Genomic DNA, 112911 nt, shown 5'->3' on the forward strand with positions numbered 1-112911 from the left:
ATTTCAATCCACGCTCCCCTTGCGGGGAGCGACGTGCGACGTACTGGACATCTTGGATGAAGTAATAATTTCAATCCACGCTCCCCTTGCGGGGAGCGACCAGACCTGAACTTGATAGTACTTCCCCATATTGATTTCAATCCACGCTCCCCTTGCGGGGAGCGACGAGAGACGCACTTACACTTGGTGACATTAGTTACATTTCAATCCACGCTCCCCTTGCGGGGAGCGACGGCGGATTGCGTTGGTCTCGCGGAAGGCATAGGATTTCAATCCACGCTCCCCTTGCGGGGAGCGACCGCTACATATTGCATTGTTAAGGTGCTTGATGTCAAGATATGCCGAACTGCATCCCGTATTGGGGGCATACCAACCTCTTGAAAACGTATATCACGCCTCAAAGCGGTGCGAACCTCACGCAGTTATTCTGAACGCCCCATGTTCGCACCGTCCGCCCGATCTCGTCAGATAAGTCAGCGCCCACCAGGCCGTTACGCTCGGAACGGGTCATAACGAGAGAAAGCCCTCTGCCTCATAAGTTTCATGACTGCCGTAATGCTCGATCTTCCCAGCGTAATTGTTGCCCAAGTCATAGAAGCGCAGGCTGTCATCCTCCCCCATCATGGCAATCAGATCTGCTTTTATCTTGACCATTGTGGCAGCATCTGCCACACATTCAAACACAGAGTTCTGGACACGCTGCCCATAGTTGACGCAATGCCTGGCGACTTTCCTCAATCGCCTTCGACCCTCAGCGGTCTCTGTATTCACGTCGTAGGTAATAACCGTCAGCATTTTGATCACTTCCATAAAAAGGCCGGGTAATCGTCCAAATCTCCCCGCACATACTGCGCAAGGAGCAATGCCTGCACATGCGGAACCAGGCCCCTGTCAATCTTCTCTTTCAAGTACGGATGAGTTATTTGCTCGCGTTTCCTCTCTTGCCATGCCTCAAAAAGTCTCTTTCTGCCCGCGTCGGCAAGACGCACCTCTCCTGTTTCCAGTTCGACGAAATCCTTGCGAGAGACCACCCGGTTGTTGATAGAGGTCACCACGAACCGATCAACCAGCACGGGACGCAGCTCTTCCATGAGATCCAGCGCCAGCGACTCTCGTCCCGGGCGATCGACATGCATGATCCCACAGTACGGATCTAGGCCAACCCCCTCTAACGCAGAAGCGCAATCTGTCACAAGGACGCTATAGAAGAGCGAGAGCATAGCGTTCACCCGGTCAGTGGGCGGCCTCCGATTACGGCCGACAAACCGAAACGACTCCTTGTCACGCAGGATCATCTCATCAAATACAGAGAAATAGATCGACGCCGCATCGCCCTCAATCCCCCTGAGCGAGGCAGCATCCCCACACTCCCCTATCGCAGCAAGAGCCCTCACTAAACGCTCCGAAGCCCTGCGCACCGCATCAGCCTCGATTCTCAAACCATGGTCACGCACCACTCGCTCGAGCACCCACCGCGAGTTGTACACCTTTCCGGTCAGAAAACGCTTCGCAACACCGAGCGACCACGCCTCTTCATCGGCCAAACGATACTGCTGACGCCTCAGGTGTATGTTTCCCTGGCATTTCCCATACGATCGTGCCAGAAAACGCCCCTGCGGGCTGAAAAATGCCAATGACACCCCACGCTCGGAGCACACGCCCATAAACTGCGGGCTCGCTCCGGGATACGTGAAGCAAAAGATCGACTCAAGCGTATGGAGAGGAATCCGGCCTATCTCGTCGCCCGACACCCTCGCCACAACATTCTCTCCATCAAGTGTAAGGTAGGCATTTTCGGTAAAGATATAGAGCGTATTGCGAAGACGTCTCATAGCACTTCCCCGATTCGTCGCTGGTAGTAGCCGCTCACACTTTCCCGCTTTGCCGTAGCAGGCAGGCACACGTCCTTGATCGAGCACGATCGGCACGAGGGACGCGACCTTGCCCTGGGAATATGCTTCCGGGAGAAGAGCCGATGCATCTCTCGAGCGCATCGCCGCGTCTCCTCGCGCAACGCGCTATCGAGAATAACCCGTTCACGCGATCTCGTCTCATGGTAGTAAAGACACGCTTCACCTATCTCGCAGCACAACATTTCCTCAAGCGCCATTGCCTGCGCACACAGCTGCAACCGATCGGCATCGATCGACTTTCTGTGCCCACGCTTATACTCTATAGGGAAAACACTCCATAGCCCCTCCTCGCCGGCCAGGGTCACACCACTTTCCGTTTGAGTGAACTCGACAACGTCACATTGCCCGACAAGTCCTAGGCGGCGGGAGCAGACATTTACAGAGCGCAGCTCGATGGTATCGCCGCGCCGCTCCCGAAGGGAGGCATCGTGGGCACGCTTATGCACGATACCTCCCTGGACAGTCAGGGCATTCTCGGCCCACTCCTGAGCCACGTGAATGAGGGCCCACTGCCTCGGACAGAACGAATAGTGCTGGATGCCGGAAAGGGGCAGCAGCTCGTCATCGTCATAGGTCATGAGACTAGGGGAGCTTTTTCTCTACCGTGATGCCAGCGGGAATGGACCCCTCGTCCACCGCCGCTCGCTCATAATCGGCAAAAGAGCGTGGCGTTTCCACTCCCTCCTTCTTTTTTATGGTCACCGCATCGAAGAGCTGGTAGGAAGGCGCGTTGCCAAACTCGCTATCGTGCCGAAAGACGATCAGCTCACGCACCGCCATCTTTCCACGCGCTGCAGAGCGATCAAGGTCGAACATATTGATAATAGCCTCCCAGAGCAGCTGCAGATCCTCTTCGGAGAAGCCTGTCGTTTTCCGGGCAAGGTTGGCAGATACGAATCCCTCGCAACGGTAAAGCCCATAGGGCACGATATGCTTACGACCCATCTCGGTGTTCTTCTTCTCAGCATCGGCGTCCGTCGTAATGGCGACGCGCGTAATGGTCACCTCCTGGGGAATGATCGGCTCGACGCTGCGCGCGAATGTCAGCTGCACAGGACCGCGCACCTGGCCGCAATTGAGGTTGTCCTTGACAAAGGTGGTCATAACCGCACCGAATGTTCGAATGTCGTAGTAGTTCTCGCACATGAAATCGCGCACTTTGACATCGAGCTCGGGATCGTCCTTTCTCAGCTTCTTGATCTCCTTGCCGTCGATGCCAAGATGCTCATAGGCTTTGCGATCGCTCGCATTGAGAGGGACGCTGTCCTTGATGTAGATGTCGAATCCCGGCTCGCCTTCCTTGACAGCCTCAACGTAATTTCGGATCTTGCGCTTCAGGCAGACATCCGTCACCAGACCGTACCCCTCCTCGGGGTCGACACGCGGCATATTTCCCGCATCGGGATCTCCGTTGGGATTGCCGTTCTCTACATCGAAGTAAACGACGAAATCGTAACGGTTCTTAATGGGCTCGCTCATGCTATTCCTCCTCGCCGGAATGATTGCTCTCGTTGTTTGCCGCAAAGCCGCTCTGCCGCTGGCACCAATACCCGATAATGAAATCGCCCTGCTCCTCGATGGTCAAACGAGCGGGAAAAGAGGGTGTTTGCGCGCGTATCGCCTCCGTCAGCTCTCCGATGGTCCGGGCATGCCGTGAGCCCTTCGCCGTCCGCGACAGCTTATCGAGATGCTTCATATTCAGCTTCATAATTTCCGGGAACGCCACCGCCGGCGTTGCGCAGGCAGCGTTGAAATACCGATTGACAATGGTGGCGTTCAGTTTTCGCCTATCTAAGTATGCCGCATCGGCTTGCGTCTGCTCCAACTCACTGAACAATCTGCCTAGCAGATAGGGAACACTCGCGTTTTCCTCATTCAAATCCACCGTGAGAACCTCCTCGCTTACTCCGTAGTTCTTGATGAGAACAGCTTTCATGATTGCCGCCCGACCGTAACTGACCTTTCTTATTTTCTTCTCATCATTATCCTGGGTCGCTCGGACGCGCAGAAGAGCATTTTGATAAAGTGCCGCAGGATAAGGGGCATCTGTCAAAATGGAACGCAGCAACGCGCCCGCCAGAATACTGGCAGCATCGCCTCTCTTTGCGTTGGAGTTCTGCGTTTCCATGACCAGGCGATAGGGGGAGAGGTAATTGCTCTGCTGCGGTCCATGCGCGATAGCAAGCCGCTTGTAATGCTCGGCTATGTTCGCCATGAAGGCCCCGAGCGAGTCCTGGAGGAAAAACCTGACGGAGACTCGAGCTGCATTCGGATCAAGGCCCAAAACAAAGAACGGAACATCCAGCGATACGCCGTCGGAGGTCCTCCCCTTGGCAATCGAGGCCATAGTGGCATCGAGCGACGCATCCGCATCGCGAGCCTGCTGCTCTGGATTCTTCTTCGGGCTATCCCCCGCTCCGGGCAATCGCAGAGTGAACCCGGGGTCTATGCCCTCCCGAAATACCGACGCCGCCTCACGGTCGTTTTCGACGGACCAGAATACCACCGTCGTGTCCCCAATGCGCACACGGTGCATCGGATCAGAAAGCAAATAGTTCAGCGCCGTCGTGTAGGCAAAGGCCGCATATTCGCTCACCGGAGCATTAAACCCCTGCGCTTCCTCACACCCATACGATTCAAAGGCAGCCGCGTTGAAACTCACTAACGAGGCTCCGCTTGACTGTGCGCCCAGGACACCCTTGATCTTAGGATGGAGTCGGGCAACAGGCGCCCTTTCCCCCGTCACCAGGCAGCGCATTTCCGCCGCAGCACCCGTATTTGATCTCTGAGCAGCACGGTTTACCGCTGCGACAACTTCGTCGTCTTCCAGAACTTCCTTGCCTTTGAAGTAGAAGGCAATGTTGCGACCACTCAGCACGACCTCTTTGTTGGAAGCTATCACCGGATGATCGGGTGCCTGGGAGGGCTCCCAGCGAGAAAAGAACGCCAGAACCGCTCGCGCCGCCGGAGAGTCGACGCCCTTGAGCAGCGCGGTGTTCTTCTCCTTCGCGTCGTTGAAGCACTTCACCGCCCTATCGGGCTTGCCCTTTGCGTCCACCCCAAACAAATAGGACGAGGTATCGCAGAGAAGATTGGCCGACACGCCCGAGGAACGTTCGACGCGCTGCGGCACCTGTCGCTTCCATCCCGCCTTATCCTCAGCAGGAATAATGCCGACAAGGTTTCCCGCCCCATCTACCTCGGCGAGAGCGCCCACGGGCACCGAGGACCAACCGGGACGTGCAACTCCTTCGACCTCGTTATCGAGAAGATACTCATAATAGTCGACGAGAGACCTCAGCATCAGCGCAGCACCTCGCTCCCAGCGACATCGATGACACCATTCTCCATAATGCACCGATAGTACATGGGAGAAATGGATCCTGGATTGCTGTAATCCATGTCATAGAGGACAATGCCGAAGTCACGTCGTCCATCGTCGGAGTAGAACCCTCGCGGGGGCTCTACGGCATCCCATTCCCTAAAGTGACAGCTGCATTCGCGCGTCCCCAAATATGGTTGCGAATAACATGCCCCTTTTCTGAGCCTGCGCATGAGAATGTCCTTGAATTTACCCGGGTTGTCCCCCGGCTGCGCCTTGTCGGTCATATCGAAATGGGCCTCGATGACGTAGCGCACATCCCTCAGCATCATGGATGCCCGTTGTTGGATATCCTCGGACGTATAGATAGCGGGAAGATCGCCGCCGTTCGACATAACGGCGCGGAACGACGACGCCAGCGCCTTCGATTTCACCTCGTTGCGTCGAACATTGGTAAACCGAATCGGATTGAGCACGTGGATGCGATCGACCTGGTACTTCATACCGGGATGCCAATAGAGACTCTCCAGGATACCCCGAGCCGCCGACGGGGAAATGACATCGTAGGACACACGCTCGACCGATAGTTCGGGGCGCGTGAACAGCGCGTAGTCACCCCACACCTCAACCTTCACTCCATAGGACATACCTGCACCTCCTTTCCTCATCTCACGTAAACCCTGCAAAACTAGCGCGAAGCGGGATCCTCGCTCCGCAGGAACTTCATGGGCCGGCACGAACCAAGATGTTCCCTCTATATCTCACCACATCAGCCCCTCTCCATGGCGATCGGTCAAGTCGAGACCGCATGCCGAGGAGTACCGATCCGCGTTAACAAGCAGAAAAGCATCTTCGGCGACTTGCTCGACACTTCCGGCAAGCGATGGGAGATTCGCCCGATAAACGTTGACGGAATACTGCCGCAACCGCCTCATGGCGTTTCGGCCTGCAACCCCCTCACGCAGCAGCTCGATTTCCTCCTCGATGGCCTCACTTGGCACAATCACACTGCAATCGGCGCTCTCGATAAGCTTGAATTCTTCTGCTACGCTTTTGAAGGGGTATGACCCCCAGCCACCACGATCATTGGCCAGCTTCTTGTAGGCGCCGCCCTTGTCCATCCCATCGCGTCTGATATCATACAGACGCGCAAAGTATTCCCTCATGATTTCAGGCGATCCTAAGTCGATCTCGATGAGTCCACCGCCTCCGTCCGCATACCCAACGCTTCTCAGCACCGACCGTCCGACAGCCGCCCGTTGAGAAACCTCACGAGGCCTTCGGTACGAATCGTCAGGCTCAAATATATGCACCAGGCTCTCGGATGAAGATCGGCCGTCGTTCCTGTTGCACCTTCCTGCAGCCTGAACAATGCTGTCGAGCCCGCTCATTGCTCGATACACCACGGGAAAGTCAAGATCGACCCCCGCCTCCACCAAGCTAGTGGAAATCACCCGACAGGGCAGCCCTTCTTTAAGCCGCTGCCTAATTTCCGAAATCACGGTCCGACGATGCTCGGGGTGCATAAGGGTGCTCAGATGATAGGTACCGTCATCATCGAGCGATTCAAAGACGACTCGCGTCTGCTTACGATTATCGAGAATGCAGAGGACCTGCTTTTCGTTGCGAAGTCGCTCAGCCAATCGCGCGTCATCAAGTTCGCCTTCCAGGCAATAGGTCACGCGTCTCAGCTTCTCGAATGAATCCAGTCCCGCCTGGCTTATTTCGACTGGCCGCGGCAGATCTTCGATGATCCCATCGAGAGCCGGCTGAGTGGCCGTACAGAACACTACGGTGCACCCATAATGCGCAACCAACTCCTCGAGGGCAGCCAAACATGGTTTGAGGTATTCCACTGGCAGCATCTGCGCTTCGTCAAGCACAATGACACTCTTCGCAAGGTTATGCAGCTTCCGACACTTCGAAGTCCTGTTGGAATGAAGGGACTCGAAAAGCTGGACATTGGTAGTGACCACCACTGGAGCGTCCCAATTCTCAGCAGCAAGCCGCAGCGCATCTCCCAAACCAGTTGGTCGCTCCCTGTTATGGGCAACAACATGCTCTTGCCCTTCAGGTTTCTCATCCACAGAATCGAAGTCGAACCCCGAATGATGCTCAAGCACCTGCTCACGTCCGATCATCCCACGAATGACATCGGCATTCTGCTCAATAATGGACGTGTAGGGAACCGCGTATATCACCTTGGCCCCGAGATGGCCGCTAAGCGCAGCTTGATTCAAAGCAAAACGCAATGAGCCGAGTGTCTTGCCACCCCCGGTGGGAACAGTCAGCGCATAAAACCCCGGCTGACCAGTCGCCGCTGCTCGACAATCATCGAGAATGCGGCAGCGCAGTTCATTGAGCGGCGTACGCGGAGGGTAGAACATCGACAGCCTATCCTCCAACGTATCGCGCAACTCAGCAGCCGACGCCGAGGGAAGGCTTTTCCTTTCATGCCCTTGCATGAATTCTTCCGTTGCCAGGAAGTCGGCGTCAACCAGGCACGAGAACATCATGCGCACCCAAAAGCCTGCACCGTAGCCGCCGCTTTTCTGCGCGCCGACAAGAGGCGTGGGCGTTCCTGGGGAGCCACGCAGTCCAAGCCGCTTAAAGGACGCGCGATTGAGCCAAGTCGCGCCCGACGAGTTCTCGGCCCTGAAACGCTCGAGTCGCTTTGTCAGCGTCGAGTCCTGCGTTTCCCTCTGAATATTTTCACCCGTGGGACATCCATCGGGCAGGCCCGCATGATGCCCGGCAATCGCATAGGCTAAAAGAGCGCCAAGATCGCCACTGTCAGCCATGATGCTCGCGCCCGCCGTCGAGTGATCAACCCTCGGCCCGTTCTCTTTAATGCGACGCTGAAACGCATCAGTGTACTTACCGATGTCGTGGAGAACTCCCATGTTGTAGGCCCACCCTTCTGAGCCGAAGCGAGCGGCAAAATCGGCAGCCCGCTCCGCAACGGCACAAAGGTGATCCTCTACGGCCTCCTCCCGACCATCCTCTGCAATGTGAGCAAGAAACATCTTGGTCCTCACAATTCTCGACAACAAGATTGTCGTCATTATGGCATGAATTTCACTGCTGGATGTCCCGACTCCAGTACACAGAAGGTCATTTCCGGCATTTTATAAAAAATGTTTGCCGAAGTATGTTGAATATGATCGTGTGCCCAATGTTGGTGTAACGGTCGTTTCTCCTGATGCATGAGGAACGGCCATCGCCTAGAATCTTCAATTGACTAGATTGACGGATTCAGCAGAAAGGCGACAGCCGCATATGGACAGTTTAGAGCACGGCACGGCCGCCATGGCCGAGATTCCCAGATTCGACGACGGCATGGTCAACATCCAGGAGCTGATTCGGATAATGGCCGAGTCGCTCGTCAACGAGATCATGGACGCGCAGGCCGAGGACGCCTGCGCCGACGGCAACCAGAGAAACGGCTACCGCGAGCGCACGCTCGTCACCAGTGTGGGTGCCATAAACCTTCGCATCCCCAAGCTGCGCCGCGGCAGCTACTTCCCGGAGGACCTGCTCGTGCGCTACTCGAGGGTCGACCGGGCGGTGATCGCGGCGGTGTCCGAGATGGTGACCAACGGCGTGTCCACGAGGAAGGTGGAGCGGGTGGCCGCGTCCCTGGGGATAGACCGCATGAGCGCATCCCAGGTATCCCGCATCTGCGAGTCGCTGGACGAAATCGTGGCCGACCTGCAGGGCCGCGACCTGTCCGACGTGGCCTTTCCCTATGTTTGGGTGGACGCCACCTACGTCAAGTGCCGGGACGGCGGACATGTGTCGTCGTGCGCGCTCGTCACGGCCATCGGCGCGGGATCCGACGGCTACCGCCGGCTGCTCGGCCTCGACGCCATCGACACCGAGTCGCACGCGGGCTGGCTCGCCTTCCTGCGCTCTTTGCGCGAGCGCGGGGTCGGGGGCGTCCTCTGCGTCACGTCCGACGCCCACGAGGGCCTGCGCCGCGCCATCGAGGAGGTGTTCCCGGGAGCCGCGTGGCAGCGCTGCGTCGTGCACCTCATGCGCAACGCCGCCTCCTGCGCGCCCACGCGGCAGAAGAGGGCCGCGGTGCTGGCCATCCTGCACGCCGTCTTCGACGAGCGGGACCCGGCGCTGGTGCGCGAGCTGTACCACCTGGCCTGCGGGGAGATGGCCGGTATCTGCCCCAGGGCGGCAGATCTACTGGAGGACGCCGAGGCCGACGCCCTGGCCTACCTCGACTTCCCGTACGCCCATCATCGCAGGCTGCGCACCAACAACGTGCAGGAGCGCGCCAACCGCGAGATCAAGCGCCGCAGCCGAGTGGTGCAGGTCTTCCCGTCCAGGAGGTCGCTGATACGGATGCTGGGCGCCGTGTTCTCCGAGATGGACGAGGACTGGGCGTCCAGGAGATGGTTCACGGAGGAGTCGATAGCGCTGGCGACATCGTCATCGAATACGCCGCTGCCGGCGCCGTCCTACGACGGCACTGCCGAGGAGCACGCCAAGCGCATCATAGAAGTAGTGGTTGCCGACAACCCGATCGGAAGGAGGGCGGCATAGGCGATGGGTTAGAATAGGGGCCAGGTTCTAGGCAATTACACCAACGTTCGGCACACTACCTTGAATATCTATATCGATTCATATCTAATTCAATCAATCTCATCATAAAGCGGGAATTGCAAAGCAGCATCATTCTATTGACTTAAAAATATCAATATTTTATATTATTATCGGACAGGGGGACGGCATGCCAAAGGAGCAGGAGGTCAGAGAGGTTCTGAAGCGACTGAGGAAAGAGGGCTGGATTGAGGCAAGCGGCAAAGGCAGCCATAAGGTTTTTCGTAAAGACGGCATCATGATCGTTGTTCCCACCTCCAAAAGGGAGCTACCTCTCGGAACATACCGAAACATAGCAAAGACCGCAGGGTGGATTTAAACCCCCTCCGACAGAATCGAGCAGACATGGGCAAGTACATCTTCCAGGCCTTTCTCACCCCCGAGGACGAGGGAGGCTATTCCGTCGAGTTCCCCGATCTTCCGGGGTGCTTCTCGTGCGGCGACACATTCCACGACGCTGTGGCGATGGGCGCTGATGCCGCCAAAACCTATGTAGCATCGCTTCTCGGCCGCGGAGAAACAGTTCCCGAGCCCCAGCACCACTCGCACCCCTCCGGCACCGATAGCGTCATGGTGTTCTTCGAAGCCGATCCCACCTACATCGTGGAAGGCGCTGTGATAAGTGCCGCCGAAGCTTCACGGCGCCTCGGCGTATCGCCGGGCAGAATTACCCATATGCTCGATGCCGGCGTGCTGGACGGCTATCGCGAAGGCCGACGCACCTGGGTCAGCGTTGCGAGCATAGAGAAACGCCTATCCGAAACTCCGAAAGTCGGACGCCCGAGAAAGGCTCAGATGGCCTGACGTTCAACCTTAACCCGCCCCGAAAACCAGAGCTTCTCACGAGATTGGAAGACGCCCGCCTGAAACGTTTGTCGCTTCGGGCGGGCGTTTCGTTTGCGAAATGAAACGGGCGGAGGGCTTCAGCGCCCCCTCCCCTATCGTTCCTCAATCGGCACGTAGGGCTTGGTGCCGCGGACGGTGTTCTTGTAGGCGGGGCGGATGATGCGCTTGCCGGCGGCGATCTCCTCGAAGCGGTGGGCGGCCCAGCCGGCCATGCGGGCGCAGGCGAACAGGGGCGTGAACAGGTCCTCGGGAATGCCCATCATGGAGTAGATGAAACCGGAGTACATATCCACATTCGCGCATAGGGCCTTGCTCGATCCCTTCTCGCGGGCGAACACCTCGGGCGTGAGGCGCTCGATGGACTTCAGCAGGTTCAGCTCGGCCTCGTACTCGGTGCCGGCGGCCAGTTGCTCGGCGAAGCGCTTCCCGATAATGGCGCGCGGGTCGGAGAGCGTGTAGACCGCATGCCCCATGCCGTACACCAGACCCGTCTTGTCGTAGGCCTGCTTGTTCACGATCTTCGCCAGATAGGCGGCCACCTCGTCGTCGTCTTCCCAGTTCCTCACGTTTTCCTTGATCTCGGCCTGCATGGCGCGCACCTGGTGGTTCGCGCCGCCGTGGCGATGGCCCTTGAGCGACCCGAACGCCGCCGCGTAGGTGGAATAGGGATCGGTGTCGGATGAAGACAGCACGCGCGTGGTGAAGGTGGAGTTGTTGCCGCCGCCGTGCTCGGCGTGCAGGCTCAGCATAATGTCGAGCATGCGGGCCTCTTCCGGCGTGAAGGCGCGGTCGGGGCGCAGCATGGAGAGGATCGTCTCGGCGGTGGACTGCCCGGGCACAAAGCGGTGCATGATCATGGAGTCGTGGTGGAAGGCCGCGCGCTTGGCGTAGTAGGCGAGCACCATGATGCGCGGCAGGCGGCTGATGAGCGACAGCGCCGTATGAATCTCATGCTCCGGCGAGCGGTTCTCAGCGCACTCGTCGGCCGCGTACAGGCGCAGGATGGAGCGGGACATCATGTTCATGATGTCGGGAGAGGTGTCCACCATAAGGGTGCTGGCAGTGAAGCCGTCGGGCAGCTCGCGCTGGGAATCGATCACCTCCACGAAGCGGGTCAGACGCTCGCGGGTGGGCAGCTCGCCCATGAGCAGCAGGTAGGCCACCTCCTCGTAGGCAAAGCGGCGCTCGGGATTCAAATCGCCCAGCAAATCATAGATATCGTAGCCGCGCAGGCGCAGGCTTCCCTCGGCCGGCATCTTCTCGCCGTCGGACACCACATAACCGTGCACGTTGGACACGTTGGTCATGCCCGCCAGCACGCCGGTCCCATCGGCGTTGCGCAGACCGCGCTTCACGTCGTAGGTCTGATAATGCTCGGGGTCGATGGTGTTCACCTGGTAGAAGTTCTCGTACAGGCGCACGCGACGCGCCTCGTCCTCGCTGATCTCGATGGGCTCGGCGCCGTCGATATCGGCGCAGTTGTCCACGCGGATAACAGCTTCGTCGATTTCCATGGCCATGGGGCTCTCCTCTCCCAGCGGGGCCGGCGATGCGGCCGCAGTGTATCAGTGTATTGTACCGTGCGAGCAAGACGCGCCCGCGCCCAGCCATAACCCCCACCCCGCTCCCACGGCGAACGGTGGCCTTTCAAAAAAGTTTGAAAAAGTCGTTGACAAGCCCCGAAGGAGATGGTTAAATAGTCGTTGCTGTTTTGAAGTGCGCCGTTACCTCAGCTGGATAGAGGGACTGACTACGAATCAGTACGTCGGGGGTTCGAATCCCTCACGGCGCACCACTTTGCATCATGAGCCGCTTTCGAGCGGTTTTTTTGTAGGCCGACCAGAAAGGAACACCGTGAAGGTTCGAAAATCGAAACCTCACAGTATGTAACCTTCCGGCTCCTTCCCCGTGGCGGTAGTCGGAAGAAACGACTACTGTGCGCTGGGCCTCTGCAGCAGACAGCGCGATAAGCGCCCCGTTTGCCCATTCCTCCCAGCGTTCGCCAACGGAGGAACACCTATGCTCTATTTGTCCCAAATGATCGGGGAGCCCGTCGTCGATGCGACCGGCGAGCGCCTCGGCACCATTTCCGACCTGGCCATTTCCACGGGCGAGGTCTTCCCGCGCATCACGAGCCTGGCCTTCCAGGGCCCCGGGCGCGTGCCCTTCATGATCTCGTGGCGCAAATACGTCGACACCTTCGACGAGGACGGCATCACGCTGTCCGTGGATGCCCACGACATCCGTTTCAGCTACCTGCAGCCCGACGAGGTGCTGCTGGCCCGCGACCTGATGGACCGCCAAATCGTGGACACCCAGGGCATGAAGGTCGTGCGCGTGAACGACCTGAAGCTGTCCCAATCGGGCACCCAGCTGCGGCTGCTCGGTGCCGAGGTGGGCGTGCGCGGCATCCTGCGCGGGCTGCACCCCGTGATCGAGCGGGCCGTGGTAAACGTGGCAAAACTGTTCCATAAGAAGGTGGACGAGCAGCTCATCGCCTGGAACTACATGGATCTGCTCGACCGCGACCTGTCGGAAGTGCAGCTGTCGGTGACCCACCGCCGCTTGGACGAGCTGCACCCCGCCGACGTGGCCGACATCTTAGAGCAGCTGGACCCCCAGCAGCGCGCGAGCGTCTTCGAGCATTTGGACGACGCCCGGGCCACCGAGGCCATCTCCGAGATGGAAGACGAGTACCAGGCCGAGTTCATCGACGATTTGCCCGATGCCAAGGCCGCCGAGCTTATCGGCAACATGGACCCGGATGATGCCGCCGACATCGTGCGCGACCTTCCCTACGAGAAGGCCGAGACGCTGCTGCGCCTCATGGGCGTGGAGGACGCTGCAGAGATTCGCCGTCTGCTCGGCTACAAGGACGGCACCGCCGGCGGCATGATGACCACTCAGTTCGTGGCCGTGCCCCGCACCTATACCGTGGGCGACACCATCGAGGTGCTGCGCGCCCTGCCCGACGACCACCCCACGGTGCACTATGTGTACGTCACCGACGAGTACGGCAAGTTGCTCGGCGTGAATTCCCTGCGCACCCTCGTTCTCTTCAACGCCGACCGGCTCATGGGCGACATCATGTACGACGAGATCATCAGCTGCCTGCCCTCCGAAGAGGAGGAGGACGTGGCCGCCGACATCTTCAAGTACGACATTCCCGCCATGCCCGTGGTGGACGAGCACGGCACCCTGCTCGGCATCGTCACCACCGACGACGCCTGGGATGCCATCGAGGACGACGTGGCCAGCGACAAGACGAAGATGAGCGCCCTGTCCATCGCCGGCATTACCGTGGCGGTGCTGCTGGGGCTGTTCCTGTACTCGATCATCCTCCTGCAACTGGCCGGCTCGCTGCACATCGGCGGCCTGCACTACTAGGCAAGGGAGGCGATATCCGTGAATGCAAAGAAGCGTGAGACGACCAGCGCTGCGGCAGCCCCGTCCCTCACCGGCAGCGAGCGCGAGATGGCCCGGGCCGCCTCCGAGCTGGCCGAGACCGGCATTCCCGCCAGCGAGCAGCCGGGCGTCGGCGCCAAGCGCGCGCCCAGCCGTTTGCTGCTCATCCTGGCGGCCATGGGTCCGGGCATCATTACGGCCATGGCCGGCAACGACGCCGGCGGCATCTCCACCTACTCCACGGCCGGCGCCAACTTCGGTTTCGGCACGCTGTGGGTCATCCCCATCATGTGCGTGCTGCTCATCGTGGTGGAGACCACGGCCGGGCGCATGGGAGCGGTCACCGGCAAGGGATTCGCGGCCCTCATCCGCGAGCGCTTCGGCATCCGGCTTGCGGCCTTCGCCATGCTGGCCCTGCTCATAGGCAACGTGGCCACCACCTTCTCGGAATTCGCCGGCATCGCCAGCGGTATGGAGATGTTCGGCGTGTCGAAGTACATCTCGGTGCCCGTGGCGGCCCTGGCCGTGTGGCTGCTGGTGGTGGGCGGCTCCTACAAGCGGGTGCAGAACGTGTTTCTGGCCCTGTCGCTCGTGTTCATCACCTATATCGTAGCGGCGTTTCTGGCCCAGCCGAACTGGGCCGAGGCGGCCCACGACACCGTGGTGCCCACCGTGGTGGGCGATGTGGGATTCATCTCGCTCGTCATCGCCATGATCGGCACCACCATCGCCCCCTGGATGATGTTCTTCACCCAGAGCAATGTGGTGGAGAAAGGCCTCACGACCAAGGATCTGTTCTCCCAGCGGGTGGATGCCGTCTCGGGCACTATCGCCGCTTGCATCGTGGCCTGGTTCATCATCGTGACCACGGGCGCAGTGCTCTTCCCCGCGGGCATCTCCATCGACTCGGCCGCCGACGCCGCCGCGGCCCTGGCCCCCTTTGCCGGCCCCTACGCCGAGGCCCTGTTCGCCGTGGGCCTCATCGCCGCATCGTTTCTGGCAGCCTGCGTGCTGCCGCTGACCACGGCCTTCGTCATCTGCGAGGCCTTCGGCTGGGAAGCCGGCGTGTCGTTCAAGTGGCGCGAGGCCCCCACGTTCAAGTCCATCTTCACCTTCGTGATCGCGTTCTCGGCCATCGTGGTGCTCCTGCCCGATGTGAACCTCTTGGCCATGATGCTGACGGCCCAGTTCGTCAACGGCGTCATTTTGCCCATCCTGCTGGCGTTTATGGCCATCATCTCGGCCGACAAGCGCATCATGGGCGCGTACCGCTCACGCCGCGTGTCGAAGGTGCTGCTGTGGGCCACCGTGGGTGTGGTGGCCATCCTGACCGCGGTGCTCTTGGTCATGCAGGTGATGGGTCTGGCCTAGCGCCTGCCTGACGGAGCGCGGGCGCAGCAAAGCACCCCCTTCTTGGCGCGAACCCCGGCACGGCGCCCCTCCCGCGGCATCGTGCCGGCGCGAACTCCCTCTGCCTGCAAAATCGGCAGCGATTTCAACGTGGCGGCAACGTATGCGAATCGGTGCGCTCATCGTTTGGTACATCCCTTGTATTAGCGGGCCGCCCATCGCATACTGCAAGTGTCGGAAGGCAAAAAAGGACCGCTTTCTGGCACACCTGGGGGCCATGTGCGCCGGCGATTCGCCGAGTGCTCCCGAGCACGCAACGCACGCTGCAAGCCCCGAGGTGTCGACCCGTTAGGAGGCTGCAGTGCAACTCAAAGCATCAACCGATTATGGACTGCGTGCCGTTTTGTATCTGGCCGCGCAGGGCCAAACCTGCTCGTCGAAGGATATCGCCCAGGATATGTCCATCCCCCGCGACTATCTCATTCAGCTCGCGCAGCTGCTGCGCAACGCCGGCATCATCGAGGCGCGCCCGGGCAAGCACGGCGGCTACCGCCTGGCAAAGGAGCCCTCGAAGATCACGCTGCTGCAGGTGGTGAACGCCCTGGACGACGACGCCAAGGACACCACGCGCGCCCGCCGCAAGGATCGCGCCGGCGCTCCCATGGTCCAGGGCATCAAGCGCGCCTACGACCTGGTGCTCGACGGCTACGACGCCTACTTCGACAGCATCACCTTGGAGATGCTGCTCGACTGCTCCCGCGACGAGAAGATGGGCAAGGAATTCCTGGCCGGGCGCCTCATCGCCGAGAGTCAGCGTCTGCTCGCCGAGGCCGCTGCCGCGGCCTAGGACCGCGCCGCTTCCGTAATCACCCGCAGAAAAAGCCCCTGTTCAGGGGCTTTTTCATGATTTGAGTCAGTGTCGGGAACGCAAGCCGCCCCCCCCAGGGCCGCCAACGACCGCCGCCCCCAGCTCAGTCCGAATCACTCCACGAAAAAGGCTCCCCGCAGGGAGCCTTTTCGCGTTCGCGGAAACGGGAAAACCCGCCAGGCAGCCTACTTCTCGGCAGCAGCCCGCTTCGCCTCCATCTTGGTGAGCACGAGCACGGCCACCACGATGAGCACGAGACCCAGACCCAGGGAGATCCACGGCGTCTTGGTGATACCGGCGATGATGTAGCCCACGAAGCAGATGACCATGACCAGGGTGGCGTAGGGAATCTGCGTGGCCACGTGGCGCAGGTGGTTGCACTTGGCACCGGCCGAGGACAGGATGGTGGTATCCGAGATGGGCGAGATGTGATCGCCGTACACCGCGCCGGCCAGAGCCGAGCCCACGGCCACGAGGAACAGCGGGTCGCTTGCATCGAACACGCCGATGATGATGGGCAGGATGAGCGCGATGGTGCCCCAGCTGGTGCCCATGGCGAACCCGATGAACGCCGCCACCAGGAAGATGACCGCGGGCAGAAGATCGAGGCCCACACCCAGGCCGTTCAGGAAGCCGGACACGAACTCGCCGGTGCCCAGCAGGTAGCGGCAGCAGCCGCCGAGGGACCAGGCCAGCACGAGGATCATGATGGCGCCGATCATGGAGCGCACGCCCTCGGACATGGCCTCCACAAATCCGCCGAGGTTCATGAGCTTGCGCGGCAGGAACATGGCAGCCGCCACGCACAGGGCCACCACCGCGCCGATGCACAGGCCCATGACCGGGTTCTCGCCCACAGCCGTGGCGAAGTCGACGCCGCTGAAGAAGCCGCCCATGTACATCATGCCCAGGATGGAGAACACGATGAGCACGAGGATGGGCACGATGAGGTCCCAAATGGTGCCGCGATCGGAGATGTTGAGGCCCTTGTACTCCTCGATGGCGCCGGCGGCCGCATCGTCGATATCGCCCTCCTCGGTCACCACCGTGGGGATATTGGGAGCGCCCTCCAGATCGACCTGGGCCTTATCGGCGATGCGGGCCAGCGACACGGCCTCCAGCTTCGAGCCGGCCGCCGGAATGCGATCGTCAGCCGCGGCCTGAGCAGCCGCCATGGGGCCGAAGTCCTTCTGGATGAACAGCATGAAGAACACGAAGAAGATGGTGAGCAGCGCGTAGAAGTTGTAGGGGATGGAAGCCACGAAGGTGTTGAAGCCGTCCTCGCCCATGTAGCCGCCCACGGCCACGGCCCACGAGGACACCGGCGCGATGATGCAGACCGGGGCCGCCGTGGAGTCGATGATCCAGGCGAGCTTCTCGTGGCTGACCTTGAACTTGTCGGTCACCGGGCGCATGACGGCACCCACGGTGAGGCAGTTGAAGTAGTCGTCCACGAAGATGATGATGCCCAGAAGCGCCGTGAGGATGGAGGCAGCCCGGGCGTTCTTCACGTGGGTGGTCACCCATTCCGCGTAGGCCCGGGAACCGCCGGCCGTGGCGATGACCACGGTGAGCGCCCCCAAAAGCGCAAGGAACAGCAACAGCGCCCCGTTGCCGGCAATTTGCTCGGCCATCATCTGGGGCACCATGGTGAACGAGGCCACCAGCTGCTCGCCACCGGCGCCGTTCAGCGTGAACTGGTAGATCACCATGCCCGTAAAGACGCCCACGGTCAGCGAGGAGTACACCTCCTTGGTGATAAGAGCCAGGACCAGTGCCAGAATCGGCGGCACGATGGACCACAGCCCCGTGGCGATGAGATCGAATCCTTCCATAACTCTCCTTCCGCTGGCGCCCTTCCCCGCTTCCCCCGGACGCTCGATATGACAGATGGACATAAGTATATCCGAGTTGGTAAGGGAAAAGAGCCACGGAATGCGCAAAAAGCGCCGAGCCCGCGGGCTCGGCGCTTTCAGGGGAGAGTAAAACAGGTGTCACCACGTTCGCGGAATAGCCTCTATCTTGTTGATGCAGAGCTCGTTTCCGCTTATGAGCGTGTAGTCGCGGTCTGCCCCGCATCCGAGGCAGGTCTGCGAGAGTCGATCCTTGAAATCGAGGTGAAACTCCTCACCGCACCGATTGCAGCGCACTCGGTAGGGCACCGCGCTGATGACGACCCGCGCATTCTCAGCCACCGAGCCCCGGGCAAGGAATTGGAAGAGGCTCTCGAACAGGTCGATCACGATATCGCGGCCCTCGCCCACCTCGAGATGAACCGCCGTCACCTCAGCGGCCCCGGCGGCCTCGGCCTCCTCGATCACCACTTCCATGATGCTGCGCACCAGTGCCATCTCGTGCATAGGTCCCCTCCTGTTAAACCTTCGGATCTCCCCCCCCCCAAATAAGACACGATAACTGCATTCTACGCACCGAGAATATCAAGCGTAAATAGACGGATTAGGCCAGATTGTCTATCGGCAATATGCCGCATTTTTCCAATACAGCGGTAGATTATTCTATACTTTATTCAGGGGACAGGAAGCTTCGGGGGTGGGAGCTGCCATGGCAGAACACGAGAATATATCTGTTAAGACGCGCTACATGGAGGCTCTCTTTAAGCTGTGCGAACTGAAACCCCTGAACAAGGTTACCGTGAGTGACATCCTGCGAGAGACGGGCACAGCGCGGCAGACGTTCTACAACAACTTCCGCGACATCAACGACTTGATATCCTACGTCTTCATCTACCATTTCGAAAAGAACCTCGATGTCTTTAACACTCGGGAGGGGTCGCTTAAGTCACTCGAATTCGCCCGCGAGCACAGAGCGCTCTTCAGCCAGCTGCCACATCACACTGGGCAGAACTGCTACCGCGATACGCATATGCGAACTTTGAAGCGAGGGTACTACAAGCTTGTCTTCCAAACCGAAGAGCCGCCCGAGGACGATCCACGCAAAGCATTTATCGACGCCTACGTATACGGCTGCACCGACATCTTTCTCGAGTGGTGCGCTAGCAACATGACCTCTCCACCCGACGAGGTTGTCGTTGACGTGTATTACGGAACCAGACCCGACTTTTTACCGCCCTACGTTCCACTCTGCACTATGACGAATGAAATATAGGGCAAACCGGTGAATCTCAACTTTTCGGCGCTCAATTAACCCCGAAGATCCGTGGACGTTGCCTAGACACATATGTGCGCATTGTCTGTTGTACCGAGGATTTTCGGTTGATACTCTAGGCTCGTCAGGCCCCCTACGGGCAGACAGCTCCGAGGGGACAATTGGAGCAGGAGGAGATTTTTATGACCGATCAGAGGGAAACTATGGAGGAAATGGTGACAGCGGGTGGATTTAGCCGTCGCGATTTCCTGAAGGGCGCAACGATGAGCACTCTGGGCGTTCCAGTCGCGCTCATGCTCGCCAGCTGCGCCGAACAAGCGAAGCCCGAAGAGAACCTGGCAAGCTCTGGAGAAGAGACACCTGCCGCTCCCGAGCCAATCGCCCAGGCCACACCTGCGGGAGACCTGGCCGACGCAAACAAGTCCGATCCGTGGTTGCAGAAGCTTCTCGACGAGCCCCAGGACGTAGGCGACGCCATCCTGCCCGATGGCACCGTGGTGCCCGCGGTGTACGTGAAGCTGCGCAACCGAATCAATCGCATGGGCAAGGGCCTCGGCGGCGAGGTGGGCTCCACGTCCTACGAGATGATCATGTTCGCCTGGAGCGAGGAAGACGCCCAGCATGAGATTGAGATGCCGATGCTCGAGACCTTCACGGCTTACGACTACTCGAACGTGTCGGGCCGTTCTGAGGAAGAGTGCGCCGAAATTCTCAAAGACATGGCCAGCCGCTGCCTCATCTACCATATGAACCGCGCTGGATGCGACTATTACCAGCTGCTTCCCCACGTGAATGGCTGGTGGGAGTTCGTGGAACTGCGCGAGTTCTTCGCCCACGGCGGTGCTGAGGGCGGCGGTTATGAGGCCGTCGCCGAGTTCAACGCGAAGGGCGTCAACGGCATTGACGGCATGGCGCAAGAGTTCGACAACACGTTCCCGCTCTTCCGCACCTACCCCATCGGCGAGGACGTTGTCGCCGAGGATAAGCTTGCACCGTACAACGATTGGCGTGCCATCATCCGCCGTCATAAGACCATCACCGTTTCGCCGTGCCAGTGCCGCATTATGTGGCAAGGCCTGGGCGTTCCCTATCCCGAAGAGCATCCGCAGCGCACGTGCCTGTCGCTGGGCGAGATGGCTGAGTACTTTATCGAAAACGGCATTGGGGAGCAGATTACCCAGGAAGAGGCCATCGAGATTTACGAGGACATCATCGATCGCGGTATGGTTGTTGAGTCCATCTGCACGAAGGACGTTGACATCATGTGCAGCTGCCACGGCTCTAGCTGCGGCAATCTGATGGGCTTCAAGGACACTGTGGGCCAGAACAAGCCCGCCGGCAAGAACTTCAACGCCTACAACCTCGACTACGACCCCGACAAGTGCATCGCCTGCGGCTCCTGCGTGACTCGCTGTCCCATGGAGGCCATCACCTTGGAAGACGGCGTATGCAACCACAACGACGTATGCGTCCGTTGCGGCCAGTGCATCCGCGTGTGTCCTGCCGACGCCCGTATCCTGCGCGTGCGCGACGATTGGCCGGAGCTGCCCAACGATTACCTCGAGTGCCACCGCTACCTTGCCAAAGAGCGAATGGCCCGTGGCGCTATCGTCGACTTCACCGGCGGCGAAGTGCAGGACACAGCAGGCGGAGCAGCACACTAAATCCTTTAGGCTCGCTTCTTTTAACAACCGCCCTCCTATAGGGAAGGCCCCACAAGCTGCGGGACCTTCCCTATTCTGCACAGAAATCAACAACTTTCGTAATTCGAAGCACCCCTCGCGTCGTTACAGAAAACTTCGACCTGGGAAAACTCTTACGCACGGTGTCTGTGAGCCGCGGGCAATTACGAAAGCCGTCGAAATCTGCGCAATCCGCGGCTCAAGAGTGAGAAAGGGGGCACCGAACCCGAAGATTCGGCGCCCTTGACGTTCCAACGCTTAGGCAAGCGCGCGGATTGCACGCCGCTTTTACACGTCGGCGGCGGCTCCGGCGTTGGCGCTGGCGAGCTCCTCCTGCGCGAGCTCGCGGTCGTACTCGCGGTCGATGGCGCCATCCGGCGTGGGCGGCTTTATCTGGAAGGGCACCGCCGGGGTGACAAGGCTCACCAGTGGCACGATGGCCAGGGAGATGAGCATGCACAGGGCGCCGCAGTTGATGGGGCTCGCGATGAGCGGCACGCCGCCCGACAGCGCCAGGCCCATGTTCACGGCCGTCAGGCCCACACCCACGACAAACGAGCACCACACGCTCGCCTTGGAGATGCGGCCCGAGTACAGGCCCCACAGGAAAGGACCGAGGAACGACCCGGCCAGAGCGCCCCAGGAGTAGCCCATGAGCTGAGCGATGAACACCACGCTGGAATGGTACTGGAACAGGGCGATGACCGCCGAGATGGCGATGAACACCACGAGCAGCCCGCGCATCCAGGTCAGCTGCCGCTTCTCGGACATGTCCTTGATGAGGTTGCCCTTGATGAAGTCGATGGTCAGGGTGGACGACGACGTAAGCACAAGCGACGACAGCGTGGACATGGACGCCGACAGCACGAGCACGATCACCAGGCCGATGAGCACGTCGGGCAAGGTGGACAGCATGGTGGGAATGATGGAGTCGTACACCGGCGTGCCGTTGGCCGCGTACTCGATCTGGCCCTCGTAGAGGCGCCCGAAGCCGCCGAGGAAGTAGGAGCCGCCGGCCACCACGAAGGCGAACAGGGTGGAGATGATGGCGCCCTGCTTGATGGCGGGACCGGTCTTGATGGCGTAGAACTTCTGTACCATCTGGGGCAGGCCCCAGGTACCGAGCGACGTGAGGATGACCACGCCGAGCAAGTTGAACAGGTCGGGTCCGAAGAAGCTGACGAAGGGCCCCTGCATGGCGCTTCCCTCGGCGGGAATCTGGGAGAGGGACACGATGGCCTCGGAGAAGCCGCCGTTGTTCAGGATGACCGCCACGATGACAGCGATGATGCCGAGTAGCATGACGATGCCCTGGATGAAGTCGTTCATGACCGTGGCCATGTAGCCGCCGAGCACCACGTAGATGCAGGTGACCACCGCCATGCCGATGACGCAGGCGTCGTAGGGCAGCGCGAAGGCCATGCCGAACAGGCGCGATAGGCCGTTGTAGACGCTCGCGGTATAGGGAATGAGGAACACGAAGATGATGGCCGCCGCCGCAATGCGCAGGGCCCGGGAATCGTAGCGCTTCCCGAAGAACTCGGGCATGGTGGACGCGCCCAGCCGGTGCGTGATCTCGCGGGTGCGCGGGCCTAAGACCCACCAGGCGAGCAGCGATCCCAGAATGGCGTTGCCGATGCCGGCCCAGGTGGCCGAGATGCCGTACTTGAAGCCGAACTGGCCCGCGTAGCCCACGAACACCACAGCCGAGAAGTAGCTGGTACCGTAGGCGAAGGCGCTCATCCACGGGCCCACGTTGCGGCCGCCCAGAATGAATCCGTCCACTGTACCGGTGTGCCTGCGACAGTAGATGCCCACCGCCACGGCCACGGCCACGAAGGCCACGACCAAAAGGATTTTCGCGATCATGTCTCTCCTCTTTCTCAAACGCGCGAATATTGCCGGTCGCCCGCCTGTCCCCGCAGGTACGCGACCCGATGCGGCGACCGAGTGCCCCGGCCGCCCGCGACCCCTCTATGCGAGGCCGACACGCAAGGCGCACACGACTTTTCGCCCCCGGCTACAAAAAAATAGCCACGGGCGAAAACCCGTGTGCTATTGGTATCGGAACTCAAATTGTGGGGAGACCTCGCGCGGGGACTGCTGGGCCAAGTGCTGGCTGGCCACAGCGCGGGCAGCCTCGGCGATGCACTGGGCGGCCTTGTGCGCGCTGGCCAGCGCACGCTCGGCAGCGGCGGTGCAACACTGGGCGGCCTTGTGCGCGCTCATGAGAGCGCAGGCCACCACGCCGCACGACTGCTGGGCAATATGCTGGCTGGCCACGGCCAACGCCGCGTCGTCCATGCCTCCTTTATGTCCCTGCACGAAATTCATGGCCGCTACTTTAGCACAATAAAGAAGGTTCGGGGGTCATTATTTCAGCGAAGGGCTCCCCCTGCGCTTTCTGGCTTGGAATTGACGACCTTGGTCCCTTCGGCAGCAGAAAAACAGCCGAAAGCAGCCCTACTGTATTACAGCAGCGGCATTTTCCCTGTACGTGTCTTACAATGTGCGTCCTTTTGCTCCGTTTTGGGACCAAGGTCGTGAATTCCAAGCCAGAAAACAGCTCCAGTCCCGCCAGCGTCGCGCACTACGAGGGCGAAGGACCCGAAGGGGGTGCCCCTGCAAGCTGCGCAACGGCCCTTGAGAATACCTCGGGCTTTTCCAAGTGAACGTTATGACCAGCACCTTCCACGAGCATGGCAGGAAGACCGGCAGCGCGAACGCGGGCGGCAAGGGCAGCGTATTTCTCGTCGCGAGACCCCGCCAAATAGAGAACTGGACGATCGGCCACGCGCATTTGGGCGAGAGCAGCCACAGTCTCGCTTTCCGCCGCCTGATGGTGCGCACCCCAAGCCTCCAGGGAACGAGCGAGAGTCTCGGCACCATGGGCCTCGCGACCGATGCGGATGGCAGCGCGGGTGGCCGGGGGCAACTCCCGCTGAGAGGCGAACAAGGGCAGCGTCTCCCACCAGTCCATGAAGGCCGCCACGCCTCCCTCGCGCAGCCGTGCGGCCCATTCACCGTTGCGCCGTGCCAGCGCCGCGCGGGCCGCATCGTCGGCCGGACCGAGCCCGGCGCTTTCCAGCACGAGCCCTGCCAGGGGAAGGCCGGGGTGGCGCACCATCGTCTCGGCGGCGATGCGGCCGCCCATGGAGTAGCCGACGAGCACCGGGGCGCCCTCAGCCGCGGCCACCAGGCGCACAATAGCAGCCACACGGTCGCACACCGCCCCCATAGAAGCGAGGGGGTCGGCGACCGAATGGCTAGTCGGGTGGCTAGCCGGATCGCTGGTCGGCTTGTCTGCGATCGGATGGTTGATCGGATCGCTGGTCGGACTGTCGGCGACGTCACGAGCCGGGTCGGCGGCCAGATCGCCCGTTGGGCCGCCGGCTCGGTCGTAAGCCGCATCACCAGGCGCCGTCAACGCTTCCCCGCAGTCGCATGCACGAAGGGCAAGGCCGCTCTCCGGCTCAAACAGGTTCGGGGCATAGGTGCGCCGACCCTGCCCTTGCAAAATCCGGGCCACCCCATCCCACGATGCGGGGGTTTGGGCGAATCCGTGCAGCAGGATGACCGGGGCCTTCTCCGGCCGCCCCGCGACCGACTCCTTCCGCCAGCCCAGTCCAGCTGCCGGAGCCTTCCGCTGCCCTTCCGGCACAGCGTTCTCCTCCTCCCGCATTGCGGCCGCCTAGGCCTGGTAGGGAGCGTAGCGATCCTTCACGCCGCGCAGGGGCAGCTGCACCTCGATGAGGCTGATGCCCGGGTGTCCCAGAAAGCCGGCGTAGGCCTCGCGGAAATCCTCCACGGAGCCCACGCGGGCCGAGGGCACCATGAAGGCATCGGCCGCGGCCTGGAAGTCCACATCCTGGGGCGCCAGAAACAGGCGCTCGAAGTAGGGGTCGTCGGAGGCCTGGGGCAGCATATCGAAGATGGCCCCGCCGTTGTTGTTCAGCAGCACGATCACGATGGAGGGCGCCGCTCCCTCGGCTCCCGCCTCCTCTTCCAGGAGGTCGTCGGCGCTCAGGGGCGCCTCTTCGTCGCCAGCTTCCGTCGCAAGGCAGTCCCCGCCGTAGGTTCCCAACGCAGCCGAACCATGCTCGATCAGTATCTCGCGCTGCAGGGCAAGGGCGTTCAGGTCGTGCAGCAGGGTGAAGTCGCCCGTAAGGAAGGTGGTCTGCCCGAAGTGCTGGGCGGCGCCGATGGCTGTGGAGGTCACCCCGTCGATGCCGTTCTGGCCCCGGTTCGCCATGACGGCGATGGGCTTGCCGTCTTTCAAGTAGAACGTATCCAGCGCGCGCACCGCCATGGAGTTGGCCGAGAACAGGCACGACCCCTCGGGAATAAGCTCCAGAAGGGCGCGCACATAGGCGCCTTCCACCGGCTCGGGCGCTGCCGGCGCTGGGGTGGCGGGGCTCACCGGGGTGCCACCGGGCAACGGCATGGCCACCGTATCCCCCGGCAGCGGCAGCGACTCATCTGCGGCCAGAGCGCTCGCCACCGACGACTCCACAGCCAGGATGCGCAGGCGCGCCTCATCGTTGGCGCGGACCCACTCCGCCGCGAAGGCGCGCTGCACTTTGCGGCCCTCGCCGTGCCACACGCTGCGCACGAAACCGAGCGGCGTCGTGCCCACGAACACGTCGGTGGACACGTTGAAGTCGCGCGTCTCGGCCACATCCACCACGATGGACAGCGGCCTCACCCGCTCGAGGAAGGCCGCCGTGGCCTTGGAAACGGGATAGCGCCCGAAGCGGATGACCACCTCGGGTCGCGGGCAGCTGCCATGACGGCAGAGGTTGTCGTAGTTGTCGATGACAAGCGGGTCGTCCAGCGAGCGCAACCCCGAAAGCGGGTCGGCTAGAAGCGGGAACGACCAGCGCCGCGCCCAAGCGGCAATTTCCTCCGCCTCGGCCAGCGTCTCGCAGGCCCCCTCGCCGACGAGCACCAAGGTCGGTCGCTTGCGCAGCGCCTCCTCAATGACGGCCACATGCGCGCTCGAAAGCTGCCCGGTCGATCCCAGCAAGGGGCCCAGCACCGGGCGTCCGTCCGCCTCCTCGGCATCGTCCTTGCGCCGGGCCACCGGCACCGAGCGCGCGCCCACGGCAAAGCAATCGCGCGCGCCATGGAACGCCGCCTGGATGTCGGCGTTGCCGAAATCGGGCTTCAAGGGGGCCTCCAACGGGAAGTTCAGATGCACGGGGCCGGCGAAATGCGCTGACGCCCGCGAGGCCACCTGCACGCTCGCGTCGTAGTTGGCCAGAGCCGCGAAATCGTCCAAACCGGAACGCAGGGCCGAGGCCGCCGAGGGACCCGATCCCATGGTGGCCGAGGGGCCGAGGGCCGAAAGCACCGCCTCGCGGGCCGCCTGGCGCGCGAAGGCGATGTCACGGTCGCGTCCGCCGGGCAGCGGCATGGCGCGGAAGGAGCGCACATGGTCGCCGTAGGCTTTCAGCTGGTCGGTAGTCTGCGGGGCGCCGAGGCCCTGAAGCTGCGGCGGCCGATCAGCCGACAGCACGATAAGCGGCACCCGCGACGTTTCCGCCTCGATGACTGCCGGGTAGTAGTTGGCCAGCGCCGTGCCTGACGTGCACACGAGCACCGTCGGGCGCCCGCTCGCCTTCGCCATACCCAAGGCGAGGAAGGCCGCCCCGCGCTCGTCGATGTCCACGAACACCCGCAAATCGTCGGGACGGCGGCGCGACAGCTCGTAGGCCGCCATAGCCAGGGCCGTCGAGCGCGAACCGGGGCTGATGACGGCGTCGCGCACACCCCAGCGGCACAGCTCGTCGAAAAAAGCCGCCACAAAGAGGGCCGTGTCGGTCTGATGGGTACTCGTCGTCATAGTGCGTCCTTCCGCCTGTCGTTGCGCATTATGATAGCGCTCCGCGCCGTCATCGGGACAAGCATGCACCCAAACGCCACGGGCGAAAGGCGACAGGAAGGCGCAGTGCGCCGAAGGAGCGAACGGTCGCGGAGCATCATCCCCAAGGACGGCCCGGCGGCAACCAATCAAGGGGGGCGCTGCGAACCTAGGCCCCGAAAGCCGACAGGATGGTGCGCAGCTTCAGGCCGATCTCGTCGTACTCGGCCGCCGCATCGCTGCCCTCCACGATGCCGCAGCCGCCGTAGACCCAGCCCATTTCCCCGTCGAAGACGCCCGTGCGCAGGGCCACGGAGAACTCGCCATCGCCGGCGCCGTCCACGAAGCCGCAGGCTCCGGCGAAAAAGCCGCGGTTGTAGGGCTCGATGGACCGCAGGAGCATCTTCGCCTCGCCCACCGGCGTGCCGGCCACGGCCGGGGTGGGGTGCAGGTCTTCCATAAGATCGGCCAGCGTGACGCCCGCGAGCACCCGAGCAGCCGCCGGCGTGAACAGGTGCTGCACGTGGGCCAGGCGCATGATCTGGGGCGTAGCGGGTACGTCCACGTCGTAGCACACCCGCTCGAGCACGCTGCGGATGAGCCGCACCACGTAATCGTGCTCGGCGCGGTTCTTCCCGTCGGCCATGAGGGCCGCCGCCAGCGCTTCCGATTCCGCATCCGTCGCGCCTGCGGGGCACGTGCCGGCCAAGCACATGGATTCCACCCGGTCGCCCTGCTTGCGCACGAGCAGCTCCGGGGTGCAGCCGCAGAAGAACACATCGGCATAGCGGTACAAAAGCACCGTGCCGCGGGCGTCGCCGTCGATGAGATTCACGAGCAGGTCCTTCGACGAGAAGGGCCGCGCGGCCACCAGGCGCTGGCGGCGCGAGAGCACCACCTTCGACACGCGGCCTGCGGCGATGGCGGCCAGGGCCTCCTCCATCTCGGCATCCCACACGGCGCGGGAGTCGGGCTCCACTGTAAAGGGGATCGCCTCGGCCCGGCGGCGCGGCGCGGCGGCCACCATGCGCTGGAAGCGGGCGACGCGCCCCGGGTACACGGGCCCCAGCGAGTTCACCTGCAGAAAGCGCCCGCGCTCGTTCTCGATGAGCACGATTTCCGGCAACATGAAGCGCAGCCGGGGAAACGATGCCATCAGCTCGTCAGCCGGGGCGGGGTTGGTGGCGTCGAAGCGGTTGAACGAGAAGAACACCGGCGGCTGGGCTGCGCCTTCCAGGGCCGCGCCATCGGGAGCCGCGCCGGAACCCGCGCCGAAGCCGTCCCCGACCCCCCGAGGCGCACGCGCCTCCGCTCCTTCGCCGCTCTCGTATTCCACCTCGCGCAAACTCGGCAGCGCGATGCAGCGGCCCAGCCCCATGTAGCGGCAGGCGCGGGCCTTGTCGTAGTACACGAACTGGTCGGTAAAGCCCTTCTGCAGCGCGCAGAACGCATCCACCACATCGGCCTCAATGGGAATGTTGCACGTATAGATTCGTGTCATAGGTATATCTCGCTTGCCGTATCTCGCCTCTTGAAATCGCGGTTAGACGCAGGGCAGCGCAATCGCCGCCTGCGCATCGCGAGATTCTATCACGCCATTACCTGGAAGTTATGAACGGCCGGGATGGGGCTTGCCTTGCCGTCTTCGTTGACTGAGCGCACCTTCATGGCGAACATGCCCTCCTCCTGCGGCGTCCACTCGAAGGTCCACCATACCCAGCGCACCGCATCGGCGCCCGTCGTCTCGTGGCGCGTCCAGCTTATGCCGTCGTCGAGCGAGAATTCCACGGCCACGATGCGCTTGTCAAAGTCGTCGGCCCAGCCCTCGAACACCATCGGCTCGCCCACGCGGCCCACGTACTCCGCCTTGCAGGAAACGTTGGGGCGGTTGGTGTAGTCGTGCCCGTCATCGGTGAAGTCGGGCAGCGGGGGCACCTCGTCCTCGCGCGTGAAATCGATCTTCGCGATGTCGCGAATGAAGTACTTAGCCGGGAAACCGGGAATCCACAGCTGGTTGGAGCACCCCATCACATCGGCGATGCTCTCGCCGTTGATCTTGTCGGCAATGATAGCGCCCCGCTCGATGAGGAAATCGAGCGGGAAGGAGACGACCGTGCCATCCGTTGCCGTAAACGTCACGGTATTGCAGCCTTCAGCCGCATTCTGGGCGATGTTCTGCTTCTCGGTCGGCTGCGCCATGTTTTCCCGCCTTGCGCTCGTGCTGTTCGGTGCCCCCATTGTACACGAGCGCGGCCCCGCCGGGAGGGCGCTGCAATGCCACCGCCCCCCCCATCCGGACATCTCATAGGCCACGCTTGGAAATTGTGAAATAATGGGCAGAATTGAGCTCTTCAGAAATCTGGGCGTACAAAAAATCACATTTTCCAGAAAATGGCGCCCAAAAAAGCATGTTTTCCATTTCAGTCAGCGAAGAGCGATCGGGAAGGATCGTTGCATCCCTTACTGAACTGGCATTTCTTTAGAGGCAGGCTACCAACCAAGCAGCGAGCGCACAAAATAGCTTGGAAAATGTGATTTTTTGGTCGCACCTACCCAAAGCGAGAGCGCCCGTCGCGGAAACAGGCGCCCTCGCGAGGCAACAACACAGCGTGCCGCTGCGTCGACTACATCAGCGCGCGGCCGGCATCCCAGGCGCCGCCCACTTCCTCGCCAACGACACGGTAGATGCGGCGCGTGGAGTCGTACACAATGGGACGCATGCGGTCGAAGTCCACTCGGCCCTCCTCGTCGAGGATCGCCTCGTCAACTCGTGTGTTCACCACTTCCCCGATGAAACGCTTCTCGCCACCCCAGTCCTGCACGTCGCGCACGATGCATTCCATGGTAAGAGGAAACTCCTCGATAACGGGCGCATCCACATGCGCCGACCGCACGAAGGTCAGCCCCGACTTCTCGGCTTTGTTCACCGTGCGCCCGGTGGCCATGCCGAAGTAGTCGGCTTCCACCACGTGGGCCGCATCGGCCGGCGCCACGGTGAAGGCGCCCTTGGCCAGGATGTTCTCGGTGGTCTTGTGGTTGCCGATGTTGATAGCGATCTCGTTGCGCGTGTATGCGCCGCTACCTGGGGCGCATTTCGGACAAGACGCTGTCGGTGAACCTGAAGGAGTTGGAGCGCGACGGCCTTATCGCGCGCGCCGAGTACCCCCAGATTCCCCCGAAGGTGGAGTACTCTCTCACCGAGCTGGGCGCCTCGCTCATGGAAGTGCTCGACCAAATGTGCACCTGGGGCGAAGTCCACCGCCCCCGCTAGCGCACCGTCAGCAGCGAGCCCTCGCGACCTGGTGCAGAGATCGCGACCCGGCGCGCTGCGTGGTTCGTCGGCGCTAGATTTGGTACATGGCTTGGAAGACGTCCTCGCGCTGGATGAGGACTTGCATGCCGAGGCTCTCGCCGGTGGCGGTGAGGCGCTCCTGCACGGTATTGAAGTCGGCGGTGGCCACATCCAGCGACACCATCATGGTCATGGAGAACATGCGGCCCTCGCCGAGGATGGTTTGGGAGATGTCGTCGATGTTGGCGCCGCAGTCAGCCAGCACGGTGGCGATGGCGGCAACGACGCCGGAGCGGTCCTTGCCCAGAACGGAGATGACGCACTTCATAATGGTTCCTCTCTTTCAGGCGGCCCGAGGGCCGCGCGATTACCTTCGTGGGCGGCAAGGGCCCGGCCCTTGCCCTGCGGGGCATCCGAAACGCCCGCAAGATCACCTCGGGGACAGAGGCGACAAGCACTCCCTTGAGGCTCTCCGCGCCCTGCAGCCCGCGCCCTTCGCCCCTAGCGGAAGATGAGCGCCAGGGCCTCGGAACGAGCGTCGGCGTCGGTCGTAAAGCAGCCACGCACGGCCCGGGTCGTCGTCTTCGCGCCTGGCTTCTTCACGCCGCGCATGGACATGCACAAATGCTCCGCCTCGATGACCACAATGACGCCGGCGGGGTTGAGCGCCTCCACCAGGGTGTCGGCGATCTGGCCGGTCAGGCGCTCCTGCACCTGGGGGCGCTTGGCGAAGCCGTCCACGAGCCGGGCCAGCTTCGAGATGCCGCAGATGCGGCCGTCCTCCCCGGGAATGTAAGCCACGTGCGCCCGCCCGAAGAACGGCGCCAAGTGGTGCTCGCACATGCTGTAGAAGGGGATGTCGCCCACCAGCACGATCTCGCTGTGGCCCTCGTCGAAGGTCACGTCGAAATGGCGCGACGGGTCTTCTTCCAGGCCCCCGAGCACTTCCTCGTACATACGGGCCACGCGCGCGGGCGTTTCCAGCAGGCCCTCGCGGTTGGGGTCTTCCCCGATACCTTCCAAAATCAGGCGCACGCCTGCTTCAATCTTCGCTGTATCCACGGTTGTCGTAACTCCTTGTAAACGGTTGGGGCCATGTTATCACGACGTTATAGACGCGCGGCGAAAGAGCGGGATAATACCAAGACGGAAGGCATCACACGAGAAGGGACTGCCCATGAAAGGCCTCCTCGCCGAGTTCAAGGAATTCATCAACCGCGGCAATGTGATCGACATGGCCGTCGGCATCATCATCGGCGCGGCGTTCACCGCTATCGTCACGTCGCTGACCGAGGACATCATCAACCCGCTCATCAAGCTCATCACCGGGGGCAATGGCACCGACGTGGCCGGCCTCACCATCCCCGTGGCAGGTACCGCCAACGGCATCGACTTCGGGGCCTTCATCAGCGCCATCATCAACTTCCTCATTGTGGCCTGGGTGGTGTTCATGATCGTGAAGGCCTTCAACAAGATGAAGGACGGCACGGCGAAGCTGCCCTTCCTCAGGAACGCCAAGGGCGAGGAGGTCATCGAGCACGCTCCCACCTGCCCCTTCTGCCTGGAGGAGATCAACGTGGGCGCCACCCGCTGCCCCCACTGCACCGCCGAGCTGTCCGCCCCGGCCGCGGTGACCGTGGAAGTGGTGGAGAAGTAGGGCTGCAAAACGGTGATGCCATGGGCGAGGAGGGCTTCCTGGCAGAACCGCGGCCATCTCCTATGGACAAAAAACGACGGTTCTCGTAGTCTGGCAAAGTACCCCGCGAGCGTTTTCCCTGGTCCCGCTCGACGATGGCGCCCCATCATGCCTTCTAAACTACGAGAACCGTCGCTTTTTGTCCAAACAAGCCTCCCCTACTTGTGGTAGGGCTCGCCGCGGGAGATTTTGAAGGCGCGGTAGATTTGCTCGAGCAGCACTACTCGGGCCAGGTTGTGGGGCAGCGTGACGGGACCGAAGGAGAAGGTCTCGTCAGCCCGGGCGCGCACGGCATCGCTCACGCCGTCGGACCCGCCGATAACAAAGGCCAAATCGCTCTCGCCGCGCAGGGCTAGCTCGTCCAGGTGCTGGGAGAAGCCCTCGCTTGAGCGCTGCTCCCCCTCGATGGCCATGAGAATGACCCGCGCCCCTTCCGGCACCGCTGCCAGAATGCCCTCGCCCTCGCGAACACGCGCCGCATCCACCCCGCCCGCGCGGGCCGGATCCACATCCGCGATCTCGACCACGGCCGTCTTGGCGTAGGGTCGCAGCCGCTTCAGGTACTCGTCGCAGGCCGCCGTCCAGAACTTCTCCTTCAGCTTGCCCACGGCAATAACGGTAATGCGCAGCATGACGGTCCTTTCAAACGAGGTTCCACGCGGCCGGGACAGGGCGCGGTGGAGGGGGGCGCAGCGGGTGCCCCGGCGCCGTCCATCAGCAGCCGCGAGAGACGCAGACGGCCTTACGCAAGATCCAGATCGAGGCCCACGGGGCAGTGATCCGACCCCTCTACGTCGTCGTAGATGCTCGCGGCTACGACCGCCTCGCGCAGCGCATCGCTCACGAGGAAGTAGTCGATGCGCCATCCCGCGTTCGTGGACCGCGCGCGGAACCGATAGCTCCACCAGCTGTAGCGCCCCGTCTCATCGGGATGCAGCAGGCGGAACGTGTCAGTGAAGCCCGCATCCAAAAGCTCGGTGAACTTCCCGCGCTCCTCGTCGGAAAAACCCGAGGCGCCGCGGTTGGGGCCCGGGTTCTTCAGGTCGATCTCCTGGTGCGCCACGTTGAAGTCACCGCACATCACCACGGGCTTGGGCTCGCTCGCCTCGCCGCTTGGCAGCATGCCGGCCTCGAGCCCCTTGCAGAAGTCGCGGAAGGCGTCGTCCCACTCCATGCGGTGGTCGATGCGCGCCAGTTCGTTCTGAGAGTTCGGCGTGTACACGTTCACGAACCAGAACTGGGGGAACTCGCAGGCCACGATGCGCCCCTCGGTATCTAGGTAGTCGTTGCCCAGGCCGTGCAGTACGCGCAGCGGCTCCTCGCGGGTGAACACCGCCGTGCCCGAGTAGCCCTTCTTCTCGGCGGCGCTCCAATACTGGTGGTAGCCGGGCAGGTCCAGCTCCACCTGGCCCACCTGGCACTTGGTTTCCTGCAGGGCGAAGATGTCGGCATCGAAGGCATCGAACACTTCCAGGAAGTTCTTCTTCAGCACGGCGCGGATGCCGTTCACGTTCCACGAAACGAATCGCATGGGTCTCCTTTACCGACAAGAGGGTCCCGGGATTCCCGGGACCCTCTCTTGCTTGCTCGCGAGGCTCCTATTTCCAGTCGGAGCCGATGAGGATGAGGAAATCGCCCTCGTAGACATACTCGCCGTTCTTGTTCTGCACGGCGCGTCCGCAACCGAGCGCGTCGATGAGCTCCTCGGCATAGGCACGCTGGTCGGTGGTATCGAACACGACGACCGTCTCATCGTAGCTGAAGGAGTTGGCGTTGCTGGCATCGGCCGTATAGCCCAACGGCTTGATGCGCTCCAAGGCCTCGGCGCCCACGCCGTTCACTCCGTTGCCGTTCTTAATGGTCACAATGCCCGTGCGCGTCTCGCCGAAGGTCTTGCCCGTCGTGGAGGTGCCGTCGGCCGCCTGCACACCCGTTTCCTGGTCGCTCGTGCCGCCGGAGCCATCGCCCGCGCTCGCGAGCACCGTGCCGTTCAGCTCGTCCACCTGATCGGTCTCGGTCGGGGGCAGGCCCTGCTTCACGCGGTTCATCATGGTGTTCCATGCCTCGACGTCCAGCTGCTCGTACCAGGTCTCGTTGCGGTACTCGCTGATCGTCGGCTCCATGGCCGAGTAAATGTCCTTCGAGGGGTCGAGCCCTTGCAGGGAGTTCGCCAACGCCAAAATATCGGCGATCTTGAAGTCGGTCGTCACATATTGGGACAGCGCCTCGATGGTGCTCGCCATGGTGGCCACGTCCGACGAGAGGATCTTCTTCGCGATGGCACCGAGCACCAGGCGCTGGTTCGCCGCGCGGTAGCGGTCGCCGTCGCCGTACTCGTCGTAGGCGTGGCGTGCGCGACACAGGATAAGCGCCTGGTCGCCGTTGAGCGTCTGCTTGCCCGCGTCCACGTGACCGCCGGCGCGCTTGTCGTCGATCTCCATGGGCACGTCCACCTCGATGCCGCCGAGCGCGTCCACCACGTCCTTGAAGCCGTCGAAGTTGATCTCGGCGTAATGGGAGATGGGCACGCCGGCCATCTGAGAGACGGCCTTAATAGCGCCGGCCGGACCACCGAAGGCGTAGGACGCATTCAGCTTCTGCATGCCGTAACCCTCAATTTCCGTCTCCGTATCGCGGTGGAGCGACACCATGGTGACCTTCTTGTTCTCCGGGTCAACGCGGGTGAGGATCATCGAGTCGGAGCGGAACGTATCGCCAGCATATTCGCCTTTCTCGCGCTCCTTCGACTTATCGGTGCCCATAAGCAGCATGTAGAACGTGCCTCCGTCGTAGTCAGCCGGCTTCTCGAGAGCCTCCTGAACCTCCGGAGTAATATCCTCGCTGAAGTTGGACTCGATCTGGTTGATGTAGGCAAAGGCCATACCAACGCCGCCCAAAGCCAGCATGAGCACGGCGGCCAGCGCGCCGAGCGCGATGCGCTTGCGCTTCTTGCGGCGACGATCCTGGGCGTAATCGCCGCCCGCCGCCGCGCGAGAATAGGGATTGCCCTCCGGAAGCACGGGCACGACATTCGCAGGGACGTTCACGCTGTTGAGGGGCTGCGAAGATTGCGGCCCCACCGGCTGCGAGCGGCTCGCGCCCACCGGCTGGGAATGGCGGGGGTTGTTGGACGCGCCCACCGGCTGGGAAAGCCGCGGATTGTTCGTCTTGCCGACAGGCTGGGAGGCATGGCTGCCGCGCTGGGCGCGGGGGTTGTTGCTTCCTGACGTTTCGGTCATCTGTGGCGGTCTCGCTTTCCTGTTTCATGTGCTATGGCGCACGGCCATAGACCTCGTCGTCGCGGTTAGCGTAAATCAAGGTTACATTTTGGTATAAAAGAAATACACGACGCAAGAAAATCGCCCTTTTTACCAGTGAAAAGCCATAGGACGCGGCTATTTTACCCACAATTCCCCCTTCGGCAAACACCGAGGGAAGCGGGCGAGACCTGTGACCGAGCAAAAGCGCCGCTACTTTGCGAGGCGCCTCACCATGACCTCGTTGGCCGCAAGCTCCACCGCATCGTCCAGCGGGACGAGCTTCGGAGCCGCCTGTCCCGTGCGCCTGGCGCGACGATCCAAAGCGCGGGCAAGCATCCAGTCGGCCACCTCGGGGTTCTTGGAAAGCGCTGGGCCGTGGGAATAGGTGCCCACCACGTTCTTGTAGCGTGCCCCCTCGACCCGGTCGTCGTCGTTGTTGCCGCGGCCGCACGACGACACAACCCGGCCGAAGCCTTCCACGCCCGGGCCCAAGTAGGTGCGGCCGGCGTGGTTCTCGTAGCCCACCACCGGGTGCGTGGCCAGCGGCGATTCGAGCACCATGTTGTCGATGAGCCGGTCGGCCGAGGTTCCGGGGCGGCGCGTTTCCATGTCGATGATGCCGAGGCCGGGCACGAGCTCGTCGCCCCACAGCCACTGGCGGCCGAGAATTTGGTAGCCGCCGCAGATGGCGAGCAGGGGGCCGTCGGCTTCCACGTAGGCGGCCAGGTCGTCGCGCATGGCCAGCAGCTGCTCGCTCGCCAGCTTCTGCTCGCGGTCGGGGCCACCTCCCATGAAGACGAGGTCCACCTCGGAAAGCTCCACCGTTTCGCCATGGCCCACACGGCGCACTTCCACGGGAATGCCGCGCCAGCGCAGGCGCTGCTCCAAGATGCGCACGTTGCCGCCGTCGCCGTAGAGGTTCAGCAGGTCGGGCAGCATGTGAGCGATGACCACGGGGGGCTCGGCGGAGGACGAGTCGCCATCGCCAACGGAGGGAGCGGGACCCGCGGGGTCTGCGGGAGCCGCGGGAACTGTGGCCGTTGCGCCTGCGGGAGCCTCGGCGCTTGCGGCGGGGCGCAGAGCCTCGGCAGCTTCCATGGCGTTCAGGGCATCATGCACAGGGGGCAGCGCCGTGTAGTTCGCGATGGCGTACACGGCGGCATCGGCCGGCATAACGTCTGCGGCTGTGAGCGCCCCGAGGCGCACGAAGGCGTCATCGATGGAATCGACGACAGGGGCTTCGATACCAGCGTACTTCAAGCGCACGGCCAAATCGTGGGCGCGCGAACCGCCGGCGAACACCACGGTATCGGGCCGGTCGGCCAGCTCCTCGAAGTCGATATCCCAAATCCACGAGATATCGCGGCCGTCGGCCACCTGGTCGTTGATGAAGAACGCCACCATCTTGGGGCCGCGGTCGGCCTCCACGATCTTCAGGTTCTGATTGAAGCCCGTCGGGTTCTTCGCCAGGTTCAGCAGCACGTCTCGGCCGCCGAGGCGGTAGCGCTGCAAGCGTCCGTTGCGCGGATCGAAAGCCTCGACCGCCCGCTGGAACGCAGCGGTGGGGATGCCCGTCTCGCGGCAGAGCGCGTAGGCGGCCACCAGGTTGTAGGCCGCATAGGGCGTCGGTTGCGGCGTGCGCACCCGCTCGCAGGCCGCAGGCCCGCAGACCTCCATGGTCACGCCGCCCGCGCCGAGGGAGATATCGCGGCCGGCATAGGCAAGCTCGGGTCGGGCGAAGTCGCAGCGCTCGCAGAAATAATCACCGAGCTGGCCGTATTGGCGGTAGCGGTACTGGATCATGCCATCGCACTTCTGGCACATCTGCGCGTCGGCCACGGTATTCTGGGCCAGGTCCATGGATTCGGCCAGCCCAAAGGGAATAGAGAGGTTGTCCACCGTATCGGCAATGCGGGCACACAGCGGGTCGTCGGCGTTGTAGATGAGCACCGTGTCGGGCGAGGCGGCGAGCGCGCCGGCAATGGAGGTTTGGATGCGGTCGATCTCGCCACAGCGATCCAGCTGGTCGCGGAACAGATTCAGCAGCAGCACATAATTCGAGCGCAGGCGCGGCAGCACGTGAGCAAGCCACAGCTCATCGCATTCGAACACACCCCACTGAGCCGCCGGCTGCTGGAGCAGCGCCGAGGCAATGCCCGCGGCCAGGTTTGCCCCGGTGCGGTTGCAGATGATGGTGCGACCAGCCGCTTCGAAGGCATCGGCCAACAGATTGTTCGTGGAAGTCTTCCCGTTGGTGCCCACGGTGACGACCGAGCCCTCGGCGCATTTGCCGCGCAACTCGTCCAGCAGCACCGGGTCCACCTTAAGCGCGATCTTCCCCGGCAAATTTGCCGCCGGACGGTGGGCCACATGACGCAGCCCCCAGGTGGAAACGGCCCCAGCCGCCTTCGCGAGCGTAAACCTCAAGCCCATGATGCGCACCTCAACGTTTATCTGGAGGGTAACAATTTCCCCTCTGCGGTTTTTCTCATGACGCCCAGTATACCGTGGGGTGCGCGCGCCGCCCTATAATCCTTCCCAGATTCAAATGATGCCGGCGGCCGACCGCGCATGATGCCGTTCGCGGCCATCGCCGCGCTCTACCTCATGATTCGCTTCCCAGCCCAGGAGATGGGGCGGCGAGAAGGCAGCAGTCGCCCGCGGCCCGCTCGCCGCCCTGCGAAGACCTCGCGTTTTCTCCTTGCGAAACCCGTTCGCTTTCGCTATACTTTGCAGTCGCTTCTGAAAGAAGCGCGTATGCCAACGTGGCTCAGCTGGTAGAGCAACGCACTCGTAATGCGTAGGTCAGCGGTTCGAATCCGCTCGTTGGCTCCAGAATTTGTGCAGGTCAGCAGGCGAAAATCTTGCTGGCCTGTTCTTTTTTCAACGTTCAAAAACTTGCCGCGTGTGCCAATCGTGTGCCAATGGGCTAGATTAGGCGCTCTTAAGCTCCACGATGCGGCACGGCTTCGGTTCCTCGCGGAACAGCTCGCCCAGCCTGTCGGCGGCGGCGCGGTCGTTCTCCGGCACCGCATGGGCGTACCAGTTCAGCGTCAGCGAAGCGTCGGAGTGGCCGAGCCTCGCCTGAACCGTCTTCACGTCCACGCCCTGGGCGAGAAGCTGGGTCGCCTGGGTGTGCCTCAGCTCGTGGTAGCGGAGATCGGGGAAGCCCGCCTCGGCGCGGAACGACCTCCACCACCGCTCGAAGTTCGCGATGCCGAGGAAGCCGCCCGTGGCCGAGCACAGCACCGGGGAAGCCTCCCCCACGTCTACGCACAGCGTGTCCAGCGTCTCGGCCTGGAGGGCCTTCCACGCCTTGAGGTGCGCCATGGTGACCGCATCGACGGCCACGACGCGCTTCCCGGCCTCGGTCTTCGGCTCCTTCAAGGTGCCGTCGGCCTTGAGCGTCCGCGCCACCGACACCAGGCCGCGCCCGAAATCGACCGCGCCCCACGTGAGCCCCAGCACCTCGCCGAGCCTCATACCCGTCGCGATGCCCAGGCGCACGGCCAGCACGTGGCACACCTCGCGCATTCCCAGCAGGTAGCCGCGATCCTCCGCGACGCCCCACTCGGCCTGGCGCCGCTCCTTGGCCGCCAGCGCCTCAAGGGCGCTCCTCTCCTCGGCATCGACCGCCGCCAGCAGCCGCCGCACCTCATCGATGGACAGCGCCCGCCGCTGCGGCTTGTCGGCCTTCGGGGCCTCCACCCGGTTGCACGGGTTGCGGCCTATGAGGTCGTAGTCAACGGCCTTCTGGAAGAACGACTTCAAAAGCACGTGGTAGCCGTGAAGGGTGGTGTTCCCGCACCGGAACCCCTGGGCCTCGCGCCGCTCGCGTATGGCGGGGTAAAGGGCCTCTATTGCCCTCGCGTCCACCTTGCACAGCGGCGGGTCGCCCAGAAGCTCGCCGCACAGCTTCAGGCTCTTCTCGTCCTTCGCTATGCGGTCTTCCGATGCCTTCCCGGCGGTGCGCCGCGCCTGGCTGAACGTGGTCACAAACTCCAGGAAGCGCACTTTCCCGCCGTCCGGCCTCAGGCCGTTGTCGAGTCCCCGGCGTATATCGTCGCGAACCTTGCGGGCCTCTGCCTTCGTGCCGTGCACTACGCGCGTCACGCGCTGGCGCTTGCCCGTCGCGGGATTGTTGCCAGCCGACACCGACACGCGCCAAACGCCGCGCCGGAGTTCCTGGATGCCGCCATCGCCTTTCGCCATATCAATTCACCTCCTTTGTCTGCTCTGCGCTCGCATCTATTCCAAACGCCCTAGCGGGCGGGTTTGGCCTCTTCGTATTCGTCGCTTTCAAGAATGCGGCCCACAAAAAGCCCGTCATCAGCGCAGCCGTACAGCTCGCAGGTATAAGCTCCGAACTCATTGGAAGCCCTCACGATCTCCGGACGTTCCAGCGGGACGAATCGGTCAAGGTCGTAAATCAAGGGGAAAACTCGGTTATCTATATCAATAACGAATTTTCTTCCATCGTCGGATACTCTTTCGGGGGAGCCGCGCCACCAGGAAGACCGAGAGGGGTCAAGCAGCACCTTTCGCTTTTCCTCGTTATAGAATCGCCAGGAAGAGCCAACGCAAGCGGAAAATTCCGGATAATCATCCGCCCAGATTTTCCCGAAAAGAAATAGGTTTATTGCCATGAACTGCGTTGCTGTTGGAACTTGGCGCCCCTGCTCAATGCGCGCGAGAACATCCTTGTTGACCTCGCAATGAGTAAAGCGGTAAATCGTCCGAGAAAAATCCGCGATGTTTTTAATGCCCTTGCGCTTGCGCAAGTGGTGAACCATTGCCCCGTACAAAGACCAGTTAAACAGGGTGGAACTCATCCTAGCACTCCTTTCAAGTAAATTTTACTTATTTAGGTTGATTTTGAGTGTACACGTACATTACCATTATCAATCATATGAGGTCAACCCCTAATGATTGGAGGAAGCAAAATGCAACGATTGACCATGCTACGAAAGGAAAAGGGGCTTTCCCAGCGGGCGCTCAGCCGAGAAAGCGGCGTTGACGCCAGCACGATATCGCGTGCAGAAAAGCAGGCGCTTATGTACCGCTCCCAGGCCCAGAACATCGCCGACGCCCTGGGCTGGGAAGGCGACCCTATGGAGCTGTTCGAAGAGGTGGAAGCCGCATGAGCGCCCCGGTAGTGCAGCTGCCGCCGGGCTGCAAGATCGTGGAGGCGCCCAGCGCCCCGCAAACGGCGGCGATGTTCGAGGGCTACCCCGACCTTCTGACGCCTGACGATATGGCCGAGATCATCCGCCAGAGCGCGAAGACGGTGCGCAAGCTGATGAGGTCGGGCGAGATTCCCAACGCCTTCAAGATCGGGGCGTTCTGGTACGTGGCGAAGGCCGACTTCGCCGAGTTCGTGGAGAGGGGCAAGCGTGAAAGGTAGAGAAGGGGCCGACCGCGACACTTTGGCGAGCACAGCGGCCAGCCCCGCCCAGATCGGGCATTGCCATAGTAGCACAGCCGGAGGCCAGCCGAACGCCAACCGAAGCGCAACCGAAGCCCAACCAGGGACACCGACAGCATTTGCAGCAGCATATGCGCCAGCAGATGCACGGGCACATGCACGGCGCACCCGCGCCGAGATCGAGCGCGACTTGGCCATGGCAACGGCGATGCAGGGCGAGTACCGCGCGGCACGCGGGGCCGAGCTTGCGGCCAAGTGCGCCGACTGGATGGACGCCAACCCCGACGCCCTATGCTACATCGAGCGCCGCGCCCTTGAGGAGGCGGGGGCCGAGCGCCGCTTCTCGGTGCGCCTCCTTCTGGAGGAGGCCCGGAGCAAGGACTTCACCGACCGCCGGGGGCGGGGCACCCGAATCAACAACGTGATAGCCCCGGCGCTCGCCCGCCGCATCGCTGACGACCACCCCGAGGTGCGCCCATACATGAGGCTGCGCCGCTCGATGGTGGACGAGATCGAGGGCTAGTCGTGCTTCGAACCGATGAGCCATTCGGACTGGTGAGGGCGTCAACCGAGCGAATAGCGATGGAGGCCGCCATGGCCGGGAGGAAGAACGCGACCTGGCCCCAGCTGTGGCCGGAAGTCGTGGGCAAGATCAAGGACGGCGACTCCCTGCGGGGAACTGAGACTCGATGGCTGCACGACTACCTAGTGGCGAAGGGCCGCTTCGATCTGATAGACGATGACGAGCAGACTGTGCAGACGGTGCAGCTTCCGAGGGACTGGGCGGCATCAGTGCTCGCCGCCGGAGACCGGGGGGCCGAGAGGGCCATTCGCGGGCTCCAGGAAGTCGGCCTAATCGAGAAGGTGCACGACGGAATCAAGGGCCACGCCGCGCTCTTCGCCGTGATGCCGCTACCGCCCGAGAGGCCCGACGAACCGCCCTAGCGAAATTGTCATCCCCCGCGCTTCGTATGGGAAACGCGGGGGCAAATACCCCCGCACTTTTGGCAAATACCCCCGCACTTTGCCCGAAATGCCCCCGCACTTTTTCCAATTTCCCTGGGGTTTCTGTCCGAAACCAGAATAAACCAGAGGCAGGAACCAGAAGGGGCCGCAGTGAAGGGGGAGGTGTTGGAGGACACTGAAGAGTCAACCTTGCTAGTGAGTAGGCGGCGAGGAAGCCGCCACGAGAGAAAGGAGCCCGAATGGGCACTTACCAGAACAGCCTGGAAGCCGTCGAGAACGAGATGAAGGGCACTGTCGATGCCCTCTACAGCGCGTACCTGGGGAAGCTGGAGGACAACCGCCAGTTCCTCCCCGACCTCAAGGCAAAGCGCGACCACGAGGCCACATCTGAGTACATCGCCGCATCGACGGCGGCGAAGGAGCGGTGCCTGGCGAAGGAGGCGCCGCTGTTCGCCGACCTCCGGCGCGACGTGGAGAAGGCGCTGGCAGCCGCCCCCTCCCAGGGCCAGCTCGCCTACCTCCAGACGCTCTCCCTGCGCTCGACCCTCACCGAGTCGGACATAGTGACCGCCGCCGTCGCCGTCGCCGGGAACGCGGCAGCGGAGGCGAACGTGGCGGAGCTGGCCAAGCGCGAGGGCATCATCTCCGCGAAGGTCACGGCTCCCCCGGCCCTCCCCGACCTGCTGGCCAGCATCGACAAGTGGGAGGAGACGCGCCAGCAGCGCGTCATAAACTACCGCACCGTTCAGCAGGACGGCCAAGTGAGCGGCGAACCCGAGTTCGGCTTCATCCCCGGCGGCGGCTGGTCTAAGACCATGGAGGAGGCCGAGGGCGCCATAGAGCGGTACGGCGCAAAGTAAGCCGAGGGAACCACCCAAGGTTTGCCCAAGGCTCGCCCTCTTTGCCTTGCCCAGGTTTTGCCCAGGCCCGCCCCTCCGGGCAGACAAGGTTTTGGCAAGGTTCGCCCCCGCACTTCGCTAAGGTTTCGCCAAGGTGGCCCCTCCCCGGACACCAAAGGAGCCGCCCCCTTCGGGCGGCTCCCGCTGCGCAGCCGGAATGCTATCACAGATGGAGGTACGCGCCATGTTCAGAGATTGGACGCTCGATGAAACGCTGTTCGTGAGGGACTACGCCGGGACGGTGCCGCTCTCCGACCTCGCCCGCCACCTTCGCCGCGACGCGCGGGACGTGGCCGGGGAGTGCGCCCGCCTGGGGGTGCCGTTCGTGTACGTGGGGACGCCGCTCTTCTGGTGCGACGAGTGCGCGAGCTGGGCGCGGAGGGTGGACAAGTCGGGCCGCTGCGACAAGTGCCGCTCGCGCCACTACCTCCAGCGCATCGAGGCGAAGACCGCCGCGCTCATGGAGCGCCTTCCCCTGGAGCAGCGCGAGACTTACGCGAGGTTCGAGTCCAAGCGGGGCGGCAGGGTGCGGGACGCCCCGCCGCTCGCCCCGGACACGTCGGGAATGCCCCCGAGGGAGGCCGTCGCAGCCGCTACGGCCTATTTGGCCGACCTGAGCGACTGGGAGGCGGGAAAGGAATACCGGGCCCGCAAATCGGCCCAGAAGCGCAAGGAGCGCGCGGCACGCAAGGTGCGGGAGATGGAGCAACTATGTCAAGCCAATAAAAAAGGCGTCGCGTGACGTAGGAAGGCCCGCCAGATCGGCGGGCCTTCGCTATGGGGAGGTTTTGGGGAGGCGGCGCCCTACAGTTCGGCCAGGAGATCGTCCGCCACCCGGATGGCCTTCCGGGCCTCTACCAGAAGCCGCGAGCACATCCGCGTCACCTCGCCGAGCACTTCCCCGTCATCGTCCGGGCCGTCGTATGCCGCGCTGTCCAGCGCCAGGGCGCACACGAGGGCGAGCCCGTCGGCCTGGTCCAGCATGGAGGCTGCGGAGAGTGCCCCCCCCCGTGCTCCAGTTCGTCGGTGAAATCCTCGCGGGTGTAGAGCCCCTCCTTAGTCGCCAGCATGGCTATTCGCCCCCTTCTCAAACTCTGCCTGGAGCCTCGCATTCAGCCCCCTAAGGTTCTCGATGCAGCCCCACAGCACCTCATCGGCCATCATGCCGCTAACGTGGCTCTGCACGTCCTGGAGCGCCCGAACCTCCGCGAGGTCGGCCAGCGCCACGACGGTTGAGGCCACGACGCACCGGGCGGCAATGGCCATGTTCTCCAAATCGTTCTCGCGCATCGTCGCCATGGCTACTCTCCTTTCCCGAGCATCGCGGCCCGCAGGTTGTCCCGTACTCCTTCGAGCACATACGCGCACCCGAACAGCTCATCACTAGTACCCCTGCCGCCCTGGGCGCCATTGCCGGAAGTTTCGCAGCAGTCGGCAATACCCCTGAGCACTGCCTCCACCACAGCCATAGAGCTTGCGGCCTTTTCCATCTGGAAAGTAAGCTCGTCTTCCCTGTCCATCATCTGGTATCATCCCTTCAGCTTTCAAGTTCTGGAGCCTCCGGGCGTGTGCCAATCGTGTGCCAACGCGCGCGAACACGAAAGAACGCGAATGACCCTAAACGACCACGATAGGGCGCTGTGCGAGCGCAGATGGATACGAGAAACCCTATCTGATCTGGTCTTTTGCCTCTCGTAATGCGTAGGTCAGCGGTTCGAATCCGCTCGTTGGCTCCAGAAACAACAGCGCCCCGCCTCGGTGGGGCGCTTTGCATATCTCGCTAGAGAATCGAGCCCCCATGACCTCCTTCGCCAATGCCCCCGCCACCTTCACCGAGCCCGACTGCATCGAGATACGCGGGGCGCGGGTGCACAACTTGCGGAACCTCACGCTGGCCGTGCCGCTGCGCCAACTGGTGGGCATCGCCGGGGTGTCGGGCTCGGGGAAAAGCTCACTCGCGCTGGGCGTGCTGTACGCCGAGGGCAGCCGCCGCTACTTGGAGGCCCTTTCCACCTACACCCGCCGGCGCATCTCGCAGACCGGCCGCGCCGCCGTGGACGAGGTGCTGCACGTGCCCGCCGCCCTCGCCCTGCGCCAGCGCCCGGGCGTGCCGGGCGTGCACTCCACCTTCGGCACCTCCACCGAGCTGTTGAACTACCTGCGCCTCATGTTCTCGCGCCTGGGCAGCCACCGCTGCCCCAACGGGCATGCGAACGCGCCCTCGCTGGCCGTGGCCGCCGAGCAGCCCATCACCTGCTCCACCTGTGGCGTGAAGTTCTACGGGCCCGGCGCCGAGGATCTGGCCTTCAACTCCGGCGGCGCGTGCCCCGAATGCGGCGGCACAGGCGTGGTGCGCGATATCGATGAGAGCACCCTGGTGCCCGACCCCACCCTTTCCCTGGACGAGGGCGCAGTGGCCCCATGGCGCCAGCTCATGTGGTCGCTCATGAGCCAGGTGGCCGGCGAGATGGGCGTGCGCACCGACGTGCCCTTCCAAGACCTCACCCCCGCCGAGCAGGACATCGTTCTGCACGGCCCCATGGAGAAGAGGCACATCCTGTACGTGCCCAAGGGCAAGGACCACGCCACCGAACTCGATTTCACCTACTACAGCGCCGTGAACACTGTGAAGAACGCCCTGGCGAAAGTGAAGGACGAGAAGGGCATGGCCCGCGTGGCGAAGTTCCTCTGCGAGTCGGTCTGCCCCGCCTGCCACGGCACGCGTCTGTCGGAGAAGGCCCGCAGCAGCGAGATCGACGGACTGAACCTGGCCCAGGTGACGGCATTCACCCTGGATGATCTGCGCGACTGGCTGCCCACGGTGGCGCCCTGGCTGCCAGCTGACATGCGCCCCATGGCCGATGCCATCATCGGCGAGATGCGCGAGCCCATCGAGCGCCTGGGGCAGCTGGGTTTGGGGTATCTCACCCTCGACCGCGCCAGCGAGACCCTTTCCAACGGCGAGCGCCAGCGCGTGGCCCTAACCCGTGCCGTGCGCAGCCGCACCACTGGCGTGCTCTACGTGCTGGACGAGCCCTCCATCGGGCTGCATCCGGCCAACGTGGAGGGGCTGCTCGGCGTGATGGACGACCTTTTGTCCGACGGAAACTCGGTGGTGATGGTGGACCACGACGTGGCCGTGCTGCGCCACGCGAATCACCTCATCGAGATCGGACCCGGCTCGGGCGCCGAGGGCGGCCACGTAATCGCCCAGGGCTCGGTGGCGGCCGTGGAGGCGAACCCGGAAAGCCGCATCGGGCCGTTTCTGGCCGGCACGGCGAAGGTGCGCGTGCGCACGCCCGTCGCACCTGAGCACCTCTTCGCCGAGGGCGCGATCCGCCTGCAGACGGGGGCCATCCACACAGTGCAGCCGCTTGAAGCGCGCATTCCCCAGGGGCGTCTCACCTGTATCACCGGCGTATCCGGCTCGGGCAAGACCACCCTCGTGCTGGAAAGCCTCGTGGACGGCCTGAAGGCGCAGCTGGCGGGGCGGGCGCTACCCGGACACGTGGTGGAGGTCGATGCGCTGGGCATCGCGCGCGTCGATCTGGTGGACGCCACGCCTATCGGCGTGAACGTGCGCTCCACCGTGGCCACCTACTCCGGCGTGCTGGACGAGCTGCGCCGCGCCTTCGCGAAGCTACCCGAGGCGAAGGCGGCGGGGCTTAAGGCCGGCGATTTCTCCTACAACACCGGGTCGCTGCGCTGCCCCACCTGCGATGGCACCGGCCAGGTGTCGCTTGACGTGCAGTTCCTGCCCGATGTAGACATCCCCTGCCCCGATTGCCGCGGAAGCCGCTACGGGCACGAGGCCGAGGCCATTCAGATGGAAGTGGACGACTACCCCGGAGCGCCCAACCCGGCAGAAGGCGCGGAAGCCGCAGCAGCCGCGCTCCACGAAGGCGATCATGCCGCCGACTTCCACGGCGTGCGCACCCTCTCGCTGCCGGAAATGCTCTCGCTTACGGTGGACCAGGCGCTTGCGGCCCTCGCACCCCTGAAGAAGGTGCACGGTAAGCTGGAGATCCTGCACAACCTGGGGCTCGGCTACCTCACCTTGGGCGAGGCCACCCCGGCCCTTTCCGGCGGCGAGGCCCAGCGCCTGAAGCTCGCCAGCGAGATGCGCCGCAACCAGGACGACACCCTCTTCGTCTTCGACGAGCCCACCATCGGGCTGCATCCGCTCGATGTGGAGACCCTCATCGGCGTGCTGCAGAACCTCATCGAGCACGGCGCCACCGTGGTGGTCATCGAGCACGACCTGGATATGATCGCCAACGCCGACTACCTCATCGACATGGGCCCGGGCGGCGGCGAGCAGGGCGGCCGCATCGTCGCGGAGGGCACGCCCGCCCAGGTGGCTGCCAACTCCGACAGTCTCACCGGCCGCTACCTGGCAAGGGAGTTGGAATAATAGAATGCCGGCTAAACACCACTGGCACCTTCCAAACTATCGCACAAGGACATTCGGCGCACGGCCTTCATAGGCTTTTGTGCAGGATTTTGCGATTGGCAGCATCCCATGGCTCTAATTTGTGCAGGATTTTGCGATTGGAAGACTCATTCGAGTCCGATTTGGCTTCAGGAGGTCTACCAATCGCAAAATTCTGCACACAAACTCAAGCTCCGCGCACATTCAACCACTAACCCTTTTTTCCACCTGCGCTTCCCGATGACGAAACACCGCCAGAGCCCCTGGTGCGCGCAGAACAACATGCACGAGCAGGGCGGCCAACAGCACCTTGGCGGATAAGGCATGCAATGGGCCCCAGAAATAGTAGCCCGTCGCATAGAAGCCCAAAGAAGGCAGCAGCGTCCCCGACACCATAGCTCCCGATACGACGCAGAACGCGAGCGCGACCAGCAACGCCCCGTTGAGCACGCGCTGCGCCCAACGACCGCGGCCGCCCAGGCCTTCACCGCTCGCCACAGCATGGGCAACCATGAGCACGAAGATGCCCGCCCCAAGATATTCGTGAAAGGGCACTCCCGTCAACGCCGGGTTCGCCGCCACCAAATAGAGAGCCAGCAACACAATATCGAAAATGACCCTAGGCGCCCGCATGCCGCTCCCCTTTCGACAAACGACGCGATACCACCCAAAGGCCCAGCACCAGCACTACGGGCATGAGTATCCACAGATTCAAAGACATGTCGGAGGCCTGGTGGTAGCGCCCCGCGAGCGTCTCCCACCCATGACACTCAACCGATGTGCAGCCAGCCTCGGGGCAGCGCATCTCGCTGCGCCCGTCGGGCTCGGGAACGGCGTCGTATCCGTGGCATGCGCCGTTCGTGCAACCCGCTACCGGACAAGCAGCGTCAGCCGTCAGGGGATGCAGCCCCGAATCCGGCGCAAGCGCAAACCCCACCCCCAGCGCACCGACCAGAACGGCACCTACGACCGCAGCGGCCAGCAGCCTCTTTCTCGCCGACCTTTGCCCCCGCGACCGCTTAGCTTCTTTCGAACTCAAATTCACCGCGTACCCTTTCCTCTTCTTTTCCTTCCCAACAAAAGAGCCGCAAGCTGCGGGGCCTGCGGCTCTTCGAAGAGAGAGCTATCTTGTACCGGAGCAGCCGATTAGGCGACCTTCTCCTTAAGGTGCAGGGGGAGGTACTTCAGACCCAGTAGCAGCAGGAAGCCGCCGAGGGCCACGACACCGGCCGCCACGCCGAACTCCAGGGGCGTCGGCCAGTACACGAGGCCCTGGTAGCCGAGAAGCGACATGCCGGAGTCCCAGTTCGTGATAGTCATCTGGTTGGCCACGTCGGCGAACTCGATGTTGGGAATCTGGAAGCCACCCACCAGAATCTCGCAGCGCTTGCAGAACACGCCGGCGATCACGAGCGCCGAGGCTACAACCACGCCGCCCTTGGTACGCAGACGAGGCACGAACAGGATGACGCAGGCCAGCACCATGCAGGCGATCTGCGTCCAGAAGAACGGCGCCAGAGGCTCGGTCACGAGCATGGCCACCACATCGGCGCCCTCACCGCCGGGAAAGCCGCTCGTCAGCAGATCGCAGGCGAAGAAGTACAGATCAACGCAAGTGAACACCGCGAGCATCTTCGCAAGGTTCACCATGGAGGAGCGCTCGATGGAAAGCCGCCCGGCCTTCTGCAGGGCGATGACGACGACGAGCACGAGCGCCGTACCGCAATCCAGCGCAGAGGCCACGAACCACGGGCCCATAAGGGCGGTGTGCCAGAACTCGTGGGCCGCCGACAGCGAGAAAATCCAAGCCGTCACTGTGTGCACGCCCACCGCCACCACCAGAGCAATGATGGAGATGACGCGGATGGCGGTGTGCGACATCTTCCCCTCATCCTCGCGCCGGTAGGCCCACAGGTACACGATGGAGAGAATGAGGTAGGTGGAAAGCACGATGATATCCCACATGAGCGGCGATGAAAGGTTGGAATAAACGAACAGCTCCCACAGGCGCAAGGGACCGCCCAAGTCAACCACCACAAAGCCGATGGCCACGCAGGTGCAGCAGATGCTCGTCCAAATGGCCACCCGCGAGATGTCCCCGAAGCCCTTCATGCCGAAGGCGTTGGGGATGGAGCTGATGATAAGGCCGCCAGCGGACAAGCCCACGAAGAACATGAACAGGGTGATGTAAAAGCCCCAGGAATCAAGGTTGCGCATGCCGGTCTGAATCATGCCGCCGGAAAGCTGCACCATCCACAGGGCAACGCCGATAACCGCCACGACCGCGCAAGCGATGATCCCCACGGTCAGTCCGCGATGGGACGCGGCGCTTCCTTTCGCATCGTTCATAGCGTACTCCCTTCCTAGACGAGATAGTAGACAGAGGGCTTGGTGCCGAACTCGGTGTGCAGCTGCGTGTACTCGCGGCTGGCCAGAAGCCTGGACACCTCGGAGTTCGGATCGTCCAGGTCGCCGAAGTGGCGGGCACGACCGATGCAGTCGGCCACACAAGCCGGCTGCTCGCCGCGAGCCACGCGCTGGGTGCAGAAGATGCACTTCTCCACGGTGTGCTTCTCGTGTTTGGCGGCATCGGCGTCGCCCAGGGCGAAGTCGGCGTAGTAGGCCGGTTCCTCCCAGTTGAACGAGCGGACGCCGGTGTAGGGGCAGGCGGCCACGCACATGCGGCAGCCGATGCACTTGTCGTAATCCTGGCGCACAATGCCCGTCTGCTCGTCCTTCCAGGTGGCGCCCACCGGGCACACCTTGGTGCAGGCCGGATTCTCGCAGTGCTGGCAGGCCACGGGCCAATGCTGCATCTCGGGGTTGTCCCAGGTGCCCCCGGCCGTATCCGGGGCATTGCCGCCCTCGGTGAGAACGCGATTCCAGATAATGTTGTTGGGAATGTTGTTGGCCACTTTGCACACGACCGAGCAGGTCTTGCAGCCAGAGCAACGCTTTAGGTCGATGACCATTCCGTATCTCATGGGGTTCCTCCTCCTCTTATTCCTGAGACTCCGCCACCACGCCGTCCCACGGCTCAATTTCCACGAGGCAATCGTGGTAGGAGTAGGTGGGGCAGGTCCAGTCCACAATCTGCTTGCTCGTCAGGTCGTTATTGCAGCCGCTTATGTACTGGGAGCGCTGCCAGCCGCGGTCGATATCCAGACAGCCCGGGCGAATACCGGCGCTGAAGGTGGCCTTGGCCACCGCATGGCCACGGTCGTTGAACAGGCGCACGTAGCTGCCGTCCTCGATGCCGCGCGCCTCGGCATCGACGGAATTGATGCGCACGCAGGGCTCGTTGATCTCCATCTCGCGCAGCAACGGGTTCTGACCGTAGTAAGAATGCACGCGGAAGCGGCGGGTGCCGGCGGTCACGATGAGCGGATACTTCTCCGCCAGAGGATTGGTGTCGAAGCCGCCGGCCGTGACGGGCCACGCCTCCATGGGCGGTTCCCAATGGGGCAGCGCGATGCTCGCGGGATCCATGGGCTGGCCATAGTTCTCGATGGGGCCCGGGTTCTCCTGATAGAACTGCAGCTTGCCCGTCATAGTCATGTAGGCCGGCATAGGAACGGCGCCCACGTACATCACGCCGGCTTCCTTCAGCTTGTCGGCATCGATGCCCATAGCAGCTCCCATGGCCGTGTTCACCACGTGCTTCATGCCCTCGTCGAACTCTTCCTGGAACCACTCGTCCAAGCCGAGCCCGCGCCCGATGAGGTTCGCCATGTCGTAGTCGGACTTGGCCTCGAACTTCGGCTCGATGGCCTTATCGGCCCACACGAGACAACCATTCATGCCGATGGGACCGCCTACCTCTTGAATGGTGGCCGCGGGCAGCACGATGTCGGAAATGTCGGCCGTATCACACCACTCGATGTTGGCAGTCACAAGGAAATCGAACTTCTTGTACGCCTCGATGGTCCTGTTACGGTCGGGAGCTGAGTTCACGATGTTCGCACCGAAAGAGATGAGCATCTTGAGCGGTTGTTCTACCGTGACATCGGGAAGCTCCATCACTTGCTCGCCCATGTGCGCGGTCACGCCCGGAAATGTGTATTCTCCCGTGTCGAGCAGGTCGTTGAACATAAAGGTACCCAGCGACTGGACGATGGCGGGATGCTCGGTTTCCGTCTCATCGAAGCCGCTGGAATTAAGCGGGTAACTCATACGGGGCTCAGGCACCATACCGCGCATAATACGCAAAACGCTCACTGCCGCAATGGTATTGAAACCGTGCCCGTAATGGTCGATGCCATAGCCTTGGAAGATGTCGGCCATGCCAGGACGGCAAAGTAGGTCGGCGAAGGTGCGAATGGTTTCCTCGGGAACGGTGGTCACCTCGGACACCATCTCGATGGGATACTCGCTGATGCGGTCGATGAGCAGACTGTAGGCCGTATTGCAGCGCTGGCCGGCGACCTCGATGCCCTTCTTGCGCAGCACGGGGTTCTGCGCCGTGGAGGCGTAGCCCATGGCATTCGTGGCCTCGTCCCACACGGCAAAGTCGTCGGCATCGGCCGCCACGCCCTCTTCCAAGTCGCTCTTGCGCAGGAAGCGGCCGTCGGACTCCTTCACGAGGAACGGGGCGCAGGACTTCTGCTGCATGAAGGCATCATCCGTCTTGCCCTCTTCCTCGATGATCTTCGCCAAACCGAGAGCGAGCGCGGCATCGGTGCCGGGCTGCAGCGACACGAACAAGTCGGCCTTCTGTCCGATGGTGTTCTTGTTGGGGTCGACGACGATGAGCTTGCAATCGTTATTCTCAATCGCGTCGGCGATGTAGTGCCAGGCGTTAGGCCAGGACACGATGGGGTTATGGCCCCACACGACAAAGGTGCTCATTTGGGAGACGAGATCCATGTCGGCGCCGCCCTGATAGTAGAAGCCGCCCGCCGTGTACATGGTACCCTGCGTGAGCGCGAAGTCGGTGGTGCGGTTCTGGTGCGAGAACTGGGCCACGTTCTCCAAACGGTTGAGATTGTACATGTTGCGAGGCTCGGTAGTGCCGTAGGTGAAGGAGCACACGCTGCCCGAGCCGAATTCTGCCTGGTACTCCTTGATCTTCGTACAGATGGTGTCGATGGCCTCGTCCCAGCTGATGCGCTCCCACTGACCGGCGCCACGCTCGGTGCCCTCGGCGCGCTTCATGGGGTACTGGATGCGCTTCTCCTGCACGATGAGCGTGGGGATGGAGGCGCCGCGGGCGCACATGCGCTTCTGGTCGATGGGCGCGCCCTCGATCTCCTTGGCGCGCGTGAGCACCACGTTGCCGTCGCGCACCACGGCCTCCAGCGGACAACCCATGCAGGCGTTGCAGTAGGTCGTGCAGATCTTCTCGTCGCTTTGGGCCGAAGCCGTCTTGGGCGTAAGGGCCGCGAACCCCGCAGCCGAAACGCCGCCCGCAACGAGCGCGGCCGCGGCCGTGGTCTTGAGGAACCCTCTTCGCGTTAGAGCTCCCGTCGTGTTCTGAACAGGCTCCAAGATATCCCCTTTCCTCGTCTCGTGTACCCGTCGCGTTATTGACGGGCATCTTCTGGCCTCATTCTGAAATCGCGCGAGGCTTGAGGGGAGAATCTTTAAGTTGTTCGCCGGGAGCTTTTGGTTTACGAAGGAGCTCGCTTAGATATGGAGACGAACCGCCGTCAGTCCTTCCAGAGGACGAAATCTTCTTTGCCGCTGAAAAACCGCAGCAGATAGGGGTCGCCGAGCCCCTTCTTCGCAATGGTGCAGTAGAACCATTTCATGGGAGCCTCTTCAAGAGGAATGCACACCACGTCCGGAGCAACACGGGGAAACTTCAGATCGCGGTAGGCGTAGGTGAGCGTCACCCCGGTTTGCACCATTTCGAGCCGATTGTGCAAACCCGAACGCGTGCACACAATGTTAAGCTTGACACCGCGCTCTTCGGTCGCCTCCACCAGGCGATCATGCACATCGAATCCAGCTCCTTGAGAGGTGAAGGGGCGTCCTTCCAAATCCTCGAGACGTATGAAGCTTTTCTCAGCAAGGGGATCATCAGTACGGACGGCGATGTGGATGCGTCCCCCAATGGCCGTGTCGTAATCAAAGAGGGACTCGTTCACCACTGTGGCGATAAGACTCGCATAATCAAGATCGCCCTCAAGGATTTGTTGGCGCAGCTCCACGCAGTTTGCTTCGGTGAAGCGCATTCCCTTGGTCACGAGCTCGCTTGTCGAGGAAAAGTCGATGACCTGTCTCATCTCGCCCGAGGTCATAACGTCGCTTGCCTCCACCGATTGACCGAAACGCACGATCCCTTGGCTCTTTAGCTTGCCGAGGTTCAGCTCGACCTCCATTTGTGCGAACGCACTCAACACCGGACGCGAGGCGCTGAACAGAAGGTCGGCCGCGGCCGTGGGAAAAAGCACGTTGCCCCGATTCTCGAACAGCGGCTCCCCCATTTCCTGAGCCAGCCGCGCCACCGACTTGCGCAACGCTTGCCGTGAAATGAACAGAGAATCGGCCGCCTGCGTGAAGCTGCGCATCTCATAGACCCGAGAAAAGTACTTGATCTGCTGAATATCCATAGCCCCTCCTCGTGCCGTGCGGCTCCGATCGGCCATCGCAGCCCGACGAGCCTTCCTCCGCAGCAATCCAATACGATGGAAGGCCCGCATGAGGACGGGCCTTCCATCGATGCCAGCTCGCTAAAGCTTAACATCCCAAACAGTATGCGCGCTACGACTTTTTAAGCACCGTAGGCGAGAGCGCCGTAGGACGGATCGGTCTCGTCGAAGGCGCAGCCGTAGGGAATTTGCAGCTTCTCCGACGTCAGGTGCCAACCGAAATCGTTAGTGACGATACGCTCGACGATGACCCATTCCCCATCGCGATACTCCCATTTGTCGCAGTAGCGGGCCACCGTCTGGAGCACGTGCCAAGTGCCGTCCTCGTTGGGACTCATCACCGGTGCGTTCGCGTAGGTCTCGGAACCGGCCTTCGTGCCATTCACGGTAATAGCGATGTTGTACATCTGGTGCGCGTAGTAACCGCCATTAGCCGTAATGCCCTTATCGATCGTGTTCGCGCAATATTCGGCCCACTCCTGGCCCGAGCCCTTGAACACTTCGCCGAATTCCGGGCTCGTGCCGAAATCAACGTAGCTGTCCTCGGCATAGACAGGCTTGCCGATGGCGGCATCCTGCCGATCGTCGCCACGAGCGTACATGCACAACTTGTAGCGAATCTCTTCCTTGGCCTCGGCAACCCAGAGCCGATCCTCGAGCTCCTGCATCTTTTTCATCAGTTCATCCATGGAAGTTTGCTCCCCCGTATCGGCCATTGGCGTCGAACAGCCCGCAAGGCCCAAGGCGCTCGCGCCGCACAAAGCACCAGCGGCAACTGCGGCTCCCTTCAGCACCACGGTGCGTCGATCCATTTCGCGGTTATCCTGCCGTTCATTCGTCGAATTCTCCATCATGACACTCCCCTGTCTTTCGCTTGCGTTCCGACAATCCGCCCACTCCTGCCTTAGCCATACCGGCGAGGGCGCCCGACAGCCGGGCCGCCCTCGCCTCATTGGGTCGCGCCGCCGAGCGGGAGGGGAGGACTCGGCAGGCGACATCGAAATAGTTACGCAAGTGGCTCCAGCGTCACCACGTGCTGACCGGCGATGCGTCCCGAGGTGTAGGTCCAGCCGAGCGCCTGGCCGCAGCCGGCGTTCACCTTGCCCTTGAAGCCGCCAACCATGTTGCCCACCGCGTACAAGCGCGGGATAACCTCACCGAACACGTTGAGCACCTGGGTGTTGGTGTTCACGTCAACGCCACCGGCCGTATCGGGCGAGACGGCGATAACGCGACCAGCGAAGAACGGGGGCTGCGTCAGGGGCATTGCGTTCTGGCGACCCAGGGCATCGGCTCCGGAGGCCGCACCCTCGTTGAAGTCGTCAATAGTCTTCTTAAGAGCGTCCGTGTCCAAATCAAGGGCTGCCGCCAACTCTTCCACGGTGTCGGCCTTGACGACATAGCCGCCGGAAAGCTCTTCCTCGAACCCGTCACTACAGTACATGATCGGCCCTCCGAAATCAGCGGTCGCATCCGCGAGACCCTGATCCCAGATGTTCCACACATAACCGTTCGGCTGCTTCCAAACATCGCCCACCACGTTCTCGGTGGGACGACCGCTCTCCAGAACGTGGCGCTGGCCGTCAGTAGAAACAAATATACCCGGCATGGAAATGTAGCCTGCGGAATTATCCTCAACCTTGCGCTCCAGACCAGGGGCCACATTGTAGGCGCACCAAGGATTCACCAGCTTGGCACCGAGCGCACAGGCCATCATAATGCCGTCGCCCTGCTGCCACGGCGAGCCATAGGAGCCCATGACGGGGCGGTCGTTAAACATGCCCGGCATGGCCGGCGACATGAAGCTACGCACCATGTCGGCGTTGCGGGAGAAACCGCCCGTGTTCAGGATGACGCCCAGACGCGCCTTGATGCGCTGCTCCTTGCCGCCATCTGCGACGATAACGCCCTCCACCTCGCCGTCAGCGTTGGTCAGCAAACGCGTGACCTGGGTATCGAACATGAATTCCGCACCTTGCTCCTCAGCCTTTTTGCGCAGCGGCTCGGTGAAACCAGCGCCGCTGCCATCGGCGTTCTGGTGCATGCGGGCCACGGCGGGCGTCACATCGGTGTAGTAGTCCACCATGGTACCCTGGGTCGACAGGCGCTCAGTGGAAAGAGCCGCGCCCTGCTCGGCTAGCCAATCGATGGTCTCGCCGGACTTCTCGGCGTACAGACGGCGCAGCTCGGGATTCTCGAAGCCCTCGGCCACAGCCGTCAGGTACTTGTCGAACTCCTCGACCGAATCATCGATGCCGGCCTCTTTCTGCAGCTTCGTGCAAGCACCCTGAATCATACCGGCGCACAGGGCTGAATTGGACATGGTGGCGCTGCTCATCACTTCGCACACGACAACTTCCTTGCCCGCCGCAGAGACCTCAACAGCCGCAGCCAGGCCACCGCCGCCGGCGCCGGCGATCACAACGTCCACTTCTTTGTCCCACGCCGAATCGCTCGTGGAGCTCAGTTCCTGAGAAGCGGACGTTTGGGGCGCGCAACCAACCATGCCGGCAAAAGCGGCGGCTCCACCCATGAGAGCCGCGCCCTTCAAAAAGCTGCGACGATTGAGCCCTTCGTTCAGATTCATGATTGTCCCCTTTCCTTACATTAGTTGCCCTTCGGCACGACTCCATAGTGCGCTGGCGCCAGGCCGATAGCTAAATGCAAATGCGCGATCCGCTATCACGTTTCATGATGGCTTTTCGTGAAATCCGATATCGCCGTCTCGGACGTCGTGCTCTTGCTTTGCGCAACATGCGATAATGCAAAAAAGCAAGGGAGGAGGTTCGCTATGAGAACCGAGTACTTGCGAGAGTTCGTCGTTTTCTCTCGCTACTTAAGCTTCACCGATGCCGCCAAAGAGCTGTTCATCGCCCAATCAACGCTAAGCACCCATATTGCTGCGCTCGAGAGCGACGTGGGCTTTTCGCTCATCGACCGGAAAGCGGGCAACCGACTCACCGATAAAGGGGCCGTTTTTCTCGACGGAGCCCGAACACTGCTGGATGAACTCGACGAGACACTGGCACGGTGCCGAGAGATGGGCGATCCTGACGCCACTCTTCGCATCGCTGTTCAATATCCAACTCCTCTTTTTGCGACCAAACTTAAAGAGCGGCTGCCCATGCCCTTTGCTTTCGTCGATCACGATTACCGAGATCCCATCTTCCAGCCCATCGCCAATGGCGCGGCCGACATCGTGCTCGATTACGACTACACGCCTTTTGCCTCACTCGTAAAGGAGGCGAGCGCTCTCGATCTGGTAACAAAAACGTGTTTGGCCTTCCGCATGAGTATCAGCATGATGGCGTCGAATCCCCTGGCAAGCAAGTCCGCGCTTTCGCGCAATGACCTTCGCGGCGCATCCATCATCATCAACGATGCCCACAATTACGACCGCATCCGCTATCTTTACGAGCGCATGTTAGGCGACAATCTGAATCTGCGCTTCAGCCTTCAGCCCATCAACGGCATGAGCGGCCTGGCCTTCGCCACCTACGGCGATAGCCTCCACATCTGCGGGCTATCGGAAAATCGCCACTGGTTCGCCGACCGCGCCGACGTGGCGCTCTTCGAAGAACTGGACGGAAAGCCTTTCGGCATGCCCACCTCGCTCACGTATTCAGCTGACGCCAGCGATTGGGTGCGTGAAGGTGCAGCCATCATTCTCGAGTGCATGGAGGCTTGCAGAAAGGAAAACGGACTCGCAGCTACAGGAATCGCTTAGACGATGCGCCATCGTTTTCTGAAAATGTCGTAATAAACTCCCCATTTATTACGACATTTCACTCCTCAAAAGGGCATTACCATCATTTCATTGCGACATCGCAAAGCTGCTCGTGCGCATCGTTTTGCTCCCCAATGATGCGTATTGTCGTAGTCACGCTGATCGCTCGCTGACAGCCTCAGCTCCCTTGAGGTATTCCATTTCCGACTACCGGGTTGCAGCATTTGAATTTTTAGTATTCTCGGCCAACTTCCTAAACTGCTCGCCACGGCAAAAGCCGCAGTTCTACGTTTAGGAGGAGGACCAATGGAACAGAATTCTCTGCAGCAGGTTTCGCGCAGGAACTTCATGAAGGGCGCCCTGGTCGCCGGTGCGGCCACGGCCGCCATGGGGCTGGCCGCCTGCAGCCCCAGCAGCCCTAGCGACGCCGGCAACCTGGCAGACACAGGCTCTGCCTCGTCGGTCGATTGGGATCAGGAAGCCGACATCGTCATCGTAGGCGGCGGCACCGGCGGCTCGTGCGCAGCCCTGGCCGCTGCGGAAGCCGGCGCCTCGGTTATCGTCATTGAAGCCAACAATTCCATCGGCGGCAGCGGCGCGCTCTGCGGTGGCGCCATCGTAGGCGCCGGCACAAAGATGCAGGCCGAAGCTGGCATCGAGGGCGACAACGGCGACGCGCTTCTCCGCGACACCCAAGCTTCCCTGGAGGCTATGTTCGGCCCCGACCACGTAGAGCATGTCGGCGATGACTGGTGCATCACCGAGCTTCATTGCGCCGAGGCGGGTAATACGGTCGACTGGCTGGTGGAGCACGGCGTAGACATCGTCGGCCCCTCCCAGCAGCCGGGTCAGCCTGTCGCTCGACTGCACATGCTTTACCCCGATGCATCGGCATGGCCCTCCGTAATTCAACCTCAGCTGGAAGAGGCCGGAGTCGATCTCAAGTTCAACACGAAGGGCGCCGAGCTTATTGTCGAAAGCGGCCGTGTCGTTGACGTGAAAACCGAAGGTGCCAGTGGATCATACTACAAGGCCAATAAGGGCGTCGTCATGGCGACAGGATCCATCGAGGCCTCGAAAGAGTGGCGCAAAAAGATCTACACCCTCGCCCAGTCCAATGTCGAAGCCTCCAATAAGCTCAACGACGGCACCGGTATCCGCATGATGTGCAAAGTGGGCGCCGACACCACTGAGTATACGGCCATGGCAGCCGCGCCGGCTCTGTTCTGCACGGCCGGCAACGCTTCGCATTGGTACGAGCTGCTCATGAACCAGATGGGTGCCATTCTCGTCGATTCTCAGGGCAAGCGCTTTGCCAGTGAGAACACGCCCTCCGGCGAGATGCTTCTTACCGTTGACGCGCTGACCGACCGCCAGGCTTTCCTCGTGTACGACGCGGCCATCGCCGAGACTCCTGAAATGAGCACGCAGCCGATGCTCACCATCCGCGGCTCCGGCTATGGCCCGTTCTCCGAGCTTGAAGGTCAGGAGGGCAAGGTCTTCTTCGGCGACACCATCGAAGAGGTGGCCGAAGCCGCCGGCGTGGATCCAGCGGGCCTCGCGGCGGAAATCGAGAAGTACAACGCGAATGCCGCCGCAGGAAGCGATCCAGACTTCGGGCGCACCAACTTTGGCATCGCAACGGCCGGCCTCACCAAGCCTCCCTACCGCATTATCGGCCCGGTATACGCAACGGTCATGTCGGGCGCCTTCGGTGTGGGCGTCACCGACAAGCTTGAGGTGCTGGACACCCTGGGCGAGGTCATTCCCGGCCTCTATGCCACGGGCGAAGGCGCTCATGGCCTTGCGAAGGACTTCCTCACGGGGGCAGGCGGCAAGTTCTCTTGGGCGCTGACCTCCGGTCGCCTCGTGGGGAGCTACCTCGCTTCGCTCTAAATCCCTAGCTTTCCCTCCCCTTCGAAAGAGCATCGCAGCGATCGCTTGCGATGCTCTTTCGCTCTAGGACGCCAGAGAGAAAAACTGACGAGCGCACGCAATGAGCCGCAAGGTATCGGGGTCCGACTCATCCTTGCGGTAGTACAGCGCCATAGGCGCTTCAAGCGGCACGCCATCCAAAGACGAATACCTAGCTAAATCATCCCTATGCTCACAAAGAGCTTCTAAGATTTCTCGACTGTAGAGAAGTAGCTTATCCCCCAGGTCCAGATAATCGATGTTTGCCAAACTCCCCGAGATCGGTACGATAGAGAATCGCAAACCAAGATCCTGACCAAAGAAAGTACTGGCAAACGCGCTAGTCTCATCGAAAAAGGCCCCGTCGAGTACGACAAAAGTTCGATCCTGCAAATCCTCGCGCGATAGCGCTTTGCGTCGCGCAAGCTCGTGATTGCGCGACATGAGAATGCCCATGGGAATCGAGGCAAGGTGCATCGTCTCGATTCCTTTCCCAGCAGCGCTCGCCTTCATATGAGGGCTAATTGAGAAATCGAGACCGCATCCAATATCCATCCGCCCTTTCTCCATACCCCCAATGACCGACTCGCCCGCCCGCATCTCAACAAACGTGATTGGAATATCACTGACCGAATCGAGGAATTTCGTCCAGCGAGCCATCCCTTCGTAAAGCCGCACGGGTCCTTTATTTGACGCAAAACTCTCCTTCAGGGAGGAGAGCTCGGCGTCGTAGAGGTGCACGACTTTCTGGGCGCTTTCGAGGAAGGCTTTTCCCTGGGCGGTAAATTACAGCTCGCGACCGCGGGTCACCACGGGAAAGCCCAACTCCTTTTCGAGTGCGGCAATGTGCTTGCTTAGGGTCGATTGCGTCAGGTTAAGTTCCAGTGCCGCATGGCTGAAATTCAAGTGCTTCGCAAAGACGATGTATTCTCGCATTAGATCCAGAGTCATCGGGACATCCTCGCATAGGGCAACATAGGTCAGGACGCACACAGTGTACCACCAGAAGACCGCTGACCGTACGACCTTGCATTTGCAACGATACGTATGATTTCGCTTTTTCGTCACAGGTGCTTGGAGCGCAAATAGTTTGCGTTCCACAATGCTTGCAACGATGCAACGAAAAGGTGGACGCCGATAGATAGATCTACAATGAGTTCCGGGGGCGATAGCGAGGGATGCATTATGCCATCTCGAGGGTATCGCGCACCGATGGCGTAATCGTCGGGCGCGACCGAGGTGGCCGCGTTATGATTCGCTCGTTATGGGATTTTCGCAGCGAGACATATCGAACGAGAAGGGTGCGCGCCGCCCCAAACGCGATAGCGGTATCGACATGCTCAACGGCCCCTTGCCGGGCAAGATTCTGCGGTTCGCCATTCCCCTGGCGCTGAGCAGCATCCTCCAGCAGTTGCTGAACTCGGCGGATGCCTCCATTGCCGGACAGTTCGTCAGCAGCTTCTCGCTCGCGGGCATCGGCGGCGTGAACCCGGTGACGGCTATGTTCGTGAACCTGTTTGTGGGACTTTCCATCGGCGCCAACGTGGTCGTGGCCATGCATGTGGGTGCCGGCGAGTTCCACAGCATCAAGAAGAGCGTCCACACGGCCATGGCGCTCTCCCTCATCGCCGGGGTGGCGCTGGGAGCGGCGGGGCTCGCCTTGGCCCCCTGGGTGCTGGACGCCATTGGCATGCCCGAAGACTCCCTCGCCGACGCGCTCACCTACGTGCGGCTTTACTTCTGCGCCATTCCATTTCTCACCATCTACAACTTCGGTTCGGCACTTCTGCGAGCCCACGGCGATGCGAAACGACCGCTGTACGCCCTCGCTGCCGCCGTTGTGGTGAACTTCGTGCTCGACCTCGCCTTCGTGCGCCTGTTCGGTTGGGGCACAGCGGGCATCGGCATCGCCACCGTCATCGCCGCCGCCCTGAGCGCCGTCATCGTGGTGGCGTTCCTTATGCGCGAGGAAGGCCCCTTCCGCCTGCACCTACGCGAGCTGCGCATCTCCGGCCCCGAGCTGGCCGGCATTCTGCGCATCGGCGTTCCCGCCGGCATCCAGGGTGCCGTGTTCTCGCTTTCCAACACCGTTGTGCAGGCGACTATCAACGGCTTCGGCTCGGCGGCCATCGCGGGGTCGGCGGCCACGCTGAACTTCGAGTACTACACCTACTTCTTTGTGAACGCCTTCGGCCAGACCGCCGTCACCTTTACCGGCCAGAACTTCGCCGCGAAGAACGCCGACCGCTGCCGGGCCATCTTCCGCTGGTGTGTGCTGTTCGGGTTCGCCTCGTCGCTCATTTTGGGCGTGACGTTCACGGCGTTGGGCACCCGGGCGCTAGGGCTGTTCACCACAGACGCGGCCGCCCTCGGCTTCGGTCTCGTGCGACTGTGGTTCGTGGAGCTGCCTGACTGCCTGACCACCTTCTACGAAGTGCCCGCCGGCGCCATGCGGGGCATGGGCTGGTCCACCCTGCCGGCGGTCATCACCATCCTCGGTTCCTGCGTGCTGCGCGTGGCGCTCGTGACCTGGGTGTTCCCGCTTTCGGGCACCTGGGACACCCTTATGGTGATTTATCCGGTCACCTGGTCGTTCATGATCGTGGCCATGCTCGTCTCCTATTTCATCGTGCGCCGCCGCTGCTACCGGTCTATTGAGCCTGCGGCTGCGTAGGACGGCGTGCCCCATCGAACCCGCAGCGGCGTAGGTCGGCATAGGTCGACGGTTTCCCGTATAATGGGCTCAACGCCGAACCCTCAGTCCCGACGTCCCGCGTCCCAAGTCGCGGCGCCCCATGCTCCGAAAGGCGGTGAACCTCGTGACCCTTGCCCATTACGTGCTCATGAACAAAAACACGCCCGTGCTGTCGTTCGACTACGACCTGGGTGACCACAAGGCCGTGCGCATCCGCGAGGTGTTCGCCCCCGAAGCGGCGCCATTCGGACTCGTCGACCGCCGAGGCGACCTCTCCGAAGCCGAGCTGAATTACTGGTGGCGCCACCGCGCCATTCCCTCCTCGCGCGCGCAGATCAAGCGCCTTCTGGAGAACCTGCAGCTGGAAAGCACGCTGGTGCTCGCCGAGAAGAGCTTCGGGCTGTCGCTTTCCGACCGCTACTGGCTGAACGACGAGGACGATCCCGCCTCGTGGGACGCCGTCGACTTCTTCGACAACGACTTCTCTGATGACCTGGGATTTCTCACCTTGGGCCAGGACTTAGCGGGGTCTTCCCCCGATGCGCCGGACTACCGCACGGTAAACCTGTCCTCCCCCAACAGCACCTTGGGAGGCGACCTTCTGAAGAAGTGGAAGATCGTAAACGGCGAGCGCGTGCTGCTGAAGTCAGGAGTGGGCTTCGTGAATCAGGAGCCCTACAACGAGGTGGCCGCTACGGCGTTGCACCGTCGGTTGATGGAGCCCGGCGAGTTCACTCCCTATACGCTGTTCGAGGACGGACGCCGGGTGTACTCTGCCTGCCCGAACCTGCTGGGGCCCGACGAGGAACTGGTGGCCGCCTGGGACGCCATCCGCAACGTGAAGCAGCCGAACAACTTGTCCGATCTGCGCTTCTACGTGAAGCGCCTGGAGGATCTGGGGCTTGACGCCGACGCCACCATGACCTCGCTGGCCAAGATGTTCGCCGGCGACTTCGTGCTGGCCAACCGCGACCGTCACTACCGCAACTTCGGCATCATCCGCAACGTGGAGACACTTGAGGTGACGGGCATCGCGCCAGTGTTCGATTCCGGCTCGTGCTTGTGGTCCGACACGGAATTCCTGGAAGTGCCCGGCGATTTCCTGTATATGGCCAAGCCCTTCAAAATGAACGGCATGAAGCCGGTCGACCAGCTGCGCCTGTTCGACGGCTATTTCGACTGGTTCGACCCGGTCATGCTGGACGGCTACCCCGAGGAAGTGGGCGCGATCCTCTCCCAGAATCCCAATATTCCCGAGCGACGCGTGGCCACTATCGTCGACGCCGTGCGTGAGAAGGTGGAACTACTCACCCGCATCGCGCGATAGCGCCTCTTCCCTACCGCGTCGCCTTCAGACGGCTGAGCACCTTGCGAGCCTCATTCAGGTTCGCCTCGATGTCGGCGCCTACCACGTCCAGGTTCTCGGCGGCTGCGAAGCGGGTCTCGGGGATGCCGAACATGCCGGCGATGCCGCAGAGATACTCGTAACCGTAGTTCATGGCGCTCACCTCGCCGCCGCCCGTGGTGATGTAGGTGAGGTGCTTCGCGCGGCACAGCCCCTCGCAGCGGCCCTCTTCGGTGTAGTGGAAGGTCATGCCCATAACGGCCACGTGCTCGATGTAGATCTTCAGCGCCGCGGGAAACGACAAGTCCCAATACGGCGCGCCAATGACGATCTCATCGGCCTCGGCGAACTGCCGACCCAAATCGAACATCGGGTCATCGAACTGGCCGTCCTTCTCCAACTGGGCGCGGTAGGCCGCCGACGGACCGTAGTAGGGCTCAAGCTTCAGCTCGGCGAGATTCACCTCCTCCACGTCGTCGACGCCCTCCAGGTACTCGCGGCACAACGTGAGCGTGCGCGACTGCTCGCCGCGCAGACAGGCATTCACAAACAAAACGGTCATGAGCGTCTCCTTTTCCATGGACGATTATCTTTCCCTACCAGTATACTGGGCCCTAGGCGTCTCGCGCGTGGGGCTGCACCCTAGCGGCCGGTGCGGGCGCTCTCTGATGGAAAGGATCCTCATGGAGAACTTCGAATTCGTTTCCCCCACTCATTTCGTGTTCGGCCGCGGCGCCGAGGAGCAGGTCGGTGCCAAGCTGGCCGAAGCCGGCGCCCGCCGCGTGCTCGTGCATTTCGGCGGCGAGAGCGCCCGGCGCTCGGGACTCATCGATCGCGTAGGCGCCTCGCTCGATGCCGCCGGTATCGAGCATATCGAGCTGGGCGGCGTGCGCCCGAACCCCGAGATCACGCTGGTGCGCGAGGGCGTGCGGCTGTGCAAGGAAGGCAACGTCGACTGGATTCTGGCCGTGGGCGGCGGCTCGGTCATCGACTCGGCCAAGGCCATCGCCAACGGCGCCTGCGTCGACTGCGACGTATGGGAGCTCTTCGAGACGAAGGCACTCGATCACGACGTGCTGCCCATCGCTGTGGTGCTCACCATTCCAGCTGCCGGTTCCGAGGCCTCGAAGAACACCGTGGTCTCCAACGACGAGCTGGGGCGCAAGACCGGCTACGCCAACAACGCTCAGCGCCCGAAGTTCGCCTTCATGAACCCGGAGCTCACCTTCACCCTGCCGCCCTTCCAGACGGCCGCGGGGCTGACCGACATGTACTGCCACCTGCTGGAGCGCTTCTTCGACGACGTGGGCGCAGTGCCCGTGACCGACAACCTGAACCTGTCGCTCATGAACACCATCCGCGCCGAGGCGCCGCGGGTGCTGGCCGATCCGGAGAACTACGACGCCCGCGCGAACATCATGTGGACGGGCATGCTCTGCCACCAGGGACTCGCCGGCGTGGGGCGTCACGAGGACTGGGCCACTCACGGACTTGAACACGAGCTGTCGGCGCTCGACCCCGCTATCACCCACGGCGCGGGCCTGGCCGTCATGTTCCCCGCGTGGATGGAATACGTGCACAGCGAGAACCCGGCCCGCTTCGCCTTCTACGGCCAGGCAGTGTTCGGGCTTGTGCCCACTGGCGACGTGAACGCCGACGCGCTCTCCGCCATCGACGAGACCCGCAGCTTCTTCGCGAGCCTGGGAATGCCCACCACCCTGGCCGAGCTGGGCGTGGAAGAAGCCGATATCGAGAAGATGCTGCCCACCCTGGCCCAGAACAAGGGCGTGCCCTTCGGCAGCTTCAAGAAGCTGGCCTTGGAAGACGCCGCGGAAATCTACAAACTGGCACTGTAGGAGGCGCCGCCGCAGAAAGCGCGAACAGGAGCGTGGATCACAGCCCACAGCTTGCGGCTCACAGCTCCCAGCTCGCGGCTCGCGGCCCATAGCTCTCGGCTCGCGCCCCTTTGGCCCCGAATCGGCGGTCGTGTCGTCACGACTCGCGATTCGGGGCCAAGTTTACGCTGCCAAGCCCCGCCCCGGCCCCGAATCACGAGTTGCGGCGCCACAAGTTCGCATCTGCGGACAGAGCAAGCTATCGGCGCGAAAGCCAAAGCGTTGTCGAACCTCAACTGAAGCTGAACCCGCCCCTGTTCCGTAACAGAGCAGGGGCGGTTTGCTTACGGAGCACGCCAGGCGAACGGCGGTCGCACACGGAGCGAGATAATGGCGGCAACCGTTAGGAGGTCCACTCATGGAAATCGTCATCAAGCGCGTATACGAGCCCTACGAGGAAAGCGACGGCTACCGGGTGCTCGTCGACCGGCTCTGGCCCCGCGGCCTGACCCGGGCCCGTGTACACTACAACGAGTGGGCGAAGTGTCTGGCCCCTTCCACCGAGCTGCGGAAGGCCTTCGGCCACGACCCGGCGAAGTGGGACATGTTCCAGGCAAAGTACGTGGAAGAGCTGGATGCCAACCCCGAGGCGCTCGCCTTCGCAAAGAAGCTTGCCGGCCCCGAGGTGGCGGCGTATCCGCGCGTCACCCTGCTGTACGCCGCCCGCAACGAACAGGAGAACGAGGCCGTCGTCCTGGCCCAGTGGCTTCCCAAGCACGCCTAGGGGCACCCCACAGCGACTAACGCAGCGCGTGCGAGAACGACCCGCACGCGCTCAGTCGATTGGAATTCGCCGCGTTAGTCCGCAATAGGCAGGTTCGTGACCTCGGCCTCCAGGGGCAAGGGCACATCGTCGGCCTCGGCCTCGGCGGCCAGACCGCCGTCCCAACCCTCTTCCTTCCCCGGCAGGATGATGTTCAGCAGAATGCCCACCACGGAGCCCACGGCCAGGCCCGACAGGGCCACGGTCACGCCGCCCACCTCGAAAACGATGGCCCCGGCGGCACTGGAGGCAATGCCGAGGGACAGCACTAAAATGAGCGCCGTGATAAGCACGTTGCGGCTCATCATGAAATCCACGTGATTCTCCACCAGGTTGCGGATGCCCACTGCTGAGATCATGCCGTAGAGCACGAGGGACACGCCGCCGATCACGCAGGCCGGCATGCAGGAGATGACCGCCGCGAACTTCGGGCAGAACGAGAACAGGATGGCGAAACAGGCGGCGATGCGCACCACCCGCGGGTCGAACACGCGGGTCAGGGCCAGCACGCCGGTGTTCTCGCCGTAGGTGGTATTGGCCGGAGCGCCGAACAGCGACGCCACAATAGTAGCCAGGCCGTCGCCGAGCAGCGTGCGGTGCAGGCCCGGCTCGGCGATGAAGTTGCGGTTGCAGGTGGAGCTGATGGCCGACATGTCGCCGATATGCTCGATGATGGTGGCGAAGGCCAAGGGCATGATGGTGATGATGGCGGTAATGGCCAGGCCCGCATCGAAATTGGGGCCGAACAGGGCGAACACCGTGTTGTCCCACAGCACAGGCAGGCCGATCCAGGCGGCATCGGCCACGGGCGCAAAGTCCACGACGCCGGCGAAAGCGGCTGCCACGTAGGAGCCGATCACACCGAGCAGGATGGGGATGATGCGGATCATGCCGCGGCCCCAGATGTTGCTGATGACGATGATGGCAATGGCCACGAGGGCCACGGGCCAGTTCGTTTCGCAGTTCGCGATGGCCGAGGGGGCCAGAATAAGCCCGATGCAGATGACGATAGGACCGGTGACCACGGGCGGGAAGAACCGCATGATGCGCTGGGGCCCGAACACCTTAAACAGCGCCGAGACGATGAGGTACAGAAGGCCCGCGCACGCCACGCCCAGGCACGCATAGGGCAGAAGGTGCGCCTCGCCGTTGGGAGCGATGGCCGCGTATCCGGCAATGAACGCGAAGGACGAGCCCAAGAAGGCCGGCACCTTCCCCTTCGAGAGGAAGTGGAACAGCAGCGTACCCAAACCGGCGAACAGAAGCGTCGCCGAAACCGACAACCCCGTGAGCGTAGGTACGAGAATAGTGGCGCCGAACATGGCGAACATGTGCTGGATGCCGAAGATGGTCATCTTCGGCGCACCCAAGGTGCGGGCATCGTAGACGGCGTCGGGGGCATCGTCGGCGCCCATGGTGGGCACGGTCTTGGTATCGCTCATTGGCAAACCTCGCATCATCGCGGCGAACAGGCAGGTCCGCCCGCCCCGTGCGCCGCGCGCCCCGCCACGCGCGCTGCGTGGCTGCCGGCGCGGCCGCTCCGCGAGCCGACCTCGCCTATTATGGCACGGCTTCCGTTACCGCCCCGTTTCGCCTCCGCGAGGGGCCAAAACACCCCGCAAGCTGCTGAGCGACTGCACAAAACAGCCTCCCTCGCGAGAATTGGCCAAAAACAACCGCTTCTCGTAGATTGTCCGAAGCTTGCCCGACTCCAGCGCGCTCTATTCCCAGGTGCGCCCTTCGCAATCTCCCTTGTCGCATCTCCAACACTACGAGAAATGGCCGTTTTTGGCCAGGCGGCCGCCTCAGGGGATGAGGTCGTAGGGCATCTCTCGCTTCACCAGGTAGAACAGAAGCAGCGGGAGCACGAGCCACGGCCACACGAAAAGAGTTGCGACTAGGGTGGCCGTGCGCACGAGATAGAACAGCGCACGGTAGCCCGTAGTGCGCGGGTGCGTCTCGAAGGTCATGCGCACGAAGGCGCCGCCCGGGGTGGAGCCGTCGTGGGTCCAGGGGATGATGAGCTCTACGAGCACGAAGGCCACCACAGCGCAGGCACCCATGACCGCGTCTACCGTTTGAGCCGCTGTGAGCCCGGGCAGCTGCAGGGCCGATGCGCCAACCGCCTCCAGCCCCAGCGCCACCACGCCGTAAGGCACCACGGCCGCGAGCCACACGATAACCAGATCGAGCCAGAGCGCCACACAGCGGCGCACAAACCCCGGCCGATCGGTCGGTTCGGCCTCGGCGAGCTTGCCCGGCGGCACCACCCGCCCCAAAAGCCAAGAGCATAGCCATCCGAGCGCTGCGCCGAGCGTATTGGCGGCAATATCGTCCACATCGCAGCACCGATAAGCGTAGGGATAAACACCGAATAAGCCAGTGAGCTGGGCCGTCTCAATGAATGCGGAGACGGCAAGTCCGATCAGCACCGACGACGCGAAGCGCAGGCGCAAAAGGCGTCCGGCGATGAAGCCGAGCGGCACGAAGAACACCACGTTGAAGGCGAGCTGGAACACCGCCCGCAGGCCGTCCTTCGCAATGTCGTTCACAAAGTTCAGCGGCGCCCACTGCGGAGGAATACCGTAGGTGATCCCCGGCCCCGCATCGCCAGAGGGCAGCGGGTACAGCGTGAAGCATCCGAGGCCCAGCACGTAGAGCACCGTAAGGTAGGTGCCAGCGAACGAGCCGAAGCGCAGACGTCCATCGCGGTGGTAGAGATAGGCCAGAATGGGCAGCGTCAGAACAAAAGACGCCATCGGCCACAGAATGAGCGCCGCGGCGAAATTCTCGCTGTAGTTTCCCAGGAAATGCTTGATGGCGCCCACCGGTCCGCTCCTTCTCTCTCGTATCGGACAAGAGCCAGCATAGCGCGATCGCGCTGGCCACGCAGCAAAGGTGACAGCAAAGTAAGGGAAGTGATTGGGGGCCGTAAGGCACCGCGGCGGCGAGGCCGAAGCCCTCACTGCACGCCGGCACGCCACGCCACTTGCACTGGCCCGAGGGTCGCTTGGCCGCCTCCCTCGCTCCGTTTGCCGCTGCGAAAATGTCGTGCTATGCTTCTAGATTCTCCGATCAGCCGAAACCCACTACCGAGGAGAGCGTCATGAACATCACCGTGTACTGCGGGTCTAACCCCGGCGACAACCCGCGCTTCACCGAGGCCGCCCACGCGCTGGGCACCTGGATCGCCCAGAATGGGCACACGCTCGTCTACGGCGGCAGCTCCGTGGGGCTCATGGGCGCCGTATCTCGCGCTGCGCTCGAAGGCGGTGCACCCGTTATCGGCGTGGAGCCAGCATTCTTCATCGAGGCCGGCGTGGCCCAGCACGACCTGACCGAGCTTATCGTGTGCGACACCATGGGCGAGCGCAAAGCGAAGATGATCGAGCTGGGCGACGCATTCGTGGCGCTACCCGGCGGCGTGGGCACCTTGGAAGAAATCACGGAGATCTTCACCCGCGTGCGCCTGGATATGGGGCCCCATGAGTGCTTCCTGCTGAACATCGACGGGTTCTACGACCCCCTGGCCGCCTTCCTGGCATCCATGGTCGATCACCGCTTCTTCGATCAGTGCGACCTCGATCGCTGTCATTTCCCGCGCTCCGTCGACGAACTGGCCCACCTGGTGGCAACCGCGGATACACGTCCGCGCACCCGCTGCGAGGGGCCGCTTCTGCAGAAGGGCTAGCCGATACCTAGCCGATGACCGTCAGGCAGTACTGGGCCTTGCCGGCCTCTTTCGCCTGGTAAAGCGTGCTGTCGGCCACGGCGTACAGCTCCTCGAAGGGCATCGGGGGCGTAAGACAGCAGGCGGCGCCGATGCTGATGGTGGGCGTCGCGTGGGCCGCCATGGATCCTGCGGCTTTGGCGGCCTCGTCGGTGGCACGCTGGGTGGCAAACGGGCCACGAGCCAAATGCTCGAGCACGCGGTCGGTGGCGGGGCCAGCAGCCAAGCCAGGCGCGAAGATAAGGAACTCATCGCCGCCCATACGGGCCACGACATCCTCCTTGCGCATCACCTGCGAGAGAAACGCGGCCAGCTCCTTCAGCACCGCATCGCCCGCCAAGTGCCCGTAGGTGTCGTTCACGCCCTTGAAATCGTCCACATCCACGGCGATGAGCGTACACGGGCGGTCTTCGCTTGCGAGCAGCGTCTCAATGCGGTCGAGGGCGGCGGCGCGGTTGTAAAGCCCCGTGAGGCCGTCGCGCTCGGCTTTGCGGCGAAACTGGCTCTCGCGCTGGGCAGCCTCGCTCGTGTCCAGCAAACGGCCCACATGACGCACCGGGCCGCCCTCCTCGTCGTAGAGCACCACCGACTGGTAGCGATACCACACCGGTTCTCCATCGGAACCCGGTGTGGAGGTCTCGAAGTCGACCAGGGAGTTCTCGCCGATCTGCTCCATGAGCGGCGAGAGGTCGTAGGAAGTGATGTCCAAGTTGCAGGGCTTCTGGCAACGGCGGTGCACCACGAAGTCGGACTGCTCCGGCGCGCGGCCGAAACGCCCCTCGAAGTCGCCGTACACATGAGCCGCACCCGTGGCGCATTCAATATCGAAGAGCACATCGTTGGAAAGCGCTGTGAGAATTTCCAGGCGCTCGTTGGCACGACGCAGGTCGCCCTCGTCGCGCACCTGATCGGTGATGTCCATGAGAGTGACGTAGAACCAGCGCCTGCCCTCGGCATCGGCGGCCAGATGCCCCCAGTCCTCTACCCAGCGCACCTCGCCGTCGGCGCGCAGGATGCGATAGCGCACATGGTCGTCGTTGCGCTCGGCTACCTGCTCCCGAATCTCGCGCAACACCCGCTCCCGGTCGTCGGGGTGCACCAACCCCGTGAAGGTGTCTCCAGTGAGCTCGCTGAACGCGGCGGCGTCGGCGCATCCGAACAGAGAGAGCATTCCTGCGCTCACGCAATCAAGGGTGTCTGGCCCCTCCGCAAGATAGCGAAACATACCGCCGGGGAAATTGCCGAGGAACTCCCGAGCGAGCATGAGCACATCGGACGCTTCCGCGGGGCCTGCGGCCGACGCCGATACCGCACCTGAAGAGGCATCTGCGGCGGCATCGGAGACGTTCGCAGGAGCGGCTGCGTTCGTCGGAACGCTGTCGGCTTCGGTTCCGGACGCTTCGCCCCGACGAAAGATACGGCTCAAGGACACCATGCGAGTTCCCTCTTCCTCAACTGATCGTGGATGATCGCTCCCTGCGGAGGCATTCCAACATGTTAATCCATGTATGATAGCACGTCAGCAGCGGATTATTCGCTCAAAAACGAACCTACGCGGCAGCCAAGAGCTTCTCTACTCGTGAGGCGGGAACGGCGCCCACGATTTCCCCTACAGGCACGCCGTCCCGAAACAGCAGCAGCGTCGGGACGCTTACAATGCGGAATGCCCACGCGATATCGGGGTGCTCCGCCACGTCTAGTTGAGCCACCTTCACCTCGGGATGACGGGCAGCCACCGCCTCGAGCACCGACTCCATAACGCGGCAGGGCCCGCACCCCGGGCCCCAGAAGTCCACGAGCACACGCCCCACAGCCTCCGTAACCTCCTCATCGAAATTTTCCCGCGTAAGCTGAACCATACTCATGCCCCCTTCGTCACTGCCACACCAGTATAGCGATTGTCGTCCTCGTCATCAGTGCTTTCCCAAGCGCATGCTTGACAGCATCCGACCCGTTTCCTACACTGGGCGAACTTGGAATCGACCGAGGTAAGGTGTTTTGATGGCCGGGATGCTTCTGCTCTAACATAGGCGCTTTGCTGTCGGCCGGGCACGCCCCGGGCCGAAAGCGCTCGTTGCCGTCAGGGCAACTTTTCGTTGCGCGCGCATATGCAACCTGGATGCGATAGCGCAACCGCATCCGCAACCTCACACTGGGCAGCACTCGTCGCGATGCTCCGCGCGAGCAGTCGCCCCAGCTATACCTCGAAGGAGATTCCCCATGGCCGAGAACCCCCGCACCGTCCCCCAGCCCCCTTCTGCCTCCGACGCGCCCTTAAGCGCGGCCGGCCTCCCCTTGGCTAAGAACTGGCTGGCCATTATCGCATTTATCTGGGCCGGGCAGGCCGCCTCCATGATCACCAGCTTCGCCGCCGGCTACGCGGTGGTGTGGTACGTGACCGAATCCACCGGCAGCGCGCTCGTGCTGGCCTTCATGAACATCGCTGCCATGCTGCCCATCGGCCTGCTCTCGCCCTTCGGCGGCATCGTAGCCGACAAGCACAACCGCAAGCTCATCATGATCGCCGCCGACGGGGCCGTGGGCGTAATCTCGCTCACAGCGGGTCTGCTCATCCTGGCCGGAGACGTGTCTATCCCGCTGCTTCTGGCCGTGTGCGTGGCCCGCGCGGTAGGCCAGGCCTTCCACACGCCGGCCATGATGGCTGCCATGCCCATGCTCGTGCCCGACAAGCACCTGCTGCGCATCAACACCTTGGATCAGCTACTGGCCGCCGTCGCCTCCATCGGGGCGCCGGCCTTCGGCATCTTCCTGTACACCACCCTCGGCTTCTCATCGGTGATGTTCCTCGATTTCGCCGGCGCCTGCATCGCCGTGGCGGGGCTTCTGCTGGCGAAGGTGCCCACCGTCATAGACCCGTCGGCCGAGCGTCAGCACGTGCTGGCGAACCTGCGCGAGGGCTGGCGCGCCGTTGCGAAGACCCGCGGGCTTCTGCTGCTCATCGGCGGCGTGACTGTGGGCATGATGATCTTCGGCCCGCTGTCGGCCATGTGTCCCTTGATGACCTACAACCACTTCGGCGGCAACGGCTACGACGCCTCCATCGGTGAAGCCGCCTTCGGCGTGGGTATGCTCGTAGGATCAGGGATCCTCATGGCCTGGGGCGGCGGCCGGCGCCTGGCAGGGCTCATCGCTGTGGCCGCAGTCATCGTGGGTGCGTGCACCGCGGTCTGCGGGCTTTTGCCGCCCGACGGCTTCCCCGTGTTCGTGCTGATGATGGGCACCATGGCCGTGGCTTGCGCCTGGTTCAACGGGCCGCTGCTCACGCTCACTCAGCGCCACGTGCCCGACGAGAAGATGGGCCGCGCCATGGGCCTGCTCACGGCCGCCATGGGCCTGGCCACTCCCATCGGCGTGGCCATCGGCGGCGTGCTGGCCGAGCAGATCGGCATTGCGCCGTTCTTCCTCGTCGACGGCCTGGCGTGCCTGGCGCTGGGCCTCGTGCTGTACCTGCCGCGCTCGGTGCGTGCCCTCGACGAGGCTTAGGCCCCCAGGCTCATCTGGAGCACGTAGACGCGCTGGCGCAGCTCGTTGGCAACGGGCAGTGCTATCTCGCCGTGCTCCAGCAGATGGCGAATCTGGTCGAGCTCGATGGTGAGCGCGTCGGCGTCCACCTCGTCGGCGTAGCGCGCGGCCTCGGCGAACTGCTTCCCGAAGAGGGGTTCCATGCCCTCGGGCAGCGCCGCGTGGGGGCCCATCGTCAGGTCGGACCGGTCGGCCTGCTTCACGCCCTGGCCGTAGTTGATGCGGTTCCACAGCGAGTTGAGGGCCATGCGATGCTCCCCGAGCAGCACGGCGGCCGACTTCCTGCGGTCCTCGTCCTGGGCGATGACGTCTTGCAGGTAGTCGATGGCCGCGTGCTCCAGCTGAATGGCGAACAGGCAGCTGTCGTAGTAGACGCGCTCGTCCTGATCGGTTTCCACGCCGTCGGGCTTCGTGCGCTGCCACAGCAGGGCCGCCCGTCCGCGCAGGTTCCTGAAGCGCGAGCCCACGTTCACGTCGGTGCCGTCGTAGCCGATGGAGCGGCGGATGCGGCGCAGGGCAGCGTAGTAGGGCGTGCTGACGTTCACGCTGAGGCCGGCGGCATCCTGCAGCTCGTCGGCCCTCTTCTGCTGCACCTCGCGCACGGTCTGGGAAAGCTCGTCGAGCTTGCGGCCGCAGCCGTCGCTTGAGGCCTCGCGCTCGTGGATGAGCCGGATGCGGTACTGGGCGATGGTCAGGCGCAGGGCCGGGTCGTAGCGGGAGTCGGCCTCATCGTCCAGCATGGCCTGCAGCTCGCGCAGGGTGCCCTCGAGCACCCGCATGGTGGCCCGGCGCAGCTCCTCGTCACTTGTGCTGTCGGCGGCGCGCGGGGCCAGCCGCGGCAGCAGCCCGTCGGCCAGAAGCAGGGTGCACAGGATGACGCTCGCCGTGAGGAACACGATGAGGTCGCGTTCGGGGAAGGGCGTCGTGCCGTCGTTCATGGCAAGGGGCAGCGTGAAGATGATCGAGAGCGTGACCGCGCCCTTGGGACCGCCCACCGTGAGCACGAGGGCATTGCGCATCAGACTGCCCACCCGCTCGCGCCAGTGGGGTCGCCGCTGCCGCAGGTGCGGCGTGGGCGAGGGCTGGTTGGTCTCCACCGTTTCCAGCTTCGAGGCGCGCCGGGCCCGCTTGCCGCCCTTGCGGCCGCGCCGGCGGCGCAGGGCCAGGCGGTGGACGGCCTCCATCGCCAGCACCCAGATAAAGCGACACCCCATGATGAGCACCGTGACCAGGGCGACCACCCCGAGCAAAAACAGCGGCGAGAAGCGGTCGGCGATGGCCGGCGTGAAAGCCTGGGGCAGCTCCATGCCGAGCAGCGTGAACACGACGGAGTTGATGAGGAACACGATGATGTGCCAGAACCCGTTGGAGACGATCTGGCGCTGGGCGGCGGCCGAGGAGGTGAGCCGCGGCTGGCGCTCGGCCATCACGAGGCCGGCGGCCACCACAGCCAGGATGCCGCTCGTGGAGGCCCACTCGGCGAAGAGGAACACGAAGAAGGGCGAGAACACCTCGTAGAGCACATTGGTGGTGGTGCTCTCGTAGCCGCCCCGGCGCAGCAGCCGCGCCGCGGTGCGGCCGGCAAAGCCCAAGGCTGCTCCCACCGCGATGCCGCCGAAGAACAGTCGCGCGAACTCCGCCCCGGCGTCGATCGCCGAGAATGCACCCGTGAGCGCCGCCGCGCTGGCGAACTGGAAGGCCACCACACCCGAGGCGTCGTTGATGAGCGATTCGCCGGACAGCAACGTCGACTGGCGCTTCTTCAGGCTGACCGACGAGGCGAGGGCGCCCACGGCCGCCGCGTCGGTGGGAGCGAGGGCCGCGGCGCACGCGAAGGCGGCAGCAAGCGGAATGGAGGGCACGAACCAGTTCAGCGCGAAGCCCACCGCGAGAACGGTAAGCAGCACGAGCCCCACGGCCAGCGACAGAATGGCGCCCTTGTTCTCCCACAGCTCCCGGGGCTCGGTGTTGCGCGCCTCGTTGAACAGAAGCGGCGCGATGAACAGCACGAGGAACAGCTCGGAGGAGACGTGCACGTCGTGGATGGCCGGCACGAGAAGCGCCACCGCGCAGCCCACGGCAATCTGCACGAGCGGAAGCGAGAGGCGGGGCACCACCTGGCACAGAACCGCCGACCCGATAACGCAGGCCAGCACGACGAGAGCCAGCTCGAGTATTTCCACCATGCCTCCTTTCGCCTTGGGACGTAGGCGCAGCCCGCCACCGGCCGCAGTCGCCTTCCGTTCGCGGCCGTGCGGGATATCTGCGGCAGCCTGGGCGCAGCCCCGTCCGCTACCGACTGCGGCTGCTTTCCGCTCACTGCCGCAGGGGGCGCCATGCGCGACCTTCCCGCTCACCATTATGGAAGGCCCCCGCGGCGCACGCCGATCACTTCCCCGCCCTGTAAACCCCTTGTTGCGGCCCTGCTATAATTCCCCCAACGGAAAAGCCGACGCAGACCCCCGAGGAGGTCCCCATGGATGAGAACGTTCGCCCCGACGACATGGAGCGCATCACCACGCCCGAGCTGGCCCAAGCCTTTATCGACGAGCAGGTGGCCGCCATTCGAGAGCAGGTCGGCGACAAGAAGGTGCTGCTGGCCCTGTCCGGCGGCGTGGACTCCAGCGTGGTGGCGGCGCTGCTGATCAAGGCCATCGGGAAGAACCTCGTGTGCGTGCACGTGAACCACGGCCTTATGCGCAAGGGCGAGTCGGAGCAGGTCATCGACGTGTTCCAGAACCAGATGGACGCGAATCTGGTGTACGTGGACGCCACCGACCGCTTCCTGGATTTGCTGGCCGACGTGGACGAGCCGGAGACCAAGCGCAAGATCATCGGCGGCGAGTTCATCCGCGTGTTCGAGGAAGAGGCCCGCAAGGTGGGCGACGAGGTTGATTTCCTCGCCCAGGGCACCATCTGGCCCGACATTCTGGAATCCCAGGACGGCGTGAAGGCCCACCACAACGTGGGCGGCCTGCCGGACGATCTGCAGTTCGAGCTGGTGGAGCCCGTGAAGCTGCTGTTCAAGGACGAGGTGCGCGTGGTCGGCCGAGAGCTGGGCCTGCCCGAGTCCATGGTGGAGCGCCAGCCCTTCCCCGGCCCGGGCCTGGGGGTGCGCTGCCTGGGCGCCATCACCCGCGACCGCCTGGAGGCCCTGCGCGAGGCCGACGCCATCGTGCGCGAGGAGATGGAGGCGGCGAACGTGGGCGCTTGGCAGTACTTCGCCGTGGTACCCGACGTGCGCGCCACCGGCGTGCGCGACGGCGTGCGCGCCTACGAGTGGCCGGCCATCATCCGCGCCATCAACACCGTGGACGTGATGACCGCCGAGGTGCCGGAGCTGGACTGGGCGCTGCTGAAGCGCATGACCGACCGCATCACCCACGAGGTCCCCGGCATCTGCCGCGTGGCCTACGACCTCACCCCCAAACCTGTCGGCACGGTGGAGTGGGAGTAAAACGCCAGTTCAGAAGCGTGCTTTTCTAACGCGTTTTATCGGGGTTGACTCATTTTGAATCGAGACAAAGCAATGGCTTGACGTTGCTCCACCAAGCCATTGCTTGCATGCTGGAGATGCAATATGTCACGTCTTGCTGCTTCAATTGTTCGCCATTGTGGATAGTTGCACAAATCCGCCCAAAGGAACCTACTGGAATACTGGATAGCAGAAAGGGCGATTCATCAACAGCAAATAGCCATTGCTATCGCTAGCGAGCGGTCGCGTGTGGCTTGCTCGTGATGATGTTCTGATTGGGCCCCGAGCCCTTGAGCCATGTATGCATTCGTTCGCAGACCTACGAGTTATTCGGAGAAGTACTTCACGATTGCTGAAGTCGCCTTCCCTGGCGAGACTTCAAGCCAGTCGTTCTTGGCTCTTGAGAGTTGACTTGCGAACCTTCGATTAGAGAACACACTTCGAAGCCTGCTTGCGATGTCGCTATAGCTTCGCTCGCGCATGGAAGCGTCGTTGAGCACGAGGGCGTCTAGGGCATCGCCAAGCTTTTCTGGGTCTACGCCCTTGACGGCGAGCAGGTAGTAGATATCTTTCGATGGAGTTGCCCAGGTCGTCCGATATGATCACGTGAATACGCTTCCCGCTGTAGTCTTGGTGCTTGAGCTCCTCGATGCTCCCAGTGAGCTTGACGGAGAAGGCAGAGCCCCCTGTGTCGAGGGTTTTGATGAACTTCTTAATTGAGGTATCTGCTATCGGATAGCGTACGAAGTCGAGATCGAAGTCCGTCGTGGCGCGGCGCGCGTCCTTGGAGACGTGCTGCATGAGCACGCCGCCCTTGATGGTGATGTTGTCGACGAGCGTCGACTTGGTGATAAGGTCAAGCATCGCATCTTGAGCGCATCTGGCCTCCGCCTGCGCGTAGCTCAGGCCGTCGTTTATGTAGGAGTCCCTGATCCTTGCGAGGTCTTCCACCTAGAGCACCTCCCTTTGCAGTATGCCGAACATCGCGTCCTGCCTCTTGAACAGTGCCATGTAGTCCTCCACGAGCCTGATATCCAAGTCTTCGGATATGCGCCTGTAAGAGGCTATGATCTCTCTGTAGTAGTCGAGTGGAAGCGTCGCTTGGCGGCGCATCACCTCAACGAGCAGGCGCTCCCGATCGTATATGCGGATGATGCCGTGCCCGATGTCCCTCTCGACCGCCCCTGGATCGAGGAGCTCTCGCTCCATGAAGTACTGGCGATAGCCCGGGCGAGAAATCCTCGTTGCGTCACGAGCGGTTGCAAGGTGCACCTTGTCGGGAGGGACATCAGTCAGTCCGTACGATGCAAGCGCGCTGTCCATCGTGATGACTGCGTCCGGATAGAGAACATGGGCAACGACAAGAGGATCGGGGTGCTCGCTTGAGGAGTAGATTCCACGGCCGATCTTGAAGAGCCCTCCGCTTCTGACTTTGGTCTCGAGCGCGCCCCTCGACCCGGCTTTCTCCAGGGCGCTTTCGTATGTGAGCACTACGTCTTTCATAGTGCAGATGATAGCACAAACATACACACTAACTCGGTTCATGTGTATGTTTGTGCTAATTCCGCCGGTTGAAGCAGCCAACCGATTCGTCACCTTTCGCAGAAATCCATCACCGCACTTTCCCACTCATCAAACAGCGGCACAACCTCCGTCTCTCCATGCCCCACCACCAACGCCGTCGCATCACCGATAGGCCGACCGCTGCGATACAGGCTCATGGTATCGAGGAACCAGAAACTCTCGCCTGATTCAGCCTCGTAGCTCGATGCTGTCTCGATTGGCGTATGCCCTACAATCTGAGATAGGCCAGGGAACGGATCGCACAGCAACTCGCGTCGATCAGCCCACAACGGCCCCGGCAAGCCCCAACCGTGGCGTGCCGGGCCGCAGGAAATAAGCGATCGCCACTGCGCCCGATCGACATACATGTCGTTCAAGTGCGCGGCAACGTCCCCCGCCTCTGTGCCTTCCTCAATGCCGGCGCGGTGCGCCCACGCACCTGTAAGACCCGCATGGGTTACCAAACGGCCACCTACGACTGCGGCCACCCTTACACCCAGCCCATCGGAAAGCAGCGCTGCAACTTCTTCGCGCACGTCTTCGTTGGTGAAACCATAGCTCGCAAGCCCCAGATAGGCCGCATCATGGTTCCCCATGAGCACGGTCACCCGTAACTTCAAGGCCTCTGCCTTCGCCTTCCATTCCGCTGCATATTCCAGCTGCCGCACCATGGCTCGGCCGTCCACGCCCCAGTCGTCGCACAGGTCGCCTGACAGCACAATGGAGTCGCAGCAATGGCTCAGTGCCGTATCTGTCACCCGCGGCAGCACCAACGACATCTTGCAGTGCAGGTCACCTACCACCAACGTTTTTCCCATAGTCACCCCTATTTCTCTCGCAATAAGTAGTCGTTGCTAATGACCTTCATGGAAAGCGGGCCTTGAGCGATCTGGCTGTAAACGGGCGCCGCGATGTCATACTGCGATCGGCTCCCTCAATCGGCGCGACATCGTGGACGTATTGAACCGAAGCCAGCTTTCTTTCAGCCATGCCTTCTCCTTCATATGCGATTGTCCCTAGATGTTTCGCGCAAAACGTGCTTCGAGGTTACCGCGTATTACAGACCAGAACAATAGTCGCATTAGTCCGATTTTTAGGAGAATTGAAAACGCTTAAATAGCAAGGCCTGCCGACTCGCTCATGGCAGGCCTTCGCTTCTAGCTAGATATGCGGCTTACGGCACGCTTGCCCTAGGCGGGCCTCACGGGAATGCGGAGAACCGTTTTCAGGCGCTCGGGGACAACCCGTCGCGGATCCGAGAGGTAGATCTCGTGGTGGAGGCGCTTCTCACTTTGGTCGAACCGCAGGCCCTCCGACTCGGCATAGCTTTTCAGCGCGTCGATCGTCGCAGGCTCGTCGTCGTAGGACCCAATGTGCATGCACTGTACGCAGAGCCCCTCGCCCACCGTGATCATTTCCACCTTCGAGAAGTCAGTTTTTTTCTTGCGCGTGGCCTCCTGCACTGCCCAGTCGAACACGGCGGGCGTTACGAACTCGGGCAGCCGGATGCAGCTTATCCACTCAAGTTCGGCTTTGCGCTTCGGGTCCAGCTGCTCGATGGGCTCCGGAAAAGTCCAGAAGCCTTCCAGCGGCGGAACGACGTAGGGCGCATACCCCTCGATGTCGTAACCCGACTTGGGTGACATCTTGATGGTGAAGGAGATGCCGTAGAGCATCTGGAGGGCACGCTGGTATTCGCCGTCTTCTTCGTTCGGATCCCCTTTACCGCGCACCGCCACATAGTTGATCGGCGGCATCTCTATGAGAGCCGGCTTCTTCGACGGCTGATAGATGTCCTTGTACTCTTTCTTGTAGTCGAACGGCATGGGACTCCTCGCTCCTTACGTGATGGTTGCTGCTGACTATCAGCTCGCCGTCGGCGAACGCGGCCAGGGGCCTTAGGCCTTGACCACGGGAAGCCAGACCTCGCTTTTGCTGTCCGGTGCGGTCATGGCCGGCGTGAAGTACCTCTCGACGTCGGTGCCCGAGGCCCACTGGTACCCAGAGGCCGGCAGCCACTCGGCGAGGATGCGATGCCACAGCTCGTTCATGGCATCGGGCATCGGCCCGACGCACTCGAAGACCGCGTAGGTGGCCGCCTCGACGACGCGCTCCCCCATGCCCTCGGGGCACGGTTGGCCTGTGGCCACGCAGGCCATGTAGCAGTCGAACTCGCCGTCGTCGCAGAACTGGACGCCCAACAGGCCCGCAGGCTCGCTGCCGTCCATCAGGCTCAGCACCTTGTGGACGTCCGCCCCGATCTTAGCCCAGTACTCGGTGGCCTTCGCCCCGGCGCTCTCGACGTCCCATGTCCCGTTATCGGACGGTATCCCGACCACGCGGAAAGACGGCTGCTCGATGATCTTGTAGTCCATTGCCTCTTCTCCCTTCACGGATAGCGTGAACGCGAGGCGTGGGTGGAGCTTGAGCGTAGTGCCGGGCAGGCGCGCCTCACTCGGCGACGCGCCGTGCACGCTTCGAAACGCCCTGCTGAACGACGTCGGAGAGTCGTACCCGTACCTCAGGGCCACGTCTATCACCTTCGCATCGGTTGACGCAAGGTCGTATGCGGCGCTCGTCATCGCCCGGCGCCTGACGTACTCCGAAAGCGTCACGCCCGCCAGGTAGGGGAACATCCGCTGGAGCTGGTACTGGGAGCATCCGGCGATGCGGGAGAGCTCCTTCAGGTCGAGCGTCCCGTCCAGGTGCTCCTCAACGTAGCCCATGGCTCGGTTCAAGTTCTCAAGCTGGCTCATCCACGCCTCCTTTCGCATCCAGGTTACCGGGCAGGAGAAGGCGCGTCCTCTCATATCCCGTGCGAGTATTGGCTGGGCGCGACCACGCATCACGCCCGAACCGGCAGCATAGCTTAACATTGCAAAGCATGCAGAAGAAACCCTAGGCATCGCGCCCCAAAGGGCATATCCTTGCGCGATGGTTATACTTGAAGGAGTCTAATCTGTTCGGAAGGGGAGGAAGATGGGCGTAGCCAGAAGCCGACGAGTAAGCTTGATCGCCTTCTGCGCGCTGTGTGTGGCCCTCTACGCTTATGGTGTCGCCTCCGCTCCATGCATACCGAGCCACATCGAGGGCATCGCCCTGCCACTTGATTTCATGGTGGGGATACCACTTGGCTTCTATCTTCTTGTGGTTAGGCCGAGAAGGCTCACGCTGCTCTCGGTCGTTCCCGTTATTTGGATCGGCTATGCGCTGAGCGTGCTCGCACTCGGATCGCCAAACGCAGGCATCCTACCGGCCCTGCTCTCCGCGCTGATTCCCGTGGAGCTCGCCGTCGCCGTGAGGGAATGCCTGAAAATCACTCGCACCTTCAAGGCTGCCAAAACGGAGAGCTCCGATCCCATGGTCTGGTTCAGGGAGACCATGCTCTACCTCGTCCGCAAAGACGTCGCCGCTAACATGACGGCGGCCGAGCTGGGCGTTTGGTACTACGCGCTGCTTTCGTGGCGAAAGAAGCCCTACGTGCTGCCAGGCGAGCGGGCGTTCAGCTACCATAACGCCGGCGGCTACATGAACATGATGCTCGGACTCGCGCTCGCGTTCCCCGTGGAGATCGTCGCGGTACACCTCCTGGTGTCACAGTGGAGCGTTCCAGCCGCTATCGTCGTTACGGCGCTTTCCGTCTATGCGGCTATTTGGCTCGTGGGCGACGCGCGCGCTCGCATACTGCGCCCTATTGCGGTTGGGGAAGGCTCGGCGCGTCTGGAATGCGGCATTCAGATGGAGACCGTCATCCCCGTCTCTCATATCGAGATGGTCGCGCTTTCGGATAACGAAATCGGGCATGTTGAGGAATCGGACAGGCTCAACTACGGCGCGTTCTATCGTCCGAATGTGTGGTTGGCGATGCGGAGCCCCGTTGAAGTTCGGACACTTCTGGGCACGAAGCACGTGCGCGCCGTCGGTGTGAGCGTTGACGACCCAAAGGCATTTGCCGCCGCGATTAAAGAGGCCGCGAAATGAGACGTCATAACTTGATACAAACCAATCGTTGAGGGGTCGAAGCGAATGCCCAGCGACTTGAACAGCTGCTCCTCTGCGGTTGGCGCAAGCTCGAAGGCGTCGACCAGGGGCCAGGGCGACTGGAAGGTGTGCACCCAGGCGCAAGCGAGCTGGAAGGCGACCGAGATGATCGCGTATCTCAAGACCAAATCGATGGCGCTCATACGGAGACCTCCTCTTCCCCCAGACGGCGCATGACCGCATCAAACCTTGGGTTGCCACGAAGCGTGCCCCAGCTCTCGTTCGATGTGATGCTGCTCACGAAGGACGAGCGTAGCGATGCCGCAGCCTCCCCTCGCGCCTCGTCCGCCTTCTCGTCTCCGTTCCGCCACAAGAACTCGTCGACAGGCTTGAAGAAAGGCGGGTTCTGCGGGTTCTCAAACGTCTCGCAGCAGCGCTCCAGGTCTTCGACGAACCGTTCCAGCTCGGCCAGCGCGCGGTCGCTATCCCCCGATTCCACGAGCTGCGTCGCCAACGCGATCCGAATGATTGGGACAAGCGTTGGGAAGAGCGCCGCAAACCCATCCGGCGCTTGAATGGCCGCCGCGAGAACAAGGATATCTTCGAGTTCCTCGGCGCTTACACCCTCGACCCCGGCCAAAGCCTGCGCGCAGCTGGCAACTTCGAGGAGCGAGAAGAGGAGCTGGCGCTTGAGCGCGATCTCGGCCCTCTTCGAGTTCCCTGCTCTTATGGCAATGCCTGCGAGAATGATTGCGGCCATGTTCGGCTTGGCGGGAACCATCTTTTCGATGAGTTCGTCTGCCTGGCCCTCCCTCCCCTCGGACGCGAGCAATATGCAGAGCGCTTGCAAGACGAAGTCTGTGGAGGGGCCGTCTGGATCGAGCTGCAGCACGCGGCGCAAGATCCTCTCAGCGAGATCGGCCACGCGCGATGTGGGTTCGGGGCAATTCGCCTCGTCTGAGATGCTCGGCTCTATCGCTTTCACATAGAGCGCGAGGCCGACAGCCTTGAGGAGCTCAGGATCGGACCAGTATCGGGCAGACTGTCGCTCGGCATACGTGGCAGCCTGGGCAGGATCCTCCGCAAGCAGCGCTTGCAGCCACTCCGTGACCTCTTCCCGCTTTTCCTCGCTTGCCAGGGGTTCGTACCCGAACAAGTCGTCCAAGGTTACAGAGAATAGGGAGGCTATCTGGGGCACAAGGGCGATGTCGGGCAAGCTCTGGCCGCATTCCCATTTCGATACGGCCGCTTTCGACACGCCGAGTCGGCAGGCAAGTTCCTCCTGCGTAAGATGGTTGCGGATGCGCTCTTCTAGGATGCGCTCGGATAAAAGGGAACGGTTCATCGGTTGTCCTTTCGACACCTTCAATTATCTCCGCACTAAGAAATCGCAGCAAGCGAGAGCCGATTGACTTTGCCCGCCGTTAAATCAACCGACGGTTGACTGCCGCTCTTGTAACGCGATTTTGCGACGGCCGGGCCGAAAGCATCAGCGCAGTAAGATCTTCTGGACGAAAAAGAACCGGGCTTGCCTACCAGTTTGCCACTAGGCTATAGTTTACAATCATGCTGAATATGTATTAGAATATCAGCGTGATTGTAAAATGATTACCAAATACGACAAGACACTGAATTCTATCCTCGAAGCCAACGCGGGGATCATAACCTCTGCCGAGGCGCAAGAGGCAGGGGCTACGCGCCCGGCCTTCTCCGACTACGTCCGCAGACACGGCCTTGAGCGAACATCGCGTGGGGTCTACATTGATCCTGATGTATTCCCAGACGAAATGGCGCTCCTCCAGAAGCGCTTCCCTAAAGCCGCGTTCTCCCATGAATCGGCGCTCTACCTGCATGACCTGACCGACCGCGAGCCGATTCCAGTCTCGGTCACGGTTGACTCGGGCTACAACGCCGGCCCCCTGAAGGCCCAAGGCGTGCGCATCTACTACACGAAGCCGGAGTGGTACGAGATGGGGCTCGCGGAGGTCGAAACGCCGAGCGGTGCCAAAGTGATGGCCTACGACAAGGAGCGCACTATCTGCGACCTCATCCGCAAGCGTACCGCTTTCGATCCGGCAGTGTTCCGACAGGCTATTCGCGATTATGTGCGGTCAAGGGACAAGAACCTCGCACGCCTGTCTGACTACGCGCGCGCGATGAACATAGAATCCCGCGTTTACGAGGTAATGGAGGTGGCACTGTGATCACGGGAGCCCGGAGAATCAAAGACCTCATCAGGAACCGCGCCAAAGGAGATGGCGCCACGGCACAGATGCTCCTTCGTCACTACGCCATGGAGCGCCTGCTTGAGAGACTGTCCGTGTCCGATTATCGCGATGACTTCGTCATCAAGGGAGGCATGCTCGTGGCCGCTCGACCGGAGCGACGAGATGATAGACCTGCTTGCGCAAAGCGAGATGATGGAGGGGCACTGGAGCCGATATCAGGCGGCAAACGCCTTCGCTGAGTCAGTCAGTTGGCAAGACGCGCTCGCGTCTCTTCGCGCGTTGGCCAACGCGGTCAAGGACGCCAAAACTGCCGACTAGCCGTTTTCACGAAGAAATACCAGTTCAGAGCTAATGGGACAATTTGTCTCAGTGGAAAGAGGAAAGACCAGAATGTCTATCAACGAGTACATCGCCAAGCAGTTCGCCAACCCCCGTGGTATAGGCGGGCGCATCGTTATGGCCGTCATGAACCGTCAGAACGCGCAGATGTACGAAGCGACAGAGAGGCTCCTTCGTCCTCGAAACGACGACATCATACTTGACATAGGCTGCGGCAACGGGATCATGTTGGAGCGGATCGCCCATGCGTGTGATTGCCATTTGATAGGAACCGACATCTCGGAAGATGCGCTTGAGATCGCGAAACGTCGGCTTGCCGGAACGAACGTGGAGCTCCTTCGCTGTCCGGTTGACGATACGCCACTCGAAGACGCAACAGTCGACAAGGCTCTAACAATCAACACGATTTACTTCTGGGAGGATCTGGCGTCGGGCTTCGAGGAGATTGCTCGCGTGCTCAAACCCGAGGGCATCTTCATCAGCACTCATTACACGAACCGAGCCCTCGAATCCTACTCTCACACTCAGTTCGGCTATAGGATGCGTACGGAACAAGAGGTTGTTTCGGCTGCGGAGATTGCGGGCTTTACCGTTCAAATCAAGTCCATCATGGACGGAAGGGCGTATTGTGTTGTAGGCAGGAGGCAAGCGTGAGCGAGGATTTGCGATTCGCCGACAGGGGCGAGTTCAGAAAATGGCTGCAAGGCAATGCATCTTCCGACGATGGTGTCTGGCTCATCTTCGGCAAGGCAGGAGGCCCTAAGACGCTCAAGGCATCGGAAGCCCTGGAAGAAGCGCTCTGCTTTGGCTGGATCGACGGGCAGATGCAGAAGATCGACGACGTCTCTTATCGCAAGTACTTCTCTCAACGTAGGCTCAACAGCAAGTGGTCTGAGAAGAACAAGAAGCTCGTAGCCGAGCTTGAGAAGCGCGGACTCATGACTGAGCATGGGCGCTCGAAGATCGAGGAAGCGAAGGCCAACGGACAGTGGGATGCTCCGAAGGCTCCTGGCATCACCGACGAGGACATCGAGCGTATCGCGCAGATTCTTGAGCCCTATGAGAAGGCGCACGCGAACTTCCTCGGTATGTCGCCTTCGGTGAGGAAGACCTACACGAGGGCCTACCTTGATGCAAAGACCGACGCTGGTCGCGAGAAGCGTCTCGCTTGGATGGTTGACAGGCTCAATCGAAACCTGAAGCCGATGTAATCGGCAAAGAAATGCACCCAGGGAAGTAAACGGGGCCCCTAGAGCAAGCCGGATCCGCTTCGGCTGCGCAAGGGGCTCGGCCATCGCAGGGCGGCGTCGGGCATGGTATAGTTTTGCCTTAGTTTGCGACGATCAGGCGAGGGGATATGCATGCGTAGGCAGCGCTACTCGACATCTATGGGCGACATCGTGTACTGGGTTTCGCGCTCCGAAGAGAGCGAGAGGCCCTGGCTCGTATTCTTGCCGGAGCTCACCGCTGATCATCGGCTGTTCGAGAAGCAGACCGACTACTTCGCCGGCAAGGCGAACCTGCTCGTATGGGACGCCCCCTCCCATGGAGAGTCGCGACCCTTCGCCCTCGACTGGAGCCTGGACGACTTGGCCCGCTGGCTGCACGACATCTTGGAGCAGGAGGGCATCGTGCGGCCCATTTTGATCGGCCAGTCCATGGGCGGCTACCTCGCCCAGGCGTACCTGGATCTCTTTCCCGGAGAGGTGGCCGGATTCGTCTCGATTGACTCGTGCCCCCTGCAGCGCAGCTACTACAGCGGGTGGGAGCTCGCGGCACTTCGTCACACCAAACTCATGTATCTCTCCATCCCCTGGAAGGCACTGGTGGCGCTGGGCTCGAGCGGCACCGCTGCATCCGAGTACGGGCGCGCTGTCATGCGCGAGATGATGCTCGACTACGAGAAGCGAGAATACTGCGAGCTGGCCGCTCACGGGTACCGCGTGCTGGCCGATGCCGTTGATGCAAATCGGCCCTACCGCATCGATTGCCCGCTTTTGATCTTATGCGGCGAGAAGGACGGCGCGGGCTCGGCTAAGCGCTACAACCGCGCATGGGAGAAGCGCGTCGGCAGTCCCGTCCACTGGATCGAGGGAGCCGGCCACAACTCGAATTGCGACAAGCCCGATGCCGTGAACGCGCTGATCGAGCACTACGTCCTCGCTCGCTACGACGGCGATTAAGCGAAGGGAGAAATCATGTCGCTGGAGAAGGCGCAAGAGCATCTTGCGAAGTTCGGCAAGGCCGATGCGGTGATGGAATTCGACACATCGAGCGCCACGGTGGAGCTGGCGGCTGCAGCCGTGGGGTGCGAGCCCGCGCGGATTGCGAAGACCCTCTCCTTCGCCGTCGGCGACCGCGTTGCCCTGGTGGTGTGCGCGGGAGATGCCCGCATCGCCAACCCGAAGTTCAAGGCGCAGTTCGCCACGAAGCCGAAGATGCTGAGCCCCGATGAAGCCGAGGCGCGCATCGGACACGCAGTGGGAGGCGTGTGTCCCTTCGGCGTGAACGAGGAGTGCGACATCTACCTGGACGAATCCCTCAGGCGCTTCAGCACCGTGTTCCCCGCCTGCGGAAGCTCGAACAGCGCCATCGAGCTTTCCCCCGGCGAGCTGGAGGAGATCACCGACGGCACCTGGGTAGACGTCTGCAAGCTTCCCGAGTGACGGAGCCGTTTGCGGCAGAGGGCCCGGCTGTTCTTGCTGGAGGTTTGCGAAAACAAGAAAAGTTGCTGCGCGCAAGCCTCGACTGCCACAAGGTGCCCGCATAAACCTGGCCCGCCCTCGTCGCGGAATGCTATAATCGTGGCACCTTGTCATTCAGCGGAGCCTTTGGCAAGTTCCGCTTCGAGTTAGGTTAGGTTTGATGAAGAACTAGCGATGCCCATTCGGGCGCCCCTTCGACCATTTCCGCATTCCCGGTCGCGCTTTCAGGGTGCCGCATCGCCTTTGCTTCTTCTTCCCAGAACCGACATACCGCGAGCCTCACCTCGGCGCGACCTCCTTCCCAAGGAGCTCGCCATGCAACTGAATCTCACCTCCATCAGCTACACCTATCCCGGCGGTACTGCGCCCGCGCTTACCGATGTGAGCGCCACTTTTCCCGTTGGCTGGACGGGCATCATCGGCGACAACGGGTGCGGCAAGAGCACCCTCGCCCGCATCGCCGCGCGCCTTCTTCAACCCGATGCCGGTTCGGTGAGCCCGCAGCTGTTCTCCGCCTACTGCCAGCAGGACTCCACCCAAGCGCCGCCCAACCTGGCCGACCTCGCGTCGGATTGGGGTCAGGACGGCCAACGTATCCGGCGGCTTTTGCACTTGGAAGACGAGTGGTTCTGGCGCTACGAGACGCTCTCGGGCGGCCAGCGGAAGCGACTCCAAATCGCCTGCGCTCTCTTTACGAGCCCCGACGTGCTGGTCATGGACGAGCCGACCAACGACTTAGATGCCGTGACGCGCGACGTTGTGAAGGGAGCGCTTTCTAATTTTGGCGGCATCGGCATCCTCATATCCCACGACCGCGATCTGCTGGACAGCCTCGTCGGCCAGAGCCTGGTGTGCGAGAATCGCCGCTGGGTGATGCGCCCGGGCGGCTACTCGAAGGCCAGTTGCCAAGCGGAAAGCGAGAGGGCCTCCGCCCTTCGCCAGCGCGAAAAGGCCGCACATGAGGCAAAGCGCCTGAAAGCAGAGGCGCAACGTCGAAGTGAGGAGGCTGCCCGGCAACGGGGCAGGCGGAGCAAGCGCAACCTGGCCAAGGGCGACAGCGACGGCCGCGAGAAAATCGGGCGGGCCATCGTCTCCGGAAAAGACGGCGTTGCGGGAAGGCTCTCGGCAACCATGGACCGGCGGCTCGCCCAAGCCGAGGGGGCTCTTGCGGGGCAGTTCGTCGCAAAGCGCTATGAGCACCGCATCAGCGTATTCGGCGAGGCAACGCGAGCGCCGTTCGTGGCCCACTTGGAAGCGAAGGCCCTGCGCGCGGGCGAGTTCGCCATCGAGGTGCCGGAGCTTTGGATTGGACCGACCGAGCACGTGGTGCTGACAGGCGAGAATGGCACGGGCAAGAGCCTGGTCGTGCGCGCGGCGCTTGCATCGGCTCCCGAAAGCGTCCGCATGGCCTTCGTGCCCCAGGACGTCGGAGTTGGCGAGCGCGAGCGCGCGCTGGGCCAACTCCGCGAGCAATCCCCGGAGCGGCGCGGTCGCATCCTTTCCATTGTGGCTCAGCTGAACTCAGACCCCGACAGGCTGCTCGATGGCGACGATATGAGCCCCGGCGAACTGCGCAAGCTCCTGCTCGCCGAGCAGCTGGTGCAAGAGCCGAACTTCCTCGTGCTGGACGAGCCCACCAACCACCTGGACGTGGGCTCCATCGAAGCGCTCCAACGGATGCTCGCGGATTTCCCCGGTGCGGTTCTCCTCGTCACCCACGACCGGCAGCTGGCCGACGCAGTCACGCAAACTGCCTGGCACACGGAGCGATGCGACGGCATTGCCAAACTGTGCGTTCGCTGAGCACGCCCCATCGTCCAGAGCGAGCGAAGTGTGATTTCATTTGCAGCATCCTTGCGGGGCGTTGCGCCGGACCGTTAGGCTATCATCTTTGAGCGAGCCAATGAGAAGAGAGAAGCCATGGGCCGCAGCCACCTGTACCTGGTTACCGACCTGGTAGGGTTCTACGAGAAATGCGGCTGGGAGTACGTGGGCGAGGTGAACGAGCTCGACGGCGGCCCAATCCGCCTCTACGGCACCAGCGCGCTTCCGCATCGCGAACAGGGGAAGTAAGCGCCCCTCGGGCACGGAGCAGTCGAAGTTTTACTGTCGTTTGCTGTTTTGTCAAGGGAGCAGCAGCATAGGAGGACGGCACTTCACACCAAGCTCGGACTCTCGGAAAGCCCTCGCGTCTGAAACACCTACAAGTGCCGAAGGCTGGTGCGGTAGCTCCGCAGGCGTTCCTCGCCGATGTCGGTGATAATGGCGTCGAGAGCCGTGAGGATCTGCTCCCGCTGCTCGGGCAAGCGGCCCTGCAGCATCACCGGGTTGGAAGCGCCCAGCATGGCAAACTCAGCCGGCGCGGCAAGGGCGCCCACCAGCTCCTTTACCTCCTCGTACTTCTCCACCTCGGCCGCTTCTTGCCAGTTGCCGGCGACGATTTCCCGGTGCAGCTCGGAGTTCTCGTATACCGTGAGCATGTTGGCACCGATAAGCCACGGATGCGTGCGGTTCACCACGGCGGCCGTACGCCGGGCGCTCTCAAGCCCGCGCCCCTTCCCCGCAATGCCCACCAGGTAGAAAAAGGCGTAGGAGATGCCCGCCGCATCGAGCCGGGCGCATTGCTCGACGATGTCGCGGGCCCCATAGCCCTTGTTCATGAACGCGAGCGCGTCATCGTCCCCCGTCTCGATCCCCAAAGTGAGGCCGTCGTAGCCGGCCGCCGCCAGCTCGGTCAGCTCCGCATCGGTCTTTCGCGCCACATCGGTTATGCGCGAGAAGCATCCGATGCTTCGGCACTCCGGAAAGTACTCGTGCACCAGACCGGCTATCTCAAGCAGCCCCTTCGCCTTGAGTCCGAAGGGATTAGCGCCCGCCAGGAAGATGCGCTCGCAGCTCGCCCGCCGCGTTTCGAAGAGCCGCTCCTCGGCCTTGCGCAGCGGGTCGTGGTACCAAGTCTGCGCTTCCAACAGATCGGCCTCGATATGCTCGATTGGGGATGGCCTGAACTTGAACGGCAAATCGGCGTAAAGCGTGCAGAACTTGCAGGCATGGTGGGTGCACCCCGCCGTGGCCTCGATGATGAGCGAATCCGCCTCGTAGGGCGGCCGCCAGATAGTTCCCGTGTAGTGCATAGCTCGCTTCCTTTCCCTTAACTGCCCGCCGGCAGTCCCGCTGTATGCTGCTATCATGGGAGAAGAGCTACGAACCGTGAAGTACTGTCTTTTTCTGTAGTGCATAAAGGAGGAGCCCATGGCGCAAAGGCGCGGCGAGGAGATCGAGCGCTGCCGATCGGTCTCGACCATCCAGCGCATGATCGGCGGGAAATGGAAGATAGAGATCCTCTTCTACATCGCCTTGAAAGACGTGCGCCACTTCGGCCAGCTGCGCCGCTGCATCGGCAATATCTCCGAATCCACGCTCTCCAAGCAGCTCAAAGAGCTGGTCGAAGACGGCTTCCTCGCCCGCACGGACTTCGGCGAGGTGCCCCCGCGCGTCGAGTACGCCCTCACGCCCCGAGGCGAGAGCTTCGTTCCCATTCTTCTGGCCATGAAGCAGTGGGGAGAGGCCGAGCTGGGGCTGTAGATGAGGTGCCGGGCTTAGGGGGCAGCCGGGCTGCATCGAATGGGCGGCGGGAACCCGACGATGACGACGTTGCGCCGAGAGAAGGTTTCAGCGCAACAAAACGTTGCTTGAATGAGGATGTCCGCCCAGCCAGAATGAAGTCAGTTCCGAAACTGAGAGAAAAGAGGCACTCATGCCGTTCAAGGAAACGCTCGTCGAGGCGCGCGAGCAGCGCGGAATGACCCAGCAGGAACTCGCCAGCAAGCTCTACGTCACGCGGCAGGCGGTATCGCGCTGGGAGAACGGCGAGACCGAGCCGTCGGTGGATATGCGCAAGCTGATCGCGACGGTGCTCGACATCCCCGCGATCCGGCTCTTCGACATCGACACGACACAGCTGTGCCAATGCTGCGGGACCCCCTTCACGGTGCCCAACATGCCCCGCGGCACCGAAGCCGACGGTGCAGAGAACCCGGATTACTGCCAGTGGTGCTACGATAGCGGCCAATTCGTGTACCAAAGCGAAGACGAGCTGATCGAGAAAACGACCCCCTTCCTCATGGAGGCGACTGGCATGTCGCAGGACGAGGCCGTCTCGTTCATGGGCGTTATCGTCCCCCACTTGAAGCACTGGCAGCGATAGGGCGTCCTCAAAGCGACAGGCGCTCCACCATCGCGCTCAGCGATGCGCACATTATCGTGGGATTCTCGGCGGCAAGAGCTTCCGCGGGGAACATGCCCCAGAGGGCGGCCACCGTGGCGCAGCCAGCAGCGTTGCCGGCCTGGATGTCGAAAGGGCTGTCGCCCACATAGAGGCAGCGGGTCACGTCGAGCCCCATGAGCTCGCAGGCACGCAGCAGCGGCCCGGGCGCCGGCTTGTGCTCGGGCCAATCGTCGGGGCCGATGAGCACGGGGAAGAACTCGGCGATGCCGCTCATGGCCAGCCCTCGCTCGGCCAGGGCGTGGCGCTTCGACGTGACCACCGCCATCGGAATGCCCGCGGCCCGCATGCGCTCAAGGGCCACGCGCGTGTCGGGAAAGGCCCGCACCTGCGCATCGTGCACGGCCACGTTGTGCTCGCGGTAGGTCGTCAGCAAATGCTCGGCCAAGGTCTCGTCGCCTTCCGCAAAGCCGACCATCTGATCGCGCAGGGGCGTACCGACGCCGGCCATGAGCGCATCGTCGGGCAGGTCGCGCCCCAGCACGTCGTTGATGGTGTAGCGCATGGAGGTGAGAATAATATCGTAGGTGTCGATCAGCGTGCCGTCGGCATCGAACAAAATGCCCTGGATATCGTTCATGGAAGCCTTTCCGCGGTGAGGCCGATGGGATTAGTAGCCATTGTAGAGCAGTTGGCATGCAGGTCTCGGTGGAAGTGCGCTGTTTGGTAGACTCTAAGCAATTGACATCAGTCATCAGACAAGCAACGCACCACGCAGCACCGACCAATGACTGCATACGAAAGGGCGACCAGCATGCAGCAAACGAAGAAACGGAAGAGATCGACCGAAACGAGGCTGGGAAACCAGGTGCGACACCACCGAGGAATACCTTGCCGCTGCCAACGCCGTTATTGCCAATCCGGCCTCACTTCACAAGCTGCAAGCCGAGGACGGCGACGACCTCTACTTCCTGGAAAGCACCGGCGAGTTCGTCGTGGTCTCCCCCGCCGGCTACATCCGCACCTACTGCCTCACCGACCGCGACTACTTTGACCGGCAGTGAGATGCACCGGGCCTCTCCCACTGAATTATTTTGCTTGTAAGGACAAAGTTTATTGCCCTAGCTGTACAGTGCGTCGCGTAGCAGGGCGAACAATGTCTCGTCGAGGGGTTTTTTGCGGCGCGCAGCATCCAGCATGGTCTCCCACACGAGATCGCACACGCGATCGGGGGCAAGCGCGCCCACGAGCTTCTTCCGACAGATGGCAGGATCACGCTCGAGAGCCATTTGCAGCCCCTGGCGCACATGGGCGAAACTCGCCGCCTCACGACGGCGTGCCCCGGCCAAATCATAAGACCCGAGCGCAGCAAGCCCCTCAAGAAAATCGGACCGGAACTCCTCCAAAGCCCGACCTACCTCACCGGACAGTTGACGGCAAAACGCCACGAAGTCGTCGTGCTCGAACTCTGCCGAACTACATGGACTGGAGCTATTAGCACTTTCCGCCTCCTCGCCCCCATTGGCCATGGCCATGCAGCCGGAAAGAGCCCGTTGCCAGAACCGGCCCACTACATCGTTGACCAAATCGGACTTTGTGGGGTACGAATTGTACACTGTACCCACCGCCACCCCACACGCCGTCGCAACAGCCCGAATGCTCAGCGCACCCAAACCCTGCGTGGTGGCAATCTCGTAGGCTGCACCCAAAATCTGATCTTTGCTGATAACAGGGCGATTCCCCATGACCTGTCCTTTCCAGCATACCAACATGAACAGTGCTCATTATGAATGTCCGCGGCGTAACAAGTCCGTGAAAACCTTGCGAATCCGCACAATCGCCCTTGCCCTCGCTGTCCGCTGCTCCTATCATGAACATTGTTCATTAATGAACATCGTTCATGATAGGAGCTTGGCGCTCTTATGCCTTATCTGAGAAAGGAGATTCATGTCCCCCGAGCTTATTGTTTCCACCGTGGCTATTTCGCTGGCACTCCTCTTCTATACGTGGGGCGTTTTCGGTGAACGCCGTCACGGTTCGCTTAACTTGAAGTACGTCCTGCTATTCTGGGCAGGCCTTGCCTGCGATACCACCGGCACCCTCATCATGAGCAACATCGCCAGTCAATCGAACGCCACCGGCTTTGGTATCCACGGCCTCACCGGTGCGCTGGCCATCGTGCTCATGATCGTGCACGCGCTGTGGGCCACTTTCACCTATCTGCGCGGCAGCCAGCAGGCGCGCCGTCGCTTCCATACCTTCAGCACCGTCGTGTGGCTGCTGTGGCTCGTGCCCTACATCATCGGTATGCTCGTGGGTATTCCGGCCATTCATCTGAAAGCCGTCTGCGCCATCGGCACGGCCATCGTGGTGGTGGGGCTTCTGGCCGTCTACCTGTTCGCCCGCGATCGCAACGACGACAGGCCGCGCCCGCGGGGCCATGGTCACGGCCCCGCGGCATCCCGCTAGCCGACAACAGGGCCGTACGCTTCATTGCGCAAGGCCACGGCAGCGCAGGCAAGCACTGCCGTTCAGCAGCCTGCGAACAGTGTCGCAGAACGGACATCGCCTTCGCCCTCGCCATCTGCGCTATCACCTTCAGGATGTCGGGACGTCTATCTGCCGCCACCTGAGGGGGGGCGAAAGCGTACCTATCCTCCGCCATCGGCCGCAGCTGTTCCTTCAAGGAGGCAGACGCCGTAGAGAAAACGGGGGAGCTCGCAGGGGAGATAGCGCGAGACCGTCAAGGGACTCTCTGCGAAGCTGCCGCCTTCCTTCTCCCAGCGGCTGCTCGCCTCCCCCAAGCGACCGGCCGCCTCGGTTCGGGCATGTTCCACCAGCTCCCGAAGAGCAGGATTGCGGTACAGGGTGCTACGAGATACCCCTGCCCGCTGTGCCACCTGGTAGAACGAGGGCCTCCTCCCCTCCTCCGCCAGGGAGGCCACCGCATCCCGCACGCGCTGCTGCACCTCCCAGCTGCGCGCCTGCCGCGATACCGAAAGCACTTGGGGACAACATTCCGGCGTTCCCATGATCCCCTCCTTTGAACACAAACATTTGTTCTTTTCAGGAAGGTAGTCTAGCTGAAAAAATATTTCTCCCTGACCCCATCGCGGGACACAGAGACGCTTTGCTGATTGTAGAAGACCCACAGAACCATCGCCCCAGGTGAGACGCTATTCCCCACCAGACCGTTGCCAGCCTGTCGCCCGAGCTACTTCACCGTGATCTTGCACTTATAGGTCTTGCCGCCCACCTTTGCGGAGATTTTGGCCGTGCCCTTCTTCTTGGCCGTCACCTTGCCCTTGCTGTTCACCTTAGCCACTTTTTTGTTAGACGACGACCACTTCACCTTCCCCTTCGCCCACTGCATCTTCAGCTGGATGGTGTGGTTGGCGCCTTTCTTCTTCGTGAGCGTGGCCTTCGTCATGTTCAGCGCCGGCTCCGCGCAGGGGCGGCCGATGAACTTCACATAGGTGCCTGTAGGATCTTCCGGGTAATTCCGCAGGTAGATGTCGTGCTTCTTGCCGCCGCCGGTTGAGAGCACCATGCCCGCGCCCACATACAAGGTGGCATGATCGATATTGCGGTAGCGCTTGTTCACCCCTGCGTAGTTTGTCTGCGTGTACACCGTGTCGCCGGCCAGCAGCCGCGATGCCGGAACGCCCTTCTTCGCCACGCACTTTTTCTGTCCGTTCAGCCACTTTGCCTGATCAGCCGCCGGAAGCGCCCAGCTTTTCGCCGAAGTGCCTCCCAGCGCAAAAATCTTGCGCTTCAGAGACGTGTCCCAAAAGCAGCGAGACACAAACGAGCTGCAGTCACGATAGTTCTTGGCCATACGCTTGGCCTGGCTGTACGTTATTTTCGCATTCGCATCGGCAAAGCCGTTCTTCACCGCCTTGTAGGCCTTCTTGTACGTGCAGTCCACGGGAATGACCACGTCAACAGGGCCGAATGTGCCGCGCACCTCGCAGGCGCCCAAGCCCTTGTAGCTTATCTTTCCCCGCGCGCTTACCTTCGCCACCGCCGTATTCGAGCTCTTCCACGTACCCTTCGGCAGACCGCTCACCTTGGGGGTGGCGGTAAGACCCGGGTACAAGACGTAATTGAAACCGGTGAAGGAGCGTTTTCCCAGATCAATATCGAATACGCGCACGTTCAACGTGCCGGATACCACCGTGCCGTCGTCGCACGGCGCCTGATAGCTGATCGTGGTGGTTCCCACCGCGCAGGCCGTGATCACGAGGGAGGCGCTCGTGGAATACCACCACGGGCTCCGTACGGCGACCGTGGCCACAGCGGGATTGCTGGATACGGCCGTTACGTCGCCATCGACCTGTCGATCCCCGACATCCAGGGAAACCTCGTAGAGCCCCGAATCGCCGCGAATCACATACACCGTACCCGAAGCAGCGTCTTGCGTGTAGTAGGACTCGCCCAGAAGCTGCATGGCCGCATCATCCGCAACGGCATAGGCTTGCTGGGCGAAAGCGCCCATGGCCGCCACAATGGCGAGCATGATGCCGGCAAGGGCAAACGCGACGGCACAGGTATTCCCGAAAGGCAGACGAGTTCGAATAGGCTGCATGTCTTCCCCCTTCTCATTGGTTGACATGCATTCTACCTGACCGGAAGCGACTCATCCAGAACTGAACGAGCCAGCGGCGCCTCCCTGCCCCAATACCGTGAGGGCGGCCCCTTCCCGAAGCCGCCCCCACTCTCAGATGACGTTTCCCTCGCCCTTCAGGGCGCCTCCCTCTCTGGCGCGACGCGCTACTTCCCCAGCAGTTTCTGGCAGAGCACTGCAAACGCGCACACGCCCAGGGCGAAGATGCCCACGGTCAGCACGACCTCCGGCACCGTGGGGGCATACACGCCCATGATCGCCCACATATCGGCAGCACCCCCGGTCTGGGCCGCCGCGCTGCCAAGGGTGATGCCCGGGCCGCCGACGATGTTGGGCGTGGCGAACCCGGTGAACATGAGCCAGCAGCGCTTGCAGAACACGCCGGCCACCACGAGCACAGCCGCCACGCCCACGATCTTCATGTTGCGGCGGTTCTTCGCGAACACCAAGAGGCAGAAGGGAATCACCAGGCCGCACACCACTTCGAACCAGAAGAAGGGAGCCGTGCCGCCGAACAGCAGCGTGTTCACCACGGCCAGGCCGCCCTCGGTGCCGTTGTAAGCCGTTGTGAGTATCTCGCAGCCGATGAAGTAGGCGTCCACGGCGATGCAGGTGCACAAAAGCCCCGCCAGACTCGTGATCAGCTCGTTGGGCGTCTGGAACACGCCGCGCGCCCGGAGGCCGAACAGGGCAAGCACCAGCAGAGCCAGGCCAGAGTCCAAAGCCGAGGCCACGAAGATGGGCGCCAAAATGGCAGTGTGCCAGGCCTCGCGGGCAATTTCCAAGCCGAAGATCCACGCGGTCACGGAGTGCACGAGGATGGCCACCGGCAGCGCGAAGCGCGACACCACCGCCACCTTCGCCGGATCGGCCTTCGCCGAGCACATAAAGTACAGGTACACCAGATTAATGACCAGGTACAGCGTGATAACGATCATGTCCCAGGCCAGAGGCGACATGAAGTTCAGCCCCGTCACCATGCGCCAGATGCGCTGGATACCGCCGAGGTCCACGAGCACGCAGACTCCCGCACAGCAGATGCACACGAGCGACAGGATGACAGCCGGCAGCGCCACGGCCTTGTACTTCTTAATGCCGAAGATGGAGGCCGACGAGGCCACAATGAGGCCGCCGGCGGACAAGCCGACGAAGAACATGAAGCAGGTGAGGTAGAGCCCCCAGCTCGTGGAGTTGTTCATGCCGGTTATGCCGAGCCCGAACATCAGCTGGTAGACGTACACGCCGGCGCCCACGAGGGCCAGCACGCCCGACCCGACGACAAGCGGGTTTTTCATCAACGAAGTCATAGCGCAATCCCCCTAGCGAACGTAGAAAACCTGCGGGCGCGTGCCCTTATCTTCCAGCAGAACCTCGGCGCTGCCCTCGCGGCGCAGGCGCGACACGGCGGAATCTGGATCGTCCAGATCGCCGAAGATGCGCGCATCGCCGGGGCAGCAGTGCACGCACATGGGCACCTCGCCCTCGTCGGTGCGCTCCTTGCACAGGGTGCACTTCTCCATCACGCCGCGGCTGCGCTCGGGCACCCGCGCATCCCCATAGGCAGCCCCCGTGGCACGCACGGGCTCGTTCCAGTTGAACGTGCGGGCGTTGTAGGGGCAGGCGGCCATGCACATACGGCAGCCGATGCACTTGTCGTAGTCGATCTCCACGCGGCCCATATCATCCTTGTAGGTGGCGCCGGTGGGGCACACCCGCTCGCAAGCCGGGTTCTCGCAATGCTGGCACGCCAGGGGCAGGTAGGTGCGCGTGAGGTGCGGGTAGACGCCCTCGGCGCCGTCGAACTGCTCGCAGCCCTCGGTCAGCACCCGGTTCCACAGCATTCCGTCGGGCACGTTGTTCTGCATCTTGCAGGCCACCGCACAGGTGTTGCAACCAATGCAGCGGCGCAGGTTGATGCCGATGGCAAGCTTCGTCATGGCTACTCACCAGCTTTCTTGATCTCGATGAGCGTATCGTTGTAGGGAATCATGGGGCCGAAGGGCAGCGCGTAACCGCGCTCGTTCAGCGTATCGTTGGACACCGCCTGCATAATGGTGCCGTCCAGGTACTGGCGGTAGGTGCTCTCCACCATGAAGGCGCTTTCGGGGCGCACCGACTCGTTCAGTCGCAGCACGGTGCGGAAGGAACCGCGGTCGTTGAACACCTCCACCGCATCGCCGTCCTCCAGACCGCGGGCGGCGGCATCCACCGGGTTCAGCTCGATATGGGGCTCGCTCACCTCCTGAATCCACTTCGCACCCGAGTAGGCCGAGTGCACGCGGAAACGGGAGCGGGCCTGGTTGAACTGCAGCGGGTACTTCTCACGCAGCGGGTTTTCCGGATAGGCCTCGCACGGCTGCTCCCAAGCGGGGAACGCCTGGCCGAATTGCAGCAGCGCCTCGTAGTAGGGCTCCTGCTTGCCCGATGCCGTTCCGTAGGTGAAGCCCACCTCGGGCGCAATGAGGTCCTCCGACCCGATGAGGCGCAAAGCGCCCCCGGCTTCCTGGAGCTTCTCCAAGGTGAAGCCGGCCACCTGCGGGTCGTCGGTAGTCAAAAGCGCCCGCGCGTACTCCTCGCCGTCGGCCGGGAACACGTCTCCCAGTCCCATGGCCTCGGCGATGCCCTTCTCGATGTAGAAGTCCGACTTGCTCTCGAACAGCGGATCGAGCACCTTCAGGTTGGCCAGAATATGGGCGTTGGCGCACTTGATGCCGCCCACGGCGTCGGCGCACTCGAACTTGCTGCACGAGGGCAGCACCAGATCGACGAAGTCGGTCACCGAGCTGTGGTAGATGTCGGCCAGGCACACGAAGTCGAGCGAGTCGATCCACTCCAGGGTCTTGTTCCAGTTCGCGGCCTTCTGGGTGGGAATGTCGCCGAAGAACATCGCGCCGTGGATGGTATCGCCCTTGACCACATCGTAGAAGCCCTGGGGGCTGGGCGCCGGCGCCATGCCCTCGGGAAGCGGCCAGGCACCCAGGTGCGCCTCGTAGGGCGTCACGTGGTAGCCGTAGATGCCGCAGCCGGTGCCGCGCTTGCCGTAGTTGCCCGTGAGCGAGGCGATGAGCGCGTAGCAATGGCCGGCGACGTCGTTGTTGCCGAACTTGTCGATGCCACCCACGCCGTTATCGATGATGGAGGGACCGGCCGCGTACTGGGTGGCCACGTCGGCCACGAGATCGGCGGGAATGTCGCAGGTGGCGGCGGTCCATTCCAAGGTGTAGGGCTCCATGTCCTTCCGCAGGCGCGTGAACTGGGTGAGGTAGCGCGTGCCGTTAACGGTGAACTCGCCTTCCAGGGCGGCAGCGACGCCCGCGGTCTCCTGGGGCACCGCCGCGTTCGCGTTCTTGTCCCACACGTAGAAGGTCTTCAACTCCACCGGCTCGCCGGTCTCGGGATCGGTGCCCGGCGTCACGTCCACCAGGCACGCGCCCGTTTCCGCATCGATGAGGAACGGCAGCGACGTGTGGGCGAGCACGTGCTCGCGATCGAACAGGTCCTCGTCCAGGATGTACTTCGTCATGCCAAGGAAGAACGCCGGGTCGGTGCCGGCCCGCAGGTTCACCCACTGGTCGGCCTTGCCCGCCGTGGGGCTGAAGCGCGGGTCCAGGCAGATGAACTTCGTGCCCGCCTCCTGCGCGTCCAGCATACCGCGCGACCAGGTGAGGCTCGTCTCCACCAGGTTCGTGTTGGCCAGAATGACCACGGCGGCCTCCGGCCACTCCCAGATGGTGTTCTGCGCGAACATGCCGATCCAGGGCGAGAAGGCCATGATCTGCCCGTTGCCCTGGCCCATGTCGTAGCCGTTCATGCCGCCGGCCTGGGCCCCCAGCACGCTGGCCAGAAGCGGTGGGAAGCGCTGCGAGGCCTCGGTGGAGAACTGGATCCACAGGGCATCCTTGCCGTATTTGTCCTGGATGGCCTTGAAGTTCTCGGCGATCATCTGGAAGGCCTCCTCCCAGCTGATGGCCTCGAACTCGCCGCTGCCCCGCTCGCCCACGCGCTTCATGGGGCGCTGGATGCGCGCCTCGCCGTAGATGTTCTGCACCTCGGAAAGGCCCTTCAGGCACACGTTCTGGAAACGATGGTCCTCGTTGGGCCGCGGCTGGATCATCGCGAGCCGCCCGTCGCGCACGGTGCACTGCAGCATGCAATTGCACAGGCAGTGCTCGTTGTGGTAGGTGAAGGCCTGCGTCTCGCCCGCCGATCCCGCGGCCGGCGAGCCAGCTGCCTCGGCGATGCCCGCCAAACTCGCGCCCGTGAAGCCGACCGCACCGACGGCAGCGGCGGTTTTCAGGAAACTGCGGCGGCTGAGCACGCCGCTCCTCGGTTTCTGCTCCATGGTATCCTCCTGCTCTTCTCGTACCCGTCTTTAGCCGCTCGCGCCTTCCCCAAGGCCAGCGGCGATTCCTGGGTGCAGTCTACGAAGCGTCAACAGGGAAATCACTGCCCATTTGAGAGAGAGCGGGGCTTATACCCCATTTTTGGAAATGTGGGCATTAACGAGATCGCCGAAACGGCGTTATACCCGCTAAGATACGAACAACGAGAAGAAGCAGGGCCGCGAGGAGGGGACGATGGTCGATAGGAAAAGCGATCTGCGCGTCGTGCGCACGCGCAACGCCCTGCGCGGGGCCTTCGAGGAGCTGATCGCCGAAACGACCCTCGACAAGATCACCGTGAAGGCCCTCACTGACCGCGCCGGCATCAACCGCAAGACCTTCTACCTGCACTACGAGACCATCGAGGCCTTCTACGACGAGATCATGAACGGCATCATGGACGAATTCTTCGCCTACTACGAGAAGACCCCCGACGATCCGTGGGATATGGACGGCCACGCCCGGCGGTTCTTCCGCTACCTGGCCGCCCAGCCGCCCATGATCGAGCGGCTCGTCTGCTCGCCGAGCTTCTACGACTTCGGCGAGCGCATCTACGCCACCCAGATGAACCGCTACCGCGCTTTCGCCGACGAGCTGTTCTGGCGCGAGGGCATCACGCCCGACCAGGAGGAGCTGGTCTGCGCCCTCATCCGCAACATGGCCCTGGAGTGCTATCGCGAATGGGTGCGCGCGGGGAAGGTGGTGCCCGTGGAAGATGCCGCCCAGCTGCTGGGGTCCATGACGCTCCACAGCGTGGAGCACTTGATGAGCCCGCGGCCCGAGGCATCCTAGAACAGCGACAGCTGGTCGGGGTCGGCGGAACGCTTCGGGCGCTGTGCGGGCACGGGCTCCTCCGCGGATACAAGGGGAACGGGCGCGTGGCGGCCAAGCAGGGCGCGGGCATCAGCGGCGCCGTTCAGCCACACGAGTGCCTCCGGGGCCGTGAGCGACAGCGGCATGCGCGTGTGCACGGCGCCCACCACGGCATCGGGCTCGCAGGTCACCAGCACGAAGCGGTCGCCCAGGCGCAGGCCGGCTAGCAGCAGCGCCTCGCTTCCGCGGGCGGAAAACCGGTACTGGGGGCGCCGACCCGAGGGCGCGTCCACGTTCCGCGTCTCATAGAAGGCGTGCACCGGCACGATGCAGCGGGCCTGCTCCATGGCCTTATGCCACAGGCCCGAACCGCCCAGGGCCGACTCGATGCGCGCGTTGAATACGAGCCCTCGCTTCCAGGGTACTTCCACACCCCAGGCCAGATCGGCGCGCGCAAGTTCGTCGCCCTCCGCGATGATGACCGGGCTTTCCGCGCCCGGATAGCAGTCGATAGCCTCAAGCGGAATGTCGGCGGGGCGCCCGAACGACAGCGGAGGCACCGACGCCACGCCCGCCCCAAGCGCCGCCGCGCGGCGCACCGCGTACAGCCAATCCACCACCGCATCGGCCTCTTCCCCGCTCACCATCTCAAACCGGTGGCACACAAGCCCCCCCCCTCAGAACGCCGAACGACCTAGATGCCCCAGGCCTCCAATTGCGCAAGATTCGCCTCCTCTTCGCTCGGCTTCGCCATGTAGGCGCGCAGATACGGAACGCCGAATCGCACGAGGCCATAGCCTGCCGACACGATAATCCCCTTGTCGATCAGCGACTGCCGTGCAGGGGCGACCTGCTGGGCCGTCTTCCCCATATGCTCTGCCACCGAACCTGTCGAAGACAAAAGGGAATTGTCTGCCACCTGGGCCATGGCCCTCAGATACGCGCGTTCTCTTTCACTCAGCTCGCCAAGAAGGGGCCGCAGGGCTCGACGCTCGTAGGAATCGAGAGCCGCAGGCGCCACCGCCTCTACGACCGCTTTGTCAACGACGATCTCCCTCGAATCCCGCCGCGCCACCTGCTCGATCAGCTGGTAGCCGAGTAATTGCATCATGTACGGATGGCCGCTGCTCAAATGCACGAGTCGCCCGAAGGCATCCTGGCGTACCTCCAGCCGCTCTATCTTGTCAAAGGAGGCACGGTACGCTTCCTGCACCTCTTCCACATCCAAAAGCCCCAGCGGTTCATGCACCGACTGTCGCATGAACGTGCAGCCATCTTGGTGAATGATCGCCTCGTAGGAGAAGGGAAGGCCTGCTACCGTGAGGATGACATCAAGGCCCTTGCGAGATGCCATTTGAAACGCCTCGCACAGACTCGCAACCTCTTCGCGAGGCACTTTTTGAATTTCATCAACGGAGACGAAGAGGCCCTTTTTCTCCTTCTCGGCCGCCTTCCGAAGCAGCGATGCGAGATCTGCCATCTCATAGCGCGTTGTGCGAGCAGTGCTCTTCCCCGAAACGCTGCCGCCCGATCCGAGCACCTTGACCTCCAGAGAGGGGGAAACGGTCTCGGTTACCTCATCATAGCCCGCAAGCTCACGATGGAGCGCCTGGAGAGCCTGTTCAGCCCCGATGTCAATCGCCCTCCACCCGGAAGCAACAGCACGCATGGATAGCTGTTCCAGAAGAGCCGTCTTGCCACTGCCGCGCGTGCCGGTGAGGAACAGGGAACGATCGTCGCTGCCGCGCACCTCGAGCGCTCGATCGAAACGAGCCAGTAGCTCCTTGCGGCCGAAAAACGAATCGGGCTTGCCCCCGAATACCGGCGTGAATGGATTGTCGATCATCGAGTACCTCGCTTCGACCTCGCAGGATGGCCGTCGAGCGCTGGCCGTCCCTCTGAGAGCCATTCCAATTTTGTTCAGAGTATATCAGATATAGAATCTGGTCAAACTATACTAAATATAGTAAGTATAATTGTAATCCAGAATATATCGACTCCGTCTCCCATGGCGCACAAGAAAGCGAGGTCTCCCCATGGCCGATACCGTTCTGTTCCTGGAATATCCCAAGTGCTCTACCTGCCAGAAGGCGAAGAAGTGGCTCGATGCGCAGGGCGTGACTTACACCGACCGCGACATCGTGACCGATAGCCCCACCGCCGACGAGCTGCGGCAATGGCACGAGCGCAGCGGGCTGCCGCTGAAGCGCTTCTTCAACACGAGCGGCATGCTCTACCGCGAGATGGAGCTGTCGAAGAAGCTGCCCGACCTGTCCGAGAAGGAACAATACGCCCTGCTCGCCACCAACGGCATGCTCGTGAAGCGCCCGCTGCTGGTAACCGCCGCCACCGCCATCCCCGGCTTCAAGGAAGCCGCCTGGGAGGAGGCGCTGGGACAGTAGAATCGTGCGAGGGGCGCCCCTCAGGCGGCGCGCCCCTCGCGAGCTCCCATCCGGTTCGGGCACAGCATCCGCTAGAGCAGCGTCTACCAGCGGCTGTGGCTAGGAAATCACCGGCGGCTCGGGAATGCCGCAGGTGTCGCTGGGCATCCCGGGGAAACTCAGCAGGTCCACCACGGCCTGCCAGCTGGGATTCTCGAGGCCGGCCACGATGGAGCCGATGATCGCCATGCCCACCGCGAGGATGATGAACCCCACGGCGATGCAGGCCACCGCCACCAGGTGGACGTTCTTCCAGGTGAGCCAAGGGAGCTTCTCGCTAAGATTCATGGACGGTCTCCTTTCCGACGAAGGCGGCCGCGCCCTCTTCTTTCACCTTCACAAAGGGCGCCTTGGCCTTCGCGATCCACTGGCGCGACACTTGCATGAGCGTCTTGCTGGCGGCCACGGCCCCGTGCAAGCAAAACAGCCCCAGACCGAAGCAGAGAAGGCCCGATCCCAGCTCGAACACACCATAGGCTGGCTGACCCACAGCCAGCGCCCATAGGCACACGCCGATGCCGAGCGGGCCGCCCGCCAGCAATCCCGCTGCCAACAGCCACAGCCCCAGGATGAGGCACCAAATGGTCAGCAGGCCCGCCAGCACCAGCATACCGGCGGCGAGCAGCAGCGTGAGCCACAGCGGAGATCCCAAAATGACGAGCGTCCAGTACAGCGCACGGTTCCTCTGCTTAGTGCGCACCACGGTCCGCGGCACCACGGGCAGATCGGCGATGGTGGCCCGTGCGGCGGCCTTCGGATCGTCCAGCTGGGCCGTGGCCTCTTCCTCGGTGAGGCCGTCGGCGACGCGATCGTCGATCATCTCGGTGTAGAAGGCCACCGACTCCTCGATTTCACCCTCGGGCAGGCAGGCGAGGGCCGCCCGCAACTGGGCAAGGTATTCCTGCTTGTTCATGATGCAGCTCCTTCAGTTCGGAGGTCTTTCGTCGGCGATGGGGCAGACGGGGCAGCTGGGACGGTCGCCGCGGCAGTAGTCATGGCGGTCTCGGTGATCCCAGTGGACGCAGACGGCGCAGATGCGGCAGCCAGAGCGGGCGCAGCAGGCACAGCGGCAGCTGCGGGCACGACCGTCACAGGTGCACCGCCGACCGCGGCCTCGCGCACGAAGCGGTAGATGGCCTCCACCTCGTTCCATTCCTCGATGAAAGCCTCCACGCGAGCGCGGCCCTCGGTTGTGATGCGATAGTACTTGCGCAGCCGCCCATTGTGCTCGGCGGAGCGCACGGCAATGCAGCTCGCGCCTTCCAGCCGCTTGAGCAGCGGATACAGCGTCGATTCCGTGAGACCCAGCGACGGCGGCACGTCTTTGATGATCTGGTAACCGTAGGATTCCCCGCGGCTCAGCACCGCGAGCACGCAGGCCTCCAGAAACCCACGCTTCATTTGAGCGTCCATCACGCCTCCTCTCTCATTCGCGGCAAATACCCTTTGTTGCATGATACTATGTGTTGCATAGTATATTCGGGAGCGTCGTCTGTCAAGGGAGGATTTCCTTAAGATTCGCTGAAGAAGACGGAGCGGCAACCAAAGCGCATCGCGAATGCGGAGCGTGCGGGGCCGAGCGGAGCCGCCGAAAGGGAACGGCCGCTGGACCCAGAGAGGTCGCCGGCAAGCGGATGCGGAACCTTCAAGCGAGAAAACCGACTGCCTCGATGAATGCTATCATGGGCTGCAACACATACCGCGCCCCGTCCCTTTCCCGCCATCCCGAGGAGCCCCATGATTTCCTTCGAGAACGACTATTCCACCGGCGCGCATCCGCGCGTCCTTGAAGCCTTGGCCGCCACCAACCTGGAGCCTGCTCCGGGCTACGGCACCGACCGGTTCTGCGCGAGCGCTGCAGAGCGCATCCGCGCTGCCTGCGCCGACGGCACCGCCGACGTGTTCTTCCTCGTGGGCGGCACGCAGACCAACGCCGTGGTCATCTCGTCGTTGCTCGCCGGCTACGAAGGCGTGATCGCAGCCGACACCGGGCACATCGCGGTGCACGAGGCGGGCGCCATCGAGGCCACGGGCCACAAGGCGATCGCCCTGCCCGAGCACGATGGCAAGCTGCGGGCCGCCGAGGTGGAAGCCTACCTCGAGGGCTTCTACGCCGACGCCAACTACGAGCACATGGTGTTCCCCGGCATGGTGTTCATCGCGCACCCCTCCGAGCTGGGCACCCTGTACTCGCTGGCCGAATTGGAAGAGCTCTCGGCCGTCTGTCGCCGCTTCCACATTCCCCTCTACCTAGACGGCGCGCGCCTCTCCTACGGCCTGGCCGCCCCTGAAAGCGACGTCACGCTGCCCGACATCGCGCGCCTTACCGACGCCTTCTACATCGGCGGCACCAAGTGCGGCGCCCTCTGCGGCGAGGCGGTGGTGTTTCCCCGCGGTGGTATGCCGCGTCACTTCCTCACCCACGTGAAGCAGCATGGGGCACTGTTGGCGAAGGGGCGCCTGCTCGGCGTGCAGTTCGACACGCTCTTCACCAACGGCCTCTACGGCGAGGTAGGACGCACCGCCATCGATGCGGCCGCCGAGCTACGCCGCATCCTGAGCGAGGCCGGCTGCACTTTCTTCCGCGAGTCCCCTACCAACCAGCAATTCGTCATTTTGGAGAACTCCCAGATGGAGGCCTTGGCCGAGCGCATCCGTTTCAGCTTCTGGGAGCGGGTCGACGACACCCACGCCGCCATCCGCTTCGTCACCAGCTGGTCCACCACCGCCGAAGACCTCGCCTTCCTGGAAACCGCCCTCGCCGCCACTCTCTAGGTGGAGCGCGACAGCCTACAACACCCCACCGCGCCGAAGCGCTGCCGTCAAAAGCCCCGGCGCAACAACGCAGAACGGCCCAACATCTCCCGAAGGCAGCTCGACCCCTCCTTCAGTGGCGCATTATTGCGTTTCTGGCGCATACGCTCCATCTGGAGAGCATTCCAGCGCCTCTTCCGCTGCCGAATTTGCACCAGAATCGAACTTTCGCACCAGATTTCGCCCCCTCGCCCTCCCGAACCAAAATTCGTTGCACCAAAAACGCCATTTTGCTCCACCAAACAGGGTCGCAGCCGTGGTTGTCCTCACGCCCTCTCCCACCGAAAGCAGCCCCGTGCCGACAAACGAGCCCTCGCTTCGATGGAAGGCCACGGCATCGGTACGGTGGTTGTGGGACGTTGAGGCGCTCGTCACATGCAAGGGCGTCGACAGGGAGAGCCCCGGAATGCATTCCAAAACACGGTCGCGCGCTTGGCACACTTCCGACAGCGATGGCGCCTGGGCAGGATACGATCGGCTTCGCACAGGATGCTGCCTTTGGGTGGACGGCATAGCTAGGAGTATTTCCAAAGCCGTTGCGTGGCTGAAGCAAACAATTTGAGCGGAACGAGCGGAAGACGGGCGAACCATGGCGCACTCCTCTCAGGTCCGTGGTGAGAGGATCTTGCGAATCTGGAATGCGAAGGCCCGGACACAGCCTCCGAGCGTGGACTGACGAAAGCAGGATTCGCACTGGCTCGTGGGCATCGCAGTGTACCACGAGCCCGCGTAGCCGTCACGAGGTTTTTCCACGATCCCCTCGCCATTTGCCCATGCGCTGCTTCCACACCCCAAATCTGGCGCATTTTTTCGAAATTGGTGCATAGGGCGTCTCCGAAAGTCAATCCCAACGTCGTGGCGGCGTTTCAATTGCACCAAAAACGAAAGCTTGCGCCATTTCCTCCAAGGAACGACGCTTTGTGCGTCTAGAGATGCACCGAAAGCGCCAAAACGCGCCACACGCGCGCCATTTCGCAGTGCGCGGACCACCGCGAGACGCATCACCTCGCAGGATGCACAAGGCAGCCGCCCGGATCGCGACGCTGGCGGCCCAAGACGCACAAGGCAGCCGCTCGGAGCGCGACGCCGGCGGCCCAAGGCTCGCATCCTACCCGAGGTTGATCTCGCGATGGAGCACTTTCGTCAGCACCAGATAGTAGATGATGCCAATGACAATAAACGCCACGCCCGCCGTGAGAACCACCTCACCGACCGAGAGCATGATAACGAAGCACACAAGCGCGCCCAATGCCGGAAAGATCAAGTGCATGAACAGGGCCTTCACACCCTTGCGCTGCTTCAGCTGGAACCAGCAGAACGCGATAACGCTCACATCCAGCATGGTGTAGGTGAAAAGGGCGCCGAAGCTCGGAATCTTCGCCACCGTGTTCATGTTGATACCGCTGAAATGGAAGATCAGCGTCAGCACCACAGATAGGGCGATAATGAATAACACGGCGTTGAGCGGGGAATTCGTCCGCTTGTCCATCTTCGCCATGAACTTCGGCAGACAGCCGCCCTTGGCCATGGTGAACATAACGAAGGCGATGGAGTTCTGCTGGGCAATGGCAGTGAACACACCTTGGGCCACTGCCACGCCCACGGCGCACAGGATCATGAGCCACGGGCCGGCGGCCATCTTAGCCACTGCGTAGAAGGCATTGTCGGTGTCGCCGGCAAAGCCCGCCCCGGTCGGATCGACGCAGGTGGCGATAAAGCACTGGGCCACATACAGCACGCACAGTATGATCGCCATCACCATCATGGCCCGCGACGGACCGTGCTGGGGGTCCTTGGCCTCCTGAGTCAGCGTGGCGATGGCGCCGAAGCCCACGTAGGACATCACGGCCAAAGACACGGCCGACATGGTGCCGCTCAGCTCGAACTTGTCGGGATTGAACACGTTGGTCGGCGAGAAGCTGGCCGTCTCGGGATGCTGCGCCACGAATGCGATGCCGAAGCCCACGAACAGGGCCAGAATGACCAGCTGGGCCGCAAGTGCCACCTTGTTCACCACCAGGGCTGTCTTCATGCCGATAACCGACACCGCGCCCGCGACTACGAGGAAGGCGAAACACAAGGCCAAGATGGGGATACTCGGCACCATGGAATGAATGGCGATGGCCGCAATGAGGTACACCAGTGCCGGGCTGACCAGGTACTGCAGCAGCATAAGCCATCCGGCGATGAAACCCATAGCCCTGCCGAACACGTGGCTCACGTAGGTGTAGATGGAGCCCGACGAAGGGAAGTGCCTGATCATGATGCCGAAGGAGAACACCGAGAACAGCACGGCCACAAAGCCAATGAGGAAGGCCAAGGTGGGCATGCCGCCGGAATCGGCGAATACGCCGCCGTAGATAGCCATGGGGGAAATGGGCACCATACAGATAAGGCCCCAGACCACCATGTCCTTCACCGTGAGGGTCTGCTCGAAGGGGCCGCCGCTCTTCTGCTTCGTGGCCACAGCCGACTCCGTCGCCTTCTCGCCACTGCTCTCACGCATCGACAAGCGGGCGGCCTTTCCCGGATCTACCATCGTCGCCGACGGCATGCCGCCTGTCACGGCCGCGACTGCCGCAGGGGCCTTTGCCGGGACGCCCGCGGTCGTCTTTACGTTGCTGCCCATGAAGAACACCTCTATCCTGACCGGCCGCTCCCCGCGCCCGAGGCGCGGCCCGCTTCGCTACTAGCTACGTACCGTCGGCCGCCTTCGCGCCGCGCCCACAGCGTCAGCACCCTCGGCATCCGCCGCAGGCACACTTGCTTTTTCGGATCCTCGGACGCATGGGTTCCATGAATTCATTCCATATCCTGCGCTCTTCCTGGGCATTTAGGTGACTCCCACGGTTTTCGTTGCCCCGCCGTCATCGATTAGTTATCCGCTGCTTTTCTTGTCTCCATCTGGGCATCTTCGCAAAAAAATGACTGCAGAGGACACCCTTTGGCACCTTCCGATTCACCATCTGGTTTCAAACGGGAAAGATGATGAGATGCCGTTGAAATCCGTGTCATGATGAGTCCGTGACGCCGGCCACGTGATGCGCGGGGGCCTCGGGACCCAAAAGCCTTCGAGACGGCCCGGGCTGGACGGCGGCAGGTAAGACGGATTCAAGCGAGCAAGGAGGCTCCCATGGACAAGTACATCTGCGATGTGTGCGGCTACATCTACGACCCGGCGGTGGGCGACCCCGACGGCGGCATCGAGCCCGGCACGGCTTTCGAGGACATTCCCGAGGATTGGGTCTGCCCCGTCTGCGGCGTCGGCAAGGACGACTTCTCCCTGTACGAGGAGTAAGCACCCGCCGCTCGCGGATTCGCGGGCGCACGGCGCGAGAAGTGGCGCACGTCCGACGCAGTGTTCTCCAAGGCCGTTCGACGCCGATGACTACTGCAATGCAGCCGACAACGACGCGGGCGCCCCTTTCTCGGAGCGCCCGCGTTTCGTTTCAGCAATGGGAAGACCGAGCACCCTGCGAAAGGCTACCGGTCCTTGTTGGAGCACAGAAGCAGGATGCCGGCCACCAGCGAGCAGAAGATCAGCGTGCACACCCCGAAGGCCACGGTGTTGGCCTTGGTGCCCTTGTAAATGCCCCAGCTGATAACGGCCATGGGAATCATCCACGCCAGCGGGATGATGAGCCAGCACGAGCCCACGAGCGACAGGATAACGAAAATGAACGCCACGAGGCGCAGCGTGCGATCGGTGTCGGTCATGGGATACAGAGCCGCGGGCGCCGCCGGAGCCACGGGCTGGGCGTACACCTGCTGATAGGCCACCTGCGGCTGCTCGTAGCTGGCCTGGTAGGGCTGCTGGGCCTGATAGGACTGCTGGGGCGCGGCCTGATAGGACTGCTGACCCTGGTAGGGATCGTAGCTTTCACCCTGCGGCGCATTTTGCGATTCGGTCATAGCAGATACCTCCTGTATCGAAATGGTCTACCGCCAGTATAGCCGCTTTCCCTCCTTCCGTCCTTACACGACGGCTTTCAATGTCGTAAGAAAGCGAAGGCCCGCCGGAAGCGGGCCTTCGCCAAGGGGAGGGCGAGAACATGTGGGTGCAGGCGGCGCACCCCGCGAGGGCGGCGACGGGGGACGCGTCCCTTGGAAGCGGTGCGAAACCGCACGGCCGCCCCGATGCCGACTAGAGCGCGGCCACGTGCTTGCCGGCGAGGTAGCCGCCGGTGATGGCGCGGCCGATGGAAAGGCCGAGCACGTCCATGGGGTAGTCCACGCCGCCGTAGAAGCAGCCGGACACGTTGCCCACGGCGAACAGGCCGTCGATAGGGGTGTGCTCGCGTCGCTGCTGCGACGAGCATTACCCGTCACAGGGCGCCGTCACGTCGCTTGCCAAGCCTATCGTTGGAGGCTCGGTGGACACGAGCCTCATCCCGCGACGCCCGCTCGGCCCTCCTCGAGCAGAAGCATAAGCCGCTGGAACTACCCTACGGCCAAGCGGACGGAGCCTGCAGGAAACGCCACAGCCTCCTTCTTCCGAGGCGTGATGCGAATCTCTACGTCACACCCGAGGGCATCGGCATAACGCGATAGCGTGCCGATGCGCAGCGAAGACGTCCTGCCGTTCTCGATATCGGATACGCGATTCTGCGAGATACCCGCCGCAGAAGCGAGAGCCGTCTGAGTCATGCCCAGCGTCTTGCGAATCTCCTTCAGCTTGTATTCCTCCACCGCCTCGATCATCTCCGCTTTAAGCCGATCGACATTTTGCCGGTCAGCACCAAGCGTTTCCATGTATTCGCTGAAGCCCATCTCAGCCATCTTTCTTGCCTTTCTCGCTCAACCACCTCAAATGCTCGTCATACCTTTCGTCGGCAATGGGAATGGCCTTTTTGTACCATTCGCCCCATTTATCGCGCCTTGACTTCTTCCTTTCCACCATCCCGCTCTTATCTCCGCCCAGAAGAAGGATGGCTTTTCTCCGAGGATCAAAGGCGAAAAGGATGCGGAACTCCGACATACCCGGCGACGGCGGCCGCAGCTCCTTCATGTTCTTGTGCCGAGACGCCGTCACGGTATCCACAAGCGGACGTCCCAGCGCAGGGCCGAATTCCATAAGCACCTCAACAGCAGCCGTCACGCAGTCCCTCGTCTCAGGGTCAAGAGAGGCCAGCCATTCGGTTACATATGTATAATCCACGGTCCACATAGGCAAAATATAACATATTTACGATACTATTTCCAGGAAAGTGAGGTCCACGCTTTGAAAGCGGAAGCCTGCATCCGCAAGTTCTTACGAGACCCAACCGAGATGCACGCACCGCAAAAGCGATTAGCGCTCATCTCCGTACGTGCTCTTACATCTGGCAAACACGGCCGACAGGACGGCTACTTGGCCCTCCTTGTCGGGAGCGATGCGCATGCGATCGGGCCACGCTTCGGCGAGCAGGGCCTCGGCGTCGTCAGCCAGGTAGTCGCGCACCACGACGAGCGCATGGGGAAACACCGCAGAGGGGCCCTCGGCGAGCAGGGCCACGGCCTCGGTCAGGCCGCCGCCGCGCCAGATTTCCAGACGGCCCAGCTCGTCCACGACGAGCAGGCCAGGGCACCGAAGGCGGGGCGACCCTTCCGATTCGGGGGCAGATTCTGCGCAGGCCAGAGAGCGCAGCTTCTCGAAGTGGGCGTTCACGTGCTCGATGGCCGCGTCGGATATATGCCAGGCCAGTTCCGCCCGGGCGGCCTGGGAGTCCTTATCGAAGGTGCCGTCGGCGCGGGCCAAATCACCCCGGCGCGCGAAGGGAACACGCTCGCCGACGGGCAAGAGCACGTTGTCGATGCCGAGCTTCTCGTAGCCGTTTCCGTCGGCGCGCTCCCCCGCCGAGGCCACCCACTGCCCCGGCGCGAGCGCCCCAGCGCACGGCACGCCGCGCTCGGCCAGATCGGCAACGAGCCCCTCCAGCCAACGCGTCTTCCCTATCTGAACCTCGCCTGTTAAAAGAAACAGCATCCGAAAACCTCTCGCATTCGCCTCCCCATCGCGCCCCCGCCTCGTCCTACGTTTCGGCAGCAGAACCCACGCGGGGAAAGCCCCTAGACTTCAGGGTTGCGCAGAGCGGCCATAGTCAGCGCCTCGCCGAAGAACTGGCCCGCGCCGTTCTTCACCGCGAACGCCGCCTTCTCGGGATCGGCCACCACA

At 62.5% G+C, this 112911-nt stretch carries 112 protein-coding genes, 2 tRNA genes and 1 CRISPR repeat array (1 of these 115 cut by a window edge); of the genes, 44 read left to right on the top strand and 70 right to left on the bottom strand.

Annotation, left to right across the window (positions count from 1 at the left end; all coding sequences use genetic code 11):
- Nucleotides 1-299: a CRISPR direct-repeat array (repeat unit 33 nt; unit sequence ATTTCAATCCACGCTCCCCTTGCGGGGAGCGAC).
- Nucleotides 300-507: 208 nt separating this feature from the next.
- The 7 genes from cas2 to C811_RS11790 form a co-directional block, all read right to left on the bottom strand.
- Nucleotides 508-795, bottom strand: a complete 288-nt coding sequence (gene cas2 / locus C811_RS11760) for a CRISPR-associated endonuclease Cas2 (protein ID WP_016309853.1) — start codon at nt 793-795, stop codon at nt 508-510.
- Nucleotides 796-800: 5 nt separating this feature from the next.
- A complete protein-coding gene (cas1c, locus tag C811_RS11765; RefSeq protein WP_016309854.1) occupies nt 801-1832 on the bottom strand; it encodes a type I-C CRISPR-associated endonuclease Cas1c in 1032 nt (343 codons plus the stop codon).
- Nucleotides 1829-2491 carry a CRISPR-associated protein Cas4 gene (gene cas4 / locus C811_RS17285; RefSeq protein ID WP_016309855.1) on the bottom strand — a complete coding sequence of 221 codons (663 nt, stop codon included), beginning with the start codon at nt 2489-2491 and terminating at the stop codon, nt 1829-1831. Before cas4 ends, cas1c begins: the two co-directional genes overlap by 4 nt.
- Nucleotides 2492-2495: 4 nt before the next feature.
- Nucleotides 2496-3392, bottom strand: coding sequence for a type I-C CRISPR-associated protein Cas7/Csd2 (gene cas7c, locus C811_RS11775; protein ID WP_016309856.1), 897 nt, complete (start codon nt 3390-3392; stop codon nt 2496-2498).
- A gap of 1 nt (nt 3393) precedes the next feature.
- Nucleotides 3394-5217 carry a type I-C CRISPR-associated protein Cas8c/Csd1 gene (gene cas8c / locus C811_RS11780; protein WP_016309857.1) on the bottom strand — a complete coding sequence of 608 codons (1824 nt, stop codon included), beginning with the start codon at nt 5215-5217 and terminating at the stop codon, nt 3394-3396.
- Nucleotides 5217-5882: a type I-C CRISPR-associated protein Cas5c gene (cas5c, locus tag C811_RS11785; protein ID WP_016309858.1), complete on the bottom strand. Its 666-nt coding sequence runs from the start codon at nt 5880-5882 to the stop codon at nt 5217-5219. Before cas5c ends, cas8c begins: the two co-directional genes overlap by 1 nt.
- Nucleotides 5883-5996: 114 nt before the next feature.
- Nucleotides 5997-8261, bottom strand: coding sequence for a CRISPR-associated endonuclease Cas3'' (locus C811_RS11790; protein WP_016309859.1), 2265 nt, complete (start codon nt 8259-8261; stop codon nt 5997-5999).
- A gap of 253 nt (nt 8262-8514) precedes the next feature.
- Here C811_RS11790 and C811_RS11795 point away from each other — a divergent pair, with 253 nt between their 5' ends.
- From C811_RS11795 to C811_RS11805, 3 genes are all read left to right on the top strand, one after another.
- The gene (locus C811_RS11795) at nt 8515-9792 is read left to right on the top strand and encodes an IS256 family transposase (protein WP_016308427.1); all 1278 of its coding nucleotides are present in this window, start codon (nt 8515-8517) and stop codon (nt 9790-9792) included.
- 187 nt (nt 9793-9979) lie between these two features.
- Nucleotides 9980-10168, top strand: a complete 189-nt coding sequence (locus C811_RS11800; RefSeq protein WP_016309860.1) for a type II toxin-antitoxin system HicA family toxin — start codon at nt 9980-9982, stop codon at nt 10166-10168.
- 26 nt (nt 10169-10194) lie between these two features.
- Entirely contained in the window at nt 10195-10653 is a 459-nt protein-coding gene (locus C811_RS11805; RefSeq protein ID WP_016309861.1) for a type II toxin-antitoxin system HicB family antitoxin, read from the top strand.
- Nucleotides 10654-10787: 134 nt separating this feature from the next.
- On the opposite strand, the gene C811_RS11810 is transcribed toward C811_RS11805, so the two are convergent.
- Nucleotides 10788-12215, bottom strand: coding sequence for a citrate/2-methylcitrate synthase (locus C811_RS11810; RefSeq protein ID WP_016309862.1), 1428 nt, complete (start codon nt 12213-12215; stop codon nt 10788-10790).
- A gap of 198 nt (nt 12216-12413) precedes the next feature.
- Between C811_RS11810 and C811_RS11815 the strand changes: the two genes are divergently transcribed.
- The 4 genes from C811_RS11815 (at nt 12414) to C811_RS11830 (ending at nt 16297) form a co-directional block, all read left to right on the top strand.
- Nucleotides 12414-12490, top strand: a tRNA-Arg gene (locus tag C811_RS11815).
- A 224-nt stretch (nt 12491-12714) separates the two neighbouring features.
- Nucleotides 12715-14082, top strand: a complete 1368-nt coding sequence (locus C811_RS11820; protein ID WP_016309863.1) for a magnesium transporter — start codon at nt 12715-12717, stop codon at nt 14080-14082.
- A gap of 87 nt (nt 14083-14169) precedes the next feature.
- Nucleotides 14170-15471 carry an NRAMP family divalent metal transporter gene (locus C811_RS11825; RefSeq protein ID WP_031325275.1) on the top strand — a complete coding sequence of 434 codons (1302 nt, stop codon included), beginning with the start codon at nt 14170-14172 and terminating at the stop codon, nt 15469-15471.
- Between the two features lie 340 nt (nt 15472-15811).
- Nucleotides 15812-16297 (top strand): Rrf2 family transcriptional regulator, encoded by a 486-nt coding sequence (locus tag C811_RS11830; RefSeq protein ID WP_016309865.1) that lies wholly within the window; start codon nt 15812-15814, stop codon nt 16295-16297.
- Nucleotides 16298-16503: 206 nt separating this feature from the next.
- Here the strand turns inward: C811_RS11830 and C811_RS11835 are convergent, their stop codons facing one another.
- Together C811_RS11835 and C811_RS11840 are read right to left on the bottom strand one after the other, a co-directional pair.
- Nucleotides 16504-18153, bottom strand: coding sequence for a Na+/H+ antiporter NhaC family protein (locus C811_RS11835; protein WP_016309866.1), 1650 nt, complete (start codon nt 18151-18153; stop codon nt 16504-16506).
- A 159-nt stretch (nt 18154-18312) separates the two neighbouring features.
- Nucleotides 18313-18678 (bottom strand): hydrogenase maturation nickel metallochaperone HypA/HybF, encoded by a 366-nt coding sequence (locus C811_RS11840; protein ID WP_016309867.1) that lies wholly within the window; start codon nt 18676-18678, stop codon nt 18313-18315.
- Between the two features lie 202 nt (nt 18679-18880).
- On the opposite strand from C811_RS11840, the gene C811_RS15925 reads away from it, so the two are divergent.
- The gene (locus C811_RS15925) at nt 18881-19444 is read left to right on the top strand and encodes a TetR/AcrR family transcriptional regulator (RefSeq protein ID WP_016309868.1); all 564 of its coding nucleotides are present in this window, start codon (nt 18881-18883) and stop codon (nt 19442-19444) included.
- Between the two features lie 182 nt (nt 19445-19626).
- Entirely contained in the window at nt 19627-21108 is a 1482-nt protein-coding gene (locus C811_RS11850) for a 4Fe-4S binding protein (RefSeq protein ID WP_016309869.1), read from the top strand.
- 306 nt (nt 21109-21414) lie between these two features.
- Here the strand turns inward: C811_RS11850 and C811_RS11855 are convergent, their stop codons facing one another.
- The 7 genes from C811_RS11855 to C811_RS11880 all read right to left on the bottom strand — a co-directional run bounded on the left by C811_RS11855 (nt 21415) and on the right by C811_RS11880 (nt 30045).
- Nucleotides 21415-22995, bottom strand: a complete 1581-nt coding sequence (locus C811_RS11855; protein WP_016309870.1) for a sodium:solute symporter family protein — start codon at nt 22993-22995, stop codon at nt 21415-21417.
- Nucleotides 22996-23181: 186 nt separating this feature from the next.
- Entirely contained in the window at nt 23182-23460 is a 279-nt protein-coding gene (locus C811_RS11860) for a hypothetical protein (protein ID WP_016309871.1), read from the bottom strand.
- Between the two features lie 256 nt (nt 23461-23716).
- On the bottom strand, nt 23717-24787 hold the full coding sequence (locus C811_RS15930; RefSeq protein ID WP_198010030.1) for an alpha/beta fold hydrolase: 1071 nt from the start codon (nt 24785-24787) through the stop codon (nt 23717-23719).
- A gap of 30 nt (nt 24788-24817) precedes the next feature.
- A complete protein-coding gene (gene menD / locus C811_RS15935) occupies nt 24818-26971 on the bottom strand; it encodes a 2-succinyl-5-enolpyruvyl-6-hydroxy-3-cyclohexene-1-carboxylate synthase (RefSeq protein WP_016309873.1) in 2154 nt (717 codons plus the stop codon).
- Between the two features lie 187 nt (nt 26972-27158).
- Nucleotides 27159-28490: an isochorismate synthase gene (locus C811_RS11870; RefSeq protein ID WP_016309874.1), complete on the bottom strand. Its 1332-nt coding sequence runs from the start codon at nt 28488-28490 to the stop codon at nt 27159-27161.
- A gap of 89 nt (nt 28491-28579) precedes the next feature.
- Complete coding sequence (locus C811_RS11875) at nt 28580-29188, bottom strand: molybdopterin-binding protein (RefSeq protein WP_016309875.1); 609 nt, start codon at nt 29186-29188, stop codon at nt 28580-28582.
- 425 nt (nt 29189-29613) lie between these two features.
- Nucleotides 29614-30045, bottom strand: coding sequence for a flavin reductase (locus tag C811_RS11880; protein WP_084811497.1), 432 nt, complete (start codon nt 30043-30045; stop codon nt 29614-29616).
- 14 nt (nt 30046-30059) lie between these two features.
- Between C811_RS11880 and C811_RS11885 the strand changes: the two genes are divergently transcribed.
- Nucleotides 30060-30260: a winged helix-turn-helix transcriptional regulator gene (locus C811_RS11885; protein ID WP_016309877.1), complete on the top strand. Its 201-nt coding sequence runs from the start codon at nt 30060-30062 to the stop codon at nt 30258-30260.
- A gap of 73 nt (nt 30261-30333) precedes the next feature.
- Here C811_RS11885 and C811_RS11890 read toward each other — a convergent pair whose 3' ends face one another.
- Together C811_RS11890 and folE are read right to left on the bottom strand one after the other, a co-directional pair.
- Nucleotides 30334-30609, bottom strand: coding sequence for an ACT domain-containing protein (locus tag C811_RS11890; RefSeq protein WP_016309878.1), 276 nt, complete (start codon nt 30607-30609; stop codon nt 30334-30336).
- 173 nt (nt 30610-30782) lie between these two features.
- Complete coding sequence (gene folE, locus C811_RS11895) at nt 30783-31343, bottom strand: GTP cyclohydrolase I FolE (RefSeq protein WP_016309879.1); 561 nt, start codon at nt 31341-31343, stop codon at nt 30783-30785.
- Between the two features lie 115 nt (nt 31344-31458).
- Between folE and mscL the strand changes: the two genes are divergently transcribed.
- Nucleotides 31459-31938 carry a large conductance mechanosensitive channel protein MscL gene (gene mscL, locus C811_RS11900; RefSeq protein WP_016309880.1) on the top strand — a complete coding sequence of 160 codons (480 nt, stop codon included), beginning with the start codon at nt 31459-31461 and terminating at the stop codon, nt 31936-31938.
- Between the two features lie 197 nt (nt 31939-32135).
- On the opposite strand, the gene rlmH is transcribed toward mscL, so the two are convergent.
- The 4 genes from rlmH to C811_RS11920 all read right to left on the bottom strand — a co-directional run bounded on the left by rlmH (nt 32136) and on the right by C811_RS11920 (nt 37670).
- Nucleotides 32136-32609 carry a 23S rRNA (pseudouridine(1915)-N(3))-methyltransferase RlmH gene (gene rlmH, locus C811_RS11905; RefSeq protein ID WP_016309881.1) on the bottom strand — a complete coding sequence of 158 codons (474 nt, stop codon included), beginning with the start codon at nt 32607-32609 and terminating at the stop codon, nt 32136-32138.
- A 110-nt stretch (nt 32610-32719) separates the two neighbouring features.
- Nucleotides 32720-33508, bottom strand: coding sequence for an exodeoxyribonuclease III (locus C811_RS11910; protein WP_016309882.1), 789 nt, complete (start codon nt 33506-33508; stop codon nt 32720-32722).
- 67 nt (nt 33509-33575) lie between these two features.
- Nucleotides 33576-35216 (bottom strand): LCP family protein, encoded by a 1641-nt coding sequence (locus C811_RS11915; RefSeq protein WP_016309883.1) that lies wholly within the window; start codon nt 35214-35216, stop codon nt 33576-33578.
- A 231-nt stretch (nt 35217-35447) separates the two neighbouring features.
- Nucleotides 35448-37670, bottom strand: a complete 2223-nt coding sequence (locus C811_RS11920; RefSeq protein ID WP_016309884.1) for a MurT ligase domain-containing protein — start codon at nt 37668-37670, stop codon at nt 35448-35450.
- 326 nt (nt 37671-37996) lie between these two features.
- On the opposite strand from C811_RS11920, the gene C811_RS11925 reads away from it, so the two are divergent.
- Nucleotides 37997-38072 (top strand) — tRNA-Thr (locus C811_RS11925).
- A 99-nt stretch (nt 38073-38171) separates the two neighbouring features.
- Here the strand turns inward: C811_RS11925 and C811_RS11930 are convergent.
- Together C811_RS11930 and C811_RS11935 are read right to left on the bottom strand one after the other, a co-directional pair.
- The gene (locus tag C811_RS11930) at nt 38172-39449 is read right to left on the bottom strand and encodes a tyrosine-type recombinase/integrase (protein ID WP_016309885.1); all 1278 of its coding nucleotides are present in this window, start codon (nt 39447-39449) and stop codon (nt 38172-38174) included.
- Between the two features lie 50 nt (nt 39450-39499).
- Entirely contained in the window at nt 39500-40069 is a 570-nt protein-coding gene (locus C811_RS11935) for a hypothetical protein (RefSeq protein WP_016309886.1), read from the bottom strand.
- Between the two features lie 111 nt (nt 40070-40180).
- On the opposite strand from C811_RS11935, the gene C811_RS11940 reads away from it, so the two are divergent.
- The 6 genes from C811_RS11940 to C811_RS11960 all read left to right on the top strand — a co-directional run bounded on the left by C811_RS11940 (nt 40181) and on the right by C811_RS11960 (nt 43269).
- Entirely contained in the window at nt 40181-40381 is a 201-nt protein-coding gene (locus C811_RS11940) for a helix-turn-helix domain-containing protein (RefSeq protein ID WP_016309887.1), read from the top strand.
- On the top strand, nt 40378-40641 hold the full coding sequence (locus C811_RS0103740; RefSeq protein WP_016309888.1) for a helix-turn-helix domain-containing protein: 264 nt from the start codon (nt 40378-40380) through the stop codon (nt 40639-40641). Before C811_RS11940 ends, C811_RS0103740 begins: the two co-directional genes overlap by 4 nt.
- A gap of 217 nt (nt 40642-40858) precedes the next feature.
- Nucleotides 40859-41185 carry a hypothetical protein gene (locus C811_RS11945; RefSeq protein ID WP_016309889.1) on the top strand — a complete coding sequence of 109 codons (327 nt, stop codon included), beginning with the start codon at nt 40859-40861 and terminating at the stop codon, nt 41183-41185.
- Between the two features lie 71 nt (nt 41186-41256).
- Complete coding sequence (locus C811_RS11950) at nt 41257-41607, top strand: hypothetical protein (protein WP_016309890.1); 351 nt, start codon at nt 41257-41259, stop codon at nt 41605-41607.
- 260 nt (nt 41608-41867) lie between these two features.
- Nucleotides 41868-42488, top strand: a complete 621-nt coding sequence (locus C811_RS11955) for a hypothetical protein (protein ID WP_016309891.1) — start codon at nt 41868-41870, stop codon at nt 42486-42488.
- 223 nt (nt 42489-42711) lie between these two features.
- On the top strand, nt 42712-43269 hold the full coding sequence (locus C811_RS11960; RefSeq protein WP_016309892.1) for a hypothetical protein: 558 nt from the start codon (nt 42712-42714) through the stop codon (nt 43267-43269).
- A gap of 62 nt (nt 43270-43331) precedes the next feature.
- Here C811_RS11960 and C811_RS11965 read toward each other — a convergent pair whose 3' ends face one another.
- From C811_RS11965 to C811_RS11975, 3 genes are all read right to left on the bottom strand, one after another.
- A complete protein-coding gene (locus tag C811_RS11965) occupies nt 43332-43511 on the bottom strand; it encodes a hypothetical protein (RefSeq protein WP_016309893.1) in 180 nt (59 codons plus the stop codon).
- Nucleotides 43512-43583: 72 nt separating this feature from the next.
- Complete coding sequence (locus tag C811_RS11970) at nt 43584-43826, bottom strand: hypothetical protein (protein ID WP_016309894.1); 243 nt, start codon at nt 43824-43826, stop codon at nt 43584-43586.
- A gap of 2 nt (nt 43827-43828) precedes the next feature.
- Nucleotides 43829-44050: a hypothetical protein gene (locus C811_RS11975; RefSeq protein WP_016309895.1), complete on the bottom strand. Its 222-nt coding sequence runs from the start codon at nt 44048-44050 to the stop codon at nt 43829-43831.
- A gap of 275 nt (nt 44051-44325) precedes the next feature.
- Between C811_RS11975 and C811_RS11980 the strand changes: the two genes are divergently transcribed.
- Entirely contained in the window at nt 44326-46941 is a 2616-nt protein-coding gene (locus tag C811_RS11980) for an excinuclease ABC subunit UvrA (protein ID WP_016309896.1), read from the top strand.
- 222 nt (nt 46942-47163) lie between these two features.
- On the opposite strand, the gene C811_RS0103745 is transcribed toward C811_RS11980, so the two are convergent.
- The 8 genes from C811_RS0103745 to C811_RS12015 form a co-directional block, all read right to left on the bottom strand.
- Nucleotides 47164-47592 carry a DUF4405 domain-containing protein gene (locus C811_RS0103745; protein WP_016309897.1) on the bottom strand — a complete coding sequence of 143 codons (429 nt, stop codon included), beginning with the start codon at nt 47590-47592 and terminating at the stop codon, nt 47164-47166.
- Complete coding sequence (locus tag C811_RS11985) at nt 47579-47998, bottom strand: hypothetical protein (protein ID WP_156997096.1); 420 nt, start codon at nt 47996-47998, stop codon at nt 47579-47581. The genes C811_RS0103745 and C811_RS11985 overlap by 14 nt, the downstream gene beginning before the upstream one ends.
- Nucleotides 47999-48105: 107 nt before the next feature.
- The gene (nrfD, locus tag C811_RS11990; RefSeq protein ID WP_016309899.1) at nt 48106-49308 is read right to left on the bottom strand and encodes an NrfD/PsrC family molybdoenzyme membrane anchor subunit; all 1203 of its coding nucleotides are present in this window, start codon (nt 49306-49308) and stop codon (nt 48106-48108) included.
- 14 nt (nt 49309-49322) lie between these two features.
- A complete protein-coding gene (locus C811_RS11995) occupies nt 49323-49943 on the bottom strand; it encodes a 4Fe-4S dicluster domain-containing protein (RefSeq protein WP_016309900.1) in 621 nt (206 codons plus the stop codon).
- A 16-nt stretch (nt 49944-49959) separates the two neighbouring features.
- On the bottom strand, nt 49960-52446 hold the full coding sequence (locus C811_RS12000; protein ID WP_016309901.1) for a molybdopterin-containing oxidoreductase family protein: 2487 nt from the start codon (nt 52444-52446) through the stop codon (nt 49960-49962).
- A gap of 161 nt (nt 52447-52607) precedes the next feature.
- Nucleotides 52608-53513, bottom strand: a complete 906-nt coding sequence (locus C811_RS12005) for a LysR family transcriptional regulator (RefSeq protein ID WP_016309902.1) — start codon at nt 53511-53513, stop codon at nt 52608-52610.
- A gap of 161 nt (nt 53514-53674) precedes the next feature.
- The gene (locus C811_RS12010) at nt 53675-54229 is read right to left on the bottom strand and encodes a nuclear transport factor 2 family protein (RefSeq protein WP_198010031.1); all 555 of its coding nucleotides are present in this window, start codon (nt 54227-54229) and stop codon (nt 53675-53677) included.
- 329 nt (nt 54230-54558) lie between these two features.
- Nucleotides 54559-56139: an FAD-dependent oxidoreductase gene (locus C811_RS12015; RefSeq protein ID WP_016309904.1), complete on the bottom strand. Its 1581-nt coding sequence runs from the start codon at nt 56137-56139 to the stop codon at nt 54559-54561.
- Nucleotides 56140-56343: 204 nt separating this feature from the next.
- Between C811_RS12015 and C811_RS12020 the strand changes: the two genes are divergently transcribed.
- Nucleotides 56344-57279 carry a LysR family transcriptional regulator gene (locus tag C811_RS12020; protein ID WP_016309905.1) on the top strand — a complete coding sequence of 312 codons (936 nt, stop codon included), beginning with the start codon at nt 56344-56346 and terminating at the stop codon, nt 57277-57279.
- Nucleotides 57280-57585: 306 nt separating this feature from the next.
- A complete protein-coding gene (locus tag C811_RS12025; protein WP_016309906.1) occupies nt 57586-59175 on the top strand; it encodes an FAD-binding protein in 1590 nt (529 codons plus the stop codon).
- Nucleotides 59176-59238: 63 nt separating this feature from the next.
- On the opposite strand, the gene C811_RS0103750 is transcribed toward C811_RS12025, so the two are convergent.
- Together C811_RS0103750 and C811_RS16290 are read right to left on the bottom strand one after the other, a co-directional pair.
- A complete protein-coding gene (locus tag C811_RS0103750) occupies nt 59239-59934 on the bottom strand; it encodes a LysR substrate-binding domain-containing protein (RefSeq protein ID WP_156997097.1) in 696 nt (231 codons plus the stop codon).
- 45 nt (nt 59935-59979) lie between these two features.
- Nucleotides 59980-60144, bottom strand: a complete 165-nt coding sequence (locus tag C811_RS16290; RefSeq protein WP_016309908.1) for a helix-turn-helix domain-containing protein — start codon at nt 60142-60144, stop codon at nt 59980-59982.
- 313 nt (nt 60145-60457) lie between these two features.
- Between C811_RS16290 and C811_RS0103755 the strand changes: the two genes are divergently transcribed.
- A complete protein-coding gene (locus C811_RS0103755) occupies nt 60458-61867 on the top strand; it encodes an MATE family efflux transporter (protein WP_016309909.1) in 1410 nt (469 codons plus the stop codon).
- Nucleotides 61868-62012: 145 nt separating this feature from the next.
- The gene (locus C811_RS12030) at nt 62013-63215 is read left to right on the top strand and encodes a hypothetical protein (RefSeq protein ID WP_016309910.1); all 1203 of its coding nucleotides are present in this window, start codon (nt 62013-62015) and stop codon (nt 63213-63215) included.
- Between the two features lie 10 nt (nt 63216-63225).
- Here C811_RS12030 and C811_RS12035 read toward each other — a convergent pair whose 3' ends face one another.
- Nucleotides 63226-63795, bottom strand: coding sequence for an NAD(P)H-dependent oxidoreductase (locus tag C811_RS12035; RefSeq protein WP_016309911.1), 570 nt, complete (start codon nt 63793-63795; stop codon nt 63226-63228).
- 121 nt (nt 63796-63916) lie between these two features.
- On the opposite strand from C811_RS12035, the gene C811_RS12040 reads away from it, so the two are divergent.
- Both C811_RS12040 and C811_RS12045 read left to right on the top strand, forming a co-directional pair.
- Nucleotides 63917-65089 carry an iron-containing alcohol dehydrogenase gene (locus tag C811_RS12040; RefSeq protein WP_016309912.1) on the top strand — a complete coding sequence of 391 codons (1173 nt, stop codon included), beginning with the start codon at nt 63917-63919 and terminating at the stop codon, nt 65087-65089.
- A 397-nt stretch (nt 65090-65486) separates the two neighbouring features.
- Nucleotides 65487-65852: a DUF488 domain-containing protein gene (locus C811_RS12045; RefSeq protein ID WP_016309913.1), complete on the top strand. Its 366-nt coding sequence runs from the start codon at nt 65487-65489 to the stop codon at nt 65850-65852.
- A gap of 74 nt (nt 65853-65926) precedes the next feature.
- Here the strand turns inward: C811_RS12045 and C811_RS12050 are convergent, their stop codons facing one another.
- Complete coding sequence (locus tag C811_RS12050) at nt 65927-67333, bottom strand: uracil-xanthine permease family protein (RefSeq protein WP_016309914.1); 1407 nt, start codon at nt 67331-67333, stop codon at nt 65927-65929.
- A gap of 363 nt (nt 67334-67696) precedes the next feature.
- Complete coding sequence (locus C811_RS12055) at nt 67697-68719, bottom strand: VanZ family protein (RefSeq protein WP_016309915.1); 1023 nt, start codon at nt 68717-68719, stop codon at nt 67697-67699.
- Between the two features lie 278 nt (nt 68720-68997).
- On the opposite strand from C811_RS12055, the gene C811_RS12060 reads away from it, so the two are divergent.
- Nucleotides 68998-69582 carry an LOG family protein gene (locus tag C811_RS12060; RefSeq protein ID WP_016309916.1) on the top strand — a complete coding sequence of 195 codons (585 nt, stop codon included), beginning with the start codon at nt 68998-69000 and terminating at the stop codon, nt 69580-69582.
- Nucleotides 69583-69589: 7 nt separating this feature from the next.
- On the opposite strand, the gene C811_RS12065 is transcribed toward C811_RS12060, so the two are convergent.
- Nucleotides 69590-71056 carry a sensor domain-containing diguanylate cyclase gene (locus C811_RS12065; protein ID WP_016309917.1) on the bottom strand — a complete coding sequence of 489 codons (1467 nt, stop codon included), beginning with the start codon at nt 71054-71056 and terminating at the stop codon, nt 69590-69592.
- Between the two features lie 115 nt (nt 71057-71171).
- The gene (locus C811_RS12070) at nt 71172-71480 is read right to left on the bottom strand and encodes a thioredoxin family protein (protein ID WP_016309918.1); all 309 of its coding nucleotides are present in this window, start codon (nt 71478-71480) and stop codon (nt 71172-71174) included.
- Nucleotides 71481-71841: 361 nt separating this feature from the next.
- Between C811_RS12070 and C811_RS12075 the strand changes: the two genes are divergently transcribed.
- Nucleotides 71842-73125, top strand: a complete 1284-nt coding sequence (locus C811_RS12075; protein WP_016309919.1) for an MFS transporter — start codon at nt 71842-71844, stop codon at nt 73123-73125.
- Here the strand turns inward: C811_RS12075 and C811_RS12080 are convergent.
- Nucleotides 73122-75350, bottom strand: coding sequence for a cation:proton antiporter (locus tag C811_RS12080; RefSeq protein ID WP_022926583.1), 2229 nt, complete (start codon nt 75348-75350; stop codon nt 73122-73124). The genes C811_RS12075 and C811_RS12080 overlap by 4 nt on opposite strands.
- Nucleotides 75351-75640: 290 nt before the next feature.
- On the opposite strand from C811_RS12080, the gene guaA reads away from it, so the two are divergent.
- Complete coding sequence (guaA, locus tag C811_RS12085) at nt 75641-76621, top strand: glutamine-hydrolyzing GMP synthase (RefSeq protein ID WP_016309921.1); 981 nt, start codon at nt 75641-75643, stop codon at nt 76619-76621.
- Nucleotides 76622-77101: 480 nt separating this feature from the next.
- Here guaA and C811_RS0103760 read toward each other — a convergent pair whose 3' ends face one another.
- The 5 genes from C811_RS0103760 to C811_RS12105 all read right to left on the bottom strand — a co-directional run bounded on the left by C811_RS0103760 (nt 77102) and on the right by C811_RS12105 (nt 80958).
- Nucleotides 77102-77590 (bottom strand): hypothetical protein, encoded by a 489-nt coding sequence (locus tag C811_RS0103760; RefSeq protein WP_016309922.1) that lies wholly within the window; start codon nt 77588-77590, stop codon nt 77102-77104.
- The gene (locus tag C811_RS15940; RefSeq protein WP_198010032.1) at nt 77591-78142 is read right to left on the bottom strand and encodes a type IV toxin-antitoxin system AbiEi family antitoxin domain-containing protein; all 552 of its coding nucleotides are present in this window, start codon (nt 78140-78142) and stop codon (nt 77591-77593) included.
- Nucleotides 78143-78231: 89 nt separating this feature from the next.
- Nucleotides 78232-79020 carry a metallophosphoesterase gene (locus tag C811_RS12095; protein WP_016309924.1) on the bottom strand — a complete coding sequence of 263 codons (789 nt, stop codon included), beginning with the start codon at nt 79018-79020 and terminating at the stop codon, nt 78232-78234.
- A gap of 372 nt (nt 79021-79392) precedes the next feature.
- A complete protein-coding gene (locus C811_RS12100; RefSeq protein ID WP_016309925.1) occupies nt 79393-80028 on the bottom strand; it encodes a GyrI-like domain-containing protein in 636 nt (211 codons plus the stop codon).
- Nucleotides 80029-80100: 72 nt separating this feature from the next.
- Nucleotides 80101-80958, bottom strand: coding sequence for an AraC family transcriptional regulator (locus tag C811_RS12105; protein ID WP_016309926.1), 858 nt, complete (start codon nt 80956-80958; stop codon nt 80101-80103).
- A 223-nt stretch (nt 80959-81181) separates the two neighbouring features.
- On the opposite strand from C811_RS12105, the gene C811_RS12110 reads away from it, so the two are divergent.
- Nucleotides 81182-82183, top strand: coding sequence for a hypothetical protein (locus C811_RS12110; RefSeq protein WP_016309927.1), 1002 nt, complete (start codon nt 81182-81184; stop codon nt 82181-82183).
- Between the two features lie 199 nt (nt 82184-82382).
- Here C811_RS12110 and C811_RS15945 read toward each other — a convergent pair whose 3' ends face one another.
- Nucleotides 82383-83528 (bottom strand): helix-turn-helix transcriptional regulator, encoded by a 1146-nt coding sequence (locus C811_RS15945; protein WP_016309929.1) that lies wholly within the window; start codon nt 83526-83528, stop codon nt 82383-82385.
- 259 nt (nt 83529-83787) lie between these two features.
- On the opposite strand from C811_RS15945, the gene C811_RS12120 reads away from it, so the two are divergent.
- The 8 genes from C811_RS12120 to C811_RS16695 all read left to right on the top strand — a co-directional run bounded on the left by C811_RS12120 (nt 83788) and on the right by C811_RS16695 (nt 89528).
- Nucleotides 83788-84387, top strand: coding sequence for a type IV toxin-antitoxin system AbiEi family antitoxin domain-containing protein (locus C811_RS12120; RefSeq protein WP_016309930.1), 600 nt, complete (start codon nt 83788-83790; stop codon nt 84385-84387).
- Nucleotides 84388-84573: 186 nt separating this feature from the next.
- Nucleotides 84574-84729: a hypothetical protein gene (locus C811_RS16690; protein WP_022926585.1), complete on the top strand. Its 156-nt coding sequence runs from the start codon at nt 84574-84576 to the stop codon at nt 84727-84729.
- Between the two features lie 72 nt (nt 84730-84801).
- Nucleotides 84802-85404 carry a class I SAM-dependent methyltransferase gene (locus C811_RS15950; RefSeq protein ID WP_016309932.1) on the top strand — a complete coding sequence of 201 codons (603 nt, stop codon included), beginning with the start codon at nt 84802-84804 and terminating at the stop codon, nt 85402-85404.
- Complete coding sequence (locus tag C811_RS12125; RefSeq protein ID WP_016309933.1) at nt 85401-85961, top strand: YdeI/OmpD-associated family protein; 561 nt, start codon at nt 85401-85403, stop codon at nt 85959-85961. The genes C811_RS15950 and C811_RS12125 overlap by 4 nt, the downstream gene beginning before the upstream one ends.
- 150 nt (nt 85962-86111) lie before the next feature.
- Nucleotides 86112-86933 (top strand): alpha/beta fold hydrolase, encoded by an 822-nt coding sequence (locus tag C811_RS12130; protein ID WP_016309934.1) that lies wholly within the window; start codon nt 86112-86114, stop codon nt 86931-86933.
- A 15-nt stretch (nt 86934-86948) separates the two neighbouring features.
- A complete protein-coding gene (locus tag C811_RS12135; RefSeq protein WP_016309935.1) occupies nt 86949-87416 on the top strand; it encodes a YbaK/EbsC family protein in 468 nt (155 codons plus the stop codon).
- Nucleotides 87417-87770: 354 nt separating this feature from the next.
- Nucleotides 87771-89258, top strand: a complete 1488-nt coding sequence (locus C811_RS12140) for an ATP-binding cassette domain-containing protein (RefSeq protein ID WP_016309936.1) — start codon at nt 87771-87773, stop codon at nt 89256-89258.
- A gap of 117 nt (nt 89259-89375) precedes the next feature.
- On the top strand, nt 89376-89528 hold the full coding sequence (locus tag C811_RS16695; protein ID WP_016309937.1) for a hypothetical protein: 153 nt from the start codon (nt 89376-89378) through the stop codon (nt 89526-89528).
- Between the two features lie 128 nt (nt 89529-89656).
- On the opposite strand, the gene C811_RS12145 is transcribed toward C811_RS16695, so the two are convergent.
- Nucleotides 89657-90589: a radical SAM protein gene (locus C811_RS12145; RefSeq protein WP_016309938.1), complete on the bottom strand. Its 933-nt coding sequence runs from the start codon at nt 90587-90589 to the stop codon at nt 89657-89659.
- Between the two features lie 118 nt (nt 90590-90707).
- On the opposite strand from C811_RS12145, the gene C811_RS12150 reads away from it, so the two are divergent.
- Nucleotides 90708-91040: a winged helix-turn-helix transcriptional regulator gene (locus tag C811_RS12150; protein ID WP_016309939.1), complete on the top strand. Its 333-nt coding sequence runs from the start codon at nt 90708-90710 to the stop codon at nt 91038-91040.
- A gap of 172 nt (nt 91041-91212) precedes the next feature.
- A complete protein-coding gene (locus C811_RS12155) occupies nt 91213-91662 on the top strand; it encodes a zinc ribbon domain-containing protein (protein ID WP_016309940.1) in 450 nt (149 codons plus the stop codon).
- Nucleotides 91663-91669: 7 nt separating this feature from the next.
- Here C811_RS12155 and C811_RS12160 read toward each other — a convergent pair whose 3' ends face one another.
- Complete coding sequence (locus tag C811_RS12160) at nt 91670-92320, bottom strand: HAD family hydrolase (RefSeq protein WP_016309941.1); 651 nt, start codon at nt 92318-92320, stop codon at nt 91670-91672.
- Between the two features lie 481 nt (nt 92321-92801).
- Nucleotides 92802-93425 (bottom strand): TetR/AcrR family transcriptional regulator, encoded by a 624-nt coding sequence (locus C811_RS12165; RefSeq protein WP_016309942.1) that lies wholly within the window; start codon nt 93423-93425, stop codon nt 92802-92804.
- Between the two features lie 202 nt (nt 93426-93627).
- Here C811_RS12165 and C811_RS12170 point away from each other — a divergent pair, with 202 nt between their 5' ends.
- Nucleotides 93628-94149, top strand: a complete 522-nt coding sequence (locus tag C811_RS12170; protein ID WP_016309943.1) for an HsmA family protein — start codon at nt 93628-93630, stop codon at nt 94147-94149.
- Nucleotides 94150-94331: 182 nt separating this feature from the next.
- Here the strand turns inward: C811_RS12170 and C811_RS12175 are convergent, their stop codons facing one another.
- From C811_RS12175 to C811_RS12195, 5 genes are all read right to left on the bottom strand, one after another.
- Nucleotides 94332-94712 (bottom strand): DUF6262 family protein, encoded by a 381-nt coding sequence (locus tag C811_RS12175; protein WP_016309944.1) that lies wholly within the window; start codon nt 94710-94712, stop codon nt 94332-94334.
- A gap of 182 nt (nt 94713-94894) precedes the next feature.
- Nucleotides 94895-96268, bottom strand: coding sequence for an Ig-like domain-containing protein (locus C811_RS16935; protein WP_016309945.1), 1374 nt, complete (start codon nt 96266-96268; stop codon nt 94895-94897).
- Between the two features lie 185 nt (nt 96269-96453).
- On the bottom strand, nt 96454-97614 hold the full coding sequence (nrfD, locus tag C811_RS12185) for an NrfD/PsrC family molybdoenzyme membrane anchor subunit (protein ID WP_016309946.1): 1161 nt from the start codon (nt 97612-97614) through the stop codon (nt 96454-96456).
- A gap of 12 nt (nt 97615-97626) precedes the next feature.
- Nucleotides 97627-98244 (bottom strand): 4Fe-4S dicluster domain-containing protein, encoded by a 618-nt coding sequence (locus tag C811_RS12190; protein WP_016309947.1) that lies wholly within the window; start codon nt 98242-98244, stop codon nt 97627-97629.
- 2 nt (nt 98245-98246) lie between these two features.
- Nucleotides 98247-100649: a molybdopterin-dependent oxidoreductase gene (locus tag C811_RS12195; protein WP_016309948.1), complete on the bottom strand. Its 2403-nt coding sequence runs from the start codon at nt 100647-100649 to the stop codon at nt 98247-98249.
- 235 nt (nt 100650-100884) lie between these two features.
- Here C811_RS12195 and C811_RS15960 point away from each other — a divergent pair, with 235 nt between their 5' ends.
- Nucleotides 100885-101481: a TetR/AcrR family transcriptional regulator gene (locus tag C811_RS15960; RefSeq protein WP_016309949.1), complete on the top strand. Its 597-nt coding sequence runs from the start codon at nt 100885-100887 to the stop codon at nt 101479-101481.
- Here the strand turns inward: C811_RS15960 and C811_RS0103780 are convergent.
- Nucleotides 101478-102167 (bottom strand): SOS response-associated peptidase family protein, encoded by a 690-nt coding sequence (locus C811_RS0103780; RefSeq protein WP_016309950.1) that lies wholly within the window; start codon nt 102165-102167, stop codon nt 101478-101480. The two genes, C811_RS15960 and C811_RS0103780, sit on opposite strands and share 4 nt — an antisense overlap.
- 29 nt (nt 102168-102196) lie before the next feature.
- On the bottom strand, nt 102197-103348 hold the full coding sequence (locus C811_RS12205) for an ATP-binding protein (RefSeq protein WP_016309951.1): 1152 nt from the start codon (nt 103346-103348) through the stop codon (nt 102197-102199).
- A gap of 190 nt (nt 103349-103538) precedes the next feature.
- On the opposite strand from C811_RS12205, the gene C811_RS12210 reads away from it, so the two are divergent.
- Entirely contained in the window at nt 103539-103904 is a 366-nt protein-coding gene (locus C811_RS12210; protein WP_016309952.1) for an arsenate reductase family protein, read from the top strand.
- Between the two features lie 99 nt (nt 103905-104003).
- Here the strand turns inward: C811_RS12210 and C811_RS12215 are convergent, their stop codons facing one another.
- Genes C811_RS12215 through C811_RS16300 form a run of 3 tightly spaced genes read right to left on the bottom strand, consistent with a single transcriptional unit; the run spans nt 104004 to nt 105356 of the window.
- Nucleotides 104004-104231 (bottom strand): hypothetical protein, encoded by a 228-nt coding sequence (locus C811_RS12215; protein ID WP_016309953.1) that lies wholly within the window; start codon nt 104229-104231, stop codon nt 104004-104006.
- Entirely contained in the window at nt 104221-104856 is a 636-nt protein-coding gene (locus C811_RS12220; RefSeq protein WP_016309954.1) for a DUF1700 domain-containing protein, read from the bottom strand. The genes C811_RS12215 and C811_RS12220 overlap by 11 nt, the downstream gene beginning before the upstream one ends.
- The gene (locus C811_RS16300; RefSeq protein ID WP_016309955.1) at nt 104853-105356 is read right to left on the bottom strand and encodes a PadR family transcriptional regulator; all 504 of its coding nucleotides are present in this window, start codon (nt 105354-105356) and stop codon (nt 104853-104855) included. Before C811_RS16300 ends, C811_RS12220 begins: the two co-directional genes overlap by 4 nt.
- 324 nt (nt 105357-105680) lie before the next feature.
- Between C811_RS16300 and C811_RS12225 the strand changes: the two genes are divergently transcribed.
- The gene (locus C811_RS12225; RefSeq protein WP_016309956.1) at nt 105681-106718 is read left to right on the top strand and encodes a threonine aldolase family protein; all 1038 of its coding nucleotides are present in this window, start codon (nt 105681-105683) and stop codon (nt 106716-106718) included.
- 1147 nt (nt 106719-107865) lie between these two features.
- Here the strand turns inward: C811_RS12225 and C811_RS12230 are convergent.
- A complete protein-coding gene (locus tag C811_RS12230; protein WP_016309957.1) occupies nt 107866-109386 on the bottom strand; it encodes an APC family permease in 1521 nt (506 codons plus the stop codon).
- A gap of 504 nt (nt 109387-109890) precedes the next feature.
- On the opposite strand from C811_RS12230, the gene rd reads away from it, so the two are divergent.
- Nucleotides 109891-110055 (top strand): rubredoxin, encoded by a 165-nt coding sequence (rd, locus tag C811_RS12235; RefSeq protein ID WP_016309958.1) that lies wholly within the window; start codon nt 109891-109893, stop codon nt 110053-110055.
- 185 nt (nt 110056-110240) lie between these two features.
- On the opposite strand, the gene C811_RS15965 is transcribed toward rd, so the two are convergent.
- From C811_RS15965 to C811_RS12255, 6 genes are all read right to left on the bottom strand, one after another.
- A complete protein-coding gene (locus C811_RS15965; RefSeq protein ID WP_016309959.1) occupies nt 110241-110669 on the bottom strand; it encodes a hypothetical protein in 429 nt (142 codons plus the stop codon).
- 232 nt (nt 110670-110901) lie between these two features.
- Entirely contained in the window at nt 110902-111024 is a 123-nt protein-coding gene (locus C811_RS17180; protein ID WP_022926592.1) for a hypothetical protein, read from the bottom strand.
- 173 nt (nt 111025-111197) lie between these two features.
- Nucleotides 111198-111536 (bottom strand): helix-turn-helix domain-containing protein, encoded by a 339-nt coding sequence (locus C811_RS12240; protein WP_016309960.1) that lies wholly within the window; start codon nt 111534-111536, stop codon nt 111198-111200.
- Nucleotides 111529-111924 carry a type II toxin-antitoxin system RelE/ParE family toxin gene (locus C811_RS12245; protein ID WP_016309961.1) on the bottom strand — a complete coding sequence of 132 codons (396 nt, stop codon included), beginning with the start codon at nt 111922-111924 and terminating at the stop codon, nt 111529-111531. The genes C811_RS12240 and C811_RS12245 overlap by 8 nt, the downstream gene beginning before the upstream one ends.
- A gap of 123 nt (nt 111925-112047) precedes the next feature.
- A complete protein-coding gene (locus C811_RS12250; RefSeq protein ID WP_016309962.1) occupies nt 112048-112722 on the bottom strand; it encodes a hypothetical protein in 675 nt (224 codons plus the stop codon).
- Nucleotides 112723-112805: 83 nt separating this feature from the next.
- Nucleotides 112806-112911, bottom strand: partial view of a DUF364 domain-containing protein gene (locus tag C811_RS12255; RefSeq protein ID WP_016309963.1) — the 3' end only. Its footprint extends 755 nt past the window's final position; only the last 106 of its 861 coding nucleotides appear in the window; its start codon lies off the right edge, out of view — the gene reads right to left on this strand; the stop codon is at nt 112806-112808.

This window comes from Adlercreutzia caecimuris B7, assembly GCF_000403355.2.
Lineage (GTDB): Bacteria > Actinomycetota > Coriobacteriia > Coriobacteriales > Eggerthellaceae > Adlercreutzia > Adlercreutzia caecimuris.

Bases quoted from the DNA above. Each gene is read 5' to 3' on its own strand.
- cas2 (WP_016309853.1), bottom strand. From the start codon at position 795: ATGCTGACGGTTATTACCTACGACGTGAATACAGAGACCGCTGAGGGT.
- cas1c (WP_016309854.1), bottom strand. From the start codon at position 1,832: ATGAGACGTCTTCGCAATACGCTCTATATCTTTACCGAAAATGCCTAC.
- cas4 (WP_016309855.1), bottom strand. From the start codon at position 2,491: ATGACCTATGACGATGACGAGCTGCTGCCCCTTTCCGGCATCCAGCAC.
- cas7c (WP_016309856.1), bottom strand. From the start codon at position 3,392: ATGAGCGAGCCCATTAAGAACCGTTACGATTTCGTCGTTTACTTCGAT.
- cas8c (WP_016309857.1), bottom strand. From the start codon at position 5,217: ATGCTGAGGTCTCTCGTCGACTATTATGAGTATCTTCTCGATAACGAG.
- cas5c (WP_016309858.1), bottom strand. From the start codon at position 5,882: ATGTCCTATGGAGTGAAGGTTGAGGTGTGGGGTGACTACGCGCTGTTC.
- C811_RS11790 (WP_016309859.1), bottom strand. From the start codon at position 8,261: ATGTTTCTTGCTCACATTGCAGAGGATGGTCGGGAGGAGGCCGTAGAG.
- C811_RS11795 (WP_016308427.1), top strand. From the start codon at position 8,515: ATGGACAGTTTAGAGCACGGCACGGCCGCCATGGCCGAGATTCCCAGA.
- C811_RS11800 (WP_016309860.1), top strand. From the start codon at position 9,980: ATGCCAAAGGAGCAGGAGGTCAGAGAGGTTCTGAAGCGACTGAGGAAA.
- C811_RS11805 (WP_016309861.1), top strand. From the start codon at position 10,195: ATGGGCAAGTACATCTTCCAGGCCTTTCTCACCCCCGAGGACGAGGGA.
- C811_RS11810 (WP_016309862.1), bottom strand. From the start codon at position 12,215: ATGGCCATGGAAATCGACGAAGCTGTTATCCGCGTGGACAACTGCGCC.
- C811_RS11820 (WP_016309863.1), top strand. From the start codon at position 12,715: ATGCTCTATTTGTCCCAAATGATCGGGGAGCCCGTCGTCGATGCGACC.
- C811_RS11825 (WP_031325275.1), top strand. From the start codon at position 14,170: ATGGCCCGGGCCGCCTCCGAGCTGGCCGAGACCGGCATTCCCGCCAGC.
- C811_RS11835 (WP_016309866.1), bottom strand. From the start codon at position 18,153: ATGGAAGGATTCGATCTCATCGCCACGGGGCTGTGGTCCATCGTGCCG.
- C811_RS11840 (WP_016309867.1), bottom strand. From the start codon at position 18,678: ATGCACGAGATGGCACTGGTGCGCAGCATCATGGAAGTGGTGATCGAG.
- C811_RS15925 (WP_016309868.1), top strand. From the start codon at position 18,881: ATGGCAGAACACGAGAATATATCTGTTAAGACGCGCTACATGGAGGCT.
- C811_RS11850 (WP_016309869.1), top strand. From the start codon at position 19,627: ATGACCGATCAGAGGGAAACTATGGAGGAAATGGTGACAGCGGGTGGA.
- C811_RS11855 (WP_016309870.1), bottom strand. From the start codon at position 22,995: ATGATCGCGAAAATCCTTTTGGTCGTGGCCTTCGTGGCCGTGGCCGTG.
- C811_RS11860 (WP_016309871.1), bottom strand. From the start codon at position 23,460: ATGAATTTCGTGCAGGGACATAAAGGAGGCATGGACGACGCGGCGTTG.
- menD (WP_016309873.1), bottom strand. From the start codon at position 26,971: ATGACGACGAGTACCCATCAGACCGACACGGCCCTCTTTGTGGCGGCT.
- C811_RS11870 (WP_016309874.1), bottom strand. From the start codon at position 28,490: ATGACACGAATCTATACGTGCAACATTCCCATTGAGGCCGATGTGGTG.
- C811_RS11875 (WP_016309875.1), bottom strand. From the start codon at position 29,188: ATGGCGCAGCCGACCGAGAAGCAGAACATCGCCCAGAATGCGGCTGAA.
- C811_RS11885 (WP_016309877.1), top strand. From the start codon at position 30,060: ATGCGCCGCTACCTGGGGCGCATTTCGGACAAGACGCTGTCGGTGAAC.
- C811_RS11890 (WP_016309878.1), bottom strand. From the start codon at position 30,609: ATGAAGTGCGTCATCTCCGTTCTGGGCAAGGACCGCTCCGGCGTCGTT.
- mscL (WP_016309880.1), top strand. From the start codon at position 31,459: ATGAAAGGCCTCCTCGCCGAGTTCAAGGAATTCATCAACCGCGGCAAT.
- rlmH (WP_016309881.1), bottom strand. From the start codon at position 32,609: ATGCTGCGCATTACCGTTATTGCCGTGGGCAAGCTGAAGGAGAAGTTC.
- C811_RS11910 (WP_016309882.1), bottom strand. From the start codon at position 33,508: ATGCGATTCGTTTCGTGGAACGTGAACGGCATCCGCGCCGTGCTGAAG.
- C811_RS11915 (WP_016309883.1), bottom strand. From the start codon at position 35,216: ATGACCGAAACGTCAGGAAGCAACAACCCCCGCGCCCAGCGCGGCAGC.
- C811_RS11920 (WP_016309884.1), bottom strand. From the start codon at position 37,670: ATGGGCTTGAGGTTTACGCTCGCGAAGGCGGCTGGGGCCGTTTCCACC.
- C811_RS11930 (WP_016309885.1), bottom strand. From the start codon at position 39,449: ATGGCGAAAGGCGATGGCGGCATCCAGGAACTCCGGCGCGGCGTTTGG.
- C811_RS11935 (WP_016309886.1), bottom strand. From the start codon at position 40,069: ATGAGTTCCACCCTGTTTAACTGGTCTTTGTACGGGGCAATGGTTCAC.
- C811_RS11940 (WP_016309887.1), top strand. From the start codon at position 40,181: ATGCAACGATTGACCATGCTACGAAAGGAAAAGGGGCTTTCCCAGCGG.
- C811_RS0103740 (WP_016309888.1), top strand. From the start codon at position 40,378: ATGAGCGCCCCGGTAGTGCAGCTGCCGCCGGGCTGCAAGATCGTGGAG.
- C811_RS11945 (WP_016309889.1), top strand. From the start codon at position 40,859: ATGGCAACGGCGATGCAGGGCGAGTACCGCGCGGCACGCGGGGCCGAG.
- C811_RS11950 (WP_016309890.1), top strand. From the start codon at position 41,257: ATGGCCGGGAGGAAGAACGCGACCTGGCCCCAGCTGTGGCCGGAAGTC.
- C811_RS11955 (WP_016309891.1), top strand. From the start codon at position 41,868: ATGGGCACTTACCAGAACAGCCTGGAAGCCGTCGAGAACGAGATGAAG.
- C811_RS11960 (WP_016309892.1), top strand. From the start codon at position 42,712: ATGTTCAGAGATTGGACGCTCGATGAAACGCTGTTCGTGAGGGACTAC.
- C811_RS11965 (WP_016309893.1), bottom strand. From the start codon at position 43,511: ATGCTGGACCAGGCCGACGGGCTCGCCCTCGTGTGCGCCCTGGCGCTG.
- C811_RS11970 (WP_016309894.1), bottom strand. From the start codon at position 43,826: ATGGCGACGATGCGCGAGAACGATTTGGAGAACATGGCCATTGCCGCC.
- C811_RS11975 (WP_016309895.1), bottom strand. From the start codon at position 44,050: ATGATGGACAGGGAAGACGAGCTTACTTTCCAGATGGAAAAGGCCGCA.
- C811_RS11980 (WP_016309896.1), top strand. From the start codon at position 44,326: ATGACCTCCTTCGCCAATGCCCCCGCCACCTTCACCGAGCCCGACTGC.
- C811_RS0103745 (WP_016309897.1), bottom strand. From the start codon at position 47,592: ATGCGGGCGCCTAGGGTCATTTTCGATATTGTGTTGCTGGCTCTCTAT.
- nrfD (WP_016309899.1), bottom strand. From the start codon at position 49,308: ATGAACGATGCGAAAGGAAGCGCCGCGTCCCATCGCGGACTGACCGTG.
- C811_RS11995 (WP_016309900.1), bottom strand. From the start codon at position 49,943: ATGAGATACGGAATGGTCATCGACCTAAAGCGTTGCTCTGGCTGCAAG.
- C811_RS12005 (WP_016309902.1), bottom strand. From the start codon at position 53,513: ATGGATATTCAGCAGATCAAGTACTTTTCTCGGGTCTATGAGATGCGC.
- C811_RS12010 (WP_198010031.1), bottom strand. From the start codon at position 54,229: ATGAAAAAGATGCAGGAGCTCGAGGATCGGCTCTGGGTTGCCGAGGCC.
- C811_RS12015 (WP_016309904.1), bottom strand. From the start codon at position 56,139: ATGAATCTGAACGAAGGGCTCAATCGTCGCAGCTTTTTGAAGGGCGCG.
- C811_RS12020 (WP_016309905.1), top strand. From the start codon at position 56,344: ATGAGAACCGAGTACTTGCGAGAGTTCGTCGTTTTCTCTCGCTACTTA.
- C811_RS12025 (WP_016309906.1), top strand. From the start codon at position 57,586: ATGGAACAGAATTCTCTGCAGCAGGTTTCGCGCAGGAACTTCATGAAG.
- C811_RS16290 (WP_016309908.1), bottom strand. From the start codon at position 60,144: ATGACTCTGGATCTAATGCGAGAATACATCGTCTTTGCGAAGCACTTG.
- C811_RS0103755 (WP_016309909.1), top strand. From the start codon at position 60,458: ATGGGATTTTCGCAGCGAGACATATCGAACGAGAAGGGTGCGCGCCGC.
- C811_RS12035 (WP_016309911.1), bottom strand. From the start codon at position 63,795: ATGACCGTTTTGTTTGTGAATGCCTGTCTGCGCGGCGAGCAGTCGCGC.
- C811_RS12040 (WP_016309912.1), top strand. From the start codon at position 63,917: ATGGAGAACTTCGAATTCGTTTCCCCCACTCATTTCGTGTTCGGCCGC.
- C811_RS12045 (WP_016309913.1), top strand. From the start codon at position 65,487: ATGGAAATCGTCATCAAGCGCGTATACGAGCCCTACGAGGAAAGCGAC.
- C811_RS12050 (WP_016309914.1), bottom strand. From the start codon at position 67,333: ATGAGCGATACCAAGACCGTGCCCACCATGGGCGCCGACGATGCCCCC.
- C811_RS12060 (WP_016309916.1), top strand. From the start codon at position 68,998: ATGAACATCACCGTGTACTGCGGGTCTAACCCCGGCGACAACCCGCGC.
- C811_RS12065 (WP_016309917.1), bottom strand. From the start codon at position 71,056: ATGGTGTCCTTGAGCCGTATCTTTCGTCGGGGCGAAGCGTCCGGAACC.
- C811_RS12070 (WP_016309918.1), bottom strand. From the start codon at position 71,480: ATGGTTCAGCTTACGCGGGAAAATTTCGATGAGGAGGTTACGGAGGCT.
- C811_RS12075 (WP_016309919.1), top strand. From the start codon at position 71,842: ATGGCCGAGAACCCCCGCACCGTCCCCCAGCCCCCTTCTGCCTCCGAC.
- C811_RS12080 (WP_022926583.1), bottom strand. From the start codon at position 75,350: ATGGTGGAAATACTCGAGCTGGCTCTCGTCGTGCTGGCCTGCGTTATC.
- guaA (WP_016309921.1), top strand. From the start codon at position 75,641: ATGGATGAGAACGTTCGCCCCGACGACATGGAGCGCATCACCACGCCC.
- C811_RS15940 (WP_198010032.1), bottom strand. From the start codon at position 78,142: ATGAAAGACGTAGTGCTCACATACGAAAGCGCCCTGGAGAAAGCCGGG.
- C811_RS12095 (WP_016309924.1), bottom strand. From the start codon at position 79,020: ATGGGAAAAACGTTGGTGGTAGGTGACCTGCACTGCAAGATGTCGTTG.
- C811_RS12100 (WP_016309925.1), bottom strand. From the start codon at position 80,028: ATGCCGTTCGACTACAAGAAAGAGTACAAGGACATCTATCAGCCGTCG.
- C811_RS12105 (WP_016309926.1), bottom strand. From the start codon at position 80,958: ATGAGCCAGCTTGAGAACTTGAACCGAGCCATGGGCTACGTTGAGGAG.
- C811_RS12110 (WP_016309927.1), top strand. From the start codon at position 81,182: ATGGGCGTAGCCAGAAGCCGACGAGTAAGCTTGATCGCCTTCTGCGCG.
- C811_RS15945 (WP_016309929.1), bottom strand. From the start codon at position 83,528: ATGAACCGTTCCCTTTTATCCGAGCGCATCCTAGAAGAGCGCATCCGC.
- C811_RS12120 (WP_016309930.1), top strand. From the start codon at position 83,788: ATGATTACCAAATACGACAAGACACTGAATTCTATCCTCGAAGCCAAC.
- C811_RS16690 (WP_022926585.1), top strand. From the start codon at position 84,574: ATGATAGACCTGCTTGCGCAAAGCGAGATGATGGAGGGGCACTGGAGC.
- C811_RS15950 (WP_016309932.1), top strand. From the start codon at position 84,802: ATGTCTATCAACGAGTACATCGCCAAGCAGTTCGCCAACCCCCGTGGT.
- C811_RS12130 (WP_016309934.1), top strand. From the start codon at position 86,112: ATGCGTAGGCAGCGCTACTCGACATCTATGGGCGACATCGTGTACTGG.
- C811_RS12135 (WP_016309935.1), top strand. From the start codon at position 86,949: ATGTCGCTGGAGAAGGCGCAAGAGCATCTTGCGAAGTTCGGCAAGGCC.
- C811_RS12140 (WP_016309936.1), top strand. From the start codon at position 87,771: ATGCAACTGAATCTCACCTCCATCAGCTACACCTATCCCGGCGGTACT.
- C811_RS16695 (WP_016309937.1), top strand. From the start codon at position 89,376: ATGGGCCGCAGCCACCTGTACCTGGTTACCGACCTGGTAGGGTTCTAC.
- C811_RS12145 (WP_016309938.1), bottom strand. From the start codon at position 90,589: ATGCACTACACGGGAACTATCTGGCGGCCGCCCTACGAGGCGGATTCG.
- C811_RS12150 (WP_016309939.1), top strand. From the start codon at position 90,708: ATGGCGCAAAGGCGCGGCGAGGAGATCGAGCGCTGCCGATCGGTCTCG.
- C811_RS12155 (WP_016309940.1), top strand. From the start codon at position 91,213: ATGCCGTTCAAGGAAACGCTCGTCGAGGCGCGCGAGCAGCGCGGAATG.
- C811_RS12160 (WP_016309941.1), bottom strand. From the start codon at position 92,320: ATGAACGATATCCAGGGCATTTTGTTCGATGCCGACGGCACGCTGATC.
- C811_RS12165 (WP_016309942.1), bottom strand. From the start codon at position 93,425: ATGGGGAATCGCCCTGTTATCAGCAAAGATCAGATTTTGGGTGCAGCC.
- C811_RS12170 (WP_016309943.1), top strand. From the start codon at position 93,628: ATGTCCCCCGAGCTTATTGTTTCCACCGTGGCTATTTCGCTGGCACTC.
- C811_RS12175 (WP_016309944.1), bottom strand. From the start codon at position 94,712: ATGGGAACGCCGGAATGTTGTCCCCAAGTGCTTTCGGTATCGCGGCAG.
- C811_RS16935 (WP_016309945.1), bottom strand. From the start codon at position 96,268: ATGCAGCCTATTCGAACTCGTCTGCCTTTCGGGAATACCTGTGCCGTC.
- nrfD (WP_016309946.1), bottom strand. From the start codon at position 97,614: ATGACTTCGTTGATGAAAAACCCGCTTGTCGTCGGGTCGGGCGTGCTG.
- C811_RS12190 (WP_016309947.1), bottom strand. From the start codon at position 98,244: ATGACGAAGCTTGCCATCGGCATCAACCTGCGCCGCTGCATTGGTTGC.
- C811_RS12195 (WP_016309948.1), bottom strand. From the start codon at position 100,649: ATGGAGCAGAAACCGAGGAGCGGCGTGCTCAGCCGCCGCAGTTTCCTG.
- C811_RS15960 (WP_016309949.1), top strand. From the start codon at position 100,885: ATGGTCGATAGGAAAAGCGATCTGCGCGTCGTGCGCACGCGCAACGCC.
- C811_RS12205 (WP_016309951.1), bottom strand. From the start codon at position 103,348: ATGATCGACAATCCATTCACGCCGGTATTCGGGGGCAAGCCCGATTCG.
- C811_RS12210 (WP_016309952.1), top strand. From the start codon at position 103,539: ATGGCCGATACCGTTCTGTTCCTGGAATATCCCAAGTGCTCTACCTGC.
- C811_RS12215 (WP_016309953.1), bottom strand. From the start codon at position 104,231: ATGAATCTTAGCGAGAAGCTCCCTTGGCTCACCTGGAAGAACGTCCAC.
- C811_RS12220 (WP_016309954.1), bottom strand. From the start codon at position 104,856: ATGAACAAGCAGGAATACCTTGCCCAGTTGCGGGCGGCCCTCGCCTGC.
- C811_RS16300 (WP_016309955.1), bottom strand. From the start codon at position 105,356: ATGGACGCTCAAATGAAGCGTGGGTTTCTGGAGGCCTGCGTGCTCGCG.
- C811_RS12225 (WP_016309956.1), top strand. From the start codon at position 105,681: ATGATTTCCTTCGAGAACGACTATTCCACCGGCGCGCATCCGCGCGTC.
- C811_RS12230 (WP_016309957.1), bottom strand. From the start codon at position 109,386: ATGGGCAGCAACGTAAAGACGACCGCGGGCGTCCCGGCAAAGGCCCCT.
- rd (WP_016309958.1), top strand. From the start codon at position 109,891: ATGGACAAGTACATCTGCGATGTGTGCGGCTACATCTACGACCCGGCG.
- C811_RS15965 (WP_016309959.1), bottom strand. From the start codon at position 110,669: ATGACCGAATCGCAAAATGCGCCGCAGGGTGAAAGCTACGATCCCTAC.
- C811_RS12240 (WP_016309960.1), bottom strand. From the start codon at position 111,536: ATGGCTGAGATGGGCTTCAGCGAATACATGGAAACGCTTGGTGCTGAC.
- C811_RS12245 (WP_016309961.1), bottom strand. From the start codon at position 111,924: ATGTGGACCGTGGATTATACATATGTAACCGAATGGCTGGCCTCTCTT.
- C811_RS12250 (WP_016309962.1), bottom strand. From the start codon at position 112,722: ATGCTGTTTCTTTTAACAGGCGAGGTTCAGATAGGGAAGACGCGTTGG.